109 protein-coding genes, 2 pseudogenes and 1 riboswitch (2 of these 112 running past the window's edge) are annotated in these 115343 nt (G+C 41.3%); of the genes and pseudogenes, 44 read left to right on the top strand and 67 right to left on the bottom strand.

The annotated features are described in order from the left end of the window. A protein-coding gene (locus tag AC0VYC_RS05465) for a YitT family protein (RefSeq protein ID WP_007499067.1) crosses the window boundary here: on the bottom strand, positions 1–70 show its start. It extends 773 nt beyond the left edge of the window; only the first 70 of its 843 coding nucleotides appear in the window; its start codon is at positions 68–70; its stop codon lies beyond the left edge, outside the window. A 141-nt stretch (positions 71–211) separates the two neighbouring features. Between AC0VYC_RS05465 and AC0VYC_RS05460 the strand changes: the two genes are divergently transcribed. Continuing rightward, positions 212–1069, top strand: a complete 858-nt coding sequence (locus AC0VYC_RS05460; RefSeq protein ID WP_475389629.1) for a DegV family protein — start codon at positions 212–214, stop codon at positions 1067–1069. A 41-nt stretch (positions 1070–1110) separates the two neighbouring features. On the opposite strand, the gene AC0VYC_RS05455 is transcribed toward AC0VYC_RS05460, so the two are convergent. From AC0VYC_RS05455 to AC0VYC_RS05445, 3 genes are all read right to left on the bottom strand, one after another. Beyond that, the gene (locus AC0VYC_RS05455; protein ID WP_098680893.1) at positions 1111–2760 is read right to left on the bottom strand and encodes a methyl-accepting chemotaxis protein; all 1650 of its coding nucleotides are present in this window, start codon (positions 2758–2760) and stop codon (positions 1111–1113) included. Continuing rightward, on the bottom strand, positions 2757–3734 hold the full coding sequence (locus AC0VYC_RS05450) for a BMP family lipoprotein (RefSeq protein WP_025207132.1): 978 nt from the start codon (positions 3732–3734) through the stop codon (positions 2757–2759). The genes AC0VYC_RS05455 and AC0VYC_RS05450 overlap by 4 nt, the downstream gene beginning before the upstream one ends. Before the next feature lie 157 nt (positions 3735–3891). Continuing rightward, complete coding sequence (locus tag AC0VYC_RS05445) at positions 3892–4740, bottom strand: CvfB family protein (protein WP_024720045.1); 849 nt, start codon at positions 4738–4740, stop codon at positions 3892–3894. 226 nt (positions 4741–4966) lie between these two features. On the opposite strand from AC0VYC_RS05445, the gene AC0VYC_RS05440 reads away from it, so the two are divergent. The 5 genes from AC0VYC_RS05440 (at position 4967) to AC0VYC_RS05420 (ending at position 12998) form a co-directional block, all read left to right on the top strand. Beyond that, the gene (locus AC0VYC_RS05440; protein WP_076821901.1) at positions 4967–5458 is read left to right on the top strand and encodes a YajQ family cyclic di-GMP-binding protein; all 492 of its coding nucleotides are present in this window, start codon (positions 4967–4969) and stop codon (positions 5456–5458) included. An 81-nt stretch (positions 5459–5539) separates the two neighbouring features. Continuing rightward, a riboswitch (SAM riboswitch) is annotated at positions 5540–5658 on the top strand. Between the two features lie 78 nt (positions 5659–5736). Continuing rightward, a complete protein-coding gene (locus tag AC0VYC_RS05435) occupies positions 5737–7578 on the top strand; it encodes a bifunctional homocysteine S-methyltransferase/methylenetetrahydrofolate reductase (RefSeq protein WP_096881227.1) in 1842 nt (613 codons plus the stop codon). Next, a complete protein-coding gene (gene metH, locus AC0VYC_RS05430; RefSeq protein ID WP_475389624.1) occupies positions 7562–10990 on the top strand; it encodes a methionine synthase in 3429 nt (1142 codons plus the stop codon). The genes AC0VYC_RS05435 and metH overlap by 17 nt, the downstream gene beginning before the upstream one ends. A gap of 117 nt (positions 10991–11107) precedes the next feature. Beyond that, positions 11108–12043 (top strand): anti protein, encoded by a 936-nt coding sequence (locus tag AC0VYC_RS05425; protein ID WP_475389622.1) that lies wholly within the window; start codon positions 11108–11110, stop codon positions 12041–12043. 97 nt (positions 12044–12140) lie between these two features. Beyond that, positions 12141–12998, top strand: coding sequence for a GNAT family N-acetyltransferase (locus AC0VYC_RS05420; protein WP_335350200.1), 858 nt, complete (start codon positions 12141–12143; stop codon positions 12996–12998). Between the two features lie 45 nt (positions 12999–13043). Here the strand turns inward: AC0VYC_RS05420 and AC0VYC_RS05415 are convergent, their stop codons facing one another. Genes AC0VYC_RS05415 through AC0VYC_RS05390 form a run of 6 tightly spaced genes read right to left on the bottom strand, consistent with a single transcriptional unit; the run spans position 13044 to position 21354 of the window. Further along, entirely contained in the window at positions 13044–14858 is a 1815-nt protein-coding gene (locus AC0VYC_RS05415; RefSeq protein WP_024720040.1) for an IucA/IucC family protein, read from the bottom strand. Between the two features lie 13 nt (positions 14859–14871). Continuing rightward, positions 14872–16221, bottom strand: coding sequence for a lysine N(6)-hydroxylase/L-ornithine N(5)-oxygenase family protein (locus AC0VYC_RS05410; protein ID WP_335350199.1), 1350 nt, complete (start codon positions 16219–16221; stop codon positions 14872–14874). Continuing rightward, entirely contained in the window at positions 16196–16750 is a 555-nt protein-coding gene (locus AC0VYC_RS05405; protein WP_335350198.1) for a GNAT family N-acetyltransferase, read from the bottom strand. Before AC0VYC_RS05405 ends, AC0VYC_RS05410 begins: the two co-directional genes overlap by 26 nt. Further along, positions 16747–18528, bottom strand: coding sequence for an IucA/IucC family protein (locus tag AC0VYC_RS05400; protein ID WP_475389618.1), 1782 nt, complete (start codon positions 18526–18528; stop codon positions 16747–16749). The genes AC0VYC_RS05405 and AC0VYC_RS05400 overlap by 4 nt, the downstream gene beginning before the upstream one ends. Next, complete coding sequence (locus tag AC0VYC_RS05395) at positions 18525–20021, bottom strand: pyridoxal phosphate-dependent decarboxylase family protein (protein WP_327872435.1); 1497 nt, start codon at positions 20019–20021, stop codon at positions 18525–18527. The genes AC0VYC_RS05400 and AC0VYC_RS05395 overlap by 4 nt, the downstream gene beginning before the upstream one ends. Further along, entirely contained in the window at positions 20008–21354 is a 1347-nt protein-coding gene (locus AC0VYC_RS05390; protein WP_335350197.1) for an aspartate aminotransferase family protein, read from the bottom strand. Before AC0VYC_RS05390 ends, AC0VYC_RS05395 begins: the two co-directional genes overlap by 14 nt. A gap of 387 nt (positions 21355–21741) precedes the next feature. Between AC0VYC_RS05390 and AC0VYC_RS05385 the strand changes: the two genes are divergently transcribed. Further along, positions 21742–22278: a serine O-acetyltransferase gene (locus AC0VYC_RS05385; protein ID WP_017360201.1), complete on the top strand. Its 537-nt coding sequence runs from the start codon at positions 21742–21744 to the stop codon at positions 22276–22278. A 167-nt stretch (positions 22279–22445) separates the two neighbouring features. Here AC0VYC_RS05385 and AC0VYC_RS05380 read toward each other — a convergent pair whose 3' ends face one another. The 3 genes from AC0VYC_RS05380 to AC0VYC_RS05370 form a co-directional block, all read right to left on the bottom strand. Then, the gene (locus AC0VYC_RS05380) at positions 22446–22721 is read right to left on the bottom strand and encodes a hypothetical protein (protein ID WP_035392471.1); all 276 of its coding nucleotides are present in this window, start codon (positions 22719–22721) and stop codon (positions 22446–22448) included. A 63-nt stretch (positions 22722–22784) separates the two neighbouring features. Further along, positions 22785–23324, bottom strand: coding sequence for a GNAT family N-acetyltransferase (locus tag AC0VYC_RS05375; RefSeq protein ID WP_251210865.1), 540 nt, complete (start codon positions 23322–23324; stop codon positions 22785–22787). A gap of 34 nt (positions 23325–23358) precedes the next feature. Next, a complete protein-coding gene (locus tag AC0VYC_RS05370; RefSeq protein ID WP_251210866.1) occupies positions 23359–24225 on the bottom strand; it encodes an AraC family transcriptional regulator in 867 nt (288 codons plus the stop codon). Between the two features lie 113 nt (positions 24226–24338). Here AC0VYC_RS05370 and AC0VYC_RS05365 point away from each other — a divergent pair, with 113 nt between their 5' ends. Beyond that, positions 24339–25715: an MATE family efflux transporter gene (locus AC0VYC_RS05365; RefSeq protein ID WP_019743129.1), complete on the top strand. Its 1377-nt coding sequence runs from the start codon at positions 24339–24341 to the stop codon at positions 25713–25715. Positions 25716–25799: 84 nt separating this feature from the next. Here the strand turns inward: AC0VYC_RS05365 and AC0VYC_RS05360 are convergent, their stop codons facing one another. The 4 genes from AC0VYC_RS05360 to asnB form a co-directional block, all read right to left on the bottom strand. Next, on the bottom strand, positions 25800–26639 hold the full coding sequence (locus AC0VYC_RS05360) for a phytoene/squalene synthase family protein (RefSeq protein ID WP_024720032.1): 840 nt from the start codon (positions 26637–26639) through the stop codon (positions 25800–25802). Continuing rightward, positions 26632–28107 (bottom strand): phytoene desaturase family protein, encoded by a 1476-nt coding sequence (locus AC0VYC_RS05355; RefSeq protein WP_024720031.1) that lies wholly within the window; start codon positions 28105–28107, stop codon positions 26632–26634. Before AC0VYC_RS05355 ends, AC0VYC_RS05360 begins: the two co-directional genes overlap by 8 nt. Then, positions 28104–29621 carry a phytoene desaturase family protein gene (locus AC0VYC_RS05350; protein ID WP_024720030.1) on the bottom strand — a complete coding sequence of 506 codons (1518 nt, stop codon included), beginning with the start codon at positions 29619–29621 and terminating at the stop codon, positions 28104–28106. Before AC0VYC_RS05350 ends, AC0VYC_RS05355 begins: the two co-directional genes overlap by 4 nt. A 147-nt stretch (positions 29622–29768) precedes the next feature. Next, entirely contained in the window at positions 29769–31610 is a 1842-nt protein-coding gene (gene asnB / locus AC0VYC_RS05345; protein WP_268430786.1) for an asparagine synthase (glutamine-hydrolyzing), read from the bottom strand. 156 nt (positions 31611–31766) lie between these two features. On the opposite strand from asnB, the gene AC0VYC_RS05340 reads away from it, so the two are divergent. After that, complete coding sequence (locus tag AC0VYC_RS05340; RefSeq protein ID WP_475389614.1) at positions 31767–32294, top strand: DUF2777 family protein; 528 nt, start codon at positions 31767–31769, stop codon at positions 32292–32294. Between the two features lie 38 nt (positions 32295–32332). Here the strand turns inward: AC0VYC_RS05340 and AC0VYC_RS05335 are convergent, their stop codons facing one another. From AC0VYC_RS05335 to AC0VYC_RS05325, 3 genes are all read right to left on the bottom strand, one after another. After that, positions 32333–32701: a YisL family protein gene (locus AC0VYC_RS05335; RefSeq protein WP_007499115.1), complete on the bottom strand. Its 369-nt coding sequence runs from the start codon at positions 32699–32701 to the stop codon at positions 32333–32335. Between the two features lie 91 nt (positions 32702–32792). Beyond that, positions 32793–33698 carry a fumarylacetoacetate hydrolase family protein gene (locus AC0VYC_RS05330; protein ID WP_007499116.1) on the bottom strand — a complete coding sequence of 302 codons (906 nt, stop codon included), beginning with the start codon at positions 33696–33698 and terminating at the stop codon, positions 32793–32795. Between the two features lie 127 nt (positions 33699–33825). Continuing rightward, entirely contained in the window at positions 33826–34404 is a 579-nt protein-coding gene (locus AC0VYC_RS05325; protein WP_212360611.1) for a CotG/ExsB N-terminal domain-containing protein, read from the bottom strand. Positions 34405–34606: 202 nt separating this feature from the next. Here AC0VYC_RS05325 and AC0VYC_RS05320 point away from each other — a divergent pair, with 202 nt between their 5' ends. From AC0VYC_RS05320 to AC0VYC_RS05285, 8 genes are all read left to right on the top strand, one after another. After that, complete coding sequence (locus tag AC0VYC_RS05320; RefSeq protein ID WP_327872439.1) at positions 34607–35701, top strand: CotH kinase family protein; 1095 nt, start codon at positions 34607–34609, stop codon at positions 35699–35701. Positions 35702–35823: 122 nt separating this feature from the next. Then, the gene (locus AC0VYC_RS05315; RefSeq protein WP_008348605.1) at positions 35824–35985 is read left to right on the top strand and encodes an aspartyl-phosphate phosphatase Spo0E family protein; all 162 of its coding nucleotides are present in this window, start codon (positions 35824–35826) and stop codon (positions 35983–35985) included. A 127-nt stretch (positions 35986–36112) separates the two neighbouring features. Next, positions 36113–36334 carry a spore germination protein gene (locus AC0VYC_RS05310; RefSeq protein WP_003211745.1) on the top strand — a complete coding sequence of 74 codons (222 nt, stop codon included), beginning with the start codon at positions 36113–36115 and terminating at the stop codon, positions 36332–36334. 14 nt (positions 36335–36348) lie between these two features. Continuing rightward, on the top strand, positions 36349–36582 hold the full coding sequence (locus tag AC0VYC_RS05305) for a spore germination protein GerPB (RefSeq protein ID WP_003210877.1): 234 nt from the start codon (positions 36349–36351) through the stop codon (positions 36580–36582). Between the two features lie 31 nt (positions 36583–36613). Next, positions 36614–37228 (top strand): spore germination protein GerPC, encoded by a 615-nt coding sequence (locus AC0VYC_RS05300; RefSeq protein ID WP_008348607.1) that lies wholly within the window; start codon positions 36614–36616, stop codon positions 37226–37228. After that, entirely contained in the window at positions 37225–37401 is a 177-nt protein-coding gene (locus AC0VYC_RS05295; protein ID WP_003210893.1) for a germination protein GerPD, read from the top strand. The genes AC0VYC_RS05300 and AC0VYC_RS05295 overlap by 4 nt, the downstream gene beginning before the upstream one ends. Further along, a complete protein-coding gene (locus AC0VYC_RS05290) occupies positions 37401–37835 on the top strand; it encodes a spore germination protein GerPE (protein ID WP_008348609.1) in 435 nt (144 codons plus the stop codon). Before AC0VYC_RS05295 ends, AC0VYC_RS05290 begins: the two co-directional genes overlap by 1 nt. 22 nt (positions 37836–37857) lie before the next feature. Then, entirely contained in the window at positions 37858–38076 is a 219-nt protein-coding gene (locus AC0VYC_RS05285; protein ID WP_003211468.1) for a spore germination protein, read from the top strand. A 47-nt stretch (positions 38077–38123) separates the two neighbouring features. On the opposite strand, the gene AC0VYC_RS05280 is transcribed toward AC0VYC_RS05285, so the two are convergent. From AC0VYC_RS05280 to addB, 5 genes are read right to left on the bottom strand one after another with little or no spacing between them, the layout of a single operon-like run. Further along, complete coding sequence (locus AC0VYC_RS05280) at positions 38124–38423, bottom strand: hypothetical protein (protein WP_017360217.1); 300 nt, start codon at positions 38421–38423, stop codon at positions 38124–38126. A gap of 17 nt (positions 38424–38440) precedes the next feature. Further along, entirely contained in the window at positions 38441–41836 is a 3396-nt protein-coding gene (sbcC, locus tag AC0VYC_RS05275) for an exonuclease subunit SbcC (RefSeq protein ID WP_327872440.1), read from the bottom strand. Further along, positions 41833–43005 (bottom strand): exonuclease subunit SbcD, encoded by a 1173-nt coding sequence (sbcD, locus tag AC0VYC_RS05270; protein WP_096881211.1) that lies wholly within the window; start codon positions 43003–43005, stop codon positions 41833–41835. Before sbcD ends, sbcC begins: the two co-directional genes overlap by 4 nt. Positions 43006–43030: 25 nt before the next feature. Beyond that, positions 43031–46735, bottom strand: a complete 3705-nt coding sequence (gene addA, locus AC0VYC_RS05265) for a helicase-exonuclease AddAB subunit AddA (RefSeq protein ID WP_327872441.1) — start codon at positions 46733–46735, stop codon at positions 43031–43033. Further along, complete coding sequence (gene addB / locus AC0VYC_RS05260) at positions 46713–50222, bottom strand: helicase-exonuclease AddAB subunit AddB (RefSeq protein ID WP_327872442.1); 3510 nt, start codon at positions 50220–50222, stop codon at positions 46713–46715. Before addB ends, addA begins: the two co-directional genes overlap by 23 nt. A gap of 166 nt (positions 50223–50388) precedes the next feature. Between addB and AC0VYC_RS05255 the strand changes: the two genes are divergently transcribed. Further along, positions 50389–50835 (top strand): ferritin-like domain-containing protein, encoded by a 447-nt coding sequence (locus tag AC0VYC_RS05255; protein ID WP_007499129.1) that lies wholly within the window; start codon positions 50389–50391, stop codon positions 50833–50835. 191 nt (positions 50836–51026) lie between these two features. Here the strand turns inward: AC0VYC_RS05255 and AC0VYC_RS05250 are convergent, their stop codons facing one another. From AC0VYC_RS05250 to AC0VYC_RS05240, 3 genes are read right to left on the bottom strand one after another with little or no spacing between them, the layout of a single operon-like run. Continuing rightward, positions 51027–51437, bottom strand: coding sequence for a DoxX family protein (locus AC0VYC_RS05250; protein ID WP_008348626.1), 411 nt, complete (start codon positions 51435–51437; stop codon positions 51027–51029). Between the two features lie 57 nt (positions 51438–51494). Then, entirely contained in the window at positions 51495–52334 is an 840-nt protein-coding gene (locus AC0VYC_RS05245; RefSeq protein ID WP_475389608.1) for a M56 family metallopeptidase, read from the bottom strand. Continuing rightward, positions 52327–52749 carry a BlaI/MecI/CopY family transcriptional regulator gene (locus AC0VYC_RS05240; protein ID WP_007499135.1) on the bottom strand — a complete coding sequence of 141 codons (423 nt, stop codon included), beginning with the start codon at positions 52747–52749 and terminating at the stop codon, positions 52327–52329. Before AC0VYC_RS05240 ends, AC0VYC_RS05245 begins: the two co-directional genes overlap by 8 nt. A gap of 275 nt (positions 52750–53024) precedes the next feature. On the opposite strand from AC0VYC_RS05240, the gene AC0VYC_RS05235 reads away from it, so the two are divergent. Next, entirely contained in the window at positions 53025–54167 is a 1143-nt protein-coding gene (locus AC0VYC_RS05235) for an AbrB family transcriptional regulator (protein WP_007499137.1), read from the top strand. Positions 54168–54406: 239 nt separating this feature from the next. Here AC0VYC_RS05235 and lepB read toward each other — a convergent pair whose 3' ends face one another. Beyond that, positions 54407–54919 (bottom strand): signal peptidase I, encoded by a 513-nt coding sequence (lepB, locus tag AC0VYC_RS05230; RefSeq protein WP_007499139.1) that lies wholly within the window; start codon positions 54917–54919, stop codon positions 54407–54409. Beyond that, the gene (locus AC0VYC_RS05225) at positions 54919–55536 is read right to left on the bottom strand and encodes a TVP38/TMEM64 family protein (RefSeq protein ID WP_017366969.1); all 618 of its coding nucleotides are present in this window, start codon (positions 55534–55536) and stop codon (positions 54919–54921) included. Before AC0VYC_RS05225 ends, lepB begins: the two co-directional genes overlap by 1 nt. 158 nt (positions 55537–55694) lie before the next feature. Here AC0VYC_RS05225 and AC0VYC_RS05220 point away from each other — a divergent pair, with 158 nt between their 5' ends. Continuing rightward, positions 55695–56057 carry a YhjD family protein gene (locus AC0VYC_RS05220; protein WP_017360224.1) on the top strand — a complete coding sequence of 121 codons (363 nt, stop codon included), beginning with the start codon at positions 55695–55697 and terminating at the stop codon, positions 56055–56057. Positions 56058–56142: 85 nt separating this feature from the next. Next, positions 56143–56577 carry an enoyl-CoA hydratase gene (locus AC0VYC_RS05215; RefSeq protein ID WP_268416794.1) on the top strand — a complete coding sequence of 145 codons (435 nt, stop codon included), beginning with the start codon at positions 56143–56145 and terminating at the stop codon, positions 56575–56577. Between the two features lie 232 nt (positions 56578–56809). Here AC0VYC_RS05215 and AC0VYC_RS05210 read toward each other — a convergent pair whose 3' ends face one another. From AC0VYC_RS05210 to AC0VYC_RS05180, 7 genes are all read right to left on the bottom strand, one after another. Then, positions 56810–57766 (bottom strand): LCP family protein, encoded by a 957-nt coding sequence (locus tag AC0VYC_RS05210; protein WP_007499147.1) that lies wholly within the window; start codon positions 57764–57766, stop codon positions 56810–56812. A 139-nt stretch (positions 57767–57905) separates the two neighbouring features. Continuing rightward, a complete protein-coding gene (locus AC0VYC_RS05205) occupies positions 57906–58850 on the bottom strand; it encodes a siderophore ABC transporter substrate-binding protein (protein ID WP_144678945.1) in 945 nt (314 codons plus the stop codon). 22 nt (positions 58851–58872) lie between these two features. After that, positions 58873–59631, bottom strand: a complete 759-nt coding sequence (locus tag AC0VYC_RS05200; RefSeq protein WP_019743341.1) for an iron ABC transporter ATP-binding protein — start codon at positions 59629–59631, stop codon at positions 58873–58875. Beyond that, positions 59622–60572 (bottom strand): iron chelate uptake ABC transporter family permease subunit, encoded by a 951-nt coding sequence (locus AC0VYC_RS05195; protein ID WP_045034717.1) that lies wholly within the window; start codon positions 60570–60572, stop codon positions 59622–59624. Before AC0VYC_RS05195 ends, AC0VYC_RS05200 begins: the two co-directional genes overlap by 10 nt. Then, positions 60565–61515, bottom strand: coding sequence for an ABC transporter permease (locus tag AC0VYC_RS05190; protein ID WP_475389603.1), 951 nt, complete (start codon positions 61513–61515; stop codon positions 60565–60567). Before AC0VYC_RS05190 ends, AC0VYC_RS05195 begins: the two co-directional genes overlap by 8 nt. 154 nt (positions 61516–61669) lie before the next feature. Further along, positions 61670–61948, bottom strand: coding sequence for a barstar family protein (locus tag AC0VYC_RS05185; protein ID WP_039167440.1), 279 nt, complete (start codon positions 61946–61948; stop codon positions 61670–61672). A 62-nt stretch (positions 61949–62010) separates the two neighbouring features. Then, entirely contained in the window at positions 62011–63180 is a 1170-nt protein-coding gene (locus AC0VYC_RS05180) for an MFS transporter (protein WP_203144230.1), read from the bottom strand. Positions 63181–63322: 142 nt separating this feature from the next. Between AC0VYC_RS05180 and pdxR the strand changes: the two genes are divergently transcribed. Continuing rightward, a complete protein-coding gene (gene pdxR / locus AC0VYC_RS05175; protein ID WP_186365893.1) occupies positions 63323–64762 on the top strand; it encodes a MocR-like pyridoxine biosynthesis transcription factor PdxR in 1440 nt (479 codons plus the stop codon). Positions 64763–64792: 30 nt separating this feature from the next. On the opposite strand, the gene AC0VYC_RS05170 is transcribed toward pdxR, so the two are convergent. From AC0VYC_RS05170 to AC0VYC_RS05160, 3 genes and pseudogenes are all read right to left on the bottom strand, one after another. Further along, positions 64793–65275, bottom strand: a complete 483-nt coding sequence (locus AC0VYC_RS05170; protein WP_008348662.1) for a hypothetical protein — start codon at positions 65273–65275, stop codon at positions 64793–64795. 386 nt (positions 65276–65661) lie between these two features. Continuing rightward, positions 65662–66768 (bottom strand): D-TA family PLP-dependent enzyme, encoded by a 1107-nt coding sequence (locus tag AC0VYC_RS05165; RefSeq protein ID WP_475389600.1) that lies wholly within the window; start codon positions 66766–66768, stop codon positions 65662–65664. Between the two features lie 143 nt (positions 66769–66911). Then, positions 66912–67489: pseudogene (locus AC0VYC_RS05160) on the bottom strand (competence protein ComK). Positions 67490–67778: 289 nt separating this feature from the next. Between AC0VYC_RS05160 and AC0VYC_RS05155 the strand changes: the two are divergent. Further along, on the top strand, positions 67779–68015 hold the full coding sequence (locus AC0VYC_RS05155) for an IDEAL domain-containing protein (protein WP_008348804.1): 237 nt from the start codon (positions 67779–67781) through the stop codon (positions 68013–68015). A 58-nt stretch (positions 68016–68073) separates the two neighbouring features. Here AC0VYC_RS05155 and AC0VYC_RS05150 read toward each other — a convergent pair whose 3' ends face one another. Continuing rightward, positions 68074–68934 (bottom strand): SDR family oxidoreductase, encoded by an 861-nt coding sequence (locus AC0VYC_RS05150; protein WP_058337510.1) that lies wholly within the window; start codon positions 68932–68934, stop codon positions 68074–68076. 142 nt (positions 68935–69076) lie between these two features. On the opposite strand from AC0VYC_RS05150, the gene AC0VYC_RS05145 reads away from it, so the two are divergent. The 4 genes and pseudogenes from AC0VYC_RS05145 to AC0VYC_RS05130 all read left to right on the top strand — a co-directional run bounded on the left by AC0VYC_RS05145 (position 69077) and on the right by AC0VYC_RS05130 (position 74174). Beyond that, a complete protein-coding gene (locus tag AC0VYC_RS05145) occupies positions 69077–70609 on the top strand; it encodes an FAD-dependent oxidoreductase (protein ID WP_268381648.1) in 1533 nt (510 codons plus the stop codon). Positions 70610–70688: 79 nt separating this feature from the next. After that, positions 70689–71996, top strand: a pseudogene (locus AC0VYC_RS05140) (globin-coupled sensor protein); the annotation flags it as partial. A gap of 61 nt (positions 71997–72057) precedes the next feature. Next, positions 72058–72642 carry a histidine phosphatase family protein gene (locus AC0VYC_RS05135; RefSeq protein WP_203144226.1) on the top strand — a complete coding sequence of 195 codons (585 nt, stop codon included), beginning with the start codon at positions 72058–72060 and terminating at the stop codon, positions 72640–72642. A 386-nt stretch (positions 72643–73028) separates the two neighbouring features. Continuing rightward, a complete protein-coding gene (locus AC0VYC_RS05130; protein ID WP_475389597.1) occupies positions 73029–74174 on the top strand; it encodes a serine alkaline protease SapB in 1146 nt (381 codons plus the stop codon). A gap of 46 nt (positions 74175–74220) precedes the next feature. On the opposite strand, the gene AC0VYC_RS05125 is transcribed toward AC0VYC_RS05130, so the two are convergent. Beyond that, the gene (locus AC0VYC_RS05125) at positions 74221–75504 is read right to left on the bottom strand and encodes a M48 family metallopeptidase (protein ID WP_251211321.1); all 1284 of its coding nucleotides are present in this window, start codon (positions 75502–75504) and stop codon (positions 74221–74223) included. Positions 75505–75681: 177 nt separating this feature from the next. On the opposite strand from AC0VYC_RS05125, the gene AC0VYC_RS05120 reads away from it, so the two are divergent. Beyond that, positions 75682–76098, top strand: coding sequence for a YhfM domain-containing protein (locus tag AC0VYC_RS05120; RefSeq protein WP_007497192.1), 417 nt, complete (start codon positions 75682–75684; stop codon positions 76096–76098). Positions 76099–76291: 193 nt separating this feature from the next. Here the strand turns inward: AC0VYC_RS05120 and AC0VYC_RS05115 are convergent, their stop codons facing one another. From AC0VYC_RS05115 to AC0VYC_RS05105, 3 genes are all read right to left on the bottom strand, one after another. Beyond that, positions 76292–77845, bottom strand: coding sequence for a fatty acid--CoA ligase family protein (locus AC0VYC_RS05115; protein WP_008348843.1), 1554 nt, complete (start codon positions 77843–77845; stop codon positions 76292–76294). A gap of 172 nt (positions 77846–78017) precedes the next feature. After that, a complete protein-coding gene (locus tag AC0VYC_RS05110; protein ID WP_008348846.1) occupies positions 78018–79007 on the bottom strand; it encodes a lipoate--protein ligase in 990 nt (329 codons plus the stop codon). Positions 79008–79009: 2 nt separating this feature from the next. Continuing rightward, complete coding sequence (locus AC0VYC_RS05105; protein ID WP_039167545.1) at positions 79010–79753, bottom strand: MBL fold metallo-hydrolase; 744 nt, start codon at positions 79751–79753, stop codon at positions 79010–79012. 155 nt (positions 79754–79908) lie between these two features. Between AC0VYC_RS05105 and yhfH the strand changes: the two genes are divergently transcribed. Next, positions 79909–80046, top strand: coding sequence for a protein YhfH (gene yhfH / locus AC0VYC_RS05100; protein ID WP_008359029.1), 138 nt, complete (start codon positions 79909–79911; stop codon positions 80044–80046). A 339-nt stretch (positions 80047–80385) separates the two neighbouring features. Further along, a complete protein-coding gene (locus AC0VYC_RS05095) occupies positions 80386–81675 on the top strand; it encodes a cation:dicarboxylate symporter family transporter (RefSeq protein ID WP_008348850.1) in 1290 nt (429 codons plus the stop codon). 32 nt (positions 81676–81707) lie between these two features. On the opposite strand, the gene AC0VYC_RS05090 is transcribed toward AC0VYC_RS05095, so the two are convergent. The 7 genes from AC0VYC_RS05090 to AC0VYC_RS05060 form a co-directional block, all read right to left on the bottom strand. Beyond that, complete coding sequence (locus tag AC0VYC_RS05090; RefSeq protein ID WP_475389593.1) at positions 81708–82757, bottom strand: M42 family metallopeptidase; 1050 nt, start codon at positions 82755–82757, stop codon at positions 81708–81710. A gap of 143 nt (positions 82758–82900) precedes the next feature. Beyond that, a complete protein-coding gene (locus AC0VYC_RS05085) occupies positions 82901–85210 on the bottom strand; it encodes a YhgE/Pip domain-containing protein (protein WP_039167547.1) in 2310 nt (769 codons plus the stop codon). 64 nt (positions 85211–85274) lie between these two features. After that, positions 85275–85853 (bottom strand): TetR/AcrR family transcriptional regulator, encoded by a 579-nt coding sequence (locus AC0VYC_RS05080; protein ID WP_007497184.1) that lies wholly within the window; start codon positions 85851–85853, stop codon positions 85275–85277. A 175-nt stretch (positions 85854–86028) separates the two neighbouring features. Beyond that, on the bottom strand, positions 86029–87441 hold the full coding sequence (hemY, locus tag AC0VYC_RS05075; protein WP_008348859.1) for a protoporphyrinogen oxidase: 1413 nt from the start codon (positions 87439–87441) through the stop codon (positions 86029–86031). Positions 87442–87463: 22 nt separating this feature from the next. Then, positions 87464–88402 carry a ferrochelatase gene (gene hemH, locus AC0VYC_RS05070; protein ID WP_017366949.1) on the bottom strand — a complete coding sequence of 313 codons (939 nt, stop codon included), beginning with the start codon at positions 88400–88402 and terminating at the stop codon, positions 87464–87466. 32 nt (positions 88403–88434) lie between these two features. Beyond that, positions 88435–89493, bottom strand: coding sequence for a uroporphyrinogen decarboxylase (gene hemE / locus AC0VYC_RS05065; RefSeq protein ID WP_025207037.1), 1059 nt, complete (start codon positions 89491–89493; stop codon positions 88435–88437). Positions 89494–89617: 124 nt separating this feature from the next. After that, positions 89618–91753 (bottom strand): transglycosylase domain-containing protein, encoded by a 2136-nt coding sequence (locus tag AC0VYC_RS05060; protein ID WP_017360307.1) that lies wholly within the window; start codon positions 91751–91753, stop codon positions 89618–89620. Between the two features lie 127 nt (positions 91754–91880). On the opposite strand from AC0VYC_RS05060, the gene AC0VYC_RS05055 reads away from it, so the two are divergent. Further along, on the top strand, positions 91881–92366 hold the full coding sequence (locus AC0VYC_RS05055; RefSeq protein WP_007497177.1) for an antibiotic biosynthesis monooxygenase family protein: 486 nt from the start codon (positions 91881–91883) through the stop codon (positions 92364–92366). Between the two features lie 59 nt (positions 92367–92425). On the opposite strand, the gene AC0VYC_RS05050 is transcribed toward AC0VYC_RS05055, so the two are convergent. Continuing rightward, the gene (locus tag AC0VYC_RS05050; protein ID WP_017360309.1) at positions 92426–92782 is read right to left on the bottom strand and encodes a hypothetical protein; all 357 of its coding nucleotides are present in this window, start codon (positions 92780–92782) and stop codon (positions 92426–92428) included. A gap of 80 nt (positions 92783–92862) precedes the next feature. Here AC0VYC_RS05050 and AC0VYC_RS05045 point away from each other — a divergent pair, with 80 nt between their 5' ends. After that, complete coding sequence (locus tag AC0VYC_RS05045) at positions 92863–94050, top strand: M20 family metallopeptidase (RefSeq protein ID WP_008348870.1); 1188 nt, start codon at positions 92863–92865, stop codon at positions 94048–94050. 28 nt (positions 94051–94078) lie between these two features. Here the strand turns inward: AC0VYC_RS05045 and AC0VYC_RS05040 are convergent, their stop codons facing one another. The 3 genes from AC0VYC_RS05040 to AC0VYC_RS05030 are packed head-to-tail and all read right to left on the bottom strand — an operon-like array spanning position 94079 to position 96794. Further along, positions 94079–94786: an EcsC family protein gene (locus AC0VYC_RS05040; RefSeq protein ID WP_135009087.1), complete on the bottom strand. Its 708-nt coding sequence runs from the start codon at positions 94784–94786 to the stop codon at positions 94079–94081. Positions 94787–94840: 54 nt separating this feature from the next. Then, entirely contained in the window at positions 94841–96061 is a 1221-nt protein-coding gene (locus tag AC0VYC_RS05035) for an ABC transporter permease (protein ID WP_058337518.1), read from the bottom strand. Continuing rightward, positions 96054–96794, bottom strand: coding sequence for an ABC transporter ATP-binding protein (locus tag AC0VYC_RS05030; RefSeq protein WP_008348877.1), 741 nt, complete (start codon positions 96792–96794; stop codon positions 96054–96056). The genes AC0VYC_RS05035 and AC0VYC_RS05030 overlap by 8 nt, the downstream gene beginning before the upstream one ends. A gap of 487 nt (positions 96795–97281) precedes the next feature. On the opposite strand from AC0VYC_RS05030, the gene AC0VYC_RS05025 reads away from it, so the two are divergent. The 3 genes from AC0VYC_RS05025 (at position 97282) to AC0VYC_RS05015 (ending at position 99592) form a co-directional block, all read left to right on the top strand. Beyond that, a complete protein-coding gene (locus AC0VYC_RS05025) occupies positions 97282–97710 on the top strand; it encodes an HIT family protein (protein WP_008348883.1) in 429 nt (142 codons plus the stop codon). Positions 97711–97868: 158 nt separating this feature from the next. Next, positions 97869–98948, top strand: a complete 1080-nt coding sequence (serC, locus tag AC0VYC_RS05020) for a 3-phosphoserine/phosphohydroxythreonine transaminase (protein WP_475389589.1) — start codon at positions 97869–97871, stop codon at positions 98946–98948. A 125-nt stretch (positions 98949–99073) separates the two neighbouring features. Further along, positions 99074–99592 carry a tryptophan transporter gene (locus tag AC0VYC_RS05015; RefSeq protein ID WP_342467919.1) on the top strand — a complete coding sequence of 173 codons (519 nt, stop codon included), beginning with the start codon at positions 99074–99076 and terminating at the stop codon, positions 99590–99592. A gap of 55 nt (positions 99593–99647) precedes the next feature. Here the strand turns inward: AC0VYC_RS05015 and yhzF are convergent, their stop codons facing one another. Beyond that, positions 99648–99839, bottom strand: a complete 192-nt coding sequence (gene yhzF, locus AC0VYC_RS05010) for a membrane protein YhzF (protein ID WP_008348888.1) — start codon at positions 99837–99839, stop codon at positions 99648–99650. Between the two features lie 128 nt (positions 99840–99967). Between yhzF and AC0VYC_RS05005 the strand changes: the two genes are divergently transcribed. Together AC0VYC_RS05005 and AC0VYC_RS05000 are read left to right on the top strand one after the other, a co-directional pair. Further along, on the top strand, positions 99968–100324 hold the full coding sequence (locus AC0VYC_RS05005) for a YtxH domain-containing protein (RefSeq protein ID WP_007497160.1): 357 nt from the start codon (positions 99968–99970) through the stop codon (positions 100322–100324). 187 nt (positions 100325–100511) lie between these two features. Further along, on the top strand, positions 100512–101126 hold the full coding sequence (locus tag AC0VYC_RS05000) for an HTH-type transcriptional regulator Hpr (protein ID WP_008348891.1): 615 nt from the start codon (positions 100512–100514) through the stop codon (positions 101124–101126). Here the strand turns inward: AC0VYC_RS05000 and AC0VYC_RS04995 are convergent. Then, positions 101104–101448 (bottom strand): YhaI family protein, encoded by a 345-nt coding sequence (locus AC0VYC_RS04995; protein ID WP_007497157.1) that lies wholly within the window; start codon positions 101446–101448, stop codon positions 101104–101106. The genes AC0VYC_RS05000 and AC0VYC_RS04995 overlap by 23 nt on opposite strands. A gap of 234 nt (positions 101449–101682) precedes the next feature. On the opposite strand from AC0VYC_RS04995, the gene AC0VYC_RS04990 reads away from it, so the two are divergent. Both AC0VYC_RS04990 and AC0VYC_RS04985 read left to right on the top strand, forming a co-directional pair. After that, positions 101683–102201, top strand: a complete 519-nt coding sequence (locus AC0VYC_RS04990) for a DUF3267 domain-containing protein (RefSeq protein ID WP_429627007.1) — start codon at positions 101683–101685, stop codon at positions 102199–102201. 82 nt (positions 102202–102283) lie between these two features. Continuing rightward, on the top strand, positions 102284–102469 hold the full coding sequence (locus AC0VYC_RS04985; protein ID WP_072368131.1) for a hypothetical protein: 186 nt from the start codon (positions 102284–102286) through the stop codon (positions 102467–102469). Between the two features lie 53 nt (positions 102470–102522). Here AC0VYC_RS04985 and AC0VYC_RS04980 read toward each other — a convergent pair whose 3' ends face one another. Beyond that, positions 102523–102612 (bottom strand): YjcZ family sporulation protein, encoded by a 90-nt coding sequence (locus AC0VYC_RS04980; RefSeq protein WP_017360317.1) that lies wholly within the window; start codon positions 102610–102612, stop codon positions 102523–102525. A gap of 145 nt (positions 102613–102757) precedes the next feature. Then, positions 102758–102844, bottom strand: coding sequence for a YjcZ family sporulation protein (locus tag AC0VYC_RS04975; RefSeq protein WP_008361129.1), 87 nt, complete (start codon positions 102842–102844; stop codon positions 102758–102760). Between the two features lie 161 nt (positions 102845–103005). Here AC0VYC_RS04975 and AC0VYC_RS04970 point away from each other — a divergent pair, with 161 nt between their 5' ends. Continuing rightward, positions 103006–103881 carry a peptidylprolyl isomerase gene (locus tag AC0VYC_RS04970; protein ID WP_024719991.1) on the top strand — a complete coding sequence of 292 codons (876 nt, stop codon included), beginning with the start codon at positions 103006–103008 and terminating at the stop codon, positions 103879–103881. 55 nt (positions 103882–103936) lie between these two features. Here the strand turns inward: AC0VYC_RS04970 and AC0VYC_RS04965 are convergent, their stop codons facing one another. The 4 genes from AC0VYC_RS04965 to AC0VYC_RS04950 all read right to left on the bottom strand — a co-directional run bounded on the left by AC0VYC_RS04965 (position 103937) and on the right by AC0VYC_RS04950 (position 109309). After that, complete coding sequence (locus AC0VYC_RS04965) at positions 103937–104167, bottom strand: sporulation YhaL family protein (RefSeq protein ID WP_475389584.1); 231 nt, start codon at positions 104165–104167, stop codon at positions 103937–103939. Positions 104168–104275: 108 nt separating this feature from the next. Further along, complete coding sequence (yhaM, locus tag AC0VYC_RS04960; RefSeq protein ID WP_007497151.1) at positions 104276–105229, bottom strand: 3'-5' exoribonuclease YhaM; 954 nt, start codon at positions 105227–105229, stop codon at positions 104276–104278. Positions 105230–105291: 62 nt separating this feature from the next. Next, positions 105292–108078: an ATP-binding protein gene (locus tag AC0VYC_RS04955; protein WP_475390014.1), complete on the bottom strand. Its 2787-nt coding sequence runs from the start codon at positions 108076–108078 to the stop codon at positions 105292–105294. Positions 108079–108094: 16 nt separating this feature from the next. Continuing rightward, entirely contained in the window at positions 108095–109309 is a 1215-nt protein-coding gene (locus AC0VYC_RS04950) for a metallophosphoesterase family protein (RefSeq protein ID WP_475389582.1), read from the bottom strand. 173 nt (positions 109310–109482) lie between these two features. Between AC0VYC_RS04950 and AC0VYC_RS04945 the strand changes: the two genes are divergently transcribed. Continuing rightward, positions 109483–109671, top strand: coding sequence for a YhzD family protein (locus AC0VYC_RS04945; protein ID WP_024719988.1), 189 nt, complete (start codon positions 109483–109485; stop codon positions 109669–109671). 35 nt (positions 109672–109706) lie between these two features. On the opposite strand, the gene AC0VYC_RS04940 is transcribed toward AC0VYC_RS04945, so the two are convergent. Further along, on the bottom strand, positions 109707–110474 hold the full coding sequence (locus AC0VYC_RS04940; protein ID WP_324657840.1) for an enoyl-CoA hydratase: 768 nt from the start codon (positions 110472–110474) through the stop codon (positions 109707–109709). Positions 110475–110658: 184 nt separating this feature from the next. On the opposite strand from AC0VYC_RS04940, the gene AC0VYC_RS04935 reads away from it, so the two are divergent. From AC0VYC_RS04935 to AC0VYC_RS04925, 3 genes are all read left to right on the top strand, one after another. After that, positions 110659–110985 (top strand): potassium:proton antiporter, encoded by a 327-nt coding sequence (locus AC0VYC_RS04935; protein ID WP_231101368.1) that lies wholly within the window; start codon positions 110659–110661, stop codon positions 110983–110985. A 64-nt stretch (positions 110986–111049) separates the two neighbouring features. After that, entirely contained in the window at positions 111050–111547 is a 498-nt protein-coding gene (locus tag AC0VYC_RS04930) for a cation:proton antiporter regulatory subunit (RefSeq protein ID WP_017366937.1), read from the top strand. 3 nt (positions 111548–111550) lie between these two features. Then, positions 111551–112774 carry a cation:proton antiporter gene (locus tag AC0VYC_RS04925; protein ID WP_007497140.1) on the top strand — a complete coding sequence of 408 codons (1224 nt, stop codon included), beginning with the start codon at positions 111551–111553 and terminating at the stop codon, positions 112772–112774. A gap of 37 nt (positions 112775–112811) precedes the next feature. On the opposite strand, the gene AC0VYC_RS04920 is transcribed toward AC0VYC_RS04925, so the two are convergent. Beyond that, positions 112812–114086, bottom strand: coding sequence for a lysine N(6)-hydroxylase/L-ornithine N(5)-oxygenase family protein (locus tag AC0VYC_RS04920; protein ID WP_475389578.1), 1275 nt, complete (start codon positions 114084–114086; stop codon positions 112812–112814). Between the two features lie 75 nt (positions 114087–114161). Further along, on the bottom strand, positions 114162–115343 hold the 3' portion of the coding sequence (locus AC0VYC_RS04915; protein WP_113767243.1) for a coproporphyrinogen III oxidase. It continues 318 nt past the right edge of the window; the window shows 1182 of its 1500 coding nt (coding positions 319–1500); its start codon lies beyond the right edge, outside the window; it ends in the stop codon at positions 114162–114164.

Genomic DNA, 115343 nt, shown 5'->3' with positions numbered 1-115343 from the left:
TCAGCCCAATCGCATTGAGTAAGGCACCAATGACGACGACGATGAATTTTTTTGCTTCTCCAATGAACATGTTGTCATTCCTCCACTTACCATTCTCTCTATGGTTTTCCCTAAAATTTAGAATTTGAACACGAAAAAATGATTTTCTATGATATAGTTAGGCTAAAAAGATGTAAAATATGGTTGATTTTTTTAGAAAGAAGGGATTTTGATGACTGTTCATATCATAGCAGACAGTGCTGCTGATCTGCCTCTTTCTTATTATGATGAACAAAACATGACACTCATTCCGCTGCGTGTGTTACTCGGCGAGCAGGAATTTGAGGATTTGATCACCATTGAACCAAAACAAGTATTTGATGCGATGAGACAAGGTGCAAGTCCAAAAACATCACAAGCTTCACCGAACCGGATCAAAGAAGCCTTTGTTTCAGCAGCCCAAACCCATACATCGGCTATTTATGTTGCCTTTTCATCAGAGCTTTCAGGTACATACCAAACCGCTGTGATGATGGCAAACGAAGTGAAGGAAGAATACCCTGATTTCGATTTACGAATCATTGATTCTAAATGTGCTTCACTTGGTTATGGACTAGCTGTCAAACACGCTCAATCACTTGCCATTGACGGAAATACAATACAAGAAATTGAAACGTCTGTAAAGCATTTTTGTGAATCTTTACAACATATTTTTACTGTAGACGATTTATCGTATTTAGCAAGAGGCGGAAGAATCAGTAAAGCGTCCGCATTTGTTGGCGGATTGTTAAGTATTAAACCCATTTTACACGTTGAGGATGGAAAACTGATACCCCTTGAAAAAATTCGTGGCCGTAAAAAATTGTTGAAACGCATTATCGAGCTGATGAAAGAACGCGGATATGACTGGTCTAGTCAAACTGTTGGCATTAGTCATGGAGATGACCCTGCACTTGCAGAAGAAATGAGACAATTAATCGAAGCGGAATTTCACCCAAAAGAAATCGACATCCAGGTCATCGGAGCGGCTGTTGGGTCCCACTCAGGCCCTAGCACACTTGCCATCTTCTTTACAGGCAGCCCATCATAAAAAGCACCCTTCCCTGAAACATCACGGGAAGGGTGCTTTTCTTATGATAGCTTAAATCGGTGAACGGTTTCGTTTAACCTTGCTGTCATACTCATCAGTTCTTCTACTTGTTTGTTCATTTGATGGAAAGATTGCAGCTGTTCGTTTGCCGAGGCAGAAATTTCTTCGCTGCCCGCTGCCGTTTCTTCTACAACGGCACTAATATTTTCAATCGAGTGCAGCACTTGTCCGCCAAGCTCTGTTGATTGAATAATTTGGTCATTTAAGACCGCCATTTCTTGCTTAATATGTTGTGCTTTTGTTTCTATATCTTCAAAGGAGTGTGAGGTTTTGTCCATTGCATCTTGCTGCTGAAGTGATAGCTTGACCCCTTCTTGTACAGTTTGGCTAATGGATTGAATGCCTTTTTCAATATGACTCACCATGTCAAAAATTTGTCTTGTTGCACGAGACGATTCATCTGCCAGCTTACGAATTTCGTCCGCTACGACGGCAAACCCTTTGCCAGCTTCTCCTGCTCTTGCCGCTTCAATCGCCGCATTGAGCGAGAGGAGGTTTGTCTGGTCCGCAATATCAGAAACCGTTTTGGCCATTGCGGAGATTCCGCTTGCGTACTGAGTGAATTCTCCTGCTGACTCTTCAATTTGTCTTGTCGCACGTGTATTTTTTTCAATGGCTGCTTTTGTTTCTGTTAACGTGTGCTTTCCGCTTTCCACCGCTTCAATGGCATCCTCTGTACTACGGATGACTGTATGTGATCTTTCGGAATTCTTACGGCCATGTGAATCCATTTTCTCAATCAAACTAACGCCATGCTGAAGGTCTTCTGAAATCGCTTGTGAACCATTCGCCATTTCGTCTGTCGATACAGACACTTGATTGGCCGATTCCATAAGCTTTTTGTTTTCATCATCTAACTGAACCGAGAATGATTCTACTTGGCTTGAGACATGGCTGATTTCTTGAATCAAGCTAATCAGCTGATCCGTCATTTGATTGAACGACTCATTTAAGCCACCGATTTCATCTTTCCGCTTGATGTTCATCCGCTCCACAGCGAGGTTTCCTTCGGCAATCTGTTTTGCCCGGTAAGAAAGGGATTTGATTGGTGTCACAATGGATCTCGTTAAACCAATATTTAAAAAGACGGCGATGACAATCAGCGTGAGGGCTGCGACAGATGCGCTTGTGATGATCCTTTGCACATTGTCTGCCGCCTCCTCTAAATGGTATTCATACGCTTCTTGTGCTCTTTTATTCATCGTATGCACGTCGTTTAAAACACCGTCAATTCTGGCAGCCACTCGTCTGGCATCAGAGGCATTTTTTTCACCAATGGCATTGTTTGCTTCTTGCGTCCATGTGTCAAACTTTGAATTTAACCGTGTTAGGGCTTCTTTGTTCATATTTCCTGCGTTTTTGTTTAACGTTTGCAGCTGTTTTTTCGCTGTAGATATATCGCTTTGAACGACCTCTAGCTGTTCATCTGAAAGGGTCATGGAATAATTGGTCATGGCTTGTTCGACACTTTCAAAGCTGGCCTTCGTTTTTTGTACGTTCAGTAAGGTTTGAACTTCTGTTTCGCTTGATGACTGAATCTTTGTCATGCTCACAATAATAAAAGCAATTACGCCAACCGCTAAAAGAAGTGAAATGAGTGAGTTGAGCAAAATTTTGATGCGTAAGCTCATGATGCTGCCCCCTCTTCTTTCAGAAGTGTCTGCTTCAGTCCATTTAATTTTTTGGTCAATTTCTCAGCATCTTTGAGCACCCGGATTCTTGCCATATCGATTCCGTCATTACTTAAGTCATAGACGATATGCCCGCTTTTGATTTTGCTGCTTTTGACGAGCTGTTCGCTGAATTGATAAACGACTTCATCTACTTTTTTGACCATAGACGAAATAACGGCTTTTTCAGCTGTATAATACTGATCGCTGTCCACGCCGATTGCGTATTTGCCTTGCGTTTGCGCTTCTTTTAATACACCAACACCCGTATAACCGGCTGCGGCATATAAAACATCTGCTTTCTTTTTAATCATGTCTTTCGCTATTTTACTGCCTTTGCCTGCATCACTAAATGTGCCAGCATACGTGGATACGACCTTGATTTTCGGATTCACAGATTTTGCGCCTTTTTGATAACCTTGTTCAAATCGGTGGATCACCTCTGCATCGACTCCGCCCACAAAACCAATAACATCACTTTTTGTTGTCATGGCAGCAAGTGCTCCCGCTAGATAGCTGCCCTGCTCTTCTTTAAAAGTCACTGATGTGACATTTTTCAATTCAGACACAGCATCAATGAGTAAAAATTGCTTTTTCGGATATTTTTTCGCTACCTTTTCTAAGTCTTCTTGCATACTGAAACCTACACCGATGATCAGGTCATTTCCATCTTTCACAAGCTCGGTCAGCCCTTTTTCATATGTATCGGTTTCTGCAATTTCTCTATAATCGAATTCAATGCCAAGCTCATCACGTGCTTTTTCTAATCCTTTAAATGATGAATCGTTAAATGATTGATCACCAAGACCATCATCCGTCAGCATGACACCAATATGCTTCGCATTTGATATCGGTGGTCCTCCCTGCTGATTGCTGCATGAGGCGAGTACCATGATCATCGCTGCCATCAGAAGTAATGAAATCTTCACTTTCATCCAAAAACACACTCCTTTTATCATCCTTACCCCTTATTTATCGGATTTGAGAGGCATTGTTTCAATGATAAAGTGAAGGATTTTCAGCTTTTTTCATGACTTTTTTCACTGAAAAAAACCATTATTTATGATAAAAATAAAAAAAGTGAGCAAATGCTCACTTTTTCTCGTATGTCCATCCTTCTTTTTGGTAAACAAGATCATTTTTCATCAGATGACCTAATGCTCGTTTGAAGGCTGCTTTGCTCATTTGAAATCTTTCTCGGATATCTTCTGGATCACTTTTATCCCCGTAAGGCATTGCACCGTTTCTCGTTCTCATGTAAGTTAAAATTTCTTCTGCATCGACAGATAATGCATCCTGTTTTCTAGGCAGCAGAGAAACGTTCACGGTTCCGTCCTCTTTCACTGCAATGACGCGTCCTGTCACGGTCGATCCTAATCTAGGCTCTTCCTTTCGTTCCGTGCGGTGGATAAACCCACGCACGCCTGTATCTGTCAGCATAAAAGAACCTGTCGCAATTAAGCGATAAATCGTTCCCGTCATTTCTTTGTTCATTAACGTTTCTGGCGCCTCAGTAAATAATTCACTGATCACATCTTCAGTGGCTGGTTTTGCGAACATTCTCCCGTAACTTGTCACTTTGAGCATACAGTATAGTTTGTCGCCTTTTTTCGGCCACGCTTCCTCAAAAGGCGGGAGGTGTTCAGTTGCAACAAGTGCATCCTTTGACAAACCTATATCGACAAAAGCACCCATATCTTCTACAACGTCTACGACTTCTACCCAATCGTATGTATGTGCATTGATTTTAGGAATTTTCATCGTCGCTGCCAGTCTTTCCTCATGATCTACATATAAGTAGACCTCTACTTCATCACGATCTCCAATATCCTCTGTCATCTCACTGCGATGTAGGAGAACAGAATCTTCGCCATCTGTTAAAAAGTAGCCGTATTCCATCTCGTTATCTATTTGCAAGGTCAGTTGCTCACCTGGTCTCATGTTCTCTTCCTTCCTATCTGCCCTTAAAAGAGCGTTCGTTCATCTTTTGATTCACTTTATTCTACTATACTTCTGTCATCATGAACATCTCTAGTTCTGTTAGCTAAAGTGGACAAACTGTACTTGAATTATACCGCATGCATCTGAACTCGCTTCGATAAAGTTTCTTCTTCCCCTATGGGCATGATAAAATAGACGCAATATCTATAGTTGGAGGTCATATGTGATGGCAAAAGAAAGTTCATTTGATATTGTATCGAAGGTGGAGCTGCCAGAAGTGCAAAACGCCATTCAAGCAGCACTGAAAGAAATTAAAAACCGTTATGATTTTAAAGGAAGTAAAAGTGATATTTCACTAGAAAAAGAAGAACTCGTTCTCATTTCTGATGATGACTTCAAGCTGGAGCAGCTAAAGGATGTCCTTGTGACAAAACTGATTAAACGAAACGTACCGACTAAAAACATTGACTACGGAAAAACAGAACATGCCCTAGGTGGAACCGTTCGCCAGCGTGCAAAGCTGATTAGCGGGATTGATAAGGACAATGCCAAAAAGATCAATGCCTTGATCAAACAATCTGGTATAAAAGTAAAGTCGCAATTTCAAGATGACCAAGTGCGTGTGACAGGAAAAAATAAAGATGATTTACAAGAAGTGATGGCGCTCATGCGCAAGGCAGATTTACCGATTGACGTCCAATTTATAAATTTTCGATAAATTTCAAATTTTCCATTGATTATTTCCGATTTTTTCGATACAGTTGATGGAAGTTCAATTCATTGACATGTTCATATCGCTTTCTTATCAAGAGAGGCAGAGGGACTGGCCCTGTGAAGCCTCAGCAACCGGTGTAGTAGAAATCTATTTTCTATGACCAAGGTGCTAAATCCAGCAAGCAACTGCTTGGAAGATAAGGAGAAGAATTTCAATACAGCCAAAAAGTCTTCTTCTTATCAGAAGGCTTTTTTTGTTACATAGAAATAAGGAGGAAACCAATGGGCCTATTACAAGACTTACAAAATCGCGTACTGATTGCTGATGGAGCAATGGGAACACTTTTATACTCTTATGGCATTGACCGCTGCTTTGAAGAATTAAATTTATCAAAAGAAGATGAAGTCAAAAGAGTGCACGAAGCATATGTGCAAGCTGGAGCGGACATTATTCAAACGAACACATACGGTGCGAATTATATTAAACTATCCCGCTACGGTTTAGAGGAAGAAACAAAACGCATCAACACAAAAGCTGTACAAATTGCCAAAGCAGCCGCTGGCTCAGCTTATGTCCTCGGAACAATCGGCGGCATTCGAACATTTAACAAAAATGCCTACTCTTTAGACGAGATTAAACGGAGCTTTAGAGAACAGCTCTATATCCTTTTAAATGAAGAGCCTGATGGGTTACTGCTTGAAACGTATTACGATATTGAAGAAGCAAAAGCCGTTCTTGAGATTGCTCGCAAAGAAACAGCGCTTCCGATTGTCATGAACGTCTCCATGCATGAGCAAGGTGTATTGCAGGACGGTACACCGCTAAAAGACGGTTTATCTGAATTATCCTCACTTGGCGCTGATGTCGTCGGCATTAACTGCCGATTAGGCCCTTATCATATGATTCAGGCACTTGAAGGCGTTCCACTTTTGCAAAATTCGCATTTATCTGTCTATCCAAACAGTAGTCTCCCCTCCCTTGAAGAAGGCAGACTCGTCTATGATACAGATAATGATTATTTCCGAAAAAGTGCACTTGAGTTTAGAAATCAAGGCGCACGAATCATTGGAGGCTGCTGCGGAACAACCCCTCAGCATATTAGCGCCATGGCTGAGGCGGTCAAAGATTTAGCACCTATCACCGAAAAAGAAGTGAAAGTATTAAAAGAAGAAATCATTTCCATCCAAGATCAACGAACAGAACCAGGTCTTGACGAGCTTGCTGTGAAAAAACGTTCGATTATCGTCGAGCTGGACCCGCCGAAGAAGCTGAACTTTGAAAAATTCCTTATCGCAGCGAACGAATTAAAAAGTGCAGGCATTGATGCCCTCACACTGGCCGATAACTCTCTAGCTACCCCGCGTATTAGCAATGTGGCATGCGGCGCTTTATTAAAACAGCAGCTTGATATGCGTTCACTTGTCCATATCACATGTCGTGATCGCAATTTGATTGGACTCCAATCCCACTTAATGGGACTGGACACGCTTGGACTAACCGATATTTTAGCCATCACAGGCGATCCGTCTAAAATTGGAGACTTCCCAGGTGCGACATCTGTGTATGATTTAACCTCCTTTGATTTGATCCGTCTGATCAAACAATTTAACGAGGGGCTATCTTTCTCTGGGAAACCGCTCGGGAAAAAGACTAATTTTTCAGTGGCTGGCGCGTTTAATCCCAATGTCCGTCATATTGATAAAGCGGTCAAACGCCTCGAGAAGAAAATCGAATATGGTGCCGATTATTTTATTTCACAACCTGTTTACTCTGAGGAACAGCTTGTGAAGATTCATGAAGAAAGCCGACATTTGGATAAACCGATTTACATCGGTATTATGCCGCTAACAAGCAGCCGAAATGCTGAGTTTATTCATCATGAAATTCCCGGCATTAAATTGTCTGACTCGATTCGTGAGATTATGGCCAAGGCAGGCGAAGATAAAGAAAAGCAGCGGACAGAAGGGTTAGCGATTGCCCGCTCTTTATTAGATACAGCCTGCGAATTGTTTAATGGTATCTATTTAATTACCCCTTTCCTTCGATCAGATTTAACAGCAGAACTGACAACTTACATCCATCAGAAAGAAAAGGAGCCAAACATCCATGCCAACTATCACTGAACAGCTCAAAAAACGCATCCTCGTCCTTGACGGTGCAATGGGCACAATGATTCAAAACGCCGATCTCACAGCAGAGGATTTCGGCGGAGAAGAGTATGAAGGCTGTAACGAATATTTGAACGTCACAGCCCCTCATATTATTTCCACGATTCACCGGCAATATCTTGAAGCAAGTGCAGATTTAATCGAAACAAATACATTCGGCGCGACGAAGCTCGTTCTCGATGAATATGGACTTGGCCATCTCGCCTATGAATTGAACGTAAAAGCAGCTCAGCTGGCAAAGCGTGAAGCAGACCGTTTGTCGACACCAGACTGGCCCCGCTTTGTTGTAGGCGCAATGGGGCCCACTACAAAAACATTATCCGTGACAGGCGGCACAACGTTTGAAGAGCTCGTTGCAAATTATGAAGAACAAGCCCGCGCCCTGATTGATGGGAAATGTGATGCTCTTCTTTTAGAAACGAGTCAAGACATGCTGAATGTCAAAGCTGGATTTAAAGGCATTCAAGAAGCCTTTCACGCAACCGGTATTGAGCTACCACTGATGGTGTCAGGGACGATTGAACCAATGGGCACCACCCTTGCCGGTCAAGATATTGAAGCCTTTTATATCTCACTTGAGCATATGAAACCAATCAGCGTAGGTTTAAACTGTGCAACTGGTCCAGAATTTATGACAGACCATATACGTACACTCTCCTCCATCTCAAAGTCGGCTGTCAGCTGCTATCCAAACGCTGGTCTCCCTGATGAAGAAGGGCAATATCACGAATCCCCTGCTTCGCTTGCTAAAAAAATTGCCGCTTTTGCAAAAGAAGGCTGGTTAAATATCGTCGGCGGCTGCTGCGGTACAACGCCTGCACATATTCAGGCATTGTCAGATGAAGTACGTTCGCTTCAGCCCCGCAGCATGACGCATGAGTCATCACCGCATACCGTATCAGGCATCGAGCCCCTCATTTATGAAGAAGCGATGCGCCCCCTCTTTGTTGGTGAGCGCACAAATGTCATTGGTTCACGCAAATTCAAACGGCTCATCGCAGAACAAAAGTTTGAAGAGGCGGCAGAAATTGCCCGTGCTCAAGTGAAAAATGGCGCTCACGTCATTGATGTGTGTCTAGCAGACCCTGATCGTGATGAGATAGCAGACATGGAAGGCTTTTTAAAAGAAGCCATGAAAAAAGTGAAAGCTCCTTTTGTCATTGATTCAACCGATAAACATGTCATCGAAAAAGCACTCATGTATTCTCAAGGAAAAGCCATTATCAATTCTATTAATTTAGAGGATGGAGAAGAGCGCTTTGAAGAGATTCTTCCGCTTGTCAAGCTATATGGCGGCGCACTTGTTGTTGGAACAATCGATGAAACAGGGATGGCCGTCACAGCAGATCGAAAACTTGAGATTGCCGTAAGATCCCATGACCTGCTCACGAAAAAATATGGAATCCCTGCGAGTGATATCATTTTTGACCCTCTTGTCTTTCCAGTAGGTACTGGAGACGAACAGTATATTGGTGCTGCTGAAGAGACGATTAAAGGCATTGAGCGAATCAAAGCAGCACTGCCTGAATGTCTCACCATTTTAGGCATTAGTAACGTGTCTTTCGGACTCCCGCCAGTTGGCAGAGAAATATTGAATGTCGTTTATTTGTATCACTGCGTAAAAGCAGGGCTTGATTATGCGATCGTGAATACTGAAAAGCTTGAACGCTTCGCTTCAATTCCAAAGGAAGAAATCAAGCTGGCTGAAACTTTACTTTATGAAACAAATGATCAAACCCTTGCTGAGTTCACCCAATTTTATCGCGGGAAAAAGAAAACAGAGAAGAAACCAAAGATCTCCTTATCACTTGATGAAAGGCTGGCAATCTATGTCGTCGAAGGGACGAAAGAAGGCCTGATTGATGATTTGGCCCTTGCTTTGGAGAAATTTGAATCACCTCTTCATGTCATCAATGGACCATTAATGCAGGGAATGTCAGAGGTTGGGCGCCTTTTTAATCAAAACGAATTGATTGTAGCTGAAGTCCTCCAATCCGCTGAGGTCATGAAAGCATCTGTTTCATACCTTGAGCAATTTATGGAGAAAAAGGACGCAAGCGGCAAAGGGAAGATTCTCCTCGCCACCGTCAAAGGCGATGTCCATGATATAGGGAAAAACCTGGTCGACATCATTTTGAGCAATAATGGCTTTCACGTCGTCGATCTCGGAATTAAAGTAACCCCACAAACATTGATTGAAGCGGTGCAAAAAGAAAAGCCAGATATGATTGGATTATCAGGTTTACTTGTCAAATCAGCACAGCAAATGGTCTTGACCGCTCAAGATTTACAAAAAGCAAACATCTCTGTTCCCATTTTGGTGGGCGGCGCGGCGCTTTCCCGGAAGTTTACGAAGATGAAAATTTCGCCTCAATATGATGGCCCCGTCCTTTACGCCAAAGATGCAATGGACGGCCTGTCTTTAGCGAATGAATTAAGAGCGGACCCTCTTCAATTTCAAACAAAACCCTTAGAGGATCAAGAAACACTCCATAAGGAAAAAGAAACAACGCAGCCAAAAGCTGTGATTGAATTACTAGAAAAACGCGCGACACTTCCGGAGGCAGCGATTTTCACGCCAGAAAATACGAAACGCCATTATGTACGGGATATTGATTTGCACCACATTATGCCCTATGTCAATGAGCAAATGCTGATCGGCCATCACCTCGGTTTAAAAGGAAAGGTCAAAAAGCTCTTGGCTGAACAGCATCCAAAAGCATTGGAATTAAAACAGCTGATCACAGATCTTCTTCAAGAAGGCAGAGAGAAAAACTGGTTTGCACCTGCATTCGTCTATCAATTCTTCCCTGCCAGTTCAAATGGGAATGACCTGCATATCTATGATCCAGAAGCGCCTGACCGCGTCATTGAGACATTCCAATTTCCAAGACAGGAAAAACTTCCGTACCGGTCTATTTCTGATTATGTGCGGAAAAGCGGAGAGAACGAGAAAGATTATATCGCCTTATTTGCAGTGACGGCTGGTACCCGCATACGAGAGGTTGCGCAGCAATTTAAACAAGAGGGTGACTATTTGAAAATGCATGCGGTCCAAGCTTTAGCACTTGAGCTTGCAGAAGGATTGGCTGAACGAACGCATCAAGTAATTCGTGATAAATGGGGATTCCCAGACCCAGTCGATTTCACGATGGAGAAACGGTTCCAAGCCAAATATCAAGGTCAGCGCTATTCCTTTGGCTATCCAGCGTGCCCTAATCTAGAAGACCAAGAAAAACTATTCCACCTGCTGCAGCCAGAAAAAATCGGGATTCATCTCACAGAAGGGTTTATGATGGAGCCCGAAGCATCCGTTTCAGCCATTGTCGTTTCTCATCCTGAAGCTCGATATTTTAACGTTCACTAAAAAAACCTCCTGAATGGGAGGTTCTTTTTATAAATAAAAATGGAATAAATATGAAAAATTACGTTTATTTACCGATATTATAAATGAAAGTCATTTACTTAAAAGGAGATGTTTGTCATGTTCAAAAAGAAGATCGGGGTTTTATTGCTTACAGGCCTCTTTATCGCTGGCCCTCTTTTCCAATCACCTGCTCAAGCGAGTGAAACTTCTACGAAACAAACAACATATTATACAGAAGAATTGGAGCATCTGTATCCAGACAGTGATTATGCAAACAATGATACGATGGAAAAAGCTCAATTCTTACAGCACTCTCTTCATCTAAACAAGACCTATTTATATCACGAAGGCAGTATCTCTTCTATGAATGACATTGATTTTTACCGGTTCACCAGCTCTAAATTTGATGGAGCAGATGGCCGCTTTTCTATCAAACTCGTCAATGTGAAAGCTGGAAATGATTTTGATCTTTATCTTTACAATCAGAGCGGGTCACTCGTGTCTTCCTCTGTGCGGACAAACAACCAAAATGAAATCATCCATATGCCGAAAATTGCCGCAAGCACTGACTACTATTTAGCCGTCAAACCAAAGCAATTATTAAATGAAGAGGACAACATGTATCGTATTGTCTTTGAAAAAAGTATTGAAAAAGCCACAACGAAACGATATGGATCACCTGCCACATTGAATAGTTTCAATGAAGCCGGATCTCCCAATTCTTCTTTTGATTTAAGCAGCTTGCCGCAGGATGCCGTTGTCACTGGCCTGTCATTAGAAGCTGAAAAAGGCAGTACAAATGCATATAATTATGTATTCACTGTCTCTTCCTTAAAAGGCGGAACAGTGAACGTACCTTGGAACGGTCAAAAAGTTGACATCTCTTCTTATAAAACAAGTCAAGTGCCAGCAAAAGACCGCTTTTTTGTTTCTTTTAATGCAACCGAGGTTCCTCAATTGATCGGTGGACGGTTAATTAAAGTAGGCGTTGTCTCAATTAAGAACTTACAGCTCACCTTTGAATATGAATACAACCGTGACCTCAATTATTAAACTAGACAAAAGGAAAAGGTATCCCCTTTTCCTTTTTCTTATGCGTTCTTATGGTACGATACATATAGAGAAATCAGCTAAGAAGGAGTTGCGTGTATTGGCAAACGTTATACAACGAACTTTAACCCTTGATGACATACCAGACCTTGTCGCATTGTCAAAAGAGGTCGACTGGCCTGATTACAATGCGGAAGAGCTCACATCTCTTTTAACAAATGGACATTTTACCGGTTTTACAACAACTGACGGACAAGTCATTTCATGCGCTGGACTTTTTCAGTATGACAGAGTGGCATCAATTGGGGCGGTCATTGTATCTGAGACACATCGAGGACTCGGTCTTGCCCGTCAAATGATTGACACACTGCTTCGTCATAGTGATCCAAGTGTCCCTGTCGTTTTAACGGCTACTGTACAAGGACGCCCAGTTTATGAAAAAATCGGCTTTCAGACAGCCGGTTATATTCATACATACAAAGCACAAAAAACAAATCCTAGTGCCCTTCACGCGTCACATCAGATTCATCTTTTTCCCGCTGATCAAACGCACCTCCCGTCTATTGAAAGGCTGGATGAAAAAGGCGCAGGGACCAATCGATCAAACTTCTTAATAAAGCGAATGGAGCGAGCAGCATTTAAACTGATCGCAAAGGATGAACACCACGAAATCACCGGCTTCGCATTTGGTGTGGAAACACCAGCTAATCTGATGATTGGCCCGCTTGCAGCAAACGATGAACAAACGGCGCTATCACTCATTCAATCACTTCTCACGTCTTATTCTGGCGCCTTTCGTTTAGATATGCAGGAAGAAACAGCTGAACGCCTGCATGCATCACTTGTAGAAGCAGGATTTACAAAAACAAACGTCGCACATTTTATGATGATTCGCGGGAACGAAAAGCAGAACGATCCGGCGCTTCTCTATTTTCTGGCCTCACAAGCATTTTCTTAAAAAATCAAAAAGCTGTAGACAGATGTTGTCTACAGCTTTTCTTTTTTATTTTTCGCCTACGGATGAGAGAACTTGAGCGAGTGCATTTGTGACCTTGCCATGCTCTGATGCATGCGGCCGGTCATCTCCGTCTCCATAGCCGTAATCAATCATGCGATTACGGTTTAAGCAAAGCTTTGTCAGCTGTGGCTGGAATAGATCAAATAAAGCAAAACGATCTTTTAGCTGTGGAAATTGCTTTTGATACTGCTGAATTTCTTCTGCAAGCAAGCGCCAAAGCGTCGTTTCATCTAACAGATTGTGATTGTCTAACACGTTTGACACGTAACGAAGATTGCAAATAAACAGGCCCGTAAAAATAAATTGTACAAGACCCTCTGGCGGCTCACTACGCAGCACTTCCTTTAGATCTTCTTCTAATGAAGCCAATTCAGGCAGCGGTTGATCACTAATGTTCACATCATCAACAAAATCTTTGATCGCCAAACGATGCGGCTTATGATCTTTTAATACAAGAATTGTATTTTGTCCGTGAGGTGAAAACACCGTGCCATATTGATACATAAAGTGCAGAAGCGGCGGCATGACAACATGGAAGAATGACGCCATCCATTCTTTTGCTGACAGACCCGATTTTTCAATGAGCTGCTTCAGATAAGGCTCGCCTTCATGATCTTCATACGTCAGTGCCGCCAACGTAACAGGGCTCTCCCCTTCATCTAAATACGTATAAATGCTTTCTCTAAAAATGACCCCAAGCATTTCAAGGTATTGATATGGCGCACCAGGTAGCTTGCTGTAATAAGGATGATCAACATTGATACTCGCATTCTCACCTGGTAAAATCACGCGGCATACATCGGATAAAAAGGCGTCTTGATCGGCGATTCCTTTAATATGTGCTGTAATACGAGGAGCAATCACCGTACGTTCTGATGGGAGCCCCCGGTACACTAGCGTATTTAAAATACTCATTGGCAGTTTAATATGATGCTTGCCTTTATTTGAGATGTTTGTAAAGGTTCTGATCGATTGCTGTGGAATATATTGATCCAGCCCTTCTCCTAAATACACAATACGGCGCATGGCTAAATCCTCAGGGAAATGCTGGATGATCATATGCGTCCACTGCCATTTATGAACAGGCATCATATAATAATCAGCCGCATTCAGCCCTTCATCCTTTAACACACGTTGGAATTGACGAATCGTGACTTCGTCTAATTCTTTGGCAATGATGTGCTCATAGTTCTCATGATCGACCGCATGGAAAGTCGCAAGTTCTCGGTGAACAGCAATCCAAGACAGCTGCACACATTCCTGCCTTTCAGGTGCATAGGCTAAGTAATCATCGTAGCTGAATCCAATACGCCCTTTGTTATAGACGATCCACGGATGACCAGTCATCTCGCCCTCAATCCATGCATAATCTGTATCTGTTAGCTCATCTGCACGAAGTGCTTTTTTCGACAGCAAATGAACATCCGCTAACAAGGTATGGTGAAGCTCTTTGATCAGATGACCAGTTGTTTCAGAAGACATTGGGATGATTGGCTGAATGTCTAGTAAAAACACAATGGCACTAACATCCTTTGTCCATGTTCCGTCTTGACAGCACTCGATCGATTCAGCAATCGTATCAAAACTATCAAACAAACGAGGTTTTGCGAGATAACGATATTTCTTCTGATCGTGAATGATTAATTCATATTGGGCGATGCCATCCTGATGATTTAGCTGAACGGGATGAAGCATATCCTCATACATATATTCGGACAGCATTTTTGCCACCATTCGCTGGTTTGCTTTTTTCCAAGCAGCAGGATTGACCGCTTTTTTCAATTCATCTTGTACACTCATCGGTTCATCCTCCTTACCCTTTGATTTCTTCAAATGTATTTGCGTGTTTATGTGTACCGAATGTCTGGAAAACATGCTTTTGATAAAGTGGATACACAGGTCGACGAGCCAGTTCATTGATAATGACACTGTTTCGGTACGCCCCTAGCCCTAAATCTGGTGCGCCTACTCCATGTGTATGAAGCTCTGCATTTTGTACAAAAATATCATTCTCACCTAATGTGTTTGTTTTCAATCGATATTCACGTTCAACCTGGAAGCGTCCTTGATGATCCCACTGAATATGATGGGAAATCGGATCAATAAATGGCGGTAATACAGATTGATAGCCCGTTGCCAAGACGACAATGTCTGTCTCATGCGTAAAGGATTCCTCTTTAACCCATTGATTGCATGAAAGCGATAAGCCGTCCCTCGTTTCCTCAATCAAATTGACTTCCGTCATCGCCTGCAGCACGGTGTTCAGCTGCTCTCCGCAAGCAGAACGTTCATAAAGCAAGTGATAAATATCTCGGATCATCGCTGAGCTGATGCCTTTATACAGCAAATCTTGCTGCTTTAATAGCGCATCTTTTTTAGGCTGCGGAAGCTCATAAAAGAAATCAATATAGTCTGGAGAGAAATACTCAAGACCCAAATTTGAATATTCCATTGGGAAAAACCCTTTAGAGCGTGTAAACCAATGAATATCCTTCGCCTCATCGTCTGATAAAATGTCATAGAATACTTCTGCTGCACTTTGACCAGAACCGATGACCGTCACGGATTTTCCTTTAAAACAGCCTTCTTTCTTTCGTTTCAAGTAATCAGCAGAATGAAACACCCGATCCCCTAAAGCTGGCTCAAGAGATGCTGGTACCGCAGGCTGTGTACCGATACCTAAAACAAGATGCTTACTTTCAAACACCTCTATCGTTTGATCTTTCACATGACGGACATGCACTTCATATCGTTTTTCTCCAGCTTTTTCAACGATGGAGACAGATTCGACATTCATGCCAAATCGGCAAGAATCTAATTGATCCGCGACCCAGCGGCAATAATGGCTATATTCCTTGCGCGGGATATGGAAGTCTTCTAGAAAGTAAAATGAATACAAACGGTTTTGCTCCTGCAAATAGTTGAGAAAGCTATATTTGCTTTTCACATCCGCCATACTGACAAGATCCGCTAAAAAGGGGACTTGAAGTGTTGTCCCTTCAATGAGCATACCTGGATGCCAGTGGAACGCTTCACTTCTTTCAAAAAACAAAGCGTCAATTTCATCTACTTCTTCAGATAATGCAGCAAGCCCTAGGTTAAATGGTCCAATGCCAATCCCAATGACATCCACTACATTATTTTGCTTGTTGAACCACGTCATGGTTATACTTCCTTTCAAATCGATCTCGATGACAAAACATCAAAAGACCTGTTTTATCTGGTAAAGTGACTGGTTTCACACGTTCGAATCCACACTTTTCAAAGACATGAATCATTTTTTCGTTCCGAATATCTGGCTCAGCCACGATTTTTTCTGTTCGTTTGTTCTGCTCAAACTGAAATGCTGTCATGACTTGAAGCAGCGGAGCCGCAAATCCTTTCCCTACATAATCTGGCTCTCCAATTAACAGGTGAATGCCTTGATCATGCGGAGAAGGCTGATAGTACGATTCAATGATATCCCCTTTCACATTGTATGCTTCAAAATAGCTCATCGGCGTGCCATCAATGGTTCCTAAATAAAGGGTTTGATGCGGATCATGAATGGCCTGATAAAAGTGCTTTTCAAAAGCAGGAAATGGAATATTCAAATGCCAAAATGGGTGGACATACTCTTCTTGCATCCACTTGTGGACAAGCTGGACGTCCCGTTCATATTCAGCGCGAATGAACCCAATTCGATGCCTCATCCAATCAGCGCCTCCTTATGTAAAAAGAGCGGATTCAATACAGACGTGTACCTGGATTGAGTTTCTAAAGAACCCGTCAGCTCATCCATATCTTCAAACCGCGTGAGTAAGTTCGCTTTTGAAGGCAGCTCCTGTGACCGAATAAGACTGTTCGTCAGCTCAGATGCACCATATGTCTCTTCATGCGCAAGCAGTGTGTCTCTAATCAGGGCTAATAAATCTTCTTCTTTTGCAAGCCCCTCTGTACCAAAACCATTCACAAGACCAAACAAATGATTAAAGAAGAAATAGTAACGCAGTCTCTCAACCGCTACATCGTCTGCACAAATGGTTTCACTTCTGACGCTTAAGTTTTGAACAAGCTTCGCAAGCTGATCCTTTTTCGATTCGCTATAATAGTAGCCTTGGTTGTCACGATAATAGAATGTGTGCGGATATCCATTCTTTAGCTGTACGACAGCATTTTGCTGATGGGCTTCAAGGGCAAGTCCATACGTTTCAAACAGCCAAAGCATCGGCTCTAACGCAATCGATAAATATTGTGTGAACCAATCACGACTGACATCTTCTGTTGATCTGCCTTCAGCGTCTGCTAATTCATGGATAATGCCTGAAAGCCTTGATTTTCCTCCGTATGCATGATCCTGACATAGCCCTGCTATTAAGCTTGCCCCTTTTTCATGATGCAAAAATGGATTTTGACGAATGACGACTTCAAAGCCAGATTCCGCCTCATCCCCTTGAATAGATAGATACGCAGGATCTTCAATTACACGGAATCCAGAGAATTTGTCATATAAAGAAACGCCTAATTCTGTTTTTAAGATACGAGACATCTCAACTCCACGATCAAGTTCCTTTTGTTTGTTAACGCGTAAAGAGTTTGTGATCTTTACAGGGACAGAGAATTTAAGCATGTACGCAGAGTCTTTTTGATAGACCGTTCTAAAGGAAGATGTCGCTGTGTATTCAGATCCTAGCGGCCCTAAATACGTCAGCATCCCATCCTCTATATAACGCTTGACGAACGCTTTCTCCATGACCACTTGGACTTGTAGCGGATGAATCGGAATCAGGACATATTCACCGCCTTCTGTTAACGTCGTCAGTCTCTCTTTTTCTTCTGGCATCTGGCGCATGAGCTCCTCAAACATGAGACTTGCCGCAGATTGTGAAAGAGAAGAATCCTGAAGCACAATTGACGGATGTGCTTTAAAGTAATGAAGCTGGAAAGAGCCTTTCAGCTCAGGAGAATAAATAGCTTCCTCCTCTTCTGTCATTCCTTGTCTGCTTTTTGGTGTAGGATGCGTTAAATGCCCAAGAAGAAGTGACTGCTCCGCTTCAATATATTCAAAATCAGCTGAAGAAAGAGCCGCTCGATCACTTTCTCTCTCTCTGATGAATCTTTCAATATTCCGGCAGCTTAAAATGATGCGAAGCATGAACTCATCCTCTGCATCTGTGCGGCCATATTCAATGAGAAGTTCCTTTGAACATAAAGCAACAAGTGTGGTGTAATCGATGATCGTTCCCTGTTGTTCACTGCCTTTCGGGCGAAAGCGAACGGGAAAATCAAAGAGATGACGGCCTACAGGCGAAAAATATCGAATCGGAATGACAAGCTCAAGATCTTGTTTTGCTAATGCTGCTACAAATACAAGTGAGCCGTCTGCTTTTGTCTCTTTTTTTGCAGATCGATCAATTCCTGTTTCACGTAAAAAACAGTTTAAAAAGCTTTGCATAGTTGCATTTTCAGCCATTTGTTTATATTGACTCAACGTAGTACCCTCCCGGATTGAATATGAGCGATCCCGATATCAACAATGTCAGAAAGGATTTCCTCAATATGTGTAATAGTCGTTCTCGGATTTAACAAAGTGAATTTTAAGCAAGTTTGACCATCGGCTACTGTTTTTGCTACGACAGCCGTTCCTGTTTGGAAAAGTGTGCGATGAATGATTTTATTGATGTCCTCTGCTTGTTGATCATCTATAAAACGAAACACGACTGCATTGATTTCTGGATCAGGATTGATCACCTCAAGATGCTCATTTTTCTCAATCAACGTAGCCACATCTTTCGCAAAATGGATGGTATGGTCAATGATACTTGCAAACCCTTCTTCTCCAATCATACGCAGAGAGAGAAGGAGTTTTAGCGCATCAAACCGGCGCGTCGTCTGAACAGATTTATTCACGAGATGCAGAATGCCCTCCAGTTCATCTTCCTTTGGATTGAGATAATCTGCGTGGTAATCAATCAAACCAAAATGTCTTTTATCCTTTAGTAAAAATGCCCCGCAGGAGATCGGCTGATAAAATTGCTTATGAAAGTCAATCGTGATCGAATCAGCCAGCTCGATGCCATCTAATTTTCCTTGGAAGGTTTTGCTTAATACAAGCGCCCCTCCATAGGCAGCATCTGCATGAATCCACAAACCGAAAGGCTTCACCATGTCATATATGTCACGTACAGGATCAATACTGCCAAAATCAGTTGTCCCGCAAGTCGCCACGACTGCAAATGGAAGCAAATCCTGCTCTTTAAGCTCCATAAGCTTCTTCTGCAAATCATGCAGGTCCATTCGGTGATGTTCGTCCGTCTCAACTAACACAACAGCCTGTTCACCTAAACCTAGCTGAGATGCTGATTTTTTCACAGTGAAGTGGGCATTCTTGGAGCAAAGAATCCGCATACGGTTTGCCTCGCTCGGCAACCCTTTCTGCTGTACATTCCATTGCCAAGTGTTTTCACAAAATGCATCTCTTGCTAAAAGCAGTCCCATGTAGTTAGATTGGGTTCCACCGCTCGTAAAGGTCCCATCTGCTCGTTCTCCATAAGAAAACTTTTCACATAACCACTTGAGGATTTCCTCCTCAACCAAAGATGCAATGCCGCTTTGATCAAAGGAATCCATTGATTGGTTAAAGGAACTTACGATCACCTCTGCTGCCAGAGCAGGGATTAGAGGTGGGCAATGCAAATGTGCCAGGCATTTAGGATGTGACACATCAACTAAATGCGGTAAAAGGTGATTTTTTATATCTTGAAAAACAGACTCAATGGATTCACCAGCCGGTTGAATCTGGAATAACGATTCGACATGAGCCGCTAATTTCCCAGGCAATATTCCGCTATACGGTCCTCTGCTTGTTTGCCACTCTGCCAGTAAGCTGTCGATGGATGTGTAGAGAGCCGCTTGGAAGGACTCCCTCCCAAGCTGGCTTTGTTGAATAAATAATGAATCGACAGATGGTTTAGTTGACTGCATCGTAAACTGCCTCTTTAAAAATCGTGATGACTTTTTCAAGCTGTTCTTCTGTCATGATCAAAGGCGGTAAGAATCGAATCACACTTCCAAAACGGCCTCCTGTCTCCACAATTAAGCCTTTATCAAAACAATTCTTTTGAATGAGACTGGCTAGCTCTGGATTTGCTGGATAACTGCCGTCCACATCCTGTTTCTCATCTGGATTCACAACTTCAACACCAATCATTAATCCTCTTCCTCGCACATCACCGAGAGCAGGCACTTGTTTTTGAATGTCTTTTAGATTGGCCTGCATACGCTGACCAAGCCCTTCTACATGATCAAGCAGATTGGTTTCTTTTATAAATTTAAGCGTAGCAGTTCCAGCTGCCATCGCCATTTGATTTCCTCTAAACGTGCCAATGTGTGCACCTGGATTCCATTGATCTAAGTCTTTGTCATAAATCACAACGGATAGCGGAAGGCTGCCCCCAATTGCTTTTGATAACACAATGACATCTGGCACAATACCAGCATGTTCAAAGGCAAACATCTTACCAGTTCGGCCGATGCCTGATTGAACCTCATCAATAATAAGTGGAATTCCTTTTTCTTTTGTGATTCGTCTCATTTCTTGTATCCATTCAATTGATGCCGGGATGGAGCCGCCCTCCCCTTGCACCGCTTCAAAGATCATGCCTGCTGGCGGAAGAATTCCACTCTCAGGGTCATTTAATACACGCTCAATATAAGAGCTGGAAATGCGATGTGAGTCTTTACCGCCAATTCCAAATGGGCAGCGGTATTCATATGGATAAGGCAGGAAGTGAACATCTGGCATTAATCCTTGTACTTTTTCTTTTGGCGATAAGTTGCCGCTTAATGACATCGTGCCATGTGTAGCACCATGATATGCTCCGTGGAATGATAGAATGGAACGATTTCCCGTCGCTGTCTTGACTAATTTAATTGCTGCTTCTATAGCATCACCACCAGTTGGTCCACAAAATTGAATTTTTGCTCTTTTTGCAAACTCTTCTGGCAAGTGAGAAAAAATCTCATTCACAAATTCTTCTTTAATCTCTGAAGTGATGTCCAGCGTATGCAACGGTCTTTTTTCATGAAGCATACGTTCAATAGCATCTATAACAACCGGGTGATTGTGACCAAGAGCAAGTGTTCCTGCACCTGCTAGGCAGTCATAAAATTCTCTACCATCTGCATCTGTCACGATCATACCTTCGGCTTTTTGCATGGCTAATGGGAACCGTCTCGGGTAAGACCTTGCATTAGATTCTCTTTGACTTTGTTGCTCTAAAAATTGCTGATTTTTAGAAACGGTTTTGATGGACATAATAAAACACTCCTCCAATTGATAAAGATTATCATTTTCATTTACTAGCCTAGAGGATGTAAGATACGAAAGTCAATTGTATTCAAAAAGATGATTCTAAAAGCATATGAATGCTATATTCTCTTTTTAACGAGTAATTTCGTGTATTTTTTACAAACATCTACAGCCATAAGGGCGATGTAACGTTTGAGTATGAAAAATATTGAAAAAAATTACAAAACAATTCTCCTGGTTCTTTTGCTCTATGCGTTGTAGCTCCCTTGTTTGATACGGGACGGCCGAATGAAATGAATGCAGTAAAACAAAAAATGAACGTTATTTTACCTTGATATAAATGGTTATGATGGTATAATTTCTCTGAAACGAAAGGGAATCGAGGGAGATCTGATGATTTTAACGAAGCATGACCTTCACCACTACTTGGCACAAGATCAGAAAGCACTTGCCATCAATCGAAAAAGACCAAAGTGGCTTGGGGATGATATTTGGAAATATCAAAGATATTTACGAAAATATGAGTACTATACGAATAGCGGTGCTACGTTACGCAAATGGTTTTATCGTTACTTACATAAAAAGAAAGGCATGCAGCTTGGCTTTGATATCCCAATTGGTGTATTTGGACCTGGGCTCAGAATCAACCATACTGGGCTGTTGATTGTGAACAAGCATGCCAAAATCGGCGCGTTTTGTGATATTCATCAAGGTGTGAATATCGGTCAAAACCATCATGAAAAAGATGTGCCCGTCATCGGAGATCATGTATGGATCGGCCCTGGCGCTAAACTGTTTGGAAATATTTATATTGCGAATCATATTTCCATCGGAGCAAATGCAGTAGTGAATCGCTCCTTTCATGAAGAGCGGATTGTCATTGCAGGTGTCCCAGCTCAAAAAATAAAAGAAAAAAGCCCTTCTTTATGAAGGACTTACTTGACCAAAGCAGTGAGCCACATGAGATAAAATAAGATGGATAAACATGAGGATCATCCTGCCCGAGCCCATCACCATTTATCCTATGATGCTTTGGCGCAATCAAACCATCAATCGGTAGCAACTTGAAGTGAAACAAATCACCACAGCCGTACTCTCTAATTTGCGTTGGAGTACCCGAAGACCAGCATGAGAAAGTACAAGACAAAGACGAGGATGGCAATCGCATAGATGAAAATGGACACAATCAGTACTGTCCAGCCCAACCCTTTTCTTCCTGTTTGAATGAGATATATTCCAAGTGTGAAGAGCCCGAGCAAAAGACCTAAGATGGCCCATAACCATTTATTTTTCCCGTGTTTTGGTGCATCAACGAATAGGTAGATTGCGACTAATATGGATACAAACCAACCTGTAATCCATTTCACATTCATCCGCCACCCTTCTTTTTCAATTTATTTAATCTTACTATACTTTTTTCCTAATCTTAAAAACAACTATTCAAATGAATGGTGCGGAAGGCTTTGCCATTCTTCTCTCAGCATCCCATACCGCATCGAATCATAATACTCCCCTTGATAGTAACGAACCTTACGCAGTCTTCCCTCAAGGATAAACCCGCATTTCTCTGCGCAACGCATCATGCGTTCATTTCCAGACCAGGTGGTTAGACCGATGCGTGGGATATCAATGTGTGAAAAGAGTTCATCGATCCATAGACGCAATGCCTTTGTTCCAACGCCCCCATTCCAAAAACGTGAGTCATAAATAAGAATCCCACACTCCAGCCATCGTGTGCGTTCATTCTCCCAATAATAAGAAACTGTGCCCTTTAATTCACCTCCGACATCAATGCCAAATAGTTTTGGCAGGACAGAATCATCCTGTAAATAGCGTTTTTTAAATGCAGTAAGCGATATGTCATGTTCAATAAAATACGGTGCATTCCACTTTCGATAGGCCTGGTCTGGTGCTTTAAACCTTAAATGCCATACCACTTCTAAATCGGTTTCGTCTAATGGACGTATGCTCACAATCTCTTTTTTTTTCCTTTCATCTGTTCACGTTCCTTTACTTTGTCGTTCTTTTAGCAAGATGACGATACTCGATAGGCGTCATGCCTTCATTTTGCCGAAACAGCTTTGAAAAATAAGTAGGGTCATCAATGCCTACATGTTCTGCAATGAGAGCTATTTTTCCATTCGTTGAAGCAAGCAGGCTTTTGGCTTTTTCAATTTTGAGTCGATTGATGTACTGGCTCGGCGTCAGTCCGTACACGGTCTGCATGCACCTTGTCATGTAATCAGGATGATAATGAAGAATCTCTGCCAGCTTCTCCATCTGTAATTTTTGCGTAAAATGACGTTCAAGATAGTGAACCACTTCTGAAGCGACAGTCTCCTTTGCACTTGGAATATGAAATGCTTCTTTTTGTAAATGAATGAGCATTTCCTCAAATTGAAGCTGCTTTTTGAGCTGAAGTTCAGACGCATCATCATTTAAAGCGCGCATCGCTGAAAGATGCTTCTGTAGCACGCTTCCCCCTTTCACTTTTCCTTTTCGGGGCAGACGAAATTCATAGCTTGCTGCTTTTTCAAAAGTGGCTTGATTTTGCTTCATGTCAAACCAGTGTTCTCTCGGCCGATCTGTAAACTCAAATGAATCGATTGAAAAATGCAGCCACTCATAAAGTGTTTCTTCTTTGCATGGCAGATGTCCACCATGGGCAAGTCCCGGTGATAAGATGATATATTCTCCCTCTTTTACATGATGAGGCACCTCGTCTTCTGTGATCCACAGTTCACCTTTTGTGACATAAAGAAGATCAAATACGGTGAAAATTCTGGAGATATGTCGTTCTCCTCGATGGAATACACCTTTGCCTGAAGCAATATAGACTGGAAATGGCGGTACAGTAAATGTAATAAACGGACCCATATTCATCCCCTTATGAAGTCGGATTTCTCCAATAAGTTTCGGTTTCATCTCTTCTTATTATAGTCGATGCAAGGTACACTATAAATCGGATTTATACGAAAGAAGGCGATGTGATGAAACCACAAGCACTGACAATACAAAAGGTTCAAGCCAAAAGTGAAAAATCCCACCCTTCATTATTTGCATTAACTTGGCCTATTTTTATCGAAATCTCTTTATATATGCTGATGGGGAGCGCAGATACACTGATGCTCAGCCAGTATTCTGACAATAGTGTTGCCGCAGTAGGGGTAAGCAATCAGCTATTAAATCTATTGATTGTGATGTTCAGCTTCATTACGACTGGGACGACGATTGTCATTGCGCAGCTTTTAGGAGCGAGCCGCAAGCAGGAAGCGACCCAAGTTGCCTATGTATCACTAGGCACCAATTTCCTCATTAGCTTTGTGATCAGTCTTCTTATGTTTGTGTTAGCTGTGCCCATCCTGCATATGATGGGATTATCAAGCGAGCTCATGCCAGATGCAACCGTCTTTTTACAGATTGTCGGCCTGCTTTCTTTTATTCAGGCGCTCATTATGACCTATAGTGCTATTTTAAAAAGCTATGGATTCACGAGAGATACGATGTATGTCACCATCGGTATGAATCTGTTAAATGTTGCTGGTAATTATTTGGTCATCTTCGGACCATTTGGCTTCCCTGTATTAGGTGTCATGGGTGTCGCTCTTTCCACATCATTTGCACGGTTGATCGGTCTTACAGCCATGATACTCATTGTTCGACACCGCATTGGATTGCGGTTTTCATTCAAGCGAATGTTTTACATCCAGCGAACGCATTTAAAAAAACTGCTAAAAATCGGCATTCCTTCTGCTGGAGAACAACTTTCTTATAATGGCTCTCAAATGATTATTACGCTGTTTATCACATTTATGGGCACGCAAGCACTGGCAGCAAAAGTCTATACCCAGAATTTGATGATGTTCATTATGTTATTTGGTGCCGCCATTAGCCAAGGAACGCAAATCTTAATTGGGCGCCTGATCGGGGCGAAAGAATTTGATGCGGCCTATCGAAGATGCATGAAAAGCTTATACTGGGCCATTGCCATCTCACTTCTTTCTTCTACTGCTTTATCTTTATCATCGACGCATTTACTTACTTTTTTCACTAGCAACAGTGAGATCATTCAAATAGCGAGTCTCCTCCTCATATTGACAATTATTTTAGAGCCTGGACGTTCTTTTAATATGGTCATCATCAACTCCTTGCGGGCAGCTGGTGACGCGAAGTTTCCAGTCTATATGGCGATGATTTCAATGTGGGGCATCGGCCTTCCGATCGCTTATTTATTAGGCATTCAACTTGAAATGGGCCTTATCGGGGTTTGGATTTCTTTTATCGTGGATGAATGGGTAAGAGGTATCTTCATGTATAGGCGGTGGCGTTCAAGGGTGTGGACGGAGTACCGGTTTACTTCCACATAAAAAGGACTGCGGGTGCAGTCCTTTCAGATTGTTGTCAAAGGGCTAAAACGAACGAACTCTATTTTACCCTTTGTCTTCTTTTCATTACGTAATATCTTCTAAAATAAGTGCTTTTTCTTGTGTTGAAATATATGACCGCTTCGTAAAGACGCGGTATTCGTTTTCTCTAGTTTTATCTAAAATAGCCTTATAAAAGTGAGCAGCTGCTTTCACTGGGATCCTTGAATAAAGTGGGAATTCATGGAGATGGTCAAAAAATTCCTCATAGTACGCCTCTGCCTCAAAAGCAATATATTCCCATACGTGCTGGAAGGCTTGATTGACGATCCCTTCTTGTAATTCTTGCTCTGTATACCCAAATTGATCCATGACTTGTTTTGGCAAATAAATGCGGTTCCTTTCCGCCTTATCCTCACCAATGTCTCGAAGAATATTGGTCAACTGCATGCCAATCCCAAGGGAAATCGCTGCTTCTTTTAGCTGTTCTTTTTTACGCGGTGCAATGATCGGAAGCAGCATTAATCCAACTGTACTTGCGACATGATAGGAATAGATGAGCAGTTCATCTAACGTTTCATATCGATGTTGCTCTAAATCCATCTCCTGTCCTCGCAGCAGGTCACGGAATGGGGATTCATCCATACGAAACTGTTGAAATGTATACTCCAGCGCCACCCACATTGGATCATCACGATCTACTTCTCCTTGCAAGAAACGTTCAAATGCCTCCTGAAAAGACGCCAGTTCTTCCTTTGGTGAAGGAGACTCATCTACAATGTCATCCGCTCTCCTACAAAAAGAATATACGGCCCAAACAGCCTGTCTTTTCTTTTTAGGCAGCATGGAAAAGGCACGATAAAACGTTTTTGAATGGGTTTGAATGGTCTCTTCACATATTTTCAATGCTGTTTGCACATCAACCACTTAGCTTCACTTCCTTTCTGTTGTTCAGCTCTTTAAGCAGTACAGAAGCCATGAGCTTTGCACTTTGCATCACGATCGGTACCCCGCCGCCGGGATGGATGGAAGCACCTACCGCATATAGATTGTCTACATCTGCAACCTTTACTTGCGGGCGAAACACACCTGATTGAAACAAATTAGGAGCGAGTCCAAAGCTGCCGCCTTCAAACAATCCTTCTCGCATTGAATCATTCGGTGTTCTCACCTTTTGCCAGACAACCGCCTCTCGCAGCTGTGGAAAGCCTCTTTTCTCAAGACGCTCCACCATTTTATCCACAAAGTCTGTCTCTTGTTCCCAATTGATGTGATCTCCTGATGGAACAGGAATGAGCATATATAGGACACTGCTGCCTTCTGGGGCAAGGGATGGATCGATGGTCGATGGATTAAATGTATAAAATGATGGATCTTGAGGTATCGTTTTCGTTTGAAACACCTCTCTCATATGCTGATCAAAGTGTTCTCCCATGAAAAATTGATGAACAGGTGCTTCATCGTATACTTTGTTTAACCCTAGATACACCATCACGCAGCCGGAGGATGGAACGTATTTACGCCGGTCTTGTTCACCTAAACCAAGCTGTTTTAACGCCGCTGGATAATCTCCGTTCATCACAAATGCATCAGCTGCTATGTGCTCATCATTTATTTTTGCCTTGACCACACGTTTCCCCTCAAACTCAAATTGTGCGACTTCTTCACTTTTTCTTATGTGTACACCCGTCTTTAAGAGCTGTCTCTCCAATATATCTACTAAACTCGCATATCCGCCTTTTAAATAGTAAATTCCGTGTGCGTGCTCACTATATGAAACAAGCGAATAAATGGCAGATGCTTCATACGGATTTCCTCCGACATAGAGGGTTTGAAGTGCATATGCATCTCGGAGGCGCTCATCTGAAAAATATTTTTTGAGAGAACTTTGAACGGTTCGATATGCTTTTAATTTCATTAAAATCTTCATGTTCGCTTTTGTAAAAAAGGTTCGTTTTTCATGAAATGATTTTTCTAGAAAAGCTTCCTGCCCTTCTTGAAACCGATCCGTCATTTCTTGCATAAATGTTAAATATCCCTGTTCTTCCTTTGGAAATACACGTTTGATTTCTTCTAGTTGTCGCAGTGTATCAGAGTATTTCGTATAGGAGGTTCCATCTTGATAGTGGATCGTATACAGCGGATCGAGCTGCAAGAGATCAAGAGATGTTTCATCAATGCCTACGTCATGTAAAATGCCTTTTAACATATCAGGAAGTAGGACAATGGTCGGACCTTCATCTACTTTATATCCTTTCTCACGTACAAAAGCAAGTCTCCCGCCGAGCCGTTCATTTTTTTCAACAAGGGTGACATCATGTCCAGCTTTTTTTAAATAGAGGGCTGAGATCATTCCGCCAATACCGCCGCCAGCAATCAATATATGTTTTTTCATGAGGCGCTCCCCTTTTCTTGATGTGGCACTCTTTTGTGCGTATGTTTCTCTTTTGACAGAATCGCATTTGTCGTAATACGCGCTGATTCTAAAATGGTTGGCAATCCGCTGCCCGGGTGGGTTCCTCCACCAACGAGCCAGCAGTGTTTCAACTCATCAAATTCATTATGCGGCCTGAGTACCATCATCTGCGTCAACTGGTGACCAAGATTAAATGTAGCTCCTTCATACACGTACAGCTCTTCTTCCCAATGCTTCGGCGTGATTATCCGCTCGACTTCAATATGCTGCCTGATATTCTTAAAGCCTGTTTTCCGCTCAAGCGTATCCAGCACAAGCTCTCTAAATTCTTCTTGATGCGCTTCCCAGTCAATACCGCTTTGATTATTGGCAACGGGTGCTAACACATAAAGAGCGGACTTGCCTTTTGGCGCAAGCGAATCATCTGTCACACTTGCATTTTGAATATAAATGGATGGATCATCCGGCAGCTCATAGGTTTTCGTAATCTCTTTGACGAACTTCGCATAGTCATCGGAAAAAACGATGGTATGATGTGGCTCATCATATATCGTATCTAAACCTAGGTACAGCATGAAGGTGGAGCATGAGAATTTTTTCTTTTTCAGTTTCTTCTCGCTATATTTCTTTAAAAGACCCGGCTCTACAAGCTTTGTCATCACGTGTGCAAAATCACCATTTACGACCACCTCATCTGCCTGTATTTCTTCACCAGTTTCTAAGCGAATCCCCTTCACTTTCCTGCCTTCCGTCAGCAACTTGTCAACTCCAGTTGATAGATGAAGGGTAGCCCCAGATTCAACAGCTGCCTTTGCCATCGCTTCTGACAGCTGATTCACTCCGCCTTTCGGATGATAAACGCCTGTGTCATGCTCCATAAAGGAAAGAATAGAGAACGCTCCTGGGCATTCCCAAGGTGACATCCCTAAATATTTTGATTGGAATGTAAAGGCATATTTCACTGATTCATTTGAGAAATAATCCGACAGCACATCATATAAGCTTTTATTTAATGAGAGCTGAGGAAGTGCTTTGATGACTTTTGGACGCAAATAATGATGGAAACGATCCATTTTACTTTGTAGAATCGGCGTTAGGCGGTCCATTTTTCGTTTTGTATCATTCATAAAACGTACATACCCCTCGCCCTCACCAGGTGCAAAGGCTTCTAGACGTTTGTACATTTCGTCTCGATCTCGAATCATATCAAGCTTCTCATCTTGAAAGATTAATCTATACATTTCTTTTAATTCAATCACATCTATATAATCATAGAGATTTTTACCGGCAAAGGTGAACAGTTCCTCTGCAATATGAATCATACTGAGAAAAGTAGGACCTGTATCAAACGTGAAATCACCAAGTTGAAACTTAGAGTTACGTCCGCCAACAAAGGACTGTTTTTCATATATATGAACATCATGTCCTTTGCTTTGCAACATCATAGCTGCTGCAAGTCCCCCTGGTCCTGCTCCGATCACAATGATTTTCATTATCCTTTTTCCTCCAAATTAATTCACTTTAAGTTAATTATACAAATTGAAGCGGTTAGATCAACTTTTGATGTGCTCTAAAAGTCTCATGTTATGTATCAAAAAAGCCGACTTCCTTTCAACAAGTGCAAGAAAGCCGACCCTTTGTTATGCTTCTATATCAATTCGATATGTTTCAAACCAATGATGAATCTGTGCCAAATGGGCAATGAGCTGTGGGCCTTTCATTAACTGACCATACCAAGGAACCTGGAAAGAAGCCCCTTCTGTTTCAATCAGCTGTTTTAATTGATGTGGATCTAAAAATTCATGAAGCACAGAATCCTTTTGCGCGAGACAATCTGTTAACATCTCTTTTACCGCCTGAGTATAAGCAGGATGATGTGTTTTCGGATAAGGGCTCTTCTTGCGATAAAGCACTTCATTCGGTAAAATTCCCTCTAATGCTTTTCTCAAAACCCCTTTTTCCCGATTTCCATACATTTTCATTTCCCAAGGAATATTCCATACATACTCAACAAGACGATGATCTGCAAATGGTACACGTACCTCAAGGCTCGCCCCCATGCTCATACGATCTTTTCGATCCAACAGTGTTGTCATAAACCAAATCATATTTAAGTAAAAAAGTTCTCTTCGGGCTTTATCTACTCCAGTTTCCCCATCTAAAAGAGGGGTTTCTGCCACGGTTTCTTCATATTTGCTTTGCGCATATTCCTTCAGTGATAATTTCTTTTGCCATGAGTCTTGAAGAAGCTGAATGCGTGCTTCCGTTGATCTCATCCACGGAAATCCATTGGTTTCGCTTGCCATGTGAAACCATGGGTAACCTCCAAAAATTTCATCTGCACATTCACCTGATAAACCAACAACAAAATCCTTTTTAATTTCTCGGCAGAACCATAGTAAGGAAGAATCAATATCTGCCATCCCCGGCAAATCTCGCACTTCAACCGCTTCTTTCAAATAAGAAGCCAGCTCTTTTTGCCCGATGATACAGCTGTGATGATTCGTTTGAAACGCTTTGGTCATTCGATCAATCCACGGGCCGTCAGCATTCGGCTGAAATTGACTTGCTTCAAAGAATTGATCATTTCCGTCGTAATCAACGGAATACGTATGCAGCGGGGCTTTCCCTATTTTCTCAAAGTGCTTGGCGGCAATGGCCGTAATGGCACTAGAATCCACACCGCCCGATAAAAACGTACATACAGGCACATCAGAGACGAGTTGTCTTGTAACAGCATCCGTAAAGAGTTCCTTCACGTGCTGAGCGGTGTCATCAAGCGAATCTGTATGCTGCTTGCTTTTGACATTCCAGTACCTCCACACACGCAAACCATCTTTTGAGAAAGTTAAAGCATGAGCAGGTCTCAGCTCTTTCACCCCTTTAAATATGCCTTGCCCTGGTGTTCTAGACGGCCCTAAACCAAATATTTCTGATAACCCTTCATGATCCACTTTGGCTTTCATTTCAGGATGAGCCAGAAGTGCTTTGATTTCTGAACCAAACAAAAAGGAATGATGACGTTCTGTATAGAAAAATGGCTTGACACCGAGCCGGTCTCTCGCTGCAAATAATAATTCACGCTCACTATCCCAAATGACAAATGCAAAAATTCCATTAAAATGGGTCACACACTCTTCCTTCCATTCTGTATAGGCGTGAAGAAGAACCTCTGTATCAGAATGCCCAAGAAAGCGGTGCCCCCTTTTGAATAATTCTTTTCGTATATCCTCCGTGTTATAGAGTTCTCCATTGTACACCACCGTATAATCATGGTGTTGATGGGTATATGTCATCGGCTGCTTTCCGCCTTCAACATCGACAACGGCTAACCGTTTATGGCCGAAAAGAACGTGCTCACTTTTCCACGTATTTGTATCATCCGGCCCTCGTTTAGATAATGTATCTGTCATTTGATTGATTACATGATCCTGTTGGATGAGCTGCTTTTTAAAGTCTGCCCAGCCTGTTATTCCACACATCATCATCAGCTCCCATCCGTTTTTCATCAAGTGTTCTCATTTAGCCTTTCTTAGTTTATGCATCGTCTCCTAGATAGTTGATTTGTCCTTTTTTCCCCCTGTGTATAGGACAAGCTTCATTTGGTAAGAAAAGAAAGAGGAAAGGAGGTTTTGCGAATGGAGAACCGAATGACATATCTTCAGCAAAACCACCCAAAATGGTGTAACGGGTACTTACTGATGGAAAACGGTCATTGTCTGATTGAAGACGAAGAAGGAGACATCATGCTGCCTGAAAGCCTTCAAAGTTCTATGATCTGTTTGAAAGAAAAGGAGCGATGGACAAAAGGAGAATTGCTCGGGTCTGTCGTTCTTTGTGAGAATGGGAAGTTGGTGGAGGTAAAAGGCGGTGAACGCATTCAATATACAGCGTCTCTTTCTAAAGGGTGGCTTGATTTGCTCATGTTCGTACCGGAAAGCGTCTTTTATCAGATCATTGACTATGTAGAACAGCTTGGCTTTTCCGTCTATGATTGTATCTTCTCTTCCTTCCATCCTTCTCATCGCGTGTCTTTTTTTCAGTTTTCAGGAGACATGCAATCACTTGCCCTTCAATGCCACCATCATTCGGGTACAAATCAAGTTCAATTGGAATGGACGACGTCTGACGGTCACCGGCTGATGTCTCAGTTTGATCTCACATAAAAAGGGCACTGCTTTTGATAAGCAATGCCCTTTTTATCTTAAAAGATATGGAAACCGATCGGCAGACGTAAGCCGAGAAGAATGGTCACAATGGCAACCACGATAAAACCAATGAATACACCCGTCACCGATTTTCCTTTTTTCTTGCGTACAAGGACCATTTCCATGAAACCAATCACAAGAATACCAAGTATCATTTTTCCAACATACTCGCCCCCGTAACCCGGGATTTTCATTCCTGTGCGAACATACAGCTCTACGCCTGTTGCAATAATAATCAAGTAGAACAGTCGTACGATCATATGCACAATTTTAGCGCCTTTATCGTTTTTACCTGCTAATGCAAAGGCAACGAAAAATAAAATAATACCTAGCACCCACGCTGTAATATGTAAATGTGTTCCCATTTGTGATTTCCCCCTTTATCAGAACAATTACCTTCTCATCGTACCACGAAATAAGTCGAACACAAAGCGACAATCCTGTGTCAACACGCCTTTATTTGACGCGATTTGATAACGTCCCAATTGGTTCAATTGTTACTTCAACCTGATCGCCTGAGGCTAAAAATTTTGGCGGTTCAAAACCTTTGCCGACTCCAGAAGGTGTACCTGTTGCAATGATGTCTCCCGCTTCCAGCGTCATCCCTTTTGAAAGAGTTGACACAATGTCTTCAATTGGGAAGATCATTAATTCCGTACTGGCAGACTGACGAACCTCTCCGTTTACCTTTGTTTCCACATGGAGTGCTCCATGATCCTCGATCACTGACTTGTGAACGATATAAGGTCCCATTGGACAAGTTGTATCTAAGCTTTTTCCGATGAAAAATTGTTTGTGTTTTTTCTGCAAATCTCTTGCCGTTATATCATTTAAAATGGTGTAACCGAAAATGTAATCGTGGACCTCTTCAGGAGCAATATTCTTTCCTGTTTTGCCAATGACAATGGCAAGCTCCCCTTCGTAATCCAATTCACTTGTCACATCTTCATGGAGAAGAATGTCCGCTTCATGCCCTACAACAGAGGTAGGCGCCTTTGTAAAGATCATCACGTCTTTAGGAATATCTGCCGCACTTCCCATTTCCATGACGTGATCTTGATAGTTTTTCCCAACACACATGATGTTTTTCGTTGGTTTTGGAATCGGTGCATGGAGTGTCACGTCCGAAAGCGGATAGACATAAGAGCCGCGGTCTTCTTCTTTTTTCTCTGCCCAATCAAGAAGCTGTTTGACGTGTTCGACAAACTTGTCCCCCATGTTGATGCATTCAGATAAAGAGTTTGGCAATGTCTCCAGCTCAAATAGTTTTGCTTCTGCCTTTTTGACGTCCATCACCCATTCATCATCAATGACGACCCCGATAAACAATCTGTTATGAATCTCACCTGTAAAAAACTTCATGTCTTCCCCTCACAATCTTCATTTCAATACATTATGATGTCTCATTTTTATTTCTCTATGAAATAAAAAAAACCCTTTTTTATCATACTCTCTTTTAAAAAGGGTTTCAAAAATGAAGACCTGACATTTAGCGGTAGCGTCGATACTCCCACATATTCCCTTGATCCCATTTACGATCAACATTTCCTTGATGGCGGGAATGATGTTTTTTCTTTCCGCATCTTCGGCAAGAGTGACTCCGTTTATGGTGATGAGAACGTTTAGATCGATGGCTGCGGTGTGATTTGCGGCAGCTTTTCTTATGATGTGATCTGTGTTTGCTGCGGCATGATTTTTTGGGTTTACTCTTTTTACTGCGGTATGACTTTTTGCTTTTATACGACTTTTTGCTTTTGCATGATTTCTTGCTTCTATACGACTTTTTGCTTTTGCATGGTTTCTCGCTCTTTACACTTTTCTTTGAGCAGCGACTTTTTTTAGAGCGATAGCTTTTTTTAGAACGATAGCTTTTATGGCTTTTTTTGCTGCGATGTGACTTACGGCAGCCTCCTCCACCAAAGAACCAGTGACGGCGATTTGAATGACGAGAACGAGATGATTTGTGCGAATGTCCCGATTCTGGTTCACGATCTAAGTGTTGATCACGCCCCTCACTTCGAAGTGAATCAACTGCATGTTCAATATGCGAATGATCAAATGTGCTCACGAACAATTCCCCTCCCAAACTGTGCTCTGACAAAACAAACAGACAAAGCTGTTTATCTTCTCTGCTTTATGTTACGAGACTCGGTAGACAAGTGTTCTTGGCGAATGCCTCTTTCTTAGAAAACTCCATGAATACCTACCAGAAGGTACAGGACATTCCTTCAATTTCATATAGTGGAGGAGAATAGGAGGGTGATGAATGCATGGACACAGAACCTTTAAAACAACTGGATATCTGGATTCATCCAAAAGATCTCATGGAATTAAAAAAGGACGTATGGAACGATGAACCCGTCGAGGCCATTCTGAAAACCGGCCAAACCAAGTCACATATTTATGCCTCATACCGAGGATCACACATCCGAAAGCTCAAGAAAAAATCCTATCAAATTGAATATCGAAAACCAAAGCAAAGACAGGGCGAATCCCTTTTTCACTTAAATGCAGAGTACAATGATCCTTCTTTCATTCGCAACAGGCTGTCTTTTTATTTCTTTGAACAAATGGGTGTGTTCAGCCCGACCGCTTCTCATGTGTTTCTTACTATTAATGGAAGAAAAGAAGGCATTTATTTAAAAATAGAATCTGTAGATGAGCTGTTCCTCCAAAAACGACAGCTGCATGGAGGCGGCATTTATTATGCTGTAGATGATGACGCCAATTTCTCTCTTTTAAGTTCATTTGATAAAAAGCCAAAAAAACATCTTCTTCTCGGTTATGAGAAAAAAACGGGAACTCCTGAACACGACAAGCAGCTGAGTGAATTTATTTACTTTTTGAACACCGCAAGGGACGACACGTTTGCAAATAAGATTGAGCAGTATCTTGATGTGACACAATATTTCCGCTGGCTTATTGGTGTCGTGTGTACCCAGAACTTTGATGGGTTTGTTCATAACTATGCGCTTTATGTGAATGATCAAGGAAAGTTTCAAGTAATGCCTTGGGATTATGATGCGACTTGGGGTCGTGATATTCACGGAGAAGAAATGGCGTTTGATTATATTCCAGTCAGCGGTTTCAATACATTAACCGCTAGATTACTAGACATCCCTGCATTTAAAAGAGACTATTATGCCCTTTTCCAGCACGTACTAGATACACATTTTTTAGAAAAACGGCTTCTCCCCATCATTGAGACATGGCATGCTTCGATTGAGCAGCGAATTGGAGATGATCCATATACGAAAAACCGACAAGACATGCTGCGTTCAGAGCGAGAATTAATCCGACAGTATATCAACAAAAGACGACGTTATTTACAAACTGAGATTAAAAAAGAGACATCGCGCCTGTAAAGACACTTTCGAATTTTGTCACTTTAGTTCTCATATTGACGAAAGAGCTTTTTTTATAGAAAAATAGGGTATACTAACCATATCCTTCTATTTGATAAAAAATGTGAGAGTTGGCGTCCGTTATGATCAATTATGAAATTGAACAAAAAAGATTACATTTGATTGAGACCGCAAAAAAATTCGGAATGAATGCCGAAGAAACCATCAGGTGCAGTCAAGAGCTTGACACACTCTTAAATAAAGGCATCAAAACCACCTCTAAAGAATGCTCGAATAAAGGGTAAACCATACACTTCATTCCTCTCATCAAAGTTCTTCAAAAAGACAATCACATATTAAAAGACCCATCATAAGCTATGGTGAAACGCCCAAAAACGAAGTGCCCTATTTTTCTAAAGGATGTGCACCGCTATGCCGGCTATTGTTGGAGCCTTTAAAGTAAATGCCGTCGGAACGAGCGGAGTCGTTCATGTTGGAGACTGCATCACCATTTCTCCAAATAGTCAGGTTAAAACGTTTGCTGGCGCAGGCAGTTTTAACACTGGTGATCAATTACGCATTAGCAACTATAAAAGTGTGACAAATACGTATGATAGTGATGTCATTGATCAACCGCTTGTTGGTAACTTGTAAGGAGTGAGAATCCGTTGAACTTCTATATTAATCAAGCGATACAAATTAATTACTTACGTGTGGAGTCTGTGAGTAACTCATCCGTTCTGCAAATCGGCAGTGCTGGATCAATCAAAGCACTCTCCAATCTGTATAACACTGGTAGCTACGTAGAAGCAGCACCTGCCGCAGCAGGCACACAAGGAATTGAAGAGTCTCAAGGCGCAAGCACGGCACCTTTTGTACCGCTTCAGTCACCAACAACATAAGTTCATTTGCAATCCCCGGAGGTGTATGCATATGTATGACTATCAAAACAGCGCTTCACAAATGTATGGCATCATTCAAAAGCAAACACAGCAAATCATGATGCTTGAAAAAAGGCTTAACGAGCTTCAGCAGGAAATGCAAATGATCAAAGATAAACCGACAACAACGATTGAACGGATTGATTATCAATTTGATCAACTGAAAATCGAGCGGCTGGAAGGCACATTAAATATCGGCCTCAATCCATCTGATCCAAATAGTGTTCAAAATTTTGAAGTGGGCCAAACAACAACCCCGGGAATTGGAATGATGCAGCAAGAAATGGCTGATCAATTTTTCAATCAAACACGCCAGCTTGTCGATGCATTCTTAAATGAAGAAGCACCGCAGCTTCTTGAAGAACTAGAGCAGCGATACGAAGGCTCGCTTGATGAAAGCAACAAACACCATATCATTGAGGACATTCGAAAACAAATAGACAGCAGAATCAAATATTATGCGGGGCAGCTGCCACAAAGGGAAGATATGACCCCGCTTCAACGTTCCGAGCAAATTGCTGAATACGTGAAACATGATGTCAAACGGGCAATCGAGCACTTTTTAGCCCATATTCCAAATGAAACGAAAGGAGAGGAAAACGGATGAATTTCACAGTCGTCAACCGCAACATCGAAACTGGAAGCATTAAAGTAGTTGGGGTATCGTCCTCTTCCCTATTTATTATCGGGGACACGGACCATGTACAACTGTCATCGATTTTCGATACACCGCCAGAATCATTAATTATTGGCCCGTTTGTTCCTCTAGCCCCTCGATAATGATCAAGCGCACATCTCAAGTGAAGTTCTCGAAGGTGAATTCTGTCGGGATTGCAAGTGTTGTTCAAATTGGTGATACACAAGAGCTCTGTCCGAACGTGAAGGTGCTAGCTGTCCAGCGAACGATTAGTTTATTTTATGGAAATGAAGCTGAAAACCTAGATGCAAAAGAATTTGAAGTGTATTATGAGCCGATCCCATTGATGCTGCCAGAACGAGCGGTTAGAACGGCCTTTTATCATGAAAAGCCTCTCATTAAAGTGTCGTCCATTCATGTAGAAGGGGTCTCTTCCTCCTCTATCTATCAAATTGGCTCTACGTGCGGAATAAATGCCGTTGCGCGAGTGAAGCATATTCGAGAGTTATTTAGCAACAACGACGAACATCCGCCAAACTCACAATTGGACCTACCTGCGCATATGATGGTGATATGACTTCGAATAAAGGATGTCGATTATGCCAGCAATTGTCGGACCCATTTACATTAACTCGATTTCTGGGGGCGTCGTAAACGTCGGTGACTCATTTTATCTTTCGCCTAAAAGTTCTTCAAAATCTGCTTTAGGCTCTGGAGCGGGGAATACCGGAGATTTCTTGATTTTAAATAATGGCATTAGCGCCACCAACTATGTGGATCCTGACTTAAATGATCAGAATATGGTAGGCAATGCATAAAGCGGCTCCTCTACACTCATTTCATTTAGAGGAGCGCTTTTTTATGCTTATTTCTTTCTGCGTTGTCTTGATTTCTTTGTTTTGACCAGCTTGCTTGCCGGCTGCTTTCGAATCCATTTGATGTACGGAACAAGCTTTTCATCTTGTCTTAGGGCATCCAGCGTATTCAAACGTGCGGCAAGCTCCTGGTTTGTATAAAGAGCATGTACCTGTTTATGGCAAGGGATACACAGGAAGGCAGTCGGTAGAAAGGCCCCTCCTTCTTCTCTTGGCGTTAAGTGATGTTCTGTAAGGACGACCTCTTGTCTTCCGCACAGCTCACATAATCCAATCGTTTGCTTTGCCATCCTGAGATCACCTCACTTTACATTAATTCCATCGAGACTGTTGTTCCTTTCCCGCTTGGATCTGCTGGGTGGACAATCAGTTTCTTTGGCAGTCTCATCTTTAATTCTTCCACATGGCTGATCACACCAACAGCCAAATTTTGAGATTGTAGCTTCTCTAATGCTGTAATCACCGTATCTAACAAGTCTTGATCGAGTGTACCAAATCCTTCATCTAAGAAGAAGAATTGCAGCGGGAACTCACCTCTCAGCTGAATTTGTGCAGACAGAGCAAGGGCAAGTGCTAAAGACGTCAGGAAAGTTTCTCCCCCAGACAAGCTGGATACCGGACGTCTGACACCTCCATTGGCATCATCCCGCATCACAAAACCGCCCTCTGAATCGACTTCAATGGCATACCTTTGTCTTGTCAAAATCCCAAGACGATGAGAAGCATCACGACTGACACTTTCTAGCTGTTCTTCTGCTAGGAACTCAACAAATGTATTCCCTTTAAACACCGTTTGAAGCTTATCCAGCCGGTCAATTTCTTGCTGCAGTTCTTCAAGGCGTTCATGAATGCTTGCAAAGCGCTGATGGTTTGCTTCAATCACTCGCAGATGCTCCTGTGCAGATCCACTCAGCGCTGTCGCTTCTTCAAGCGCTTTTTCTGCCGCTTCTTTTTTTAGTTGAATGTCTGTCCACTCGTCTTCATCCAGCGACTCACCTTTTAACAGTTCAGAAATTCGCTTTAAGTTTGCTGCACATTGCTTTCTTTTATCCTCAAATTCCTCAATTTCCTGTTTGACTGTAAGACGTACAGATCGATCCATTAAAGCAGGTGCTATCTCCTGAGGATGAGCAAAAGGAGTAGATGCTGTTTCTTTTTGCCACGCTTTCTCAGCTTCTTGTTTTCGCCGCTTCGCCTCTTGGAGCTGACGTTCACTGCTTGAGAAATGGCTTTGTGCCTCACTAAATAATTGCTGTGCATGCTTAAATTGCTCGTACGATTGCTGTTCTTTTTCATTTAGATGAGCAATAGATTGTTGAACTTCGTCCAGTTCATCAGAAAGAGAAGCCGCTTTTAAAGGATATCGCTGTAAATCTGTTTCATATTGATCGATCAGGTGTTGCTGGCTTCCCAGCTGATGCGCCAGCTTATCGAGTTCCTTCTCTAGATCGTATATAGCTGTTTGCAGATGCTCTTTTGCCTGCTGTTTTTCCTCTAGAAAAGAAATACTCTTCTCAATACGCTCTTGATAACCTTCCGCTTGTTGATCCTTTTCGTCAATTTGTTGCTGCATTTCCTGCACTTGGTTGATTGTCAGGTGAGGAAAGGTCTGTTCAAATTGCGTCAGTTGATCGGAAAGCTCAGATCGAAGCTCCTTGATCAGCATGTCTAATTCCTGCATGCGCTGCTGTTCAAATGTCAGTTGATCTTTTACTTTGCTCATTTCTGCCGCTTGATCATAAGTGACGTCCATTAAACGAGCCCGTTTGCTTTCGATTGCTTGAATATCTTGTTTTACGCCTTTCCATTCTTGAATCAGCTGGTGCAAAGACTGCGGATTCTGTACTGCTTCTACTGCTGCAGCTACTTCTGAATCGGGGGCTTTTTGAGATAAAAAGGAGAACTGTTTAACTAATTGATTGGCATGCGTTTCAAGCAGCTGCTTTGCAGCAAACATGTCTCTAGCATATTCCTCTGCCAGCTTGAGCTCTTTATCTATTTTTACAATCCATTCATCAATTTGGGCAACCGTTTCTTCATGGTCATTGTCTATCACAGCCTTTGGATCATGATGAATCGATCCACAAACAGGACATGGTTCACCGTCTACTAGCTCTGCCGCTAATTCTTTTCTTAATTCTGCCGATCTGACAACATCACGCTGTTTTAATTTTTCTTGTTTTTTGTCCTGCTCTTTATGCCTCCATTCTGTAAGACCTCGTTCAAATTCACATACATAAAAATACAATTGCTCTATCGCTTGAAACGATTGATTTATTTTTTCATGATGATCTTTTTGCTGTTTTTGAAGCTTTTCATACGATTGTGTCGCCTTTGCTGAACGCTGTCTTAGCTCCTCAATCTTTTGTTCTTCCTTTTGAATGCTCACATTCATTCTTTGAACATTTTCACTGAAACGAAGTGCGTCTTGTACAAGTTTCCGCTCTTTGACAGAGACTTGTAATTGTTCCAGCTCATGCTTCAACTGTGTTTGTTTCGCAAGCGCACGCTCTAATAAAGATTGCACGTTTTCGGCTTCCGCTTTTTTTTGAGTCAATTGCTGCGCTTTTTCATTGTTTTGCTGCTCTAGTACGGTCTTTTCCTGAAGAGCTGTTTCTTTTTTTCGTTCAATTTCTTTTAATTGAATAAGCTGCTCTTTCTTTTGAAGAAGCTCTGGCTCATTCTCCATTTTCTTTTGCCGCGTTTGCTCATACTCCTGCGTCATTTGATCATAGATCGTTCGTTGATGAAGTAAATGTTTTTCTGCTTCCTGCTTCTCTTTTGATGCTTGAGAGAGCTGCTTTTCAGCCTTTGTTAATGCATCCGCATAAGGCTTTAATGTCTCTGCCTGCTCTGCAATGTGAAGTTGATTCTTTTTCTCTTCCATCGTGGATGCCAGCAGATTGAGGTTGTTTTGTTCCTTCTCGTACGCTTCTTGTTCCTTTTGATACTGCCAGATGGCTTGCGCTTTTGTAAAAGCAGTGAACGCTTCGTCCCGCGTTTGTTTTTTCTCATGAAAAATAGCTTGCGCCTGCGCAGCTGCTTCTTTAGCTTTCGCTAATGCCTCTGGCCCAGCTTCTCCTAATCCAGTCAGTTCAGCCAGCAGTTCGTTTTTCTGTCCATAGTGATTTTGAGCCTTTGCGCGTAAACGTTTGACGAGCTGATCACCATATTTCTCCAAATTAAACAAACGCTGCAGCATTTGGCGTCTGTCGGCTCCTTTCAATGAAAGGAATTCCGCAAACTTTCCTTGGGGTAAAACAACCGCTCTCGTAAAATCGTCAATGGTTAAACCAAGTAATTCTTCTATTTTACGATTGACCTCACTTGCTTTATCTGCAAGAACTGTCTGCGTATCACCAATTTCAATCAATCGGCATAACGTCGTTCTAACCTTCATTTCATCTGCCCGTTTAAAGGCACGTTCCACTTTATAAGAAATATGGTGTTCTCTTTGCAAAGCGAACGTAAAGGAGACAGACAGCTTTTCTTCAGCTTGGTTCAAAATACCATGCGTATTATTGAGTGCACGTTCGACCTTGCCATAGAGTGCGAGTGTCATGGCATCTAATATGGACGATTTTCCGCTTCCAGTCGGTCCAAAAATACCAAACACACCTGCATCACATAAGGAGCTAAAGTCAATGGTTTGCTCTTCTCTGAAGCTATGAAGTCCTTTAATGGTTAACGTGATCGGCTTCAATTCGCTTCCTCCTCTTGCATGTCATTGGCAAGCTCTAAAAATAGCTTGACGGTCTTTTCATCAGGTAGACCTCCACCTGTCTGACGCTCATAAAATTTCACGAACCGCTCTTCAATCGAGAGCTTTTCCACTTGTTTTTGTTCTTCTTTTTGTAACTCTTTAAACTTTGGTCTAATATGGACAAATCCACTATGCTGTTTTCTCAGCTGATGAATTTGTTCGATCGACAGCTGATCTGTTAAGTGAATCTCTAAATCAATCCAGGCTTGAAGATCCCGCTTTTCATCCAGCCAACTGTGTACTTGGCTCAGCCCTTCAGTCGCCTTCCACTTCATAAGTGGTTTACCGCTTGATAATAACACTTCTTTCCAGCTTGCTGTTTCATTCGGTTTTGCATCCACAATGGTGACTGATTTGGCGTAGCCTGCTTCAGAAAAGCTGTATGCAAGTGGAGATCCAGAATAGCGGGCAATCGTTTTGGCACGTTTAATGGTTTGGGGGCGATGCAAGTGCCCCAATGCGACATAACAAGCCGCCTCAGGCAGACTTTCGGCCGCAACTGTATATGCACCTCCCACTTCAATCGGCCTTTCCGAATCCGTTTGACTGCCACCTGCCACATAAATATGACTTGTTGCGATATTGACCGTATCCGCCTGAAATTGGCTGCTTAAATGTTGAAACATTTGTTGTATTTTTAAATTGTACTGATCACGAAGCAGTTTCTCTTCAAATGTTTCAGCCAGCACCTCGTTTAACCTTGCTTCAGACGGGTAAGCGAGTGCGGCAATAGATAGACGTTCACTTGCAGAAGAAACATCGACATGAATTAAATCATTTGTCGGATATCCAATTAAATGAATCCCCTGCTCATTCGTTAAAGGAGATGCGGCTGATAAACGGTCTGGGTTATCATGGTTGCCAGAGATCACAACCACCTGACGCTTTCCTTTATCAGATAATGCAGACAAACTTTCATAAAAAAGCTGTTCTGCGCGAGCAGGAGGGTTCACGGTATCAAAGGCATCGCCTGCCATCACAATGACATCAATGTGTTCATCCTTGACGATGTGATTTAATTCATCTAAAAACTCAGCTTGCTCCTCAAGCCGGCTTCGGCCTTCAAGGGTTTTCCCTAGATGCCAATCCGCTGTATGCAGAATCCTCATGTGATTCACCTCTCATTCATTCCACCTATAAAGAAATTTCTAGATTTCCATCAAAGAAATAAAGGATTTTCTCCTCTAATGTTCTGTTTGTTAAACGTTCTACCGCTGCTGTATATAACGATATTTGCGTTTCATAGCGTTTTTTTAACATCGCTTCAGCTTCCTCTAATCCACCTGAGAATCTGCCAGTCACTCGATCTGTTTTATAATCAAGTAAATAGAGCTTGCCATCTGCTTCAAATAAACAATCGATCATTCCTTGAATGAGCACAGGTTCACCTTCTGCATCAATATGGCTGTATACCTCTTTAACCGGTAAAACCATACTAAACGATACTTCTCGTTTCATCCAGTCCGCTTTCTGCAGTTTTTGACCAATAGCAGTAGAAAAGAAGGCAACAATTCCTTCTCGATTGATGGACTGGATTTGTTCATCTGTTAGTAAGTCTTTCTCTTTTAAAGAATGGAGCAGCTCTTCTACACGAGATTCATCATATGGTTCATTTGAAGGAAGAGGGATATGCTGCATGACTGTATGCATGGCCGTCCCTTGTTCTGCGGCTGTGAGTGTTTTTTTCTTCATAAAAGCCGGTCGTTCGTACAATGTCGCATGAGCTTTTCGAATGGAAGAAGGCACACTGTATTCATCCTGTATTTCTTTCATTCTTTTGATCTCGGAAACTGACTGCTTTGTCCCTACTTGGGAGGCCGCTAAATATGGATAACGCCATGAAAGTCTTTCTTTTACTTCCTCCTCGTAATCGCCATATTCTTGAACAGGCACACCTTCCATTAATGCTTGTACCACTTCGTCTTGTTTTTGTTTTTCAAGTGACATGTCTTCTTGTAGAAGATCGGACGCTTGATGAAAGGTGATAGAAAATGATGATGGATGAGAGAGAACGACTTCTCTCGATTCTTCTAAAAGAGAAGACATCGCTTGATGACGGATAAGGGCAGGGCCAATAAAATCTAAGTATGTTCTCGCTTGATAACGTTCAAAATCAGGGAGAAGCCAGTCGTCTCCGTTTGCGGCATTTTGCCACTTACTTAAAGCTTTCACTTGATTTTTGACAGAGCCGACTAAAAATAATTTTTCCTTCGCCCTTGTGAGCGCCACATATAGAACCCTCAGTTCTTCAGATAACAACTCTTTTCTCATCTTTTTTTTCATCGCGATCAGCGGTAATGTTGCATAACTAATTCTCAGCTCAGGATGAATATATTTGCTGCCAAAACCTAATTCTTTATCGAGCAAGTAGGACTGGTTTAAATCCATCATGTTAAAGTTCCTGCCAAGTCCTGCAGTAAATACAACAGGGAATTCGAGTCCTTTACTGCTATGAATGGTCATCATGCGGACAACATCCTCTGTTTCACTGAACGTTTTTGCCGCTCCAAGATCATCTCCACGCTCTTGCATTCTTTCAATAAATCGAAGAAATCGAAACAGCCCTCTAAATGCAGCCTTTTCATACTGTTTCGCTCGATCATATAAAGCCCGAAGGTTTGCCTGTCTTTGCTTACCTCCTGGCATCCCGCCGACATAATCTAGATATTGTGTATCTCGGTACACTTCCCAAATCAGTTCTGCTACCGAATGCTGAATCGAAAAATCACGCCATTTGCGTAATTGAAGGAAGAATCGCTCCAGCTTTCTGCATGTCGGATGATCAGAGTGTGTCACACTCATAAATGCCTTCACAGCGTCATAATAAGTGCCTTTTTTATCACTTGTTCTAATGAGTGCCATCTCATTTTCGTCTAAATGAACAAGAGGTGACCTTAAAACAGCAGCGAGCGGAATATCTTGATATGGATTATCAATCACTTTTAACAAAGAAAGAATGACAGATACCTCTGTCGCTTCGAAATAGCCTGAGGAAAGATTCGCATAAACAGGGATTCCCTGCTTCTTCAACTCTTCCATCATTTGCGGAGCCCACGGCATTGAGCGAAGCAAGATCACAATGTCTCGATACTGCAAGTTGCGGGTCAGCTGCTGTTTTGCATCGTACACTTGAAAAGGCTGTTCTACCAATTCTTTTATTTTCTTTGCAATCACTCTCGCCTCAAATTGTACCGTCTCTAGCTCTTCTCGTTCTTCATCGCTTTCTATGTCGTGCTGATCTAAATGAACAAGAAGCATTTCTGTCGTCGTGTCTTCGCTTTGCGGATAACTCGCTCCAAGCTTTAATTCAGCTTGTTCGTCATATTCAATTTCTCCAACTGTTTCTCCCATCAGCTGTTTGAACAGAAAGTTGGTACTCTCTAAAACATCAGCCCGGCTGCGGAAGTTTTTATTTAGATCAATTCTTTTACCTGTTTCTTTGCTATCTGCTTTAAATTGTTTATATTTATTTAAAAAGAGCATCGGCTCTGCAAGTCTAAAGCGATAAATGGACTGCTTCACATCACCAACCATAAAGCGATTGCCTTCTGCCGGTTGTTTCCCTTTAGACACGAGCTTTAGAATCGTTTCTTGGACAAGGTTTGTATCCTGGTATTCATCCACGAGTACTTCTTCAAATTGCTGTTGATAGTATTTAGCCGCTTCTGTTTCAATGAGATTTCCTTCTGCGTCCTGCTTCGCTAAAATGCGCAAACAATAATGTTCTAGATCCGAAAAGTCTACGATTGATTTTTCTTGTTTTGCTCTTTCGAAACGCTCTCCATATTGAATCACAAGCTCTACAAGTGTTTCTACAACTGGCTTCATTTCAGCCAAGCTTTTTAAATGCTGATCGGGACTGCGCATAAAGTATTCATCTTTTAGCTTTTCTAATTGTTTTTTGGCTTGATTGCGTGCATCTGTTGCTTTTTCTAACAGAGCTGGGTCATAGTCATCCCCTTTGCAAGTCTTTAACCTTTTAAAATTGATGTTTGGCAAAAGCTCATAGAGTGTCTCAAAATCATCTTGATGCCTTATTAATTCATTTACTTGCTCTAAATCATCTATAAAATTCTCTGCTCTCGGTGCTGGACCGCCCGGCTCTTTTGATAAAGTGAGCGCTTGTTCCAGCAGTTCCTGACAGCTTCTTAAAACGAGAGAAAGGTCCTCTTTGATATATGGATAAAAGGGTAATTCTTCTACCTTTGTCTGTGTATCCACATCATAAAGAGAAAGGAATGCCCGCATCCACTGTTCTGGCGCTGGATGTGATCTAGAAAACTCATAAATTCTTTTGACAAGCCATTGAAGATCTAAATCATGCCGATCAGATGTGTAACGATCAACGAGTTCAAAGAATGACGGTTTTCCAACCTTATACTCATCCTCAAACAGTTCATCTAACACTTCATCTCCTAGTAATTCTCCTTCTGTTTGATCAGCCAAACGAAAACCTGGATCAAGGTCAATCTCATAATAAAAAGTGCGCAGAACTTGCAAACAAAAGGAGTGCAAGGTAGAAATATTGGCACGATTCATAAGTGACAGCTGTCTCCGCATATGAAGGGAACCAGGGTTTTTAGATAGTTCTTTTTCAAGTGCTTCAGTGATCCGGTGCTTCATTTCTGCTGCTGAAGCATTGGTAAAAGTCACTACGAGCAGCCTGTCCACATCAACTGGCTGCTCCGGCCGAGTCATTTTTCGAATGAGCCGTTCAACCAAGACCGCTGTTTTCCCTGACCCTGCCGCCGCAGCAACAAGAATATCTTGTCCTTCTGAAACGATGGCGTTCCATTGGTCATCTGTCCAAGTACTGTTATTCGGTTTTGGTATTTGCATACTGATCCCCTTCTTTTTTGATCCGGTCTAACATGACATCATCCTTCTCAGAGGTGAGCACCCTAAATTCATTATCTTCTATTGATTCATCAAATTGGCAAATAGACTTAAAGGAGCAAAAGCGGCAAGGGGTTTGATCCTTTAATTTATATGGGTTTATCTCTACCTCACCGCTTGTAATTCTTTCTCCTGCCTCTTCAAAGGTTCGCCGAACGTGTTTTGTGAGAATGTGAAAATGATCTTCACTTAATACCGCAGAGTCAGATCGGAAAGAACCATCCTTTTTCAAACCAGCTTGGATGACTTGTGATCTTCCTGATTCGAGTGTTTGATCCATCAACTTCACTGCTTCCACATCTTCGAGCAATAGACCCTTCATTTTAAATTTCTTCAATATTTCCTGCTCAATTGCATCTTCTCCAAGCGGAATAGGCGCTTGAATCAGCGGGTCATGAATATGGAAGTATAAAATTCCTGCCGGTGTCGCTTCCATGCCAAGCCATTCTTTAGAATACGTAATGGTCAGGTCTAAATAAGTGAGCATTTGCAAGGCTAAACCGTAGTAAACTTCTGCTAGATCAAGCCCCTTCTCACTGGACTTATAGTCGACAATTCTTAATAGAAGTCCTTTTGATCCTTCTGCTTTATCCACTCGGTCAATCCTTCCAACAAGCTCCATCGTGCAGCCGTTTTTTAATTGAAAAGTAAACGGCGGCAGAGGTCCTTGACCTCCAAAACCTAACTCAAGTCCAACCGGAGAGAATCCGCTCACTTTTGCATGTTCGCTTAATATAGAAGACACCCTGATGAGGATTTTTTGAAGCTTTTCTTTTATATAAGCATGCCGATTAGAGCTTAATAAAATTTCTTTTTGCAGACGTGGAGCCAGCTGTTCAATTGCATGCCTTGAGTAGGTCACACAATCTTCCTTCGTTAAGTTTTTCCAATCCTTTTTTTGTTCAATAAGCGTATCTGAAATCAGTTTTAAAGCCGAGTGAAAGAGCTGGCCGATATCAGGTGCTTCTAATTTGTAAAATTGTCGATCTTTTAGTTTTAGCCCGTGGGAAGCAAAATGAGAAAATGCACATGCATTGAATTTCTCCATTCTTGAAACACTGCCCTGAATATGGTCACCGTAAAGTTCTTTTGTGACATTCGGATTTAAACGTGTCGCTCTATTTGTAAAGAACAAGCTGGACATGATTTTTTTTGATACGTCGCGGTTGGACGAGGTCATCAAATGATTATATACACTCCACCATACGCCGCTGATCGGATATTGATTGAGCCATTGTTGTAGCTGCGAAACGGTATAGGATAACGAGACATGCTCGTTTGTTACAAATTTTAATTGCTCCTGATCATCCAACTGCTCTGGATCTAACACATAGAGGGCTTGCTGATGGTTTGGCATCAGTTCCTCACAATACTTGATGAGGGTCGAAGGCAAAAGAGACCGCCCTTCCGTATCTGAAGCTGAATAGGATAAATACAGGTAGTGCGATGGACTGGACAGCGCTTGATATATCAAAAATTGTTCATCCAGCAGCCGTTCCTTCCCTGTCTCTGCCAGCTCTGCTCCTGCCCGTTTTAACCATTCCCGGTCGTCTTCAGACAATACACTTTCATCAGAGGGCCGTGCAGGTATAACTCCATCATTTACTCCAATGACAAACGTACACTTTACTTGATACATTCTGGATAAATCCATACTTCCGATAAACACTTGATCAAGTGAAGGGGGAATCAAAGCGAACTTGAGAGAGGACAGTCCTGTATCCATGATCTGTTGAAATAATGGAAATGAGAGCTCCTCCTCGCCCAGCATTTCAACAAATTCATCCATCAATTGAATGACAGCATCCCACACTTGCCCATGCTGCATCGCTTCAGCTAACCTGCCTGCTTCTTCTGCCTCAAGCCTTGCCTTTTCAAGCTTTTCTGGCACTTGGGCTTCTTCTAGAAAGACATACACTGCCTCTACCATGTCTCTTAGCTTTTGCGCTTTTTTCAATCTTTTTTGCAATTGAAAGAGAGGCGGAACAATCCATTCTTTTACATCATTCAGCATTTGCTCCATTTCTATTTCTTGATCGGTTTGTCCAAAATCTTCATCTAGTGATTGGAAGCGGCGATAATGAAATCGTGAACCATTCGTCCAGCGTTCACCTTTTACACCGTAAGCAATACAATAGTTTTCAAGCTGATCCGCCTGTTCTCTTGCCTTGTTTTTAGCGAGTTCAAGCGGAAATAAGAACTCCGTTTTCACACAGCGAAACACCGCCTCATACCGCCAGTTCCCTTTTATGACATCGAGGCTCGAACGAATGAACTCAATGAGCGGATGATACTGCATCGATTCATTTCCATCAATAAAGAAAGGAATATCGTAATCTCGAAACACCTCTTTTAACGTATCTTTATAGTCGTCTACATGTCTTGCAACAATTGAGATGTCTCGTAACCTAAGACCTTCCCCTCTTACTAAATCAAGAATATCTCTCGCTACTCCCTCAATTTCAGCTCGTTTATTTGCACTTTTCGATACGGTAAGGTGAGGCGTTTCTTCTTGGTACGGCTGCAAAGGTCTCTGTTCATATTGATTTTCTAAATAAGCTAGATCTGGGGTATGAAGATGCCGCTTATTTCTCTCCAAAATGTTCTCAGAAATAGCCGCTCCGCACTCTTTGGCCAGCTGATAAAGCTGGGAATATGTCTTACCTGTCATGCGAAATAAATCAAGTTCATTTGGCTGCGTGTCATGATAGGAACGATCCACTGTGAATGCAGCTGTTATTTTTTCGGCATGTAGCAAAAGCTGTTCAATGACAAGAAGCTGCTGGGGGGTAAACTGATAAAAACCATCTATATAAATGTGTGCTCCTCTCAATTCTTCTGATAAAGGAATTTGCTGAGCCAGAAGTGTCAAGTAATCCTCTGAGTGCACATACTCATCTTGCAGATGCTGCTCCATCTGCTGATAAAGAACATGAAGGTCATGCAATTTTTCCGCCGCACGTCTTTCTTCTGTATACTCTGAATGCATGCTGGATGCCGAAATTTTTTCAATATCCTCCGGCATCATACAGTACCTTTTGAATTCAGCCATCGTCTTTTCTATTTGCTCAACAAATCCCGGTTTATCACTCGCCTTTTTGAATACCTTAAACTTGTCTTTCTGTTCTTCTATTACTTTTCTTAAGAGCATTTGAATCCCTGTGCTTGTGACAAATTGACGGTTCGCACCGCCAGTCTGCTGTAATATAGACCAGGCAAGCCGAGTAAAACTAAAGACTTTGGCCCTGATCATTCCACCAGCTTCAGACGTTTTTGCAAGCTCATATTCCATTAAAAATGTCATTTGATCCGGGACTAAAAAAATGATTGGCGGACCCAGCGGATCAAGCCGCAGTTGTTCTTTGATTTCTTCTAGAATTGCAGTCGTTTTTCCACTCCCCGATCTGCCTGCTAAAAACTGAATCTCCACGTTCCACAACACCTTTCTTATGTACTCATATTCTAGCGAAAATAAAGGTAAATAGCTATTTTCCTATCACCTTCCCTTTCTCCTCCGATTGAAAAGAAAATAGGCACCTTTCCCGACTCTTTTCATATCATAAACCATCATGATCTAAAAGGAGGCTGGCAATATCATGTATTACGGTTATTATGACTACTCGCCATATGACATGCGCCAAAACACAAGGATCATTGCAGACCTTGAAAAGGCCATCAATGGCGAATATTCTGCGATCCAATGCTATGAAAAACTTGCACAAAAAGCAAAAAATCCTGAAGCGAAAAAAATCATTCAAGAAATACGTCAGGATGAAGTCAGACATTATCAGCTATTTACAAAGCTATACTATTCTTTGACTGGTAAAAACCACAAACCAAGCATAACAGAGCCTTGTCCAGACCAATTTAGGGAAGGTCTCTTATTTGCCTTTAAAGACGAACAAAAAACAGTCGATTTTTACTTAACGGTATCAGACTATGTCCGTGATCAAGGAACAAAGGAATTAATGAAGCGTATTGCTCAAGATGAACAGCAGCATGCCGTCTGGTTTCTATATCTTTTAACGCACCATGTTTCTTAGTTACCCCTATTTTAATAGGAGATCGTATGTTCCGTCAAAAAATGAAATTGCTTTTTTGCTCATTCAATATGTGAAATAAAGGGCTGTCATCATCAAAACGCCTCTTCGCTTTTCCTTTTTTAATGATAAAACGACCTTTTAACCATAAAAAAACTCCTCTGCTACAAATCGCAGAAGGAGTTTTTTGTTATTTAATGAAATTTTGCTTCATTGCTTTGCTGCTGTTGTTTTAACAATCCATCAATCGATAGCATCTTGCTGCCACTAAGTGTCAAGTAAAGCGCCATGACCATTAAAGAAAGTTCAAATTCATAACCGCCCACAAATCCTCTTGCAAAACCAACTGTGATAATGGCTACAGCCATAATTGGCACAAATAAAGCTGCGAAAAGACGTGTGCCTAAACCTAGAATCAGGGCAATTCCACCAACCAGTTCAATTGTTTTGACAATATAGGCCATAAATTCTGGGACACCAATTTGACCAAAAAATGCAGCAGTGCCTCCTAGTCCACCTTGATATGCTTGAAGCCCATGTAAAAAGAAAATAATGCCTAAGATGACGCGTACAAAAAGTGTTCCTATTTCTTGATTTGTTTTCATATAGTGATTTCCTCCCATTTTTACACTACATCATGTAATGTTCATTCGTAAAAAAAATTAGTAATTTAAGTTGAGCATAATCATTAAGACCAACATGAGGATGGTTGATGTCACAATTGGGATAAGTGGTACATTGAACGGTATGTTGTATGTTGGGTTTAAGATTTTTTGGATTCTTAAATTCAATGCTCGATCTCCAAAGGACACGGCAAATTTCGTTTGTTTTTGAAACTGGGTTCTATTTTTAATGAGTTTCAAAAGGGCTTGCCCTACTCCAAGCTCAGTCCCTGTCTGCTGAATGGCATAGTCATCTGCAATGACTTCACGAAAAACGGAGTAACTTTGTCTCATATGCTTTAACACAGGAATGTACCAAATCACTTTTGTGAGCATAGAGAAAGTGAAAGTCTTTAAAGGGTCGTAGCTGTATTTGTGATGTAATTCGTGATAGACAACAGCATCGATTTCCCCTTCATCCAGCATGTCTATAAGCGCTGTTGAGAGATACACTTTTGGCCGAAGCATCCCCATTGCGAAAGCAAGCGGTTCATGGCAATGAAACACAATGATCTCATTTCTATAATTGTCTGATAGACTTTGCGTTGCATGTTGATCGACTGCCATCATCATATTTCTTTTGAAATGAAGATACTTTCTGACCTGCTTTGTCATATAGAAAACGGCAAAACCAAGCGTATACAAGACGAACGCATCCAGAAAATACTTTAAAGGAGTGAATCCATAAAATTCGAGAACAGATTGACATACATGGATCAGGTTATATGCTTGATTCCAGCCAAAAAAGCTTGAGAGTACATAATAGCCCATCTGGTAAAAGATCACTAAGCCAATCAATATACCGCCTAAAAACAGCAGAGTCGACTTCATTTTAATCATGTCGTTTCTCCTCTTTTTTGGATGCAAGCCTTGCTTCGAGTACCTTCAGTAATTCAGGATCAGCACTTTCAATTGCGTCCACCATATGATTGACTGCAAGGGGGCCGAAATCATCCATCAGTCCTTGAGTAATCCATTTCGTTTGCTCATTTAGAAATTCTTCTTTTGTTAAAACAGGGTTATAGATAGATGAACGCCCTTTTGTTTTCTTTTCCACAATTCCTTTTTCGGTTAATCGATTGAGTACCGTCATGACCGTGTTGAAATTAATTGGCTTCTCATCTGACAGCTTCTGCTGTACCTCTTTAATCGGCATATCCTCACCTTGATAAAGGATCTCCATAATCCTTCCTTCTAAAGGGCCGAAAAAGCGGTTCAATCCCTTTTCGTTATATTTAAAAGAAGGAATTTTCATGTCATCACCTCACACTAAGCATTGTAGTGTAATTGAAAATGATAGTCAACAGATAACAAAAATAGGGGAAAATCGTTGTATATTGTATTTGTTTTTGGCGAAAATTATATGTCATTTATATCAAAAAAATCTCTTTTCTAACAGAGTTAACCATAAGATAATCTTATGAAAATACTAAAAAAATTCGTATTTTATTTATAGAGACTTTTGTATTATAGTGAAGATAACAACATTTCACTTACTGAACAAATATACAGGAAGAAGGTTTATACGTGATGAAGCAAGGAAACAGCCTTCGAACCGATCTCATTTTGATTGCGGTAAGCGGTTTAGGTGGATTCCTTTTGTCTCTAACAGGGATGTCTATCGGCTGGATGATTGGCACATTAATGACAGCTGCATTTATTGCCCTGCGCCGTCCCGCCCTGTTTCAGCGTAAAGGAAAGAATACCTTACGTATTCACAGCAGATGGCTACTCCTTGGTCAATTCATTCTCGGAATCGAACTAGGACAAAAAATGAACATGAAAGTCCTTCACATTTTCGCTGAAAATTGGCTTCCCGTGAGTTTCATGCTCGTCTTTTCTATTTTATTAGCCATGCTCTCCGGGTTTGTCTTATGGAAGCTGAGTAAAACAGATATGCTGACCAGCTTTGTCGGCACTGCCCCCGGCGGTCTTTCCGCTATGCCGGGCATCGCCCAAGAGGTTGGAGCAAATACAGCTGTAGTGAGTCTTGTACAAACGATACGTGTGTTAATGGTCGTACTGACCATTCCATTTACGGTATTTTATTTAAATACAAAAAGCCAATCAGATGTGGTAGTCGCCCAAGGCAGCGCCTTCTCATCAGGCGTTTTCACAATATCAAACATTTCTTGGACTGCTGCACTCATTTTAGGGGCATGGCTGATGTCACGCCTAGCCGTGCGTCTTCACTTTCCCGCCCCATGGCTGATCGGCAGTATGTTAGGTGTGGCGGCTCTCCAAGTAGGGGCAGGCGCCTTGACAGGTCATGATTTGATTCCTTACTGGCCAGCCCAAGCGAACATTGCGTCACAGGTATTTCTAGGGGCAACCATCGGGTCAAAAATGAATAAACAAATGTTTGTCGGGCTAAAAAATACCTTGATTGTGGCCGTCGTCAGCTCAGCCGGATTGATTGCTGCGACCGTTCTCAGTTCAATTGCCATCGCAGAAATAACAGGTATTTCTGTCATTACGGCCATTCTTGCTTTTTCGCCTGGCGGTATTGCGGAAATGGCCACAACAGCTGTTACACTTCATGAGGATTCCACATTTGTTGTGGCTGTACAAGTCGTTAGAATTATTTTGGTCATCGCCATGCTGCCACCGTTTTTTCGTTTCTTACATCATGTCTGGGCAAAAAGACAGACTGATTATAAAGCCGCTAAATAAAAAGAGCCGCTTTGCATAAGCAGAGCGGCTTTCAGATTATCTGACAACGGGCTAAAATGATGTTGATTTTAGCCCGTTGTCTTCTTTTCAGCGTGATAGAAAACCTTTGCAGTCTAGGAAGGTCGAGCACCAGAGCGGAGCGAATTTGACATTCGTGAGCACTGGAGCGCAGACATGACAACGAATGCGAGGGTTTGTCTACACGCTGAGCCGCTTTGCATAAGCAGAGCGGCTCTTTTTTATTCATCATGATTCCTTTTTACACCGACTACTTGATCCTTTGAGATCGTTCCAAAATGCCGGCTGTCAAAGCTATGTATTCGATTATCTCCGATCACGAAGTAATGATTGTTTTGTATGTTCTGACGACCGGTGATGGCTTTTAGCTGAAAATCACCTGTTAGGACGTTGCCCATTTTATGTTTTTTCTGCTCTTTTAAATACGGCTCTTTCCATTTTACACCATCAACAAACAGTTGATCATCTTCATATTTGATTGTTTCTCCTGGAAGTCCAATGACCCGTTTGATCAAGATTTGATTTTTAGGGCCATGAAATAACACATAGTCAAACCGGCTAATTTTCGTGAGTTTTGGCGAGAACTTGTTAATTAATAATTCTGTTCCATCTGTAAATGTCGGGTCCATACTAACCCCTTCTACTTTGTACGTGACAAACATGAAATTCTTTACTTGGAACAACAAGACAATGCATGTAATAATCATGAACCATAGCAATGGCTTCTTTTTCATTAAGAGCCTCCTTTGTCCTCACGCTGACTCATCCGAATATTCAACCTATTTTCTACTCTCTTTCCAACATACCATAATAAAGCAATGACTAGAACCGCAAAAACACTTCTTAACGGATTCTTTACTAAAGCTGAAATGTCATAGCCGATAAAACTAATAATAAAGAGCATGACACACTTCCCTGATAAAGCAGCTAATGAGAACTGCCAGACGCTGATTCTTGATAGACCTGCTACGACATTAACGGCAGCAGAAGGTGTAAAAGGAAAGCAGAGTAAAATAAATAACGGACCAAATCCCCGCTTTTCAACCCAAAGCATTAGCTTTTGAATAGAAGGGTGTCTGCTAATAAAGTTCAGCATCCTCATCTGTCCAAATTTTCTGATCAGTAAAAAGACAAGGATAGACCCTGCACTTGCACCAATCCAGGTCAATAAAAAGCCTTCCCATAGCCCAAAAGCATTTGCATTGGCCACCGCAAATGCCACGAGAGGTAAAAACGGTAGAAATGCTTCTATTAAAGGGAGTAATATAGCCACAATGGGTCCAAAAGCCTTGTAGCTTTCAAAAAATGATGTGATATTTTCATGAGTAAATATAGAAAGAAATAATGGCAACTTGTTTGACTCCTTCAAGGTTTGTCTATCTTTCATTTTACATGGAAAACATAAAAATATACAAATGAATCCCTCTCAGCCCCCCTTGAGATTTTTTAATTCATCCGATATAATAAATAAGAACAAATGTTCTATAAATAAAGAAAGCAGGCATGGACATGACGAGATTATCAAGCGTACAGCTTCAGATGATGGAACAGGCCATCTTTCTTCCAATGGTCATCTCCATCCTCAATCGTGATTTGACGTACCTTAAAAAACATCAAACATTCAAACTAAATGAACCATATATTCAGCTAGTCACCTCTTCATTAAAAGAAGCACAAAAAGCCCTTTATCAACTGAAACAACAGTTACGTAAAGAAAAAATGAACGTACAGCAAATTGAACACGATGAAGGATTTACGACATATTTATTTCTGATAAATGGCTATGAAGAAAAGCATAAATATTTTAATCCCCGTATACGTCATCGTGTAGAGGAAATGCTCACCCATTATTTCCTCCATTCAGGAAAATAATATGGTTATATTTTACATTTATAGAAGGAACTCTTCAGTTGTTGGCGAATTGATTTTTATACCAAAAATTAGGAGGTTCCGAATCATGTTCAAAAAAATAACAGCACTCACCTTAGCAGCAGGATTACTTGTGCCAAGCACAGTGTCAGCATTAGAACCACTGCAGACAGGAAAACAAGCCCCAGCAGCATCTGCACAAATAACAAGTGTAGCCTATACAACGGTTTCTATCGTTGGAAAACGAGTGAAGTTTGAAGTGAAAGCACTCGAAAATCCTTTCAACATGAATTACTATAATCGAATTGCTTGGACGAGTACGGACGAAGAGCCAAGTGTATTCAATGACAATATTCTATCGGTCATTGTCGCAAAAAAAACCGGACAGACTTATCAAGTCTTTTCATACGAAGCGCTCATTTCGGTAAAGGACAAGATTGAATCAGGTCAAAAGGTGTATGGCTGGGCGCTTGCTTTAAATGGTGTGTGGTACCCAACGATGCCTGCAACCCTCTATTATTAAAAAAAGCCTGCCACAGTGGCAGGCTCCAGATTGTTGAAAAAGGGCTAAAATGAACTTTATTTTAGCCCTTTGTCTTCTTTTCAGCGTGATAGAAAACCTTTGCAGTCTAGAAAGGACGAGTACTGGCGCGGAGCGAATTTCACATTCGTGAGCACCAGCACGCAGGACTGACAAAGAATGCGAGGTTTTGTCTACACGCTGAAGCCTGCCACAGCGGCAGGCTCTTTCTCAATTATGACAATTCGAGCTGTTTTCTCAGCTCTTGTCTCACTTCTTCTAATCCTGGTCCATCTAACTCAAAGTAATACACATTCCCAGGCTGGTAATCGTGCCCTTTTAACTGGATGGTATCCACTGATTTTAATGAACTCAGTAAAGGGAATAGACCGATCAACTGTTTCATGGATAAATTGGTGGAGACGTTATCCCCAAGAGTATCAATGATGTTGTCATAAGACGGTATGGAAGAAATGGATTTGGATTTTTCAAAGATGGCTTGAAGTGCTTCCATTTGGCGCTTTCCACGCATGAGATCACTATCTGCCTTTCTCGTTCTCACAAACGCTAATGCTTCTTCACCACTGAGCGTATGCGTGCCGGTTTCCACATGAACTTTTCCTTTCGAATCCTTTTCCATTTGTTTTGCAATGCCTTCATCTTCAATCGTTACGTCAATTCCATTTAGCTCATCGACAATGTCTTGAAACGCCTTAAAGTTTCCTGCAATCACATAGTCTACCGGGATGTTTAACAAATTCTCTACCGTTTTGACTGATAAATCTGCACTCCCAAACGCATGGGCGTGAGCAATTTTATCATATCCTCTCCCCGGTATATCAACATAAGAATCACGAGGAATACTTAGGAGCTTGATCGTTTTGTCTGTTCGATTCACCGTCGCCAGTAAGACCGCATCACTTCTTGCTTCGTCTACCGTTTCACCTGGACGGCTGTCAATCCCTAAGAGCAGCACCGAAAAGCTATCCTTTCCTGGATCAAAAGCTTTCACACGCTTTTGCGAGGTCTCTCCTCTTTCTAAAGATACTTGCGCTTTATTCGACGCTTTTGAAATTTTATAGTATGCGTATCCTGTGACAGATACTGCCATGATCATGACAAATGCCATGATAAACAGCACGACTTTCACCCAAGGTCTTAGCCTTCTTTTTGATCTTGTTTTCTCCTTCATCCTTTCCGAACCCTCACTCTATCTTAGTCTCACAATGTAGGTTCCACTATAACATATTTTGATGAAAGTTTCCTGCACGCAACATATTTTTATGTATCCACAATAAAAAAGCTGCTCAAAATAAGCAGCTTTTCATCCATTACTTTTGTTCAATTCCTTTTTTCACTTCATCAATCATCGCATTCAATGATTCAAGGCCGCCGCCTGCTAAATACCACATGTCAGAGTTTAAATACACCACATGATTGTTTTTAACCGCTTTGACTGATTTCACATAATCATTTTCAACAAGCTGTTTCGCAGACGTTTCTTCTCCAATCGCCGCGCCTCGATCCACGACAAATAAGTAATCTGGGTTCGTTTTGACCATATACTCATACGAAATGCTTTGTCCATGTTTATCAGATGGCTCTAGCTTTTGATCTGCTGGTGTGATGCCAAATACATCATGGATCAGACCATATCTTGACTTAGGACCAAATGCCGTCATTTTGCTGTCGTTCGCCATAATGACGAGACCATTTTTCTTTAACTCTTTTGCTTGTTTCTTTAATGCAGTCACTTTTTGGTCAATGGCAGAAAGTTCTTTTTTCACTTGGTCTTCTTTATCAAAAATCTTTCCTAATGTTTCAGCATTCTTTTTAAATGATTCCATATAGTTTGCATTATCTACATCCATATAAATCGTCGGAGCAATTTTAGAAAATTCATCAAATGCATCCGCTTGACGGTGCTGAATTATGATCAAATCTGGCTTCATCTCTGCAATTTTCTCAAAGTTTGGCTCTTTTAACCCGCCGACATTTTCATATTTGTCACTTTCATATTTAGATAAATATGTAGGGATCACTTGTTTTGGTAAGGCTGTCACGTTGACACCAAGCTTATCAAGTGTATCGAGACTTCCCATATCAAAGACGACGACTTTTTTCGGGTTTTTCTTGACCTTCACACCGTCTTTATTCAACATATCCTTTACTGTTACGGTTTCCTCATTCGTTCCCGCTGTTTCTCCTTGGTTACCACAGGCAGCAAGGACAGCAATCGCTGTTAATACTGTTATCATCCAAATCCATTTTTTCATGATTGATCACCTCTTCATTTTTTTAAGAAAAATATAAGCAAATACGCTCACCACGAATGACTTCGATCGGTATGCGCATGTCATAAATGTGTTCAAGTGCTTCTGTTTGAATCACTTCATCAACGCTTCCTTCTTTGATCACCTGACCCTCTTTTAAGGCGACGATGTGATCTGAATAGACAGATGCAAAGTTAATATCATGGAGAACAACAACAATCGTTTTTCCAAGATCTTTCACGAGCTGCTGAAACAGCTTCATCATTTCAACTGAATGGTTCATATCTAAATTATTTAAAGGCTCATCTAAGAAAATATAATCCGTATCCTGAGCTAGCACCATGGCAATAAAGGCTCTCTGCCTTTGTCCGCCGCTTAGTTCATCTAAATATTGATGCTGGATTTCGACGAGTCTCATGTATTGAAGCGACACATCAATCATGTTCTCATCTTCTTTTGTCAAGCGGCCTTGAGAGTAAGGAAAGCGGCCAAAGCTGACAAGCTCACGAACGGTCAGACGCACACTCATGTGGTTCGACTGCTTCAAGATGCTCATTTTTTTCGCAAGCTCCTGAGGAGAGTAAGCACGATAAGGTTTGTCCTCTAAATAAGCTTCCCCAGTATCAGGTTGAATCAGGCGGCTCATGATGGACAAAAGCGTACTTTTGCCTGCGCCATTTGGACCAATGAGAGAGGTCAGCTGTCCTTTTTTTACACTGACAGTTGTTTCGTGAAGCACTGTTTTTCCGTTATATGTCTTACTGACTCCCTTCATCACGACCATGAACGACTCTCCTTTAAAAGTAGATAAATAAAATACAGTCCGCCGACTAAATCAATTAGCACACTAAGCGGTGTTTGAAACGTAAATACCTTTTCCACAAGAAATTCCCCGCCTACAAGCGCAATGACACTAATGAAAAACGAGCCTAATAGCAAGTACGTGTGCCGATATGTACGAAACAGCTCTCTTGCCACATTTACGACGAGTAAGCCAAGAAACGTAATCGGGCCGACGAGGGCCGTCGCAATCGAAACAAGGACGGCAATGACGATCAGCATCTTTTTTGTGATCCCGTCATAGTCAATCCCAAGATTCACAGCCTGTTCCTTTCCTAATGACATGACATCTAATTTCGCGCGGAAGGTCCATATATAAAGACAAAGTGCCGCAAATAAAAGAGAAGCGAAGAGTAAAATATCTGTGTTCATGTGATTAAAGCTGGCAAAGGACTTGTCCTGTACGACTTGGTATTCATTCGGGTCAATGAGCATTTCCATAAAGGAAGAAAGACTTTTGAACAATGTTCCAAACACAATCCCGACAAGCAGGAGTAAGAAAATATGCTTGTTTTTGCGTTTGAACATGACCGTATAGAGCAGCACAGAAAAAAGAATCATTAATCCAACGCAGAGAAAGAAATTCAGGTTCTTATTCGCGATCATCATATTGGTCGATCCAAAAAGATAAATAATCGCCGTTTGCAAAAACAAGTAAAGCGCGTCTAACCCTAAAATGCTTGGCGTTAAGATTCGGTTATTGGTCAATGTTTGAAACACAACAGAGGAAAAGGCAATCGCGCCTCCTGTCAAAGTCATGGCAAGCACCTTTTTTAAACGGCTCGGCACTGTGTACTCCCAGTACCCCATTTGAAAGGTGACGAAGATGACAACGAATACGGCTGCAATGGCTGCAATGAGAAATAATGTTCGTTTCTTATGCATAGCGCTTCCTCCTTAATAACATGTACAGGAAGATCGCACTTCCAATGATGCCAACCATAAGCCCGACAGATATTTCATATGGATAAATGATCACCCGTCCGAGTACATCACATATGAGCACAAAAATGGCCCCTAATAAAGCCGTATGCGGCAGGCTCTTTTTCAAGTGATCCCCTCGGTAGATCGATACAATATTCGGAATGATTAAGCCGAGGAATGGCAGCATGCCAACAGTCAAAATCGTTACAGAAGTAATCATCGAAACAATCACCAAACCAACTGCCATGACACGTTTATACGTTAAACCTAAATTGACGGCAAAGCTCTCACCCATACCAGCCACTGTAAAGCGGTCAGCATATAAATACGCGATGATCAATAGAGGAACACTCACATAGAGCAGTTCATAACGCCCCTGAACAATAAGAGTAAAATCCCCTTGCAGCCATGCGGATACGTTTTGGATCAAATCATATTTATAGGCTATAAACGTGGAAATTGAACTAACAATTCCGCCAAACATTAAGCCGACTAACGGTACGTAGATCGTATCGTTCACCTTAATATGGCGTAAAATTTTTAAGAATAATAGATTGCCAGCTAACGTAAATAAAAACGCACTCGCCATTTTCATCAGTGGGCTTGCCTGTGTAAAAACAAGCATGGCGGTTAAAATACCCAGCTTGGCCCAATCCATTGTTCCTGCAGTCGTTGGAGAGACAAATTTATTTCTCGTCATGCTTTGCATGATAAAACCGCATAAGCTCAGGCTCATGCCAGCAAGCACAATACTCATTAGCCGCGGGATGCGACTTGAAAATAAGGTGTTCATTTGTTCATCTGATAGATGAAACAACTGTAAAAGAGACAGGTCCTGTACCCCGACAAACAGCGACGCACATGCCAAACACAAAAACAACAAACTTAATTGGTACAACTTCATACAGGGTTCACACTTTCTATCAAGCTCTCTGCCACAAATGATTATCATTATCAATTAAGCGACAGTTCATATATTATCATATTTAGTGAAATATTCAATAGTAGAATGAGGGTGAAAACCGCATAAAAAAACAGCTTTTGGAATCAGCTGCTTTTTACGCTTCAATATTCAATTGAAACTGCCCCTGCAGTTCCTCTTCAGCTTCTTGTAATAACTGCCGCAAATTCTCTGCATAATCACCAAGCTCGTCTTTGCTTGCTTGATAATGAATCCACGTGAGCTCTAAAGGCAAGCTCACTTCTCCTGTTAAACAGTCCCAAAGGGCATCAAGATTTTTCCCGTAATGATCAGGAAGTTGTAACACTGTTTTTAGTTGATCATGAAGCTCCTCTTGTGATCTGCACATCGCACCATTTAGCTGTACTTTTTTCATTTCCCTCCCCCTCTTCTGTCTTTATTTTAAACGAATTGGAGAGGAAAGAGAAAGAATCCATTTCACTTTTGCCTCTCTCTGAAACTTAAACTAAGTAAGATCAGGCAGGCAGCCAGCACGAGCATGAAAAAGAGCGTTAACACTGTCTGAGTACCGTACATATCAGCAAAGAGACCAACGAACACACTTGGTATGCCAAGACCTAGATACGCAAACAAGTAATATCCAGCAACGGCTCTAGCCGCTTCCTTCTTCCCTTTCTCAACAATCAGCTGGAGACCGCCTAAGTAAGTAAATCCATAGCAAGCTGTGCCCGCTAAAAGAGTTCCAGCAAGGACAAGGAAAATGGACCCGCTATTAGCACCGAATAACAGCAGGCCATATCCACACGGAAGACAAATAAAACCGATACGAAGCGCTGCACTGCTATTCATCTTTCGGACAAAAGGCTGCATCAGAACACCTGCCATATTAATAAAAAACAGCGCCGGGCCTACCCACAATTCATAGCCATTTAATTTAAGCTGTGCTGGCAAAATCGAAATGACAAGACCGCACACAGACCATGCGATAGCAATAGCTATGTTCGCAGGCATTGTCCCTTTTGGAAACCTCGGCATGTTCATTAGCGGTTTACTTGCCTCCCCTTGTACAGGCGGCACCAAAAAGAATACAGCAACAATCGTCAACATAATCAAGACCAACACAATCCAATAGCTAAGAGGCGTCAGTGACACTTGCTCAAAAGAAAGAATCGCTGTAAAAAGAGCACCTCCTCCAAATCCAATCGAACTGCATAATGCGATAAACGTTGGGATCCAGCCCGATTTCTCTGGATATAAAGCAATCAAGTAGGCAGTACATGTGCCAACACTTAACCCAAGTCCCACTCCTTGCAGCAGCCGGGCGACAAAGAGCATTTGTATGGTCGGATGCACGATCATGAGCAGGGTGGCACATAATGAAAAGCAAAGAGCGATCAATAAAATCGGTTTTCGTCCAGCCCGGTCAGACATTCCGCCAAGTAACAGTAATACTGGAATCAGTCCGAAAACATACGCAGCAAACACCAGAGCTGTTGACGCCTTTCCGTATCCTGCCTGCTCTGCATATTCCGTATAAAGAGGGACTTGCAGGTTCACTGCTGTTGTAATCATAAAAAGGCTAAATAAAACGAATACAAACGGAATCATAGATAGCTGTGCTGTTTCTTCTTTTGATGCAGGAATCATGGGACTCTCTCCTCTGTGTAAATGATATGAACCAGTGTACACATCATTTGGATTTCTTCCCACATCCAAAAATGAAGCTATTGACCAATCCATAATTCCATGTCATCATCATGATGACATGACAAAGGAAAGAAGGTGCACTGTGTACATTCATTTAGACCGTTCCAGCTCTATCCCGCTCTGGCAGCAAATCGTCAATGGCATCATTCAAAAAATTCATACAAACACACTGAATCCTGATGATCAGTTGACTCCGTCAAGAGTATTAGCACAAGAGCTCAACGTATCTCGATCCACCGTACAGCTTGCCTATGATGAACTGCTGGCAAGAGGCTATGTCAGCACCTCTAGAAGAGGCGGAACAAAGGTCATTTCAAGTGATCACAATGCTGCTTCTCCCCCACATCAAAACGAACCGCCTTTTGCACTTCCGACAAGACCTCACTTTGACGAGGCTGAGAAACAAATGGATCACTGGCTCTCGGCCAATCAATTTCATGACACACTTGAGATTGATTTCCGCCATCAAGAACCAGCCATCGACGACCATTTTCAAAACATATGGAAACGCTCGCTTCTAAAAGCATTACAGCGCTTAAATATGAAAGATTGGGGCTATTCTTCTCCGCATGGATTATGGGAAGTGCGTTCTGAAATTCGCCAATACTTATCGGTTGAACGCGGCATTGATATAGAAGAAGACCAAATCGTGTTAACAGGGGGCACACAGCAAGCCATTGACTTAATTTCACAAGTCATGCTCAAAAAAGGAGATACAGTAGCTGTTGAAGATCCTGGTTTTCCTGGAGCTAGGTTGTCCTTTTTACATCGCGAAATGACTATTTACCCCGCACCAGTCGATGAAGAAGGAATGATGGTGAATACATTGCCAGAACGTACAAAGCTGATCGCTGTAACGCCCTCTCATCAGCGGCCAACCGGTGTCTGTATGAGCGTCAATAGAAGACGGGAGCTGCTGCAGTTTGCTGCGAAGGCTCAATCTTACATATTAGAAGATGATTTTGATGGGGATTATCGTTATCATGGCGGACCGCTTCCTTCTTTATTTTCAGAAGCACCCAATCATGTGATCTATATTGTCAGTTTTTCCAAGGTACTTGCTCCAGGCATCCGCCTTGCTGCCATCATCGGCTCCAAAGCAGTCATTAAAGAAATCGCTGCACTGCAATCACTTATTCAAAGACAGCTGCCGATCATGGAGCAAATCACTCTTGCCTCTTTTTTCAGAGAAGGAGAGTTTACGCGATATGTCAGGCGGATGAGACAGGTGTATAAAAAACGGCAGGCAGCGATGATGGATGCTCTTTTGACACATCACTTTGACAAACACTTCCGTTTATATGGAACCGATACAGGCCTTCACGTCTTTTTGGAAGGAACATCAGACTTTGATGAACAAGGCACGATTGAGGCCGCAAAAGCGGCAGGTGTCGGCATTTATCCATTAAGCCCCTATTGTTATGAAAGCAAAAGGAAAGGGTTGCTGCTTGGTTTTGCCTGTACGGATGAAGCCATGATTCAAGAAGGTGTACGCCGATTAAAGCAAACACTGCACATCTAAAAAAGCCTGGAAGTCTCCCTTCCAGGCTTTTCATTGTGATTGCTGAACGTTTCCCACTTCTTCAATGAAAGAGGCTGTCTCTTGCAATCCATCTTGAAAATGTTGAGTAGCTGACATAAACAGCTTTTCTTGATCAGGACGCTTTAACAGCTGCTCTACCTTGCTAATTCCTTTTTCAAATGAAGCAAGACCTGTCTTTAATTGTTTGTCTGCCTTTTGATACACAGCTGGCACTTCTTGATGAGTAAGCCCTTTTTGAATGACACGGTCGAATGCTTTCGTCGCTTTTGTCAATTTTTCATTTACTTGAATTTTTCCATGTCCATCCGAAATAAATTGATCGGTCATGTTTTCATATGCTTCATTTAACTCATCCATATAACGCTGAACCCATTGTTCATACGCAGCTTCTTTTGTGTTTTGTTTTGAAGGCGGCTGACCTGCTTGATTGCAGGCCGTGAGTAGTGTCACTGTCACGGTAAATAGCAGCATCAAATGCCATCGTTTTTTCATACAGGGCCCCCATTTCTCTTTCCCATTTGTTCATATCGGTCAAATATGATCAACTTTTACCTCATACGAACACCTTGTAAGAAATGACTTATTTTTATTGTAACAGACCGCATGTATCACTTCTGTGATTTATGCGGAAATGAATGAAAATCCTTCTAATGGTTCACATTTCCCTGCCATTTCATGATGATACAGTCAATAGACGACCAGAAAGGCACATTTGGTTTCAATCTATTTCATCTTCGTCATTTTTTCTCAAATAAAAAAGACCCCTTTCGGCGCCTTTTCCTTAGATGTATGGATTTCAAATGATGATCTTTCTTAGCATGGAAGCTACCTTATATTCTGCTCTGCATAGCGGCAACACCCTCTATGATCCTACCCATTTATTGCAGCTTTCCTTTACAAGCAATCTCCAGCTCTTCTACCACCTTGCCATCTTGAATGAGGTATGCTTTTTCATGAAGATTCACAGCAGGACAGATGTGATTCGGAATCATTTGCACCTTCTCACCGATCTGTACACTTTGACGAAAGCCTTCATGATAGATAATGGCATGCTCGTCAAATACGCTTGAAACAAATACATCATCATATTCTTTCACTTTGCCTAAGCCCTCTGTTTTGGTCAGCCCTTTTGTACGCGTTTGTGCCGTCAGCCCCTTGGCCCCTACATCTGTAATCACCCGGCGCTCTGTCGGTTTACTAATGACCGTCGTCAGCACAGAAGCTGCACAATGCGAATATGTGCCGATTACATTGGACTGGGAAGCATCCATCAAGATGTATGTGCCTGGCCGTATTTCAGTGACTCCTTTTGGAATATCAAATTGAAATAAAAATGGCGGTGTTGATCCAATACTGACGACCTCTATCGGCATACCAGCTTCTTCTGCAATCTGTGCAAAACGGAGCGTTCGATTAACAGCCTCCTCGTATAATGTCCGGCAATGTGCTTTACTTTCCGCTAGATACGTATGACCATCATGAGAAAAAATCCCCTTTAAATGAACGGCATCACTTGTTTGAATCGCCTCTAATATGTGGCAGAAATCACGTTCTTCAATGACACCAGACCTTCCCTCTCCAACCTCTATCTCAATTAAAACCTCCGCTTTTTTCTCTGATTCACAAAAGACTTGCTCAATCTGCTTCACATGCTCAACACAATCTATACCGAATGAAATCTGTATCGACTCTGCCAGTTTACGAATCCGCTTGAGTTTAATCTCACCTACAATTTGATTGGCGATAAAAATATCCTTTAGCCCATGGGCTGCCATTACTTCAGCCTCTCCTACTTTCGCTACCGTAATGCCAGATGCACCTTTCTCTTCCTGCAGCTTGGCAAGTGCAGGCGTTTTATGAGTTTTCGTATGAGGGCGCAATTTGACATGCTGACGGTCTGCGTATTGCTGCATCGCCGCTACATTCTCCATCATCACCCGTTTATCAATGAGTAGTGCCGGCGTATCCAGTTCTTCATACATCATCCCCATGACCCCTTTCGTTATATAAAAAATTATATAATATAGATAAATTATATATTTTTTTATACGATAATCAATGGTTTTTTCTGCAAAAAAATGATGGCGATGAGTAAGCAGTCCAGCGGCTGTCTGCCGCTGGTCTCTCACTAATAACGATTACGAAGTTCTCTTAAGATAAAATCATACACAAGGTTGAGCTGCTGTTCCTTTGGATACAGCATAAATTCTTGTTTCTTAGGAAGACCTCCATCAAGTCGATCTTGAAATTTCGTTCGGAGATACGCTGTTCGGTGTACCTGACTCTCAAATGACTTATATGAGACATCTAGTTTGACCGATTGCTCATTTGTAAAAGTAACAACCGTGTCTCCGAGGGATGATTCCTGAAAGATATGAATGTATTTGTGGGAATCCATCCGCATTGAGGGCGGTTGGATGAATAGGTTGGGAAGAAATACAGATGATTGGATGAGTCAATCACGATGGGAGGCTTGTGTGATATACCTGTTACTTCATATGTTCCCGCTTTTCTGCCTGCATAGCTTGAGCCAAAGAACCTGCAACTGCGTTCTATAATTTGCAGCGGCTTTAATTCAACGTAAAAGCTTGTCTCTCTTTCGATCACTCTTGAATATACTCGTTTTCCTTCTTCAACCGGAAGGACCGCCATTGTTGTTTGATTAATGACGTATGAATCTAATGGTGTTTCACTAATTCCTGACACTTCATTTCCTCCTGTGTTAATTTTTGGTTATTTTAGATACTATTAATCTATCACCAACGTATAAGAAACGACAGGATTTTTTCAATATTTATTTAAAATTATCTTTTTATCATGTTATTTAGTACATTCGATCTATCTAAAAGCCATTTTTAAAGATATATCGCATCTTGTCGACTGGACAAGGGGTGTCGATATGGCTCAAAAATAAATTGTCTAAAAATTATAAATTCTTGTTGATTTTTTCTCCGCCAATCCATATACTATAAAAAAGGCATCGGGGGGATTCTTTATGAAAGAGAAAAAAACGTATGCTGAGCTCATGAAGTCCCGCAACACCCAAAAAACCGAAGAGAATGGCGTTACTATTTTAGACATTTATATTCAAATGGTTTTAGATGAGGCGCTTTATAAACAGCGCTTAACCTTCCTTAGAGAAGAGATTGACAAGGCTCTAGATCAGCGTGATGAAAAGCGTTTTAATGACCTGTCAGCTCAATATGCAGAACATTGCTTACATCAATCATGATGATTTTACTTGCGGCAGAGAGACAGAAACTTGTCTCTTTACCGCAAGTTTTTTGTTTTTATCCATTTAATATGGTTCCGCCATTCACATGAATCATTTGTCCATTCATATAAGAAGAGTCTTCGCTCGCTAAAAATAAATAACTCGGTGCTAACTCTACTGGCTCACCAGGCCGCTCCATTGGGACATCTCCACCAAATTCAGACACTTCCTTTTCCGTAAATGTGGATGGAATCAGCGGTGTCCAAATCGGTCCAGGCGCTACCCCATTTACCCGAATCCCTTGTTTGATAAGAGATAGAGATAATGATCTTGTAAACGTTACAACCGCCCCTTTTGTCGATGAATAATCAATTAAGGTTTCATGACCTTTATAAGCAGTGACCGATGCTGTATTAATAATACTGCTTCCTTTCTTTAAATGAGGGAGCACCGCTTTTGTTAAATAGAACATGGCAAATATATTCGTTTGAAATGTCCGAAGAAGCTGGTGAGAGGTAATCTGTTCAATGCTTTTTTGCGGATGCTGTTCACCTGCGTTGTTGACCAAAATATCAATCGAACCGAAAGCATCTTTTGTTTGTTTGACGACCTCGTTTGAAAAAGCTTCATCCCCTAGGTCACCTGATATTAAAATGACGCGGCCTCCCATCTTTTCAATATAGTCCTTCGTTTCTTCCGCATCACGATGTTCATTCAAATAAACAATCGCTACATTGGCTCCTTCTTTCGCAAATAAGACAGATACTGCTCTTCCAATCCCGCTGTCTCCACCTGTGACAATCGCCGTTTTCCCTGTCAGCTTTTTGCCTTGCACCTCTCGATCAAAGATAGGTCTAGGGTTCATTTTATATTCAAGTCCTGGACGTTCGTTCTGATGCTGAGGCGGTAACGTTTTCTTTGGCTGCTTTGTTGACACGTCAGTCCACTCCTTCCTTTTTATCTCGTTTATTTTTATGTGTTGCTCATTTTTTTATGTATTTCGCTCTTGTTTTCACTAAAATGTATGATTTTCAGCATCGTGGAAAAATTATACACAACAAGTGACTGGAGGCGACAACATGGAACAAGAACATAAAGGATCGGAACAAGCAAAGTCGTTATGGCTAGCTGATAGTGAGAAGCCCTCTTTTCCTACTGTCAGCGAAGATCTTACAGCAGATGTCATCATTGTCGGTGCCGGTATTACCGGTATCGCTACTGCATTTGAAATGACAGAACGCGGACTGGATGTCATCATCATAGATGCTGATCAAGTATTGCAAGGAACCACTGGACATACGACAGCGAAAATTACTTCCCAGCATGATGTGTACTATCATGAGCTGATTCAGCATATTGGTATGCCGAAAGCCCGTTTATATGTAGAAGCAAATGAAAAAGCAAAGGAGCTCATCCAAGCACGTGTGAAAGAGTATGACATTGATTGTCAGCTTGAGGTAAAAGATGCTTACCTTTATACAACAGAAGAAAACGGCGTCAAAAAGTTAAGGAAGGAATTAGATGCGTACAAACAGCTCGGTATCGATCGCGAATGGAAAACAGCGCTCCCGTTTGATGCTGGCATCAAGGTAGCCCTCGCCATGACGCAGCAAGCACAATTTCATCCTCTTCATTATCTTCATGCACTGATCGATCAGCTCATTGACCGAGGCGTGCGCATATTTGAACAGACAACGGCAGTCGATGTAAAAGAAGGAAAACACCCTGCTGTCATCACAAAAAGTGGTCATCATCTGATGGGGCGCTCTATCATTTCATGCTCACACTTTCCTTTTTACGATGGCAAAGGACTGTATTTCACGCGAATCCATCCTGAGCAATCTTATGTCGTCGCAGCCAAAACAAAAAAACCGCTTCCAGACGGCATGTACTTAGGAATTGATCAGCCTGCCCATTCATTAAGAACGGCGAAATTCCATGGAGAAGATGTCGTGCTCATCGGTGGACAAGGCCATAAAACCGGACAAGGCGGAGATGAATCCGCACACTATGAAGCACTAGAAAAGTTTGGAGAAACCACCCTTGGCATAACGGAAGTCCTTTACCGTTGGTCCACGCATGATATGGTCACAATGGATCAAATCCCTTACATTGGCCGCCTGACATCACATCATTCGAATATTTTTGTGGCAACAGGCTTTAGAAAATGGGGCATGACCACAAGCCACGTAGCAGCGACACTGATCGGAGATTTGATCGAAGGAAAATCGAATCCTTACGAATCCATCTTTACTCCATCAAGACTCGTGTCAGACGCATTCGTAAAAGACTTTATCAAAGAAAACACCAATGTTGCAGCGAAGCTAATCAGCGGTAAATTAAAACGAGCTGATCAAACAATTGATGATTTAAAACCGGGTGAAGGCGGGATTGTGTCTTATGAGCATAAAAAATGTGGCGCATTTAAGTCAGAGGACGGCGATATCTTTCTTGTCGATACAACCTGTACTCATTTAGGCTGTGAAGTCGCGTGGAATAATAGTGACCGCACGTGGGACTGTCCTTGTCACGGGTCTCGCTTCTCCATTACGGGAGAAGTAGTAGAAGGTCCGGCTAAAAAACCACTAAAAAGGTCATATAAAGAACAGTAAAATTTCACTGTTTTCCCTTTAATAAAACCAAAATTATCCGATAAAAAACATAAAGTCTGATATTTGTGATGATTATGGGGGGACAAACACATTGTTATTTAAAAAAGAGAGTAAAAAGAAAAACACTGCTTTTTTCACACAGCAGGATGATGGGATAAAACGAATCAATTTTCCGGAGAATACGGACATTGCCAAACAAATTAAAATGATTGATTTGACGCAGCAAGACCTTTTTATCTTGAAACAGCTGAATCCAATCGTTCAAGATGAAATTGAACATATCGTCGATAAATTTTATAAAAACCTAGAAGTCGAGTCTTCCTTGATGCACATCATTCAAGATAACAGCTCAGTCGAGCGTCTAAAGAAAACACTACGCATTCATATTAGTGAAATGTTTGCCGGTGTGATTGACGAATCTTATGTGGCCAAAAGAATTAAAATTGCACAAGTTCATTTAAGAATTGGACTTCAACCTAAATGGTATATGGCAGCCTTCCAAGACCTATTGCTATCCATAATGGATTTATTTGCCCAGCATATCCAAGATTTCAAAGAATATCAGACGGCAGTGAAGGCGACGACGAAAATTTTAAATCTAGAGCAACAGCTTGTCCTAGATACGTTCCAAAATGAATACTCTAAAGTTCGTGATGAAGCAGAACTACAGCAAAAAGAGCTTCATACAAAAATTACAGAAACATCTAATTCACTTGCTTCTCTCTTCTCAAATACAACAAATGCAGTGGACAAACTTGTATCAAAATCTGATGAGATGGCGGATATGTCACAGGCTGGCACAAAGATTTCAGCACAAGTTGAAGAGAAATCAATTGGCGGTAAAAAAGAGTTAGAAATTCAGCAGACGCAGATGAACCAAATTGACGGCAGTATGACAAAGATTGAAACAGAAATTAAACGCTTAGAAGAAATTGCGAAACAAATTGAACAAATTTTTGGGATCGTCACAGGTATTGCGGAGCAAACGAATTTACTATCTTTAAACGCTTCAATCGAATCAGCTCGAGCAGGTGAACATGGCAAAGGCTTTGCTGTCGTTGCAAATGAGGTTCGCAAATTATCAGAGGATACAAAGAAAACGGTTTCAACTGTATCTGAGCTCGTCAACAACACAAATTCACAAATCGCCATTGTGTCACAGCATATTGCTGATGTGAATTTACTTGTGACAGACAGTAAAGAAAAAATGACCCAAATCAACTCGCTATTCGATGATATCGTCAGCAGCATGAACTTAAGCAAAAACCAAAACGGAAAAATTGAAATAGATTTGCAAACATTCCTAAACGAATTGAAAGAAGTCAAACAAACAGTGTCCCAAGTGGCAAGTTCGGTCGAGTCCTTAACGAGTCTGACAAATCACTGATCCAGTCATTCTTCTTCTATTTTAGTATAATAGAGGAAAAGATAGAAAAGGCGGGATTTGATTGACAGCAATTTGCCTAGTCAGACACGGAGAAACCGATTGGAATGCAGCGAAACGAATTCAAGGACGAACAGATATCCCTTTAAATGACACTGGTAAATGGCAAGCGGAACAAACCGGTCTTTACTTAAAAGATGCCCACTGGGATGTTGTCATTTCCAGTCCGCTATCAAGGGCAAAAGAAACAGCTCATTTGATTTTACAGCATGTACATGCACCGCTCTTAATCATGGACGATTTTATTGAACGTGACTATGGCGACGCTGAAGGCATGTCATTTGAGGAACGTCAGAAGCTGTTTCCGAATAAACAGTATCCAAATATGGAACCATTATCGGCACTTCAAGATCGAATGCTAGAAGGTATTGAAAAAGTGAGGGCAACCTACCCAGATCAACGGGTACTAATCGTAGCACACGGTGCTGCCATCCATGCCTTACTCACCTCACTAGCTGACGAACATATGGGTATTAAGGATACAAGGCTTGAGAATGCCTGCTTAAATTATGTGGAATGGACAGATGGTGAATGGAAGGTGAACGATTACAACGTGGTCAGCCATTTAACACAATCTGCCCCTTCTTAAAGAACCTGTTTTCATAGCAGGTTCTTTTTCATGTCAAAAACAATGATAAAATAATATTTTTTTATATCGAAATTCGAAATAGATGATAGCCTTTTCTACCCATTTTATGGCATTTCGGGTATCGAATGTTTATCCTCAAATAGATCATGAGAAAAAAAGCACGATTCCTTTTTAATAGGAAACCGTTGGAAATATAGAATAAACATATTTTACCATCATTTCCAAGCGACTTAATTCCCTATTTTTCGCTAGGACTTCCACAAAAATTCGGGCCTACTCTTATTTGCCTATCTCTATTAAACTGAAAATACAGAATAATCAAACGGATCATTCTAATAGACTACGGATGATTATTCTGAAATAAGAAAAAGGGATGTGGAATGTGCGTGAAAAAGAAAAATGTGATGACAAGTGTTTTATTGGCTGTCCCTCTTCTGTTTTCAGCAGGGTTTGGAGGCTCGATGGCAAATGCCGAGACTGCCTCAAAGTCAGAAAGCGAAAAAAGCTATATCGTTGGCTTTAAAGCTTCTGCCACCACAAACAGCTCTAAGAAACAAGCAGTGACACAAAATGGTGGGAAATTAGAAAAACAATACCGCCTCATTAATGCTGCACAAGTGAAGATGTCTGAACAAGCCGCAAAAAAACTTGAACACGACCCTAGCATTGCTTATGTAGAAGAAGACCACAAAGCAGAAGCATATGCCCAAACCGTCCCTTATGGTATCCCTCAAATCAAAGCTCCAGCCGTACACGCTCAAGGTTATAAAGGTTCTAACGTCAAAGTAGCTGTCCTTGATACTGGAATCCACGCCGCACACCCTGACTTAAATGTTGCAGGCGGTGCTAGCTTCGTCCCTTCAGAGCCAAATGCCACACAAGACTTTCAATCACACGGAACTCACGTAGCCGGAACCATTGCTGCCCTTGATAACACGATTGGTGTTCTTGGGGTTGCGCCGAGCGCCTCCTTGTATGCCGTTAAAGTGTTAGATCGAAACGGAGATGGACAATACAGCTGGATTATCAGCGGTATTGAATGGGCTGTTGCCAATAACATGGATGTCATCAATATGAGCTTAGGCGGACCAAACGGCTCCACAGCGCTTAAAAATGCTGTAGACACAGCGAATAACCGCGGAGTAGTTGTCGTTGCCGCAGCAGGGAATTCAGGTTCAATTGGCTCTACTAGCACCGTAGGCTATCCTGCAAAATACGACTCTACAATTGCTGTTGCCAACGTGAACAGCAACAATGTCAGAAACTCGTCTTCTAGCGCAGGTCCTGAATTAGATGTTTCTGCACCTGGTACATCGATTTTAAGTACAGTACCAAGCAGTGGATATACGTCTTATACGGGAACATCAATGGCATCTCCTCATGTAGCAGGAGCAGCAGCGCTTATCCTTTCTAAGTATCCGAATCTATCAACGTCTCAGGTTCGTCAGCGCTTAGAAAATACGGCAACACCGCTTGGTAATTCGTTCTATTATGGAAAAGGATTAATTAACGTTCAAGCGGCTTCTAACTAAAATAAGTGTGACAAAAAAATCCGGCGAACTGAGCCGGATTTTTTATTTATTGCTTTTTCGATGTTTCCTCTTTTTTTGCGGCTTTTTCCATATCGATGATTCTCTCCATCATCGTCGGGTGTCCATAGCGGAATATTTTCACTAAAAGTGGCGGATTGACTTGGGAAAGCCCTGATTTTGCAAGCTTTTGAAATGACGTTACCCCCGCCTCTCCATCCTTTGTCAAATTCACGGCATATTCATCAGCTGCACGTTCTTGATGTCTTGACACAGCATTTGTAAAAGGAGAAGCAGCAAATGACAGCATAGATACAATGATCAACAGAAGCGGAAGAGCAGCAACGTCATGTGGTGCCTTCAGACGAAATGGAGAAGCGCCTTTTTGGTAAAGGGAAAAATAAAGACGGTCAATGGCAAAAAATCCAACCAGAGACAACACTAAATATCCTGCTAAACCGATATACACATGCTTCATCACGTAATGTCCCATCTCATGCGCCATGATAAATAAGATTTCACGGTCTTTCAGCTTTTGAAGTGTCGTATCCCACAAAACAATACGCTTATTTTCACCAATTCCTGTGACGTAAGCATTCATCGTGTTTGTTTTCTCTGACATGTTGACTTCATATACATGATCTGCTGGAATATGTGCTTTCTCTGCAAGAGTTAATATCTTTTTCTCAAGCGCTTGATCCTTCAATGGGTAAAAATCATTGTAGAGTGGATCAATAACGACCGGCTGTATAAAGAAGAGAAATAGTGTAACTGGAACGGTTAAACACCAAGCATACAGCCACCAATATTTCCTTTTCTTTTGAATGAGCCAAAAGAACACAATGGCGCATAGAACAAGCAGTGGATATTGAATCCAAAAATCAAGCGTTTGGTCTTTTAGCCAACTTGTCGTGCTTTGTGCTGAAACACCGTAGTACAAGGACAACTGGTAGCTCACCCACTTGACCGGCAATGTGATCAGCATCGTCAAAAGTGACAGCACAAACACATACACAAGTTTGCTCAAAAGGTGAAAACGAGCTGCTGCCAAGCTCCAATCTGCTAATTTCCTTGAAAACCCTGAAATGAGCAAAAGGAAAAAGACATACCAATCTAAAGGAATTGTCATAAAGTACAACAGGTTACGAATGTTCGAGTAATTTCCACTGATCAAAAGCTCATTGCTTGTCATAAATGTATGCGGGTCTGCACTTGTCCCTTTCACACTGTCAGGGACAGATGAATCCCCCATTAGAAATAAGTAAGAATAAATAAAAAGACCGTACAATATGTATGCTACCGTTGCAAGAGCTACCCATTTGCGTACTCGCACTGGTCAGCCTCCTTTCCATTTCTCTCTCTATTGTAATCACGCACGTTTTTGTTTAGAACCCGTCTCATGTGGCTCCATCATAGCATGCCCTATCTGAAAAAGCTTGAGTGAAAAAAATGATTATGCTGTTCAAAAATCGGAGAAACTAGCTATAAAAAAGTGAGTTGGAGGTTCATCATGAAGAAAATCCTTGCAGGAATTGTGATCTTTGGGCTTTTACTGATTACCTTCTTTTATGTGTTCAGCCGGACAAGTGACATCTTCGATGAAAATCGAGCAGAGAAATTATTGCTTTCACCGACGAACCAGTCCATTTCTTATGAAATAGATGATAAAGATACAACTGAGGATCTAATTGAACAATTAAACAAAGGGAAACAAACAAGCAGCCATCTCAAAAAGAATGTAAAGAAGCCAGATTATATTGCCAAGGTCATGTTCGGACGGACAAATGGCACTTCTTTTCAGCTATGGACCAACCGCTCTCAAGTTGTTTTTTTAGTAGACGGCACCTATTATGAATTAAATCAAAAACAGTCAAATTCCTTTCGAAAACAGGTACAAGAAGCGATTCAAAAAGGAGCCTCTTCATAAGAGACTCCCTAGATTGTTGACAAAGGGATAAAATGAACTTTATTTTATCCCCTTGTCTTCTTTTCAGCGTGATAGAAAACCTTTGCAGTCTAGGAGGCGCGGAGCGAATGTGAACCAAGCACGCAGGACTGACAAAGAATGCGAGGGTTTGTCTACACGCTAAGGAGCCTCCTCATAAGAAGAGACTCTTTTTTTATTTACTTGTTTCTGCTTGGTACTTATCCTTTAGCGCTCTTCTTAAAATTTTACCAGTCGTGTTTTTTGGAATATCATCAATGAAATGGATCGTTTGGGGCTGCTTATATTTCGCCAAATAGCGTGAACAATGTGTGATGATGTCTTCTTGATTGATGTGAGCATGTTTCTTAGGGGAAATGTAGCAGACAACAGCCTCTCCTGTGTTTGGATCGGGCACACCGATGACAACGGCTTCTGCTACAGCTTCATGTTGATAAAGCACTTCTTCTACTTCTCTTGGATAGACATTATACCCGCCAACGAGAATCATGTCCTTTTTTCGATCGACGATATAAATATATCCGTCTTCATCTCTCCTTGCCAAATCTCCTGTGTACAGCCAGCCATCTTTCAGTGCTGCTTCTGTGTCTTCTGGCATTTGATAATAGCCTTTCATAATGTTTGGCCCTTTTGCGATCAGTTCTCCGACTTCGTTTGGTCCAACTTCCTCTCCAAGTTCATTCACGATCTTATTTTTCACATTCATAATATCAGTGCCGACCGAGCCTGGTTTTCTTTTTCCATCAAGGGGATTGAATGCCGTCACTGGAGAAGCCTCTGATAATCCATAACCCTCTAGCACCGTGACACCGAATTTTTCTTCAAAACCGTGAAGTAAAGCAACAGGCATGGACGCACCGCCTGATATACAAATCCTCACCGACTTCATCGCTTCCTCATGACCGTCCTGGCGGTATAAATAGTTATACATGGTTGGAACACCAACAAATAGCGTTGGCTTTTCTTTCTCCATCATTCGTAAAAGCTCTGATGGGCTGAAATGCGGCAGGACATAGATGGTCGCTCCATGAATCAAAGGGGCATTCATACAGACGGTCAAACAAAACACATGGAACATCGGCAAAGCAGCAATCACCTTGTCCTTCTCATCAATTGACAGGTACTCCGCAATGTCTCTTGCATTTGAATATAGGTTAACATGAGTGAGCATTGCCCCTTTTGGTTTTCCTGTTGTGCCAGATGTAAATAAAATAACGGCCGTATCGTCAGGTTGGATGACAGGATGCTCAGTTTCCGGCGCATCTCCAGACACAAGCTTTCCGAAGAAAACAAGACGATCAGATACTTCTTTTAAACTTGACCTGCACGCAGATTCATTTTGTGCACAAATAATGACTCGTTCAATAGATGGAAGCTGTTCATACACCTGCTCGTATATCGGCAGAAGCTGATCCGGTGCAACAATCCCTTTTACATCACCAGTGACCAGCATATAGCCGATTTCACTTGGCGTATATGTTGGATTGACAGGTACAACAACAAGTCCTGCCTTTAATGCACCAAAAAATGAAATCACAAAATGCGGTGAATTTCCTAAAATCAGCGCGATATGATCTCCCGCTTGAAACCCTTCGCTCACTAAACCATCTGCAAAACGTTCGATACTTGTCATCAGTTCTTGATAGGTCCACTTGTTCCCTTCAAAGATCAGTGCGACGTTCTCTCCCTTGGTCATCGCAGTCTGCTCAAGATTTTTGATCAAATCCATTCTCCCACCCCTTATACTTCATCAATGAATGAATAGCCATTCATTTTATGACCAAACATTCCTCCTTTCTATTATAATAGACAATCGAAAAAATTCACAAGATCAAATGTAAACCGCTTTCATCTCTTTCATTAGAAAAAGCACCGCTATCTCTAGCCGTGCTTGTCCTTGCTTAATAAATCAAATCCAGAAAATCTTCTTTTGATACGTTACCAAAATAATGGCGCATATCCATGTCTTCTAATACATCACTAATGGTTTTGCGATCATATTGCTGCCCAATGAGTCGTTTCTCAATATCAGCAATATCCCCTACACCGAAGAAGTCACCAAAAATTTTGCAGTCTTGAATGATGCCTTTTTTCACTTCTAATCGAAGATCAATCGATCCAGCTGGAAAACGCTTAGAGTGCTGCAAGTTAAACTTAGGTGAACGGCCGTAGTTCCATTCCCATTTTTGGTATCGATCACGAGAAATCTCATGAATCTTCTCCCAATCCTTTTCTGTCAACTGATACTCAGGCACGTCTCCGTTCGTGTCAAAAATATAGCTTAAAAGAATTTTTCTAAATTCTTCTGTTGTCATCTTTTGATCCATCAGTTCACTAATATTCGCAACCCTGCTTCTAATGGATTTGATACCTTTTGATTCGATCTTTTCTTTCTTCACATTTAATGCCGAGACAACATGTTCGATTTCTGAATCAAATAATAGGGTGCCATGACTGAAGATACGTCCTCGTGTAGCAAATTGAGCATTCCCCGAAATTTTACGCCCATCTGCCATGATGTCATTTCTGCCGCTTAATTCCGCTTTGACGCCAAGCTTTTCAAGCGCTTTGATGACTGGCTCGGTGAATTTTTTAAAGTTATGAAAGCTGTCCCCATCGTCTTTTGTAATAAAACTGAAGTTCAAGTTTCCTTTGTCATGGTAAACTGCACCACCGCCAGATAACCTGCGAACGACTTTGATGCCATTGTCTTCCACATATTTTGTATTGATTTCTTCTATTGTATTTTGGTTCTTTCCAATAATAATGGACGGCTGGTTGATGTAAAACAGCAAATACGTTTCTTCTGGATCTAAATATTTTAAGCAATACTCTTCAATTGCTAAATTAATCATTGGGTCATAATGTTGCTCGTTATCGATAAACAGCATCTCTATCTTCCTTCCTTGTTCCATCTAAGCCCTGATTGGGCAAGCTGTATATTGCCAGTATATAACGCCTGTGCTTCATTGACTAGGTCTTTATGCCGGCCGAAATGAGGCAGATGGGTGATGATAAGCTCTCCAACATTTGCTTCACTTGCCAGCTTCCCTACTTCAGTGCTGTTCATATGTCCTGCACCCGATCCGTCTTGTCCGGCGTAAAAGTTGCTTTCGGCAATAAGTAAGTCTGCATCCTTGCTAAAAGGGATAAATGCATCTTGATAGCTGGAGTCAGCTGTATACACCACCACAGCCTCATTTGCCTGAATTCTCATCGCATAGCATTCTGCCGGATGAACCGTTTTCAAAAAATCAATTTGAAATGGTCCGATTTGAATGCCCTCTTCCGGGTGATAAGGTTTTGTCTTTGTATGTACATCATCAGAGAGCCGCTGAAATGCTGCTTGATCCCCGGTATGTCCGTAGATCGTCAGCGGACCACTGCTTTTTCCTAAATGATAACCCACTAGCTTCGCATATTGGAGAGGTCCGATATCTGCAATATGATCGTGATGATAATGAGAAAGGAGTACAGCATCTAGTTCTTCTATATCAATGTATTGCTGAAGCTTTGACAGAACTCCGCTCCCGCAGTCGACAAGCAGACGAAAACCATCTGATTCAAAAAGATAACCTGATGTGGCTTCACCAGCTGCTGGAAATCCTCCGTAGCAGCCAATCACGGTTAATTTCATCGTCATATTTCCTCCTTTTCAAAAAATCCCCTTCTTACAATATACCCATTTTTCATAAAAAAAGCATTCTTCTTGCCTATTGTTGCAAAACAGATTGACAATTATCAATCTGTTATAATACAATGATAGCAATAAAACGTATTGGAGGATGACAAATGCTAGGAAAAATCACTGAGTTTTTTAGAAATTTGCCTTCAAAAAAATGCACAAAATGTGGAAATGATTTAATGGAACAGCACGAGTGTTACGGTAATGAATGTGAGGAATGCTCACAAGTAAGTTATCTTAAATAAGGAAATAAATAGAACAAAAAAGCACTTTTTTCCTCCTTCGTCAGTTGGAGTCAAAAGTGCTTTTTATTTTTTCTGAAAAATAGGTAAAAAGGTAAAACCCTTGGTACAGAAGGGTTTTTTAGTATTTTCATATGATGACTTTTAGTTCGGAAGGCACTTTTTATTGACTTGAAACAACGAAGGGGGTTCGAAGTGTCCATTTTTTCAAATAATTTTGTATTTTCTTAATATAATTTAATCGTGGACGAACCTCTTTAATTTTAGTTATACTTTAATTCATATATTAAAACTTAATATAATGGGAATATTCCTTTAATGAATATGTTAGGGAGGAAATCTATGAAAAAATTAAAATTTGGATTAGCAACTCAAATCCTAATCGGTCTTATTCTCGGTGTCGTGGTTGGTGCGATCTTTTTCGGTAACCCTGGTGTTGAGACATATTTAAAACCAATTGGAGACTTCTTCTTACGACTCATTAAGATGATTGTCATTCCGATTGTCGTATCTAGCTTAATTTTAGGTGTTGCAGGTGCGGGTGATGGTAAAAAAGTAGGGAAGCTTGGTTTTAGAACCATTCTTTATTTTGAAATTATCACAACGTTTGCGATCATCCTTGGTCTTGTGCTTGCGAACTTTGTTCAACCAGGTGCAGGCGTTGACTTTGGACATACAGAAAAACAGGATATTAGCCAGTATGTTGAAACGGAAAAAGAACAAAGCAGTAAATCAGTTGCTGATACGTTCCTTCATATCGTTCCGACGAACTTCTTCCAATCATTGGCGGAAGGTGATTTGCTTGCGATTATTTTCTTCACTGTATTATTCGCACTTGGCGTTTCAGCGATTGGTGAACGCGGCAAACCAGTACTCGCCTTCTTTGAAGGTGTGTCACATGCGATGTTCCATGTCGTCAATGTTGTGATGAAAGCTGCACCATTTGGTGTTTTCGCGCTCATTGGTGTGACAGTATCAAAATTTGGTCTTGAATCTCTTGTTTCATTAGGTAAGCTCGTAGGTCTTGTTTATTTTGCGCTCGCTCTCTTCCTTATCGTTGTATTCGGAATTATTGGAAAGATGATTGGCGTCAATATTTTCAGATTTCTTGCTTACATGAAAGACGAAATGCTTCTCGCCTTTAGTACATCCAGCTCTGAAACAGTTTTACCGAGAGTCATGGATAAAATGGAGCGCATCGGGTGTCCAAAAGGAATTGTTTCTTTTGTTATCCCAATTGGTTATACGTTTAATCTGGACGGCTCCGTCTTGTATCAAGCCATTGCGGCGCTTTTCTTAGCGCAGGTATATGGCATTGACCTCACGATCGTACAGCAGCTCACACTAATCCTTGTATTGATGGTGACATCAAAAGGAATGGCTGCCGTTCCTGGTACATCCTTTGTCGTATTACTTGCAACACTTGGAACGATCGGTGTTCCTGCTGAAGGTCTAGCCTTTATTGCAGGTGTTGATCGTATCATGGATATGGCAAGAACCGTTGTCAACTTAACTGGTAATGCACTTGCAGCTGTCGTGATGTCTAAATGGGAAGGGCAATATGACCCTGAAAAAGGACACCGCGTGATGACTGGACAAGATGTACCTGAGCCAACACAACTTTCAAGCTAATCAAAAAGAACCCCGCGATTGGGGTTCTTTTTTTATACTGTGATTAATTTGCTTTGAACATAGTGGTACAGTAGATTGGCTGTATGAATCAATGAGTCTTCATGGGTTCTTTCATAGGCATGCGAAGAGTCAATGCCAGGTCCAATCAGTCCATGAATGATATCATGCCCTGCTCGAATCGCTGCTGACGCATCTGAACCATAATAAGGGTATATATCAAGGCGGTAATCGATCTTATTTGCCTCAGCTAATGCGGCTAAATGTTTGCGCAGACCATAGTGATAAGGACCGCTAGAATCCTTCACACATATTGACACACTGTATTCATCAGTTGATTGACCGTCACCGATGGCTCCCATATCAACAGCCAAATATTCCACCGTTTCTTCCGGGATATTCGAGTTTCCACCGTATCCGATTTCTTCATTATTTGAAATTAAGAAATGTGTCGTATGCGGCAATGTGATGTTCTCTGTTTGAATGCGGTGAATCAATCTCAGCAACAACGCCACACTTGCCTTATCATCAAGGTGTCTTGATTTAATAAAACCTGAAGATGTCACTTCCACTCTAGGATCAAATGAGATAAAGTCTCCTACTTGAATGCCGAGTGCTTGCACATCGTCTGCATTTTTCACTTTCTCATCTAAGCGAATCTCCATATTTTCTTGATTTCGCTTCGCTTTTCCAGCATCCTCATATACGTGAACGGACGTTTGATGCATCAGAATGGTACCTGTGTATGTACGGCCTGTTACTGTTTCAATTTCACAATACTCGCCTTCTATCGAGTTATATTGAAAGCCTCCAATGAGTGCAAGACGCAGCCGGCCATTTGATTTAATTTCTTTGACCATCGCACCGAGCGTATCGACATGTGCTGTCAGCATGCGGTGTTCCTTGTCATCTGTTCCTTTTAGGGTGGCAATTAATCCGCCTTTTCGATTTCGCTTCGTTTCAATATTTAAATCTTGTAAAAAACGTTCGACAAAGCCAATCACTTTCTCTGTATTTCCTGATGGACTTGGGATCGACACAAGCTTTTGAATAAGCTGAATCGTTTCATTTACTTCCGTTGTCATTCGGCATATCCTCCTTCATCTAAAAGAAATTCTTTCCAAGCATGCCTTTTTTCAGCATCCTTCTTAAAATATATCGCTTCGGGTTCCTGATGTCTAATTTCTAATAGAAAAACCTTTCTCAGGAAAGAGAAAGGTTTTTTTGATTAAGCTTCTTCTTGTTTCATTTTTCTTATGTTCCAAGCAAAGTATGCTGTTGTTGCAGCCATCATGATGATGGCTACTGTTCCAAGAATCGCTGCTTGGTGCCATAAATAACTGTTATCACCGCTTGCAATGATCGTTCTAAATCCGTTGATGGTATACGTCATTGGAAGCAGACTGTGAATAACTTGGAAGAATTTTGGTACAAGCTCAAGCGGGAATGTACCCGCACTTGCTGCAAGCTGAAGAACCAAGATAATGACGGCAATAAAGCGTCCTGGGTTCCCCATCGTCGTCGCAAGAAGCTGAATGATCGCTAGGAATGTCAGACTGACGATGATTGCAAAGAGATAGAAGCGCCAGAGGCTTTCCACTTCAAGTCCAAGTCCAAAGATCAGCATGGAGCTTGCAATCACTGCCTGCAAGATACCGACTAAGAGAAGCACACTATATTTGCTGACAAACCATTCAAACGCATTTCTAGGGCGTCCTGCAGGATCTTTCATTGGGAATACAACAGTCAGCATAAGAGCTCCAACAAAGAGTCCCATTGATAAAATATATGGTGTGAGCCCTGTTCCATAGTTATCAATTTTTTTCGCTGTATCATTCTCTGTTTTGACTGGGCTTGCAATCATATTGTAATTGTCCTGCCCCGCATCAATGTCTCCTGTTTCATCTGCAGCGCTTTTTAGCTTATCAGAAAGCTTTCCAGTCCCACTTTTTAAGTCACCTAATCCTTTATCAAGGGATTTTGACCCTTCAGCCAGTTTAGATGAGTTGCTTTGGATACTCGCTGATCCACTTTCTAGTTTATTCAATGCTGCACTAAGCTGGCTTGAACCATTTGCCAGTTTATCCGCACCACTTTTCGCTGTATCAAGCTTTCCATTTGCTGTTTGCAGGCCATCTTGTAATTTCCCTTGACCCGTTTGAAGCTTCAGTGCACCTTGATACAATTTATTCGTACCGGATGTCATTTGATCAATCGCATTTTGTATGGCGACTGTCGATGTATACAGCTGTTCTGTTTTCTCTGGCAGTTGCTTGACTTGCTGTAGCTGTGCTTTTGCAGATGCAACCGCAGACTGAACTTCACTTGCGTCAGGCAGTTCCTGCAGCGCCGCTAAGCTTTGCTCAAGACCAGACAAATCAGGCAGTTCGATTGTAGGAAGACTGTCTAGCTGATCCATTGCCGCCTTTTTCTCTTCATCTGTCATCGAGCTGTTTTGAATAATACTTTTAACTTTTGCATCTCGATTAGATAATGCTTCTTTTAAAGAAGCAAGTTTGGTACTGAACGTTTTTGCATCTTCTTTCACCTGATCAATCTTAGGCGCCATCTTTTCAAGGTTCGCTAATTCAGGTGAAGACAATACTTTCTCCACAGCAGCGATTTTTTCTGAAAATGACTGTGCTTTATTGTTCAGCTGCTCAATGCCTGCTGTGAATTGCGGCATTTTAGAAGAAAGCTGCTCATGTCCTTCACGGCTTGTGTTTAACCCTTCGGTCAAAGTATCAATTCCTGTGCCAAGCTCACCAAATTTCTGATCAATCGTTTGATAGCCTGTTAAGAGCTGACCAAGACCGCTATCAAGAGATTGAATTCCAGTGTTCAGTTCACCCATTTTTCCTGCAAACTGATGAACACCTTCGCTATACGTTAACGTTCCTTCTGCCAATTTCGCCAGATTGTCTTTTAACTTTTGGCTACCGTCTTTTGCGCTTTTTGTTCCGTCATCAATTTTCTTCGCTCCATCGCTTGCTTGATCTAATCCTTTTGCAATCGTTTTGAAGTTATCAAAGATGACCTCTGCATAATTTTCTGTGACTTCCTTTGAAACCGAATCTTTTAATTTGATAATGGCGTTATTCGCAATTTGAGACGCAGCATAGTTTGCGCCTGGATTCGTATAATATTTCAGATTCGATTTTTTCGGATGTTTGTCTAGTACTGTACTCGCATTTTTCGAGAAATCTTTCGGAATCTCGACGACGAGATAATAGTCTTCGTTATTTAACCCTTTGATGGCCTTTTCTTCACTATCAACAAAATGCCATTTAAAACTATCGTTTTTCTTCAATTCCTTCACTAAATCATCGCCCACTTGAAGGGTTTTGCCGTCATAATGACTGCCTTCATCCAAGTTGACAACCGCTACAGGTAATTGATCAACTGTACCATATGGATCCCAGTAAGCTTTTAAAAATACACCACTATAAATCAGTGGAATAAATAAGACAGCTAAAATCGGGATCAGTAGTTTTTTGCTCGTCACAATGTCTTTCCATTGATTCCGAATTAAATTCATTGCTGTTTTCCTCCCATTGATGAATGACTAAATTAAGAATTCGGTCATTTGAACTCAAAAAAAATTATGTTGTTGCAGACAGTCCTTTTAGTACATAAAGCTCGAGCGATTCAGCGACCTCTTCTTTTGTTAAAGGCTCATATCGCTTTTCCCAGTCAAAAATAAGTGCAATATATAGTTTCACCATCACAAATGCCGTCAATTCAGGATCACAGGGCTTAATGTCGCCTTTTTCAATCGCTTCTTTTACTTTTGTTTTAATATAGCGAATGATCATCTGCTCCATTTTTTCAATCATTTCTTTCACTGCTGATGTGCCAAGCTCCGCATTTTCCTGAAAGATTTTAATTGTAAGCTGGTGGTTTTTTCGAAATTCTAATATTGCAAAGAGTGCTAAATGAAGGTTTTCTGAGAAACTATTCTTCTCATCTATTGCTTCATCTGCAATTTTCCTCATCTCCATTAACAGTGATGTGAAAATTTCATCGAACAGCTCTTCTTTGTTTTTGAAAAAAGTATAAATCGTTCCTTTTCCAACGTTGGCAAGCTTTGCTACAAGGTCCATTGTCGTGGCTTTATACCCGAATTGGGTAAATGCCTTTGTTGCTCCATCTAAAATCATTTGTCTCCTATCAACACTCATGATCTCACTCCCAAAATGACTATTTGAACGTTTCGGTCATTAAGTACAGAAAGTAATATACCACATCCTTTTCCTCAGATGCAACAACTTTGTTCAATTTTATTATTCACCACTCTTTTCTAAACATACGAACATGAAAAACTCCCTTTCCATGACAGAAAAGGGAGTTTGTTTTTTATGAAAATAGATAAGATACAGCTTCTGAGATGGCAGCTTTTCCTTGATCAATACAATCAGGAATCCCAACACCTTCAAATGCAGCACCCGTGATATAAATACCAGGATATGATTGCTTAAACGTTTCTCGCATCGTCGAAATCTGTTTTTGATGACCCACATGATATTGCGGCATGCTTGTTTTCCAGCGAGTCACTGTCGTCAGCTCTGGATCTGCTTTAATATCCATGATTTTCTTCAAATCCTCCAGCACGATGCTCACGATTTGATGATCAGACTGTTCGACAATTGATTCATCGCCAGCTTTCCCAACGTATGCACGGAGCAATGTTTTTCCTTTAGGTGCAGTGTGAGGCCATTTCTTATTTGTCCACGTACATGCTGTAATGGAGAAATCACTATTTCTTGAGATGACAAAACCAGTACCATCATATTCATTGTGAACATCCTCTTCTTTAAATCCGAGTGCAACTGTTGCAACAGAAGTCGATGTCATGTCATGCAAGTACTCAAGCCCTGCTTCTTTTGGAAACATGGAATAGATCGATTGGTGAGGAGTTGTCACAATGGCAGAATCTGCAAAAAGCGTTTGACCGCTGTCTAATTGAACGCCATAGCCTCCCTCTGCTTTTTCGATCTGGGTCACTTTTGTCCCTTTGTAAATCTTCGTCAGCTTGAGTTTACTTTCGACCGCTTCAACAAGTGCTTGCAGCCCTTGATTGATTGTCTGGAACTGTCCTTGCTTTTTCGCTGTCACTTGTTGCGCTTTTGCATGCTGCTGTGATTTTTTCATCCCAAGAATCAAACTGCGATGCTTCTGTTCTGTTTGATAGAACTGCGGGAAGGTAGACATTAAGCTCAGGCGATCAATGTCACCAGCATAAATGCCTGATAGTAGCGGTTCAATTAAATTCTCCACCACTTCATCACCCACACGTCTTCTAAAAAATTCCCCCAGAGACTGATCTTCCGTCTGTTTGCTTTTTGGCAAAACGAAATCCATCGCTGCACGTGCTTTTCCGGCAACTGAAAAAAGCCCAGTTGTAATGAAAGGACTGATTTGAGTTGGAATGCCCATGACAGCCCCCTTTGGCATCGGATGAAGGGTTTCATTGACTAATACATACGCTTGCCCTGTTTCATTATTGACGAGCTGATCAGATAGGCCAACATCTTTTGCCAGCTGGGGTCCACTGACCTTTCTTTCTAAAAATGAATCGGGTCCACGTTCAATGATATAACCGTCTTTATATAATGTTTGAATTTTTCCACCTAGCCTAGGACTCGCTTCAATAAGAGATATTTGGATAGGAAGGCCTTTTTCTTCAATTTCCTTTTCCAAATAGAAGGCGGCGGCCAAACCCGTGATGCCACCGCCAATGATGACAAGGTGTTTTTGATTGTCATGCATAGGATCGCCTTCTTTTATATGATTACTTGCTTTCATTAAGCTTCTTTAATACGACTGCTGCCAGTGCATCAATAAATGCTGGTTTCGCATTTGGCATTTCTGGACGATAGTAGGCTGCACCAATTTCATCCGTGACGACTTTACATTCATAATCATTGTCGTATAACACTTCAAGGTGATCAGCGACAAATCCAACAGGCACGTATACAAATGTTTTATAGCCTTTTTGCTCAAATAGGTCACGCGTGAGATCCTGTACGTCTGGTCCAAGCCATGGATCAGGCGTATTGCCTTCACTTTGCCAGCCAATTTCATAATGCTCAATTCCTGCACCTTCAGCAATCATTTTTGCAGATTGTGCAAGCTGATCAGGGTATGGGTCTCCTGCTGCAATAATTTTTTCAGGAAGACTGTGTGCAGACACAATCAGCACTGCTGAATCTCTTTCTTCCTGACTCATGGATGCATACGTCTCTTTCACTTGTTTCACCCAATAGTCCACAAACTTCGGTTCATCGTACCAGCTTTCAACAGAAGTAATGTTCAGATGGCCAAGCTTTTCTGCTTCATCTTGTGCACGTTTGTTATACGATTTCACACTAAATGTGGAGAAGTGCGGTGCAAGGACAATACTCACCGCTTCTGTGATGCCATCTCGGTGCATGTCAGCGACTGCATCTTCAATGAAAGGCTCAATATGTTTTAACCCAATGTATACATGAAATTCAATCTCGTCTTGGATCTCATTCAAATGTTCACACAAACCATTTGCCTGCTGTTCTGTAATTTTTGATAAAGGAGAAATGCCGCCAATTGCCTTGTAGCGGTCCTTTAAATCTTGCAGCATCTCCGGCTCTGGCTTTCTGCCTCTACGGATATGTGTATAGTAACGTTCAATGTCTTCTTCTTTATATGGGGTGCCATATGCCATGACAAGTAGCCCCATTTTCTTTTTCTCCACAACCAACACTCCTTCAGATCATTTGAAATCATTTAGATGGATGTCTTTTTATGTTTAGCTGAATAATCGTGAATAAAATCTGTCAGCTTCTTTAACGTGTCTGGTGAGACATCAGGAAATACCCCGTGACCTAAGTTAAAGATGAATTGATCTGATTTCATCCCTTGATCTAAAATCGCTGCTGCTCTTTCTTCAATCACTTCCCAAGGAGAAAGTAAAATCGTTGGATCAAGGTTTCCTTGTAACGTTTTTGTTAAGCCTTCTTTTCGCGCTTCGTCTATACTCATACGCCAATCCAGTCCAACGACATCAAGCGGCAAGTCATGCCAATCTTTGGCCAGATGGCTCGCACCGACACCATACATAATCATTGGTACGTTTTCAGACTTCAGCTCTGTGAAAATACGCTGCATGACAGGCTTAATGAAGGTCCGGTAATCTGCTGCATTTAAAGCGCCAACCCAAGAGTCGAAGATTTGAAATGCTCGGACGCCTGCTTTTACCTGAGCGCGTATGTATGTGATCGTCATATCGGCTAATTTATTCATCAAAAGCATCCATGTCTCTGGCTCACTGTACATGAGCGCCTTTGTTTTATGATAATTTTTAGATGGACCGCCTTCGATCATATAGCTTGCCATCGTAAAAGGTGCACCTGCGAAACCAATCAGCGGAACATTCAACTGCTCCTCTGTTAACAGCTTGATCGTATCAAGCACATACGGCAGGTCTTCTTCAGGATGAAGCTCTCCAAGACGCTGGATATCTGCCTTTGTCCGAATAGGCGAGTCAATCACTGGTCCAATTCCATTTTTAATTTCAACATCCACTCCAATAGCTGGAAGCGGAGTCATAATATCTTTATATAAAATAGCGGCATCTACACCATATTGTTCTACAGGAAGTCTTGTTACGTAAGCACATAGCTCTGGCTGATGCGTAATTTCAAATAGCCCGTATTTTTCTTTAAGGGCACGATATTCAGGCTGCGAGCGTCCTGCCTGTCTCATATACCAAACCGGTACATGGTCTGTTTTTTCCCCTTTGCACGCCTTTAAGAACGTGTCATTAAAAGCCTTCGTTTTTCCCATTACCTTTCATTCCACCTTTCGCCTCACACTCTCTTTGTATAAGGCTCAAACACTGCTTTTACTATACCGCTTTTTCAAGGCTCGGTATACTAAAGCGGCTCAATGTTCAAAAAATCGCCGAATATTAACGTCCAAAAGCCTCTGGCTTGATATAAGCACTGCCTTCGCCTTCTTCTTGTGTTTGAGTATTGTATGGAACAACCTTATACTGCGCATCTGAAAACACATTTGCATACGGCATTGTGTAGCTGTTTGTTCCTGTTACAGAATCGATCAGGGTCTCGCTTCCATTCCTCTTTTCATAAATACGATATTCAACGCGTTTGTCTTCCTGTTCATCCCATGACAGCTCCAATGTAAAGAGCCCTTTGATTTTAAATGCATAACGTGCTTCAAAGCCTGACAGTCCTTCTAAATGGATTGGCGATTGAAGTTCTTTAATTCCCTCTGGTTTTTGGAAGGTTTCATTGGTTATTTGGGCTGTCGTTAAAATATCTTTCATTAACTGCACTGGATACTGACTGCCGCCAGTTAAATAATGACTGTTATCCGTTTTGTCATACCCCATCCAGATTGCCCCTGTTGTACTAGGCGTGTAGCCAGCAAACCAAGCATCTTTCGTTGCCCCTTTGACACCGGAATACGTAGTTGTGCCTGTTTTACCAGCCAAATCTCCAGCGTATGATCCGCTCTGAGCGGTTCCGCCTTTGACGACCTGTTGAAGCATTCTTGTCATATTCCAAGCATTCTGAACGCTAAACACTCGTTCTTCTTTGTTTCGATTTTTTTCAACGGTTTCTCCATCATCATTCGTGATTTTCTGAATGAAGAACGGCTTTTTATAAACGCCTTCATTTGCAAATGTATGAAATGCTCCAGCTATCTGCAACGGAGAAACCCCTTTTTCTAAACCGCCAAGCGCTATGGCAAGTCCTTTATCCGAAATATCCATCCCCATTTTCTCAAGATAGGATTTAGACGTATCGATGCCAAGCTGGCTTAACGTCCATACGGCAGATGTATTTTTACTTTTCATGAGAGCCTCTACCATCGTGACCCTGCCCTCGTACTGTCCATCGTAGTTCTTTGGAGAATAGCCGTCATAGCTTTTTTCCTTGTCCTCAAGCAGTGAATACGGTCTGAATTTTTTCTCCTGCATCGCTGGACCATATACTGCGATCGGCTTAAAGACAGAACCAGGCTGTCTAACAGCTGTGACTCTGTTATAGCCTCTTGCCTGATATTCTCGTCCGCCTATTGCTGCTTTTACACCACCAGATGCGTTGTCAATAAACACAGCGCTGCCTTCAGGTGACCCGCTTTTTCCCGGGAAATAACGATTGTTTTTCATCGCATCATAGGCAACTTTTTGCAAATTCATATCGATTGGTACCGTAATGGTATAGCCGCCTTGAAGCAATTGTTCATGCGAAATCGAATACTGTGATTCTGCTTCTTTAATCATGAGATCTACATAACTGTCCACCCAAGGGGTTTCTGATTTCTTTTTTAAATGAATACCAAGTGTTCTTCCTTTTGCTTCAACTGTTTCTGTAGAAGACAAATATCCTTGTTCATTCATTAAATTCAGGATGGTATCCCGTCTTTGTTTATTTTTATCTGGGTGTAGAACAGGGGAATACGTTGAAGGTGCCTTTGGCATGGCAGCAAGTGTAGCTCCTTCACTGACAGTGAGATCTTTTACATCTTTACTAAAATAGTAATTGGCCGCTGCTTGGATCCCATAGACGCCATGACCAAAGTAAAGCTGATTCAAATACATTTCAAGCAGCTTGTCCTTTGAATAATCTCTTTCTAAATTGATCGCAATAATGACTTCTTTTGTTTTTCGAAGAAACGTTTTATCATTTGTGAGAAAGATATTTTTGGCGAGCTGCTGGGTGATGGTACTGCCACCTTCTACCTTTCCACCTGCTAATATATCTCGATAAACCGCCCTTGAAATCGATTGTGCATCAATTCCGTGGTGCTCATAAAAGCGCTTGTCCTCTACAGCAACAAAAGCTTTCGCCACTTTATCTGGGACCTCTTTTAATGACACAGGGTCCCGATTTTCTGAATACATGCTTGTGAGTTCTTTTCCATTCTGATCAATGATTTTCGAGGAAGCGTGAAAAACGAGCTTCTTCTCATCTATGACATAATGTCCTAAAAATAAAATGGTCAGATAGCCAATAAATGAAAGCACGATTGTACTTCCTGCAATGACTAATGGAATGATTATCTTCTTTTTCTTCAAATTAGGTCACCTCATTCCTTTATACGGATAGTATGGGATGTATTGCTTCATAATATGTTTTATGGATTGACTACCAAAGAATTATATATCATTCTTTTGTTATACTATCAAGCAGGAGGCGGTTTAGATGAATTTCTATATTACATATGGAACAGCAGACTTTTTGCAAAAAATCGCAAAAAAACATCATCTTGAAAATCTGCTTTATACGGTCGGTAAGGAACAAGCGGCTCTTTTTCATGAAACGGAGGGTGAGACAGTCTTTAAAGCACCCCATGCCTATGATGTGATTTATACAAAAGGTGAGCTCGTCCAATCTGGCTTTGTCACGCTGAATCATATCCCTGTAAAGCTCGAAAGCAGAGCACTTTTTGAATCCACCTTTCAGAAAAAAACAAACATGTCAGAGCACCAGCGCGGCTTTCAGGCGCTTCGTGTGTTAAGACCAAAAAAGGATGAAGAAGTGTACTTGATATTGACCCTTTGGGAATCTGAAGACTTATTTCAAGACTTCCAAGAGTCAGAAGCGTTCTTTCAGCCGCACGAGGATACTGGCTCCATCTTCTCTCGTCCTGCCTATCTGACATCCTATCATGCCGTCATAGACCATTAAGGAAGTGCTGCTTTTCGCACTTCTTTTTTTTCATAAAAAAAAGCCCTTCTGCTGGGCTTTCAACGCTTATCTCTAAGCTCGTACCGATGAATGATTGGCTGAAGCACATAAAAATTCAGCAAGATCCACCCTAATAAGATTGGCCATTTGAGCATAGGTGAAGCACCTTTCATCTGAATAAGTAGTACCAACAGTGGAATCAAACAAATCATCAAAAAGCTCATCTTCGAAACGAACGTTTCTTTGATTTGATGCCGGCAGCTTGGACAAAGCATCATTCTCGTATGCGATAAATGAAATTTTTCGACGAAAGAAAATGCTTTTGAACAATTTGGACAGCTTCCCAATGCCACTCCCCCTTTTTCAAGCTTCATACTTAACCTTCGACTTTTATGTAAAATGACCTTTTCTGTCATTCTCGACATCCTCTTCTGTTGAAAGATTCTAACAATTACCATACAATCAGTAAAAGAGCCTAAAGGAGGTTTTCGGATCAATGACAGTATCCACTTTACACAAAAGGATCAATGAACGTCTTGATGAACATTATGAGGAAATGGTTGAAATTAGACGCCATCTCCATATGAATCCAGAACTTTCTTTTCAGGAAGAGGAAACAGCTGCTTACATCGCTCAATATTATGACAGATTACATATCCCAACACGCACACATGTAGGCGGACATGGTGTACTCGCTTTTATTGAAGGAGCTTCCCCTGGACCGACCATTGCACTGAGAGCTGATTTTGATGCACTTCCCATTCATGATGAAAAGGATGTACCTTACCGTTCAACAAAACCTGGCGTCATGCACGCATGCGGTCACGATGGCCACACAGCAACACTTCTCGTCTTAGCGAAGATCTTACATGAGCACCGAGATCAATTAAAAGGAAAAATCGTCCTCATTCATCAACACGCTGAAGAATATGCCCCCGGCGGTGCGAAACCAATGATTGAAGATGGCTGTTTAGACGGTGTTGACGTCATTTTCGGCACCCACCTTTGGTCCTCAGAGCCATGCGGCACTGTTCTTTATAAAAGCGGGAACTTTATGGCAGCCGCCGATCGTTTCTCTATTCAAGTGCAAGGGAAAGGCGGACATGGCGCACAGCCGCACCTAACGAAAGATGCCGTACTCATCGGTTCACAAATTGTAGCCAATCTTCAGCAGGTCGTGGCCCGTAAAGTCAACCCGATTGATTCTGCGGTGGTATCTGTAGGGGGATTTGTCGCTGAAAATGCCTTTAACGTCATTGCAGATTCTGCCGTGCTAACAGGTACTGCACGTTCCTTTGAAGAGAGTGCACGCCATATCATTGAACGTGAAATTGAACAGGTGGTGAAAGGTGTCTGCCACATGCACGATGCCTCTTATACTTATGAATATGTAAGAGGCTATCCTGCAGTCAAAAATCACCCTGCACCAACTGAATATATAGCAGAAATAGCCAAACAGACAGAAGGAGTCACAGAAGTAAAAGAAGCCGAAACTCAAATGGGCGGAGAAGACTTCGCTTACTACCTTCAGCATGTTCCTGGTACTTTCTTCTACACAGGCGCTATGCCAGAAAACAGCCAAGATGTGTATCCACATCACCATCCGAAATTTGATATTAACGAAAACGCAATGCCTGTCGCAGCAAAGGTACTCGCTCATGCCGTCCTTTCCTACGATGAATAAAAAAAAGCCGCTGCCACCAGCGGCTTTTCTATTTCGATTCTTTCAACACTCTCAAGTGAAACACATGGCGTGCGACTTCACCAAGCTGTCCTGTCAGCTGATGATTTGCCACCCCACCAACAGCGGCACCGACCACAGGCATTAATTGAAACAGCTTCACAAGGTCAATATAATCTCGATATTCCTGCTGAAAGCTATACCAATCCATTTCTTCCCGGGTTGTTTCCCATTCTTCAATGAGTTTCATCATTTTTTGACGGTGTGCACTGCTTGAAAAGGCGAGTTGAAAAATACAAAGCAAAAAGAGCCTTTCCTCTTTTTGAGACAAATCAAATCCATATATACAAGCAAGCTCATATAGACATTTCATTTTAATACTCAAAAGGAGAGGGAAATCCGCCATTCCGAGAAACAATCCACCCGCACCTGTGCCAATTCCTTCAATCGCAGCGGCCTTTTGATAATATGTCACCTTTTCCTTTGCCAGCTCATTTCGCTCTACAATAGACAATTGTTCATCAATGACTGTAAATGAAGTAAAATGGCTTCCTGATACGGTGGATTCAACCATTGTTTTCACCGCACTTGTGATGACTTGATGAAATCGAGCAGGGATTCGACGATTCACTTGCTGCTGAACGCCTTTTGAAAACCGCTCGATCTTGGATGGTTTTCTTAAAAAATGCATTTGAAAAAAAATGGCCTCTTCATACAGTTCCCGTTCAGCTGCATTCATCCCAGTTCCCTCCTTGGTGACATCATACGCTCGCTGTAAAAAACAAATCTCCGCTTATCTCATCTTTTTTAATCTGCTTTGTACGTAAGGCTTGAATAGGACAAGCACAAATACCAATGAAATGAGAAGAGCAAGTCCGCTTCCCTTCCATCCACCTGCTGGGAAAACGGCGGAGCTCAGTACAATTGACTGGATGATGAGTACATTTCGTACGAGAACAAAAAAGCTTCGATCTTTTTCTTGCTGAGACACAGGATAAAGTGCCTGTAACGACAGATGAGCAAAGTGCTTTGTTAACGGGACAAGCTGTACACCTGTGATAAAGACTGTAAACAAGACAAGTAATGCCCCCACCCAGCCTGCTGCACCTGTATACAAGAGGATGAGCACAAACACGACCGTTAACCTAAACACAAGACCAAAATAGTCATTTGAACGTAAAAACGCCCTCACATACATATAAGAAAAAGCTTTACGCTGTTCATAAGGGACAAACTGCAAGACCCAGTCCATATACGCCCTTCTTTTCACTTGTTTCTTTAAATGAGGGACATCCGTAAATAAGTTTGCCAAGCGGTAAAAACGCTGTTTTCGTTTTAACTCATCAGAAATATGCAATTCCCATTGAAAGGGCTGTTTTTTTACTGCATTTGTTAGATAAATGAGATAGACAGCATATAAAAGATAAAAAACAATGGCAATGGCATAAGCTGCTTGTAAAACGGTATACATTAACATTGTATTGAGCAGAAAACGAATCACTGCATCAATCCATCTGACATGTTTCCCTTGAAAATAAGTGATTCTCCATTGAATCGCTGTATTCAGACCTTTTATTAAGATCATTTGCGCCAAAATGAGCACATATAGCATCAGATCGCCTGTGGAGACAGCCGAATATAGCGGAAGTGCAATAATGGACACGGCAATCAAAGGAAATAACTGAGAAATGAAGCTAAAGTTAAACGCTTGTTTTAAATAAGGGTCCATCTTAGCTTCCAAAGGAAGCATAAACACAAGATCTGCCTCTTTGATCAACGTTCGCACGTAAGAACTAGTCAGTACCAATGAGAAAACAACTGCCATGACCCAATAGGATGGGAAGTGAGCTGGAATATGCTTCAGCCAATTACTGTACCAGCTCGCCCCGCCTGCAAGGAAAAAAATGAGCACAATCACAAGATGATCGTTGAACATATATTTTAAATATTTTCTTGTTTCTTGTACGTGTTCTTCTAATCGTGATTTCCAAATGGTTTGCGTTGTTTTACTCATAGCTTTCTTCCTTTGTTAATTCCAAATAAAGATCATCGAGTGTCGCATCTCTCATGTTGAACTGCTCTCTTAGTTCTGTCAGTGTTCCTTTCGCTCTAATTTCCCCTTCATGCAAAATAATAAAGGAATCACAATAACGTTCCGCTGTGGCTAAAATATGCGTTGACATCAGAACACTTGCGCCATTTTGTTTCGCCGCATTCATACGTTCTAATAGTGCGTTGATCGCAAGCGGATCAAGCCCTAAAAACGGCTCATCGATAATATACAACTCTGGCTCCACAAGAAACGCACACATAATCATCACCTTCTGCTTCATCCCTTTAGAAAAATGAGCAGGGAACCATTTCAATCGCTTCTCCATTCGGAATTCCTTCAGCAAAGACGGCAGACGTTCTTCTAATTGTTCTTTTGAAAGGCCGTAAGCCATCGCTGTCAGCTCTAAATGCTCTTTTAACGTTAATTCTTCATATAAGACAGGTGTCTCTGGAATAAACGTAAATTGTGAACGATACGCCTCTTGATCTTCTTGAAGGGTTCGTCCGTTCAGCTCAATGACCCCTTTATGAGGTTTCATTAATCCAATAATATGACGAATGGTTGTACTTTTTCCCGCCCCGTTTAAGCCAATGAGACCAACGATTTGGTTTCTTTCTAATTCAAATGAAATATTTTTCAGAACGGGATTCTTTGTATATCCACCCGTTACATCTTTTACAGTTAGAAGGGACATCAGTTCGTTCCTTTCTTTCTTTTTTCCTTTATAGTACCAAAAACGAAAGACAATTTGAAATGTTTACCTATAGACAACTCATGAATAAAACATCGGCATACTGGTCATCATAATGTATGTAGAAGAAATGAACTTGATGACCAATACGTAAATGAGGTGTTTGTTAAAGGCAATAACCGCATGACAAATTGGTTTTTCATCTAAAAACCTTAGCTTCTGTTTTGCTTCACTGATTCTTGATTTTTGTGTCCTATACAAATATGTATACGACGAACCAAAACGTCAAATGAGGTGTTTACGGCAGAAATAGCAGGCATATAAATTCTTTATTTCAGTAAATAGAGAATTCAAAAGGCATATCAAATGAAAGCATCAGCATTTCTTCTGCAGGAGCAGGATGAGCGACCAAAGGAGTTCGCTTGTCCTGTTTTCTTTTTTGCTTCTTTTTGTGATACGATAAAGGAAAAATAATGAGGAGTGACATGGCGTGAGCGACTGCATTTTTTGCAAGATCATTGATGGAGACATTCCATGTGCAAAAGTATATGAAGACGAGCATGTATTGGCTTTTCTTGATATCAGCCAAGTAACAAAAGGACATACCCTTGTAATCCCGAAAATACATAAAGAAAACATTTATGACATGACACCAGAAGTGTCTAATCATTACTTCCAAGCGATTCCAAAAATCGCTAGAGCCATCAAACAAGAATTTGAACCAATTGGGTTAAACCTTCTGAACAACAACGGTGAAAAAGCCGGACAATCTGTGTTCCATTACCATATGCACATCATTCCACGTTATGGCAAAGGCGACGGCTTTGGTGCCGTATGGAAATCTCACCAAGATCAATATACATCAGAGGATTTAAAAGATATTTCTTCCGCCATCCATACGCGCCTTACCTCATCTTAATTGATGAGGTTTTTCTTTTTTTCACTTCTTTCCTGTGCTTATCCTCTGAATCGTAAGATATTTAGGACGATTCAAATTTTTTGTCCAAATGCTTCAAATTTGTGATAGGATGGTTTTATCTTTTGATCCATTAACGCGAGAAATAGGGAGAGATTGTGATGAAGCGAACGACGAATTTTAATGCTGGTCCGGCGGCGCTGCCGCTAGAAGTGCTTCAAAAAGCACAGGAAGAACTTGTTGATTTTAAACAAACCGGGATGTCTGTGATGGAACTTTCTCATCGCAGCGGTGAGTATGAAGAAGTCCACAATAAAGCGAAAGCACTCTTGGTAGAATTGATGGACATTCCAGAAGATTATGAGGTCCTCTTTTTACAAGGCGGGGCAAGTCTTCAATTTGCAATGATTCCGATGAACTTCTTACATGAAGGCGAAACGGCTCATTTCATCCAAACAGGTGCTTGGTCAGAGAAAGCCTTGTCAGAAGCAAAAGGGTTTGGTGAAACATCAGTGTTTGCCTCAAGTGAAGACGACAACTATTCGTATATTCCAGATGTAGATGCTTCCGTTTTAACTGACGGTGCTTACTTGCACATCACATCGAACAATACCATTTTCGGTACTCAGTGGAAAACGTTCCCGAACACGTCACTCTCGCTTATTGCCGACATGTCCAGTGATATCCTCAGCAAAAAAATAGACGTGTCTTCATTTGATTTCATTTATGCCGGGGCACAAAAAAATCTAGGGCCTTCTGGTATCACGATTGTGATCGCGCGCAAACGTTTATTAGAGAAAGAAAAAAGCGGCACACCTAAAATTTTAAAATATTCAACACATGCCAAAGCCAATTCTCTTTATCACACACCACCGACTTTTGCGATTTACATGCTGTCCCTTGTCTTGGAGCATGTGAAACAGGCGGGCGGTGTAGAAGCAGCAGAAAAACGCAATGAACAAAAAGCAGCGCTTCTGTATGATACGATTGATCAAAGCGGCGGTTTTTACAAAGGACATGCACGTGCTGACAGCCGTTCACATATGAATGTCACGTTTACCCTTCGTGATGATGCACTCACTGCATCCTTTGTGGAGAAAGCAAAACAAGAACAAATGGTTGGACTCGCCGGCCATCGTTCTGTTGGCGGATGCAGAGCCTCGATTTACAACGCCGTCTCTATAGAAGACTGCCAAAAGCTTGCGGACTTTATGAAAAAGTTCCAGCAAGAAAATGAGTAAAAAGGCTTTTCTATCGTGAAATAAATTTGTTATAATAACGAGAAATATAAAGTCATGACTCTTGCAATAAATGATCAGCCATATTATTGGAGAGTTCTAAGAGCTTAGCAGAGGAGAGCATAGAAATGAAAACAAAAGAATTAGTGATTATGTCATTGCTTGCAGCAATGGGAGCTGTTTTGCATACGATTTTCCCGCCCATCTTTTTCGGAATGAAACCTGATATGATGCTGGTCATGATGTTTTTAAGCATCATCCTTTTTCCGAAGGTACAGCATGTCATTGTGATCGCCCTAGTTACTGGGGTCATTTCCGCTTTGACAACAGGTTTTCCAGGCGGACAAATTCCCAATATGATTGATAAACCGGTGACAGCCTTTATCTTCTTAGCCCTTTTCTTATCTTGCCAGAAGATCAAGAACAAAGTCGTTCTGACCGCTGTACTCACCGCTGTTGGGACCGTCGTATCGGGCGTGATTTTCCTATCTGCCGCTTTACTGATTACTGGACTGCCGGCTGCGTTACCAGCACTTCTTGTAGGTGTTGTCCTGCCAGCAACTGTGATCAATACGATAGCTATGGTATTTGTCTTCCCGATTGCTCAGTCCATATTAAAGCGCGCAAGAATGATTGAAGTCGCTTAACGAATAACTGAACCTCTTCATTAGATGAAGAGGTTTTTTTCATGCTTTCATGCTTCTATAAAAGAAAAAGGGTAAGTAGCAAAATGGAGAGCGAAATCCCTGCACCTGCCGCACACACAATTGCTTTTTGTCTTAATACATGTTTTGGCGGATAAGACCCTGCATACCCAAGCTGCCTTACATAATGAATAGAACCACCTGCGAAAATCACACACATACACGTAAAAACGAACAGAAAGACAGACAACCTTCTCCCCTCCCTTTTCTTCAAAAGTATGCTAAAATAAAGCAAGCTATGTATGGAAGTTCAATGAAGCTGATCGTCAGCTCAGAGAGAACATGCAAATGTGTAAAATTTGACTAGAGGTGATTGGAATGGCTAGTGGACGTTCTTTATTAACAGGATTATTTGTAGGCGGTCTCCTCGGAGGTGCGGCAGTGCTCCTGACGACTCCCTCTTCTGGCAGAGATGTACGCGGAAAGATGAAAGACGGCTATGACAAATTCGAAGATACGCTGACAAGATTAAAAAGAGATGGACAAGCTTTAAAAGAGCAGATTGTTGAAACCGCAAAAGAAAGTGCTGAGGTCATTAAAGAGGTCGGAACTGAATTGCAAACATCCATTCAGCAATGGCGCGAGGAAATCAAACCTCATCAGCAGGACTTACAAAAGGAAATTCAGGAAATTGAGGAAAAGCTCAAACAACTGGAGAAAACCTTACAAAACTAATATACTCACAAAAAAATATTCGTTTACAAAAGTGTGCGGGGTGCGTATCCCGCACTTTTTTTGTTGAAAAAAGGTTATTTTGTCAATGTTTTTCATGACTTTTAAAAATTCTTGAATTTTCAGCTTTATTAATCTTTATTTTATTGGCATAATAGAATTACAAGAAAAAGAGAAGTAGGTGAAATGGATGAATCATTCGGAACAGCCTTTCGATGTAAAAGAAGCACTTTTATTCAGTCAAAGAATGGCCCAATTGAGCAAAGCTCTTTGGAAATCCATTGAAAAGGACTGGCAGCAGTGGATCAAACCGTATAACCTAAATATCAATGAACATCATATTTTGTGGATTGCGTATCAATTAAAAGGAGCTTCAATATCAGAAATTGCAAAGTTTGGCGTCATGCATGTATCAACGGCGTTTAACTTCTCTAAAAAATTAGAGGAAAGAGGATTTTTAAAATTTTCTAAAAAGTTAAACGATAAACGCAATACGTATATTGAACTAACGCCAAAAGGCGAAGAGACATTCCATAAACTACTCGAAGATTACGACCCGGCCCGAACTGGTATTGTCAAAGGCGCACAGCCGCTTCATGACATTTACGGAAAGTTCCCTGAAATTTTAGAAATGATGTGTATTATCCGAAACATTTATGGTGAGGATTTCATGGAGATTTTTGAGAAATCGTTTTCAAACATTGAGAAGGACTTTTTGAATGAACGTGGGAAAGTCACGAAAAAGCCTGAAGAACTTGAAGACTCAGCGGAGGAAAAAGCGGCTAAAGCAAATCAAATTGTTTAATGATCTTTATAAATTCATTCATTAACGGCTGAAACAGCCCTTGATCATGCAAAGCAAAAATCGTCTCATGAACATCCAACTTTTCAATTAACTGTCCCGCAAACAGCGCAAGGAGATCGTCGAACATGACGTAGCCTTGTGCTTTTTGCTTGTCCATTTCATCTGAGAGCTCAGCACAAATACGCTCAATGTCCTTTGCCTCTTCTTTCGATACACGCTGCCGGATCAATAGCGCATAATATGGATAACGGCTCATATCTGTCGCCGTCAGTAACAGTTCCATATAATATTCGAGCTGGCTCATTCGTTCCTCAATACTCATGTACGTTCCCTCTTTCTCTTAGTCACTCTATTTTAGCCGAAATTACTCATTGACGAAAGAGACGAACCTCCCTCTTATGTCTTTTTTTCTTGAAAAACCCAAAGTTTCCTCTCTTTATTCCATATGAATGTAACAATTTATTTTTTTTCTTGAAAACCATTGATTTTTATCCTCAGGAAGAGTAAATTATCTTGAGATATTCAATTAGTTTTTTTGAGATTGGAAGGATGAAAAATGAATTGTTGGAAGACCATTAATCTTGAAAAGGATTATGGTTATACGAGAATGATGATTTCAGCCATATGTCTTACTGTATTTTTTTTCATTATGGCATTTTTATGTTTTCAACTGACTCATCCTGAAACGAGGCTCAGCAGTCACAATGCACCGCTTTTTATCGTGCTTTTACTTGCGACATTGCTTGTCCACCGCGTGGTTCACTTGATCCCAGTCATGAAACATAAGAAAAAAATGACGTTATTTAAACGAAATTGCTGGCAGCGCGTGCCTAAGAGAGTGATGCTTTTCTCACTGCTCAGCCCGTTTTGTGTCATCTCACCTGTTTACTTTGTTTTAGGAATGGCATTTCCAATGTACGCACACTATTTTATCATGATCGCAAGTATTCATGCAGGCTATTGTTTGCCTGACTTTTTATTTACTTGGAAACTGCTAAAAGCGCCAAAATCATGCATCATTGATCAAGCCCAAGACGAGTTTGATATTTTAGTTGACCCAACTTCCTCATCATGAGGTTTTTAAAGCCAACTTCTATCTTTTTCATAAAAAATTTGGTAATGTAGTATGGGAATAGCATAGAGAGGGGGGATCTCCGATAGTTTTATTTTACTTCATCGTCTTTGCCGCGTTTATTGTGTATTCAATAAACAGGCTTACTAATACATTATGCCTTGTCAGAGAGATTCCTGAAGAACGGCAAGATAAGGTGTTTCGCTTTATCAATGTATCGATACTGATCTTACTGATCTCATCATTTGTTGAAATTACCATATCTATTTAAGATCAAAGCAAAAGCTGCCTGTTTGATGGCAGCTTTTTGTGTATGATGATCTATTAGCAAATCCAAGATGCACCGATAATGATCAATAAGATAAATAATACGACGACTAGTGCAAAACCGCCAGCAAAGACTTCTCCTCCCATGTGAAAACACCTCCTGCCAGTTCTTCCTCTGTTCTAAGCTCAGTGTATGCAGAAAATTTTAAAACGTTTAGGCACTTGTCATCGTTTTAAAAAAGAACCGCCCGCACGCATGGCAGGACGGCTCCTTTCTGTCACAGCGATTTAATTAATAAAGATATGCTGCACCAACGATGATCAGCAAAATGAATAGCACGACCAATAAAGCAAACCCATTAGAATATCCTGCTCCCATATAATTCAGCCTCCTTTTTGTGATCAATATATGTGTATGTTGGTCGCAAAAATTTGACTAGACGAATGCCCTCCCATTTGCATTTCTTTTTACAGCATGTCACAATATGTTATGATACAAGCAATGATAAATAAATTGGAAAGATTAGGAGTGTTTTTTGAATGAAAAAAATGGCTTTAGCAGCTGTAACAGCAGTAAGTGTTTTAACTCTTGGCGCATGCAGTAGCGGTGACAAAGAAGTGATCGCAACAACAAAATCAGGAGATGTCACAAAAGAAGAGCTTTACACAACTCTTAAGAAACAAGCAGGTGGAGATGCTTTAAACCTACTTGTTCAACAAAAGGTTCTTGCTGACAAATACAAAGTATCAGATAAAGAAATTGATAAGAAATTGGAAGAATATAAAAAGACACTTGGTGAAGATCGTTTAAAACAACTTCAAGATGAATTCGGAAAAGATTACATCAAAGATCAAGTAAAATATGAGCTGCTGACTCAAAAGGCTGCCAAAGCTAACATCAAAATCACTGACAAAGAAGTAAAAGCGTATTACGATGACCTAAAAGGGAAAATCCGCGCAAGCCACATTTTAGTTGCTGACAAGAAAACAGCAGATGAAGTAGAAAAGAAATTAGATAAAGGCGAAAAATGGGATGACCTTGTATCTGAATATTCAACTGACACTGCTTCAGCAGCACAAGGCGGCGATGTAGGCTGGTTCGCAAAAGAAGGCCAAATGGATGAGAACTTCAGTAAAGCTGCCTTCAAACTAAAAGTAAATGAAATCAGCAAACCAGTAAAATCTCAATTTGGTTACCATATCATTAAAAAGACCGAAGAACGCGGTAAATACGATGACATGAAAGCAGACTTGAAAAAAGAACTGCTTGATCAAAAACAAGCAGATAACAATGAAATTCAAACGATCTTAAACAAATTGGTGAAAGATGCTGATGTGAAAGTAAAAGATAAAGAACTTGAAAATACATTCAAAGAAAAATCTGAGCAAACCACACAACAAACACCAAACCAATAATGAACGAAAAACCCCTCTACATGAACTTGTAGAGGGGTTTTTTTATTCTTATTGATTATGCAATCGAATGGTCCTCATGCTTCGCCGTTTCCTGGGATTGTTTCATTTGCTGTCCTTGACGTCTACGCTCTCTCTCCTGCTCCATTCGTTCGATAAAGATTTCTCCCTCTTTTTCAATAAAGGATTGATCAATCTCTTGCTCCTCTTTGGCTGTCGTCATTAATTTATAGGCACAAAAAATAATGCCAATGATACATGCATATACCCACCATGGAAAAAATAACATTGTCTTCGCCTCCTTTTTCAGGACTAATCTCTCTTCCTTCGTGTTACATGCTTATGCGAAAAGAAGACAAGTTATGAAAAAAAACGCCCGCATCAAACGGGCGTTTTATCATGATGATTCATTGTGAAAGGTTGGTTTATAAAACGAACGATTCTCTAGTGCAAAAATACGCTCTGTATATTCTCCTGGCTTCACATGCTCAAGCGCACGATCCATCATGTTCATTTTTGCATCTAAATTATCTATATAGTGGAGAATTTCGGCTTCCTTCACCATTGGTGGTTTAGGACTGCCCCACTCCCCTTTTCCATGATGACTCAGCACTAAATGCTGCAGAATCAGAATTTCCTCAGAATCAATGCCAAGCTCCTCTGCGGCTTTCGCAATTTCTGTCACCATAATAGAAATGTGGCCAATTAAGTTCCCTTCTACTGTATATGTGGTGGAGACAGGACCCGAAAGCTCTTTGACTTTCCCTAAATCATGTAGAATGATCCCTGAATATAAAAGATCTCGATCTAGTGATGGGTATAGATCAACAATGGATTTCGCTAAATGAAGCATCGATACCACATGATAGGCAAGACCCGAAACAAACTCGTGATGGTTTTTCGTAGCTGCTGGGTAATCAGCGAATTCCTGTCCATATTTCTTCAGCAAATGTCTTGTGACACGCTGAATATTAGGGTTTTTCATATCAAAAATATATTGCATGATGGTATCCATCATATCGTGCTTTGGAATAGGAGCTGTTTCTAGAAAATCATCAATGCGGATTTGCTCGTTTTCAGCAACAGGACGTATATTCCTAAGCTTCAGCTGATTCCTTCCGCGATAATGATGAATATCACCTACTACCTTCACAATGGTTTGCGCAGCATATGTGAGTTCATCATTCTGCTTTGCATCCCATAGCTTCGCCTCAATATCTCCACTTTGATCTTGAAGAATTAACGTTAAAAATGGTTTGCCATTACTCGCAATCCCTTTAGTAGATGATTTAATTAATAAATGCAGGTCAACTTGTTCGCCGACGTCATAGGTCATGATCCCTTTAGCCATTCAATAAATGCTCCTTCCATGTTTCTGCTCATATAAGTATAACATAAGTAATAATTTGTCAATCATTCCACTGCTAAGCTCGTAATCTGCCCGTCTTCCGCTGCTTGTTTCATATAATGATGACAAGTGAAATAAAACAGCTGTGTTTCAAAACGAGTGAGTTCACTCATCAGCTCCAGCACCCTGTCTAGACGGACATGATCAAAGTGAACGAAACTGTCATCCATCATAAATGGGAGCTGACAATCTTGCTGGTGGGACAAAGCAAGTGCAAAACGAATCGAGAGATAAATTTGTTCACATGTTGCTTGTGAAAGCTCCTCCGGGCGGAATAGGCGTCCATCCCTCCGTTTCACAATCAGCCGGTCATCTTCGGCAGAAAATAAAATCACTTCATATCGATCATTCGTTAACGGCTGAATAAATCGGGAAGCTGTTTGGAGGAGTGCTGGTAGCCTCGTTTCTTTATGCTCATTGAGTTTCTCTCGAATGACGGAACGAACGAGCTGAATAGCCGCCCATTTTTTCGCTAGATGCTTTGCCTGCTCCTGCTCTACAGCAAGCTGATGAGTCAAATCAGACACTGTACCTGATGCTTCTATTTGGCGTATTTCTACTGCTAATTCTGCCAAGCGTTTTTTCATATTCGTCACATTCTCTTGCATGTCATTCAGATGTCTTTTTGCTTGTGCACACTGCTCCTCAAGGGTGCGTAAACCTTTACGGACAATGACCTCTTCCTCATCTATATAACCGCTTTTGTGCAGCTCTTGGTTCAGCTGCTGCAAATTGTACAGCCGCTCCCGGTATTCTTTGGATAGATGAGATAGGACATGATAATCTTCTTTTGACGCTGCTTCTACTTTTCGAAAAAGCTCGTCCGTTTGTTTTTCATAATATTGAACTTCTCCTTCTAATGTTGTCAGCTGCTGCTCTACATGTTGAATGGATACGTGCAATGTCTGACGTTCTTTTTCTCTTTTTTCCTCATCTTTCAATATCTCTTGAAAGGCTGAGATATTCTCTTGAATGGTCCCTTCTTTTCTTTGAAGGAGACTCATGAGCGCTGAAACTCTTTGCTCGTAGGTCGATTGCTGCTGTGTGAGCATCTCTATTTCCTTGTTAAGCGCCTCATATGCCGCTGTATTCGCTTTTAATTGTTTCAAGATATGGAAAGCTTCCACAAGGAATGAGAGCTCTGAGGACAAACCCAGCTGCCTTCTCATATCTTCTACTTGTTGCTGTACAGGTTCCAGTTCCCGCTCCCAGTCTTCATATTGCTGTATCATTCTTTCGTATAAAAGCTCCTTTTGCTTCACTAGCGTTTCAGCTGAAGCTGTTTGAACTTGAAAGGAATGATAGGCGTTACTGTCGTTTGCTTCCTTCATCTGAGTCTGTTTAAGCACTGGATAAATAGCGATCAAGATAAATACGGAAAATCCTGCAAACAGTAACGTCACCCAGCTCTCTGCTAAAACGAATAAGACCGTGAGAATGACAGCACATAGCACGAACATCAGCGGGAATAACCACACTCTGGAATGATTCTGTTTCACTGTAGCCCTTGTGCCCCTGACATCTTCTGCATCTTGCTGTTTAACGGGCTGCTCCTTTAATCCTTTTAGAGCGGTTTCCGCTTCTTCCAGCTCATGTCTTGCATGATCAAACCGGTCATCGAGCTGCGTTTTCCTATCCATTAAACGAACGTATTGGCTCACAGCCTCTTTTAATTCCCACTCAAAGTCAAGTGAATCATCCAGCTGGTCAAGCTTGATTGGACGCTGCCACTTCAGCTTCGCTGATGCTTCTTCTATTTTTTGTTTCAAAGAATTCTGCTCTGTTTTCCCTTCTGCTAAGCGTTTCTTCACAAGTTCAGCATCAGATGATTCAGCTATGACTCGCTTCATCTCCAATACCGTATCCTTGTCATAGAGTGGCTGAACTTGCGTGAGCGACGTTTGCAAATGATCTAATTTTTGTTTCAGTGCCGTCACTTGCGCCTTTTTTGGGTGAAGGTGTGATTCTAATTTATCAAGTTCATGCGCGGTTTCCGGTCTAAACCGTTTGACTCGTTCAGGATAACTAGCCAAATCTTTTTTTAACTCTATCTTGTTTTCTATCATAGGATAAAGTCGAATATGTTCAGTCAAAAGCTGAATCTCTTCTTCAGTCTGTCTCATTTCATGCTGAAGCATTTCTACCTTCTCGGTTAATTCAGCTTGTTCTTTTTTCTTTTCGGTATAACGACTTTCTACCAATTTGGCCTGTTTCAACTTACCTGACAGCTCTTTTACATGATCAAGCTGCTGATTTAATTCAGGCTTACGTCCATTCGGTTTAAAAAGCTGCTCTTGCTGTTTTAGCAGCCTGCTGTCCATTTTGGATGCCGCATCTGAGCCAAACAAACTTGAAAAGAGTAGAAATTCCCCTATTTGATCTTGATTTAATGTTTGTACATTTTGCAGACCAAACACGTCAAAAGAATAGATCGATTGGTATAATCTGCGATCTGTTCCCTTTAACATCGCATGTAGAAACGCTTCACCTTTCACTTCACCATTTGGCAGCAACACCTGAGCTTGGCCGCCATGATCAGATGTTCTTTCAATATGAATCACACCTAATTCCTCATCTAAACATGTAAGAGACCCGCCATAAAATGAGCCATGCTTTGGCTTATACATATGGCTTTTGGAAAAACCAAATAACATCGATTCAATAAACGCCTTCAATGTCGTTTTCCCCGATTCATTCAGGCCATAAACTAACTGAAAACCGTCATCAGAAAAGTGGAAGGTTTGATTGGAAAATTTCCCGAAATTCGCAATATGGAGTGAACGTATTTTCATCATACCTCTCCTTTTCTCATAAATGCTTCAGCTGTTCTGCCAGCAGCCTTTGTGCCTCTTCTTTAATATCGATCTCGTCCTCTTTTGTAAAAGCTCTTCCTGCCTTTCTATAGGTTGGATGACGCTTGATCGGTGAAAGCAGCTCATCATACGCATCAAACTCGGCAATTTCTGCTGTTAGTTCAGTCAAAAAAGAATCTTCTAGATAGACGGCATCTTCATGTGTCCGGCAGTCAATCGACATCACCCAAACAAACAAGTCTTCATCTTCCTCCTGTTCATGAAGAACAGCCATCAGCTCCTCAAGCACTTCAAGCTGAGTAAGCTCCATATAAGAAGGAGCATCGCCAGTTAGTTCGATTTTCACAAAATGAGGAACACCTCTCTCTTTCAGTCCACTCATCTTTTTGTCCACAAGTATCACAAGATCGGTCATATGAGCGGTATGTGTGATATCTATTGTCAATGTCTCAAAGATGACATCTGAACAGCTCATAAACTCCGCTCTTTGAGCATCTTCAGATAGGTAAACGACATAACAGCCTTTCTCTCCTGTTTCTTTTATATGTCTTCCTTGCACGTTTCCAGGATAGATCACCATTGGGTCTTCATGCAGAAGAGCCCGCTTATGAATATGTCCAAGCGCCCAATAATCAAAATCCCGCGCTAGAAGCTGCTGAAGCTGAAATGGTGCATACGCATCATGCCCTTCTTGACCTGCTAATGTGCCGTGAAGCATTGCAATATGATAGGGGGCATTTGTTGTTTTTTCATAATAAGGTGTCATATTTTCATGGACAGCTCGATCTTTGTAGCTGAACCCGTAAATACTTGCCACAAGCTGACCTTCTCTATAAAAGGCTTGCTCACTTGGCGTACTGCTCAAAAAAACGTGAACATTCTCTGGCCACTCAATTGGTGTCCATTCACCACCTAAATGATCATGATTACCATAAATAATAAACACTTCAATCCCGTGTGATTGTAGCTTAAGAAACTGATTTCTTAAAAAAAGCTGTGCTTTTAGGCTGCGATTCGATTCGTCAAATATATCTCCGCTCAGCAGCATAAAGTCTACTTCTCGATCAATCGCAAGTTCAAACATGTTCTTGGCACTTTGAAATGTACTTTCTTTCAACCTCTTAAAAATTCGGTTCGGTATATTGGACATTCCCGCAAACGGACTATCTAAATGAAGATCTGCGGCATGAATAAAAGTGAGCTTCGTCAAACGTCTATCTCCTTGTACGTTACTGTAGTTGTCCATATTTTATCACGCCGTTTTTACGAATGCACGTTCTATCGCTCTCATTCTAAAAAACACATTTTCAGGGGTGAAAAAAGAGGTTTTAACTTCCTCCTTGTATAATTCATTAAAAAACAAGAAGAAAGGGAAGATCAGAGATGGAGAAAACCTACTATTTGACTGTATTTGATTCGTCAGGTGAAACCTTATTAAACGAAAAAATCACCACAGATAGTGATGAAAAAGCAAAAGAATTAGGACGTCATCGTTTAATCGAACAACAATACACAAAGCATTCTCACCGGCTCGTAAATGATGCAGGTAAACTTCTTTTATTTGAACGTTAAAAAAGCCGGCATCCGCCGGCCATTCATTCTTCTATTTAATGAAACACAGGACGTCTTTTTTCCAAAAACGCTTGAACACCCTCCTGATGATCACGGCTTTGTCTCAGTCTAGCTTGTGCAGCACGCTCTTTTTGAAGAACGGCTAACAGCTGTGATTCTGACTGCTGAAAATAAATCATCTTTGTTTCAACAAAGGCTTGAAGTGGCATATTTAAAAATGGCTTGACGCACGCTTTTTGATACGTATCCACCTCATCTTGAAACACGCCGTCCGCAAGGCGAAGCTTGAGCGCTTCTTCAGCCGGTAGCTTTTGTCCGCTCCAAATCAATTGTTTAGCGGTTTGTTCACTAACTCTTTTGGTGAGGAAAAAATGCCCTCCGCCATCTGGGATTAACCCGATTCCATTAAAGTTCATGGCAAGTTTAGCATCTTGATGCATAAACAAATAGTCACAGCTAAGGGCAAAGCTAAAAGCAAGACCAGCCGCTGCCCCGTGGACAAGTGCAATCGTCACTTTTTTCATACTGGCTAAAGAAAGTGTAATTCCCTCGATCAAATCCATCACGCGATGAAAATCTTCTTCACGATCTTGCTTTAGCATCATGCCAATATCTCCGCCTGCTGAAAACCCTTTGCCCATTCCCTTAAGAACAACAATTTTCGCACTGCTCTCACTCGCTGTATCACACGCTTCCTTCAATTCAGCAAACATGTCAACATGAAACGAATTATACGCTTCAGGTCTATTGAAAACGATTTCAAAAATATCCCCGTCTACCTGACAATTGATATATGTCATCATCCATTCCCCCCTCTTGCTTTTCAAGCTCATCACTTACTTCAATTTCCATCAAGTAATTCCTTTTCCTCTACATAAAAAATTTCAAGATCAACTGATACTAAAATAAGCATAATTGTTGAAACGAGAAATATATTTTTATATAGTAAAATAAGAAATAAAACATCATTTGAAAGGGGGAGGATGATTGATAAGAAGTTCCATATGTATATTGATTAGCTGCATCGTCATGTTTTCTCCCTTTTCAAATGTCGTTTTTGCTTCACAAGCAGAAGCGAGCACACCAAGCCTGATTTCTCCATCGATTTATGATGAAGAAATCAACGCTGTGAAGACACCTCCATTCTCAAAAAAACATGCCGCATCTCTTCTGTTAAAACAGAGGTTATCAATAGGCGCTTCAAAAGCTTTTCTTGTAAAGCTTGCACTAGCCACTGCGTTATCTATTGATTTATGTTTTTTAGAAATGAAGTGTGCAATCCCCATTATGTACCAATCAAATTACCTCGACTGATTCATTTTATTTCATCCGTACTCACTATATGAAAAACAAAACCTATCATATTCGGAGGGATAAAATGAACATTAAAGAAAATGATCTTCCTGGGATTGGAAAGAAATTTGAAATTGAAACGAGAAATAGAGAAAAGATGACGATTGTGATTCATGATGATGGCAGACGGGAGATTTATCGTTTCGACGATGAAGATCCAGATGAAGTACTGTCCACCATTTCTCTCGATGATGCTGAAGCCCGGCAAATTGCTGCCATTATTGGCGGTATGGTGTATAAGCCGCAAGCACTTGAAACGATTGAAATGGCGTTCAATGATTTGATCATTGAATGGTTTAAGGTAGAAAAAGACGCAAAAGCGGTTGGACATACACTCGGCGATTTAGATGTGAGACAAAATTATGAAGTCACCGTCATTGCGATCATTAAACATACAAATGAAAAATTACTCAACCCCGGTGCCGATTCGATTATTCAAGCAAATGATACGATGGTCATTTCAGGCGAAAGAAAACACTTGAAGCGATTGATACGTGATTTTCTTTCTAGAGGGGGAGAGTGATGAATGGATCATTTAGTCTTTGAAGTTGGAACGGCGCTTATTCTCATCGCCATTGCCAGCTTAATCGCCAATAAAATTAAATTTTCTATCATTCCTTTTCTCATTGTCCTCGGGATGATTGTTGGTCCGCATGCACCAACCATCGGGATCATTGATTTGAAGTTTATCGAGAGCACCGAGATTATTTCGTTTTTTGGTAGAATGGGTGTCCTGTTCCTTCTATTCTACCTCGGGCTTGAGTTCTCTGTCGGCAAACTCATAAAATCGGGTAAATCCATTGCAGTTGGCGGATCTATTTATATTTTGATCAACTTTAGCTTAGGATTGCTGTATGGGTTTATCACAGGCTTTGGATTCCTTGAAGTCCTCATTATGGCAGGCGTTATTACCATTTCATCCAGCGCCATTGTCGCCAAAGTCCTTGTCGATTTAAAACGGACAGCGAACCCTGAAACAGAGTTAATTCTTGGGATTATTATGTTTGAGGATATTTTTCTCGCCGTCTATTTATCTGTCGTATCCGGTCTTGTCCTTGGAGATGCCACGTCCGTTGGCGGTGCCTTATTATCTATTTTAATCGCTTTTGGTTACATGATGATTTTCTTTATCATCGCACGTAAGCTACCAAAACTATTAAACAAACTATTCGATATCCGTTCAAATGAAGTATTTATCATTGTCATTTTTGCCGCTTTGTTCTTCGTGGCTGGTTTTTCAGAGACGATTCATGTCGCAGAGGCCATTGGCGCTCTCTTACTCGGTCTTGTGTTTTCAGAAACAGAGCACTCAGACCGCATTGAACATCTCGTTGTTCCTTTTAGAGATTTCTTTGGCGCCATGTTCTTCTTCAGCTTCGGATTGAGTATTGATCCATTTACATTAGGAGATGCCTTCTGGCTTGCGATCGGCGCTGTCATTCTCACCTTAATTGGGAACTTCACCGCCGGGATGTTTGCTGGAAGAAGAGCCGGTTTCTCTCATAAAGCTTCTTCTAATATTGGATTAACCATCGTATCAAGAGGAGAGTTTTCCATCATTGTAGCCGAACTTGGGATTGCAGGCGGGCTTGCCGCTACATTGAAGCCATTTGCTGCATTATATGTATTAATCCTTGCGATTTTAGGACCGCTAGTGACGAAAGAATCAAAGCGTATCTATCAAATCCTAAACAAAATCTTCAAATGGAAAACTGAAAAACCAAAAGTAAAAAGAGAAACAACCATTTAATTGAAAAGGGCCCTGTGCTGGGGCCCATTTTTTATATCTATTCAAATTGCTGAAATGCTGTTTCTTGCTTCACTTGTTCTTTCGTATCCCCGCGAATGGTTCGGATGACTTTCTGATTGCGGTAGATCGATAGTTTTAAATTGGTCGCCGCTGTTCCATGAGAGTGATCGAGGTTCGTGAATGTAAAGAAATGATGAGACCGTTTGTCTTTAAACACAAGCCTGAAGTCGTCTGTCACTTTAAAATGCTTATCGCTTTCCCATTCAATCAATGGTTCATATGAGCTAAACCATTCCGGAATATTAGGCGTATATCCTGTAGCCAATACCACATGATCGGCTGTGACTTTCTTTTCTTTCTTCAGTTGCCATTGTTTCAAATGCAGCTCTAACTGCTGCTCATCCTCCATATGTATCGCTTCAAGCTCAGTCATTGGCTGAATGAGTACAGAAGGCTCTTCACCTGAAACGGAGCGATGGTACAATTCCTGATAAATACGAGAAAGCGTCGATGCATCTATGCCATTCCTTAATCCTGCCAGTCTAGGCAATGTGTTCATTCGTTCTTCATAAGGAAGGGAATGAAAATATTCAACATACTTAGGTGTAAATAGCTCCTGACCAAGCTCCGCTGTCTCTAGTTCTCTAAATTCACTTGAACGTGTAAACCACGAAAGCTGCTGTCCTTTCTTCTGATGCTGAAGCAGGTCTAAGAAAATTTCAGCTGCACTCTGACCTGAACCAATCACCGCCACCGTTTCAGTTTCATGAAGTTCTTTTTGTTGATCTACATAACGACTGCTATGGGTCACATGCGGCAACGCAGCTTCTGGCACATCGACAGGGACCATCGGCTTGCTTCCCGTTCCAAGGACGACATGCTTTGCACGATATTCAGAAAGCGCCCCATCTTTCAACCGCCGAACTTTTACAAGATACCCGTCTTCACAGTCGGTCACTTCTTCCACCTTCATCCCGAACTGACAGCTATCTAATTCACCTGCAACCCATGATAAATACTCATTGAATTCTCTCCGGGGGATATCAAATTGTTCAAATGTATAAAATCGGTGAAGCCTGTTTGATTCATGTAAATAATTTAAAAATGTATACTTGCTCCTTGGATTAGCCATTGTCACAAGGTCCGCTAGAAAGGAAACTTGTAAGTCCGTTCCTTTGATGAGCATACCAGGATGCCAAGCAAATTCGGTTTCCTGTTCAAAAAAACAGCATGTCACATCTTCATACTCCTCTAATAAAGCGGCCAATCCTAAATTTGCTGGCCCAATCCCAATTCCGATCACATCCATCATATGTACACCTGCTTTACCTTTTTACCCCCTATATACCCTTTTACAAATGAAAAAAACACTGCGTCACCGCAGTGTTTACATGTGAGAAACAAATAATGACTCAAGAAACTGAATCTTCTCTTCCGTATAGTGCTCATAACGATCATTATAAGACTTTGGATCTTTTGGATTGGCATACTGCGTAATTTTTCCGGTTCGCGGATCAATGAATTTACTCGCAGCGCCGCATCCAATGCCAATGATCGTCTGCACCTCTTCCATAATGATAATATTATACAAACTTTCCTGTCCATCTAACGAATACCCGACATTTTCGAGATTCCCCAAAATGTTTTTTTGTCTGTATAAATAGTACGGATGATAGTCATGTGCCTTTGTCCAAGCAACCGCTTCATCCATCATACGTGTGATCTCTTCACGGTCTGCCACTTGATACTTTTCCTTATTGCGGGTCATTTCAGACGCTCTCTTAAAGGAAAGGGTATGCACCGTTAAAGATTCAGGCTTCAGTTCTTCTGTTTGCTGCAAGGAATGTTGGAATTCCTTTAGCCCTTCTCCTGGCAGCCCGATGATTAAGTCCATGTTAATATTATTCATGCCATACTGCCTTGATAAATGATACTTTTCAATCGTTTCTTCCACACTATGGTGCCGGCCAATCGCTTTCAATGTTTCATTCTCATATGATTGCGGATTGATACTAATCCGGTCAATATGATAACGGTTGAGCACCTCCAGCTTATCAGGTGAAATCGTATCAGGTCGTCCCGCTTCTACAGTGACTTCCCGAATATGTTTCACATCTGGAAAAGAGCGATACATCTCCTCATACAGCAAATCCATTTCTTCTGCTGTAATACTCGTTGGAGTACCTCCGCCAAAATAAACAGTCGTCACTTTAATCCCATGTTCCTTTAACCATTCGCCCATTTTTTGCATTTCATAATGCAGCCCAAAAAGAAACGTTCCTACTCTTCCAGCTTGTCCTTGAATGGCATAAGCAGGGAACGTGCAATAAGCACATTTTGTTGGACAGAAAGGAATACCGATATAAATACTCACTTCCTCCTGCAGATCGTACAGATCTGGAATGGCTTTGATTTGACGATCAACAATTTCCTGCATCAAATTGATCTTTTCATCATGAATCAAGTAATCGCGCTTTAACGCTGCATGTGCTTCTTCCTTTGTCATGCCTTCTCTTAGCATCTTATGAAGTAATTTCGTAGGGCGTATCCCCGTAAGAATCCCCCATTT

The organism is Bacillus sp. iso_77, assembly GCF_056173625.1.
Note: the sequence above shows the minus strand (reverse complement) of the source record. Positions and strands in the feature narration are given on the sequence as shown.

Bases quoted from the DNA above. Each gene is read 5' to 3' on its own strand.
- AC0VYC_RS05415 (WP_024720040.1), bottom strand. From the start codon at position 14,858: ATGAGTGTACAAGATGAATTGAAAAAAGCGGTCAATCCTGCTGCTTGG.
- AC0VYC_RS04955 (WP_475390014.1), bottom strand. From the start codon at position 108,078: ATGAAAATACGTTCACTCCATATTGCGAATTTCGGGAAATTTTCCAAT.
- AC0VYC_RS05040 (WP_135009087.1), bottom strand. From the start codon at position 94,786: ATGAATGCAGCTGAACGGGAACTGTATGAAGAGGCCATTTTTTTTCAA.
- AC0VYC_RS05050 (WP_017360309.1), bottom strand. From the start codon at position 92,782: ATGACAGAAAAGGTCATTTTACATAAAAGTCGAAGGTTAAGTATGAAG.
- AC0VYC_RS05315 (WP_008348605.1), top strand. From the start codon at position 35,824: ATGATCAATTATGAAATTGAACAAAAAAGATTACATTTGATTGAGACC.
- AC0VYC_RS05410 (WP_335350199.1), bottom strand. From the start codon at position 16,221: ATGACGTGGTTCAACAAGCAAAATAATGTAGTGGATGTCATTGGGATT.
- AC0VYC_RS05185 (WP_039167440.1), bottom strand. From the start codon at position 61,948: ATGAAAAAAGTACAGCTAAATGGTGCGATGTGCAGATCACAAGAGGAG.
- AC0VYC_RS05115 (WP_008348843.1), bottom strand. From the start codon at position 77,845: ATGGATTTGATCAAAAATCTTGAGCAGACTGCGATGACCAAGGGAGAG.
- AC0VYC_RS05245 (WP_475389608.1), bottom strand. From the start codon at position 52,334: ATGATTAAAATGAAGTCGACTCTGCTGTTTTTAGGCGGTATATTGATT.
- AC0VYC_RS05210 (WP_007499147.1), bottom strand. From the start codon at position 57,766: ATGAAGGAGAAAACAAGATCAAAAAGAAGGCTAAGACCTTGGGTGAAA.
- AC0VYC_RS05235 (WP_007499137.1), top strand. From the start codon at position 53,025: ATGAAGCAAGGAAACAGCCTTCGAACCGATCTCATTTTGATTGCGGTA.
- AC0VYC_RS04975 (WP_008361129.1), bottom strand. From the start codon at position 102,844: ATGGGAGCAGGATATTCTAATGGGTTTGCTTTATTGGTCGTGCTATTC.
- AC0VYC_RS05290 (WP_008348609.1), top strand. From the start codon at position 37,401: ATGATCAAGCGCACATCTCAAGTGAAGTTCTCGAAGGTGAATTCTGTC.
- AC0VYC_RS05015 (WP_342467919.1), top strand. From the start codon at position 99,074: ATGAAAACAAAAGAATTAGTGATTATGTCATTGCTTGCAGCAATGGGA.
- AC0VYC_RS05300 (WP_008348607.1), top strand. From the start codon at position 36,614: ATGTATGACTATCAAAACAGCGCTTCACAAATGTATGGCATCATTCAA.
- AC0VYC_RS05445 (WP_024720045.1), bottom strand. From the start codon at position 4,740: ATGAGACCAGGTGAGCAACTGACCTTGCAAATAGATAACGAGATGGAA.
- AC0VYC_RS05085 (WP_039167547.1), bottom strand. From the start codon at position 85,210: ATGAATTTAATTCGGAATCAATGGAAAGACATTGTGACGAGCAAAAAA.
- AC0VYC_RS05255 (WP_007499129.1), top strand. From the start codon at position 50,389: ATGTATTACGGTTATTATGACTACTCGCCATATGACATGCGCCAAAAC.
- AC0VYC_RS04980 (WP_017360317.1), bottom strand. From the start codon at position 102,612: ATGGGAGGAGAAGTCTTTGCTGGCGGTTTTGCACTAGTCGTCGTATTA.
- AC0VYC_RS05250 (WP_008348626.1), bottom strand. From the start codon at position 51,437: ATGAAAACAAATCAAGAAATAGGAACACTTTTTGTACGCGTCATCTTA.
- AC0VYC_RS05095 (WP_008348850.1), top strand. From the start codon at position 80,386: ATGAAAAAATTAAAATTTGGATTAGCAACTCAAATCCTAATCGGTCTT.
- AC0VYC_RS04920 (WP_475389578.1), bottom strand. From the start codon at position 114,086: ATGATGGATGTGATCGGAATTGGGATTGGGCCAGCAAATTTAGGATTG.
- AC0VYC_RS05280 (WP_017360217.1), bottom strand. From the start codon at position 38,423: ATGGCAAAGCAAACGATTGGATTATGTGAGCTGTGCGGAAGACAAGAG.
- AC0VYC_RS05390 (WP_335350197.1), bottom strand. From the start codon at position 21,354: ATGTCCATCAAAACCGTTTCTAAAAATCAGCAATTTTTAGAGCAACAA.
- AC0VYC_RS05215 (WP_268416794.1), top strand. From the start codon at position 56,143: ATGTTCAAAAAAATAACAGCACTCACCTTAGCAGCAGGATTACTTGTG.
- AC0VYC_RS05310 (WP_003211745.1), top strand. From the start codon at position 36,113: ATGCCGGCTATTGTTGGAGCCTTTAAAGTAAATGCCGTCGGAACGAGC.
- AC0VYC_RS05405 (WP_335350198.1), bottom strand. From the start codon at position 16,750: ATGAGGCATCGAATTGGGTTCATTCGCGCTGAATATGAACGGGACGTC.
- AC0VYC_RS05055 (WP_007497177.1), top strand. From the start codon at position 91,881: ATGAATTTCTATATTACATATGGAACAGCAGACTTTTTGCAAAAAATC.
- AC0VYC_RS05145 (WP_268381648.1), top strand. From the start codon at position 69,077: ATGGAACAAGAACATAAAGGATCGGAACAAGCAAAGTCGTTATGGCTA.
- AC0VYC_RS05350 (WP_024720030.1), bottom strand. From the start codon at position 29,621: ATGAAAATCATTGTGATCGGAGCAGGACCAGGGGGACTTGCAGCAGCT.
- AC0VYC_RS05165 (WP_475389600.1), bottom strand. From the start codon at position 66,768: ATGATGTATGAAGAACTGGATACGCCGGCACTACTCATTGATAAACGG.
- AC0VYC_RS05425 (WP_475389622.1), top strand. From the start codon at position 11,108: ATGTTCAAAAAGAAGATCGGGGTTTTATTGCTTACAGGCCTCTTTATC.
- AC0VYC_RS05180 (WP_203144230.1), bottom strand. From the start codon at position 63,180: ATGATTCCTGCATCAAAAGAAGAAACAGCACAGCTATCTATGATTCCG.
- AC0VYC_RS05385 (WP_017360201.1), top strand. From the start codon at position 21,742: ATGATTTTAACGAAGCATGACCTTCACCACTACTTGGCACAAGATCAG.
- AC0VYC_RS05320 (WP_327872439.1), top strand. From the start codon at position 34,607: ATGGACACAGAACCTTTAAAACAACTGGATATCTGGATTCATCCAAAA.
- AC0VYC_RS04970 (WP_024719991.1), top strand. From the start codon at position 103,006: ATGAAAAAAATGGCTTTAGCAGCTGTAACAGCAGTAAGTGTTTTAACT.
- AC0VYC_RS05120 (WP_007497192.1), top strand. From the start codon at position 75,682: ATGAAGAAAATCCTTGCAGGAATTGTGATCTTTGGGCTTTTACTGATT.
- AC0VYC_RS05090 (WP_475389593.1), bottom strand. From the start codon at position 82,757: ATGACAACGGAAGTAAATGAAACGATTCAGCTTATTCAAAAGCTTGTG.
- AC0VYC_RS05030 (WP_008348877.1), bottom strand. From the start codon at position 96,794: ATGTCCCTTCTAACTGTAAAAGATGTAACGGGTGGATATACAAAGAAT.
- AC0VYC_RS05335 (WP_007499115.1), bottom strand. From the start codon at position 32,701: ATGGGAACACATTTACATATTACAGCGTGGGTGCTAGGTATTATTTTA.
- AC0VYC_RS05220 (WP_017360224.1), top strand. From the start codon at position 55,695: ATGACGAGATTATCAAGCGTACAGCTTCAGATGATGGAACAGGCCATC.
- AC0VYC_RS05330 (WP_007499116.1), bottom strand. From the start codon at position 33,698: ATGAAGTTTTTTACAGGTGAGATTCATAACAGATTGTTTATCGGGGTC.
- AC0VYC_RS05435 (WP_096881227.1), top strand. From the start codon at position 5,737: ATGGGCCTATTACAAGACTTACAAAATCGCGTACTGATTGCTGATGGA.
- AC0VYC_RS05285 (WP_003211468.1), top strand. From the start codon at position 37,858: ATGCCAGCAATTGTCGGACCCATTTACATTAACTCGATTTCTGGGGGC.
- AC0VYC_RS05110 (WP_008348846.1), bottom strand. From the start codon at position 79,007: ATGCTGTTTATCGATAACGAGCAACATTATGACCCAATGATTAATTTA.
- yhfH (WP_008359029.1), top strand. From the start codon at position 79,909: ATGCTAGGAAAAATCACTGAGTTTTTTAGAAATTTGCCTTCAAAAAAA.
- AC0VYC_RS05340 (WP_475389614.1), top strand. From the start codon at position 31,767: ATGGAGAACCGAATGACATATCTTCAGCAAAACCACCCAAAATGGTGT.
- lepB (WP_007499139.1), bottom strand. From the start codon at position 54,919: ATGAAAAAGAAGCCATTGCTATGGTTCATGATTATTACATGCATTGTC.
- AC0VYC_RS04995 (WP_007497157.1), bottom strand. From the start codon at position 101,448: ATGAGTATTGAGGAACGAATGAGCCAGCTCGAATATTATATGGAACTG.
- sbcD (WP_096881211.1), bottom strand. From the start codon at position 43,005: ATGAGGATTCTGCATACAGCGGATTGGCATCTAGGGAAAACCCTTGAA.
- yhaM (WP_007497151.1), bottom strand. From the start codon at position 105,229: ATGGCTAAAGGGATCATGACCTATGACGTCGGCGAACAAGTTGACCTG.
- AC0VYC_RS04965 (WP_475389584.1), bottom strand. From the start codon at position 104,167: ATGTTATTTTTTCCATGGTGGGTATATGCATGTATCATTGGCATTATT.
- AC0VYC_RS05205 (WP_144678945.1), bottom strand. From the start codon at position 58,850: ATGAAAAAATGGATTTGGATGATAACAGTATTAACAGCGATTGCTGTC.
- asnB (WP_268430786.1), bottom strand. From the start codon at position 31,610: ATGTGTGGAATAACAGGCTGGGCAGACTTTAAAAAGCAGCTCATCCAA.
- AC0VYC_RS05005 (WP_007497160.1), top strand. From the start codon at position 99,968: ATGGCTAGTGGACGTTCTTTATTAACAGGATTATTTGTAGGCGGTCTC.
- hemE (WP_025207037.1), bottom strand. From the start codon at position 89,493: ATGGGAAAAACGAAGGCTTTTAATGACACGTTCTTAAAGGCGTGCAAA.
- AC0VYC_RS04945 (WP_024719988.1), top strand. From the start codon at position 109,483: ATGGAGAAAACCTACTATTTGACTGTATTTGATTCGTCAGGTGAAACC.
- AC0VYC_RS05155 (WP_008348804.1), top strand. From the start codon at position 67,779: ATGAAAGAGAAAAAAACGTATGCTGAGCTCATGAAGTCCCGCAACACC.
- AC0VYC_RS05380 (WP_035392471.1), bottom strand. From the start codon at position 22,721: ATGAATGTGAAATGGATTACAGGTTGGTTTGTATCCATATTAGTCGCA.
- AC0VYC_RS05080 (WP_007497184.1), bottom strand. From the start codon at position 85,853: ATGAGTGTTGATAGGAGACAAATGATTTTAGATGGAGCAACAAAGGCA.
- AC0VYC_RS05195 (WP_045034717.1), bottom strand. From the start codon at position 60,572: ATGCATAAGAAACGAACATTATTTCTCATTGCAGCCATTGCAGCCGTA.
- AC0VYC_RS05200 (WP_019743341.1), bottom strand. From the start codon at position 59,631: ATGGTCGTGATGAAGGGAGTCAGTAAGACATATAACGGAAAAACAGTG.
- AC0VYC_RS05240 (WP_007499135.1), bottom strand. From the start codon at position 52,749: ATGAAAATTCCTTCTTTTAAATATAACGAAAAGGGATTGAACCGCTTT.
- AC0VYC_RS05105 (WP_039167545.1), bottom strand. From the start codon at position 79,753: ATGAAATTAACCGTGATTGGCTGCTACGGAGGATTTCCAGCAGCTGGT.
- AC0VYC_RS05045 (WP_008348870.1), top strand. From the start codon at position 92,863: ATGACAGTATCCACTTTACACAAAAGGATCAATGAACGTCTTGATGAA.
- AC0VYC_RS05000 (WP_008348891.1), top strand. From the start codon at position 100,512: ATGAATCATTCGGAACAGCCTTTCGATGTAAAAGAAGCACTTTTATTC.
- AC0VYC_RS05355 (WP_024720031.1), bottom strand. From the start codon at position 28,107: ATGAAAAAACATATATTGATTGCTGGCGGCGGTATTGGCGGAATGATC.
- AC0VYC_RS05395 (WP_327872435.1), bottom strand. From the start codon at position 20,021: ATGCAGTCAACTAAACCATCTGTCGATTCATTATTTATTCAACAAAGC.
- AC0VYC_RS05190 (WP_475389603.1), bottom strand. From the start codon at position 61,515: ATGAAGTTGTACCAATTAAGTTTGTTGTTTTTGTGTTTGGCATGTGCG.
- serC (WP_475389589.1), top strand. From the start codon at position 97,869: ATGAAGCGAACGACGAATTTTAATGCTGGTCCGGCGGCGCTGCCGCTA.
- metH (WP_475389624.1), top strand. From the start codon at position 7,562: ATGCCAACTATCACTGAACAGCTCAAAAAACGCATCCTCGTCCTTGAC.
- AC0VYC_RS05295 (WP_003210893.1), top strand. From the start codon at position 37,225: ATGAATTTCACAGTCGTCAACCGCAACATCGAAACTGGAAGCATTAAA.
- AC0VYC_RS05170 (WP_008348662.1), bottom strand. From the start codon at position 65,275: ATGAAAAAACGATGGCATTTGATGCTGCTATTTACCGTGACAGTGACA.
- AC0VYC_RS05035 (WP_058337518.1), bottom strand. From the start codon at position 96,061: ATGAGTAAAACAACGCAAACCATTTGGAAATCACGATTAGAAGAACAC.
- hemY (WP_008348859.1), bottom strand. From the start codon at position 87,441: ATGCATGACAATCAAAAACACCTTGTCATCATTGGCGGTGGCATCACG.
- AC0VYC_RS04940 (WP_324657840.1), bottom strand. From the start codon at position 110,474: ATGATGACATATATCAATTGTCAGGTAGACGGGGATATTTTTGAAATC.
- AC0VYC_RS04990 (WP_429627007.1), top strand. From the start codon at position 101,683: ATGAATTGTTGGAAGACCATTAATCTTGAAAAGGATTATGGTTATACG.
- AC0VYC_RS04925 (WP_007497140.1), top strand. From the start codon at position 111,551: ATGGATCATTTAGTCTTTGAAGTTGGAACGGCGCTTATTCTCATCGCC.
- AC0VYC_RS05370 (WP_251210866.1), bottom strand. From the start codon at position 24,225: ATGGGTCCGTTTATTACATTTACTGTACCGCCATTTCCAGTCTATATT.
- AC0VYC_RS05455 (WP_098680893.1), bottom strand. From the start codon at position 2,760: ATGAGCTTACGCATCAAAATTTTGCTCAACTCACTCATTTCACTTCTT.
- AC0VYC_RS05365 (WP_019743129.1), top strand. From the start codon at position 24,339: ATGAAACCACAAGCACTGACAATACAAAAGGTTCAAGCCAAAAGTGAA.
- AC0VYC_RS05460 (WP_475389629.1), top strand. From the start codon at position 212: ATGACTGTTCATATCATAGCAGACAGTGCTGCTGATCTGCCTCTTTCT.
- AC0VYC_RS04930 (WP_017366937.1), top strand. From the start codon at position 111,050: ATGAACATTAAAGAAAATGATCTTCCTGGGATTGGAAAGAAATTTGAA.
- AC0VYC_RS05440 (WP_076821901.1), top strand. From the start codon at position 4,967: ATGGCAAAAGAAAGTTCATTTGATATTGTATCGAAGGTGGAGCTGCCA.
- addA (WP_327872441.1), bottom strand. From the start codon at position 46,735: ATGCAAATACCAAAACCGAATAACAGTACTTGGACAGATGACCAATGG.
- AC0VYC_RS05450 (WP_025207132.1), bottom strand. From the start codon at position 3,734: ATGAAAGTGAAGATTTCATTACTTCTGATGGCAGCGATGATCATGGTA.